The sequence below is a fragment of the Promicromonospora sp. AC04 genome (assembly GCF_003058225.1).
Taxonomy (GTDB): Bacteria; Actinomycetota; Actinomycetes; order Actinomycetales; family Cellulomonadaceae; genus Promicromonospora.
Genome location: NZ_QBUG01000001.1, coordinates 861,287 through 973,234, shown reverse-complemented (window position 1 = coordinate 973,234; position 111,948 = coordinate 861,287). Strand labels below are relative to the sequence as shown.

General features: G+C 70.8%; 104 protein-coding genes, 3 tRNA genes, 1 other RNA gene and 1 pseudogene (2 of these 109 only partly in view). 73 read left to right on the top strand and 36 right to left on the bottom strand.

From position 1 onward, the window contains the following. The 3 genes from C8K30_RS04215 to C8K30_RS04205 all read left to right on the top strand — a co-directional run. Positions 1 to 2,116, top strand: partial view of an esterase-like activity of phytase family protein gene (locus C8K30_RS04215; RefSeq protein WP_108491579.1) — the 3' portion only. It extends 125 nt beyond the left edge of the window; the window shows 2,116 of its 2,241 coding nt (coding positions 126-2,241); the start codon falls outside the window, past its left edge; its stop codon occupies positions 2,114 to 2,116. A gap of 50 nt (positions 2,117 to 2,166) precedes the next feature. Beyond that, the gene (locus tag C8K30_RS04210) at positions 2,167 to 3,405 is read left to right on the top strand and encodes an LCP family protein (RefSeq protein ID WP_108491578.1); all 1,239 of its coding nucleotides are present in this window, start codon (positions 2,167 to 2,169) and stop codon (positions 3,403 to 3,405) included. Between the two features lie 190 nt (positions 3,406 to 3,595). Continuing rightward, the gene (locus C8K30_RS04205) at positions 3,596 to 4,891 is read left to right on the top strand and encodes an LCP family protein (protein WP_233256957.1); all 1,296 of its coding nucleotides are present in this window, start codon (positions 3,596 to 3,598) and stop codon (positions 4,889 to 4,891) included. Positions 4,892 to 4,898: 7 nt separating this feature from the next. On the opposite strand, the gene C8K30_RS04200 is transcribed toward C8K30_RS04205, so the two are convergent. Further along, a complete protein-coding gene (locus C8K30_RS04200; protein ID WP_199230329.1) occupies positions 4,899 to 5,504 on the bottom strand; it encodes a LysE/ArgO family amino acid transporter in 606 nt (201 codons plus the stop codon). A 97-nt stretch (positions 5,505 to 5,601) separates the two neighbouring features. Beyond that, positions 5,602 to 6,534: a LysR family transcriptional regulator ArgP gene (locus tag C8K30_RS04195; protein WP_108491576.1), complete on the bottom strand. Its 933-nt coding sequence runs from the start codon at positions 6,532 to 6,534 to the stop codon at positions 5,602 to 5,604. 90 nt (positions 6,535 to 6,624) lie between these two features. Here C8K30_RS04195 and C8K30_RS04190 point away from each other — a divergent pair, with 90 nt between their 5' ends. Continuing rightward, complete coding sequence (locus tag C8K30_RS04190) at positions 6,625 to 7,242, top strand: LysE/ArgO family amino acid transporter (RefSeq protein ID WP_199230328.1); 618 nt, start codon at positions 6,625 to 6,627, stop codon at positions 7,240 to 7,242. Positions 7,243 to 7,323: 81 nt separating this feature from the next. Here C8K30_RS04190 and C8K30_RS04185 read toward each other — a convergent pair whose 3' ends face one another. From C8K30_RS04185 to C8K30_RS04175, 3 genes are all read right to left on the bottom strand, one after another. Next, entirely contained in the window at positions 7,324 to 8,583 is a 1,260-nt protein-coding gene (locus C8K30_RS04185; RefSeq protein WP_108491574.1) for a pyridoxal phosphate-dependent aminotransferase, read from the bottom strand. 433 nt (positions 8,584 to 9,016) lie between these two features. Beyond that, complete coding sequence (locus C8K30_RS04180) at positions 9,017 to 9,850, bottom strand: alpha/beta hydrolase (RefSeq protein ID WP_199230327.1); 834 nt, start codon at positions 9,848 to 9,850, stop codon at positions 9,017 to 9,019. Positions 9,851 to 9,984: 134 nt separating this feature from the next. Beyond that, on the bottom strand, positions 9,985 to 11,037 hold the full coding sequence (locus C8K30_RS04175; protein WP_108491573.1) for an SDR family NAD(P)-dependent oxidoreductase: 1,053 nt from the start codon (positions 11,035 to 11,037) through the stop codon (positions 9,985 to 9,987). A gap of 134 nt (positions 11,038 to 11,171) precedes the next feature. Here C8K30_RS04175 and C8K30_RS04170 point away from each other — a divergent pair, with 134 nt between their 5' ends. Next, positions 11,172 to 11,750, top strand: coding sequence for a TetR family transcriptional regulator (locus tag C8K30_RS04170; protein WP_108491572.1), 579 nt, complete (start codon positions 11,172 to 11,174; stop codon positions 11,748 to 11,750). Here the strand turns inward: C8K30_RS04170 and C8K30_RS04165 are convergent. Then, complete coding sequence (locus C8K30_RS04165) at positions 11,743 to 12,573, bottom strand: helix-turn-helix domain-containing protein (RefSeq protein WP_255415704.1); 831 nt, start codon at positions 12,571 to 12,573, stop codon at positions 11,743 to 11,745. The two genes, C8K30_RS04170 and C8K30_RS04165, sit on opposite strands and share 8 nt — an antisense overlap. Before the next feature lie 137 nt (positions 12,574 to 12,710). On the opposite strand from C8K30_RS04165, the gene C8K30_RS04160 reads away from it, so the two are divergent. From C8K30_RS04160 to C8K30_RS04140, 5 genes are all read left to right on the top strand, one after another. Continuing rightward, complete coding sequence (locus C8K30_RS04160; RefSeq protein WP_108491570.1) at positions 12,711 to 15,110, top strand: beta-galactosidase; 2,400 nt, start codon at positions 12,711 to 12,713, stop codon at positions 15,108 to 15,110. Continuing rightward, entirely contained in the window at positions 15,101 to 16,429 is a 1,329-nt protein-coding gene (locus tag C8K30_RS04155; protein ID WP_199230326.1) for an ABC transporter substrate-binding protein, read from the top strand. Before C8K30_RS04160 ends, C8K30_RS04155 begins: the two co-directional genes overlap by 10 nt. Then, a complete protein-coding gene (locus C8K30_RS04150) occupies positions 16,426 to 17,328 on the top strand; it encodes a carbohydrate ABC transporter permease (RefSeq protein WP_199230325.1) in 903 nt (300 codons plus the stop codon). The genes C8K30_RS04155 and C8K30_RS04150 overlap by 4 nt, the downstream gene beginning before the upstream one ends. Further along, positions 17,325 to 18,215, top strand: coding sequence for a carbohydrate ABC transporter permease (locus tag C8K30_RS04145; RefSeq protein WP_108491569.1), 891 nt, complete (start codon positions 17,325 to 17,327; stop codon positions 18,213 to 18,215). The genes C8K30_RS04150 and C8K30_RS04145 overlap by 4 nt, the downstream gene beginning before the upstream one ends. Positions 18,216 to 18,404: 189 nt before the next feature. Then, entirely contained in the window at positions 18,405 to 19,793 is a 1,389-nt protein-coding gene (locus C8K30_RS04140) for a glycine cleavage protein T (protein WP_108491568.1), read from the top strand. A gap of 18 nt (positions 19,794 to 19,811) precedes the next feature. Here the strand turns inward: C8K30_RS04140 and C8K30_RS04135 are convergent, their stop codons facing one another. From C8K30_RS04135 to hpaD, 4 genes and pseudogenes are all read right to left on the bottom strand, one after another. After that, positions 19,812 to 20,612: an HpcH/HpaI aldolase/citrate lyase family protein gene (locus C8K30_RS04135; protein ID WP_108491567.1), complete on the bottom strand. Its 801-nt coding sequence runs from the start codon at positions 20,610 to 20,612 to the stop codon at positions 19,812 to 19,814. Then, positions 20,597 to 21,385 (bottom strand): 2-oxo-hept-4-ene-1,7-dioate hydratase, encoded by a 789-nt coding sequence (gene hpaH / locus C8K30_RS04130; protein WP_108491566.1) that lies wholly within the window; start codon positions 21,383 to 21,385, stop codon positions 20,597 to 20,599. Before hpaH ends, C8K30_RS04135 begins: the two co-directional genes overlap by 16 nt. Then, a pseudogene (locus C8K30_RS04125) lies at positions 21,382 to 22,140 on the bottom strand (hypothetical protein); the annotation flags it as partial. The pseudogene C8K30_RS04125 and the gene hpaH, both read right to left, overlap by 4 nt. Next, a complete protein-coding gene (gene hpaD / locus C8K30_RS31180) occupies positions 22,127 to 23,122 on the bottom strand; it encodes a 3,4-dihydroxyphenylacetate 2,3-dioxygenase (protein WP_158280927.1) in 996 nt (331 codons plus the stop codon). The pseudogene C8K30_RS04125 and the gene hpaD, both read right to left, overlap by 14 nt. Before the next feature lie 146 nt (positions 23,123 to 23,268). On the opposite strand from hpaD, the gene C8K30_RS04115 reads away from it, so the two are divergent. Next, positions 23,269 to 24,180: a LysR family transcriptional regulator gene (locus C8K30_RS04115; protein ID WP_108491563.1), complete on the top strand. Its 912-nt coding sequence runs from the start codon at positions 23,269 to 23,271 to the stop codon at positions 24,178 to 24,180. Between the two features lie 32 nt (positions 24,181 to 24,212). Here C8K30_RS04115 and C8K30_RS04110 read toward each other — a convergent pair whose 3' ends face one another. Both C8K30_RS04110 and C8K30_RS04105 read right to left on the bottom strand, forming a co-directional pair. Further along, a complete protein-coding gene (locus C8K30_RS04110) occupies positions 24,213 to 25,820 on the bottom strand; it encodes a carboxylesterase/lipase family protein (RefSeq protein ID WP_108491562.1) in 1,608 nt (535 codons plus the stop codon). A 128-nt stretch (positions 25,821 to 25,948) separates the two neighbouring features. Beyond that, positions 25,949 to 27,613, bottom strand: coding sequence for a carboxylesterase/lipase family protein (locus C8K30_RS04105; RefSeq protein WP_158280926.1), 1,665 nt, complete (start codon positions 27,611 to 27,613; stop codon positions 25,949 to 25,951). A 256-nt stretch (positions 27,614 to 27,869) separates the two neighbouring features. Between C8K30_RS04105 and C8K30_RS04100 the strand changes: the two genes are divergently transcribed. Together C8K30_RS04100 and C8K30_RS04095 are read left to right on the top strand one after the other, a co-directional pair. Further along, entirely contained in the window at positions 27,870 to 29,066 is a 1,197-nt protein-coding gene (locus tag C8K30_RS04100) for an ROK family transcriptional regulator (protein ID WP_146197320.1), read from the top strand. A gap of 110 nt (positions 29,067 to 29,176) precedes the next feature. Further along, positions 29,177 to 29,860, top strand: a complete 684-nt coding sequence (locus C8K30_RS04095; protein WP_233256956.1) for a GntR family transcriptional regulator — start codon at positions 29,177 to 29,179, stop codon at positions 29,858 to 29,860. Between the two features lie 73 nt (positions 29,861 to 29,933). Here the strand turns inward: C8K30_RS04095 and C8K30_RS04090 are convergent, their stop codons facing one another. From C8K30_RS04090 to C8K30_RS04070, 5 genes are all read right to left on the bottom strand, one after another. Further along, a complete protein-coding gene (locus C8K30_RS04090; protein WP_108491560.1) occupies positions 29,934 to 31,241 on the bottom strand; it encodes a DUF3500 domain-containing protein in 1,308 nt (435 codons plus the stop codon). Between the two features lie 3 nt (positions 31,242 to 31,244). Next, entirely contained in the window at positions 31,245 to 32,864 is a 1,620-nt protein-coding gene (locus C8K30_RS04085) for a sugar ABC transporter ATP-binding protein (protein ID WP_108491905.1), read from the bottom strand. Next, a complete protein-coding gene (locus tag C8K30_RS04080; protein ID WP_108491559.1) occupies positions 32,864 to 34,015 on the bottom strand; it encodes a substrate-binding domain-containing protein in 1,152 nt (383 codons plus the stop codon). Before C8K30_RS04080 ends, C8K30_RS04085 begins: the two co-directional genes overlap by 1 nt. 63 nt (positions 34,016 to 34,078) lie before the next feature. Further along, on the bottom strand, positions 34,079 to 35,110 hold the full coding sequence (locus tag C8K30_RS04075; protein ID WP_108491558.1) for an ABC transporter permease: 1,032 nt from the start codon (positions 35,108 to 35,110) through the stop codon (positions 34,079 to 34,081). Between the two features lie 51 nt (positions 35,111 to 35,161). Beyond that, positions 35,162 to 36,211: an amidohydrolase family protein gene (locus C8K30_RS04070; RefSeq protein WP_108491557.1), complete on the bottom strand. Its 1,050-nt coding sequence runs from the start codon at positions 36,209 to 36,211 to the stop codon at positions 35,162 to 35,164. Between the two features lie 317 nt (positions 36,212 to 36,528). On the opposite strand from C8K30_RS04070, the gene C8K30_RS04065 reads away from it, so the two are divergent. From C8K30_RS04065 to C8K30_RS04025, 9 genes are all read left to right on the top strand, one after another. Continuing rightward, a complete protein-coding gene (locus C8K30_RS04065; protein WP_108491556.1) occupies positions 36,529 to 37,818 on the top strand; it encodes an FAD-dependent monooxygenase in 1,290 nt (429 codons plus the stop codon). After that, complete coding sequence (locus tag C8K30_RS04060; protein WP_108491555.1) at positions 37,815 to 38,273, top strand: DUF4440 domain-containing protein; 459 nt, start codon at positions 37,815 to 37,817, stop codon at positions 38,271 to 38,273. The genes C8K30_RS04065 and C8K30_RS04060 overlap by 4 nt, the downstream gene beginning before the upstream one ends. A 3-nt stretch (positions 38,274 to 38,276) precedes the next feature. Further along, entirely contained in the window at positions 38,277 to 39,143 is an 867-nt protein-coding gene (locus C8K30_RS04055; RefSeq protein WP_108491554.1) for a fumarylacetoacetate hydrolase family protein, read from the top strand. Next, positions 39,143 to 39,538 carry a RidA family protein gene (locus tag C8K30_RS04050; RefSeq protein WP_108491553.1) on the top strand — a complete coding sequence of 132 codons (396 nt, stop codon included), beginning with the start codon at positions 39,143 to 39,145 and terminating at the stop codon, positions 39,536 to 39,538. Before C8K30_RS04055 ends, C8K30_RS04050 begins: the two co-directional genes overlap by 1 nt. Beyond that, positions 39,535 to 40,824 (top strand): Bcr/CflA family efflux MFS transporter, encoded by a 1,290-nt coding sequence (locus C8K30_RS04045; RefSeq protein WP_108491552.1) that lies wholly within the window; start codon positions 39,535 to 39,537, stop codon positions 40,822 to 40,824. Before C8K30_RS04050 ends, C8K30_RS04045 begins: the two co-directional genes overlap by 4 nt. After that, positions 40,821 to 42,302 (top strand): NAD-dependent succinate-semialdehyde dehydrogenase, encoded by a 1,482-nt coding sequence (locus tag C8K30_RS04040; RefSeq protein ID WP_108491551.1) that lies wholly within the window; start codon positions 40,821 to 40,823, stop codon positions 42,300 to 42,302. Before C8K30_RS04045 ends, C8K30_RS04040 begins: the two co-directional genes overlap by 4 nt. A 10-nt stretch (positions 42,303 to 42,312) precedes the next feature. Further along, entirely contained in the window at positions 42,313 to 42,873 is a 561-nt protein-coding gene (locus C8K30_RS04035) for an aminodeoxychorismate/anthranilate synthase component II (protein WP_108491550.1), read from the top strand. Between the two features lie 2 nt (positions 42,874 to 42,875). After that, positions 42,876 to 44,201, top strand: a complete 1,326-nt coding sequence (locus C8K30_RS04030) for an anthranilate synthase component I family protein (protein WP_199230323.1) — start codon at positions 42,876 to 42,878, stop codon at positions 44,199 to 44,201. 89 nt (positions 44,202 to 44,290) lie between these two features. Next, complete coding sequence (locus tag C8K30_RS04025) at positions 44,291 to 45,376, top strand: MBL fold metallo-hydrolase (protein WP_108491549.1); 1,086 nt, start codon at positions 44,291 to 44,293, stop codon at positions 45,374 to 45,376. A gap of 23 nt (positions 45,377 to 45,399) precedes the next feature. On the opposite strand, the gene C8K30_RS04020 is transcribed toward C8K30_RS04025, so the two are convergent. Further along, on the bottom strand, positions 45,400 to 45,879 hold the full coding sequence (locus tag C8K30_RS04020) for a MarR family winged helix-turn-helix transcriptional regulator (RefSeq protein ID WP_108491548.1): 480 nt from the start codon (positions 45,877 to 45,879) through the stop codon (positions 45,400 to 45,402). Positions 45,880 to 45,997: 118 nt separating this feature from the next. On the opposite strand from C8K30_RS04020, the gene C8K30_RS04015 reads away from it, so the two are divergent. From C8K30_RS04015 to folP, 6 genes are all read left to right on the top strand, one after another. Then, entirely contained in the window at positions 45,998 to 47,326 is a 1,329-nt protein-coding gene (locus C8K30_RS04015; RefSeq protein WP_108491547.1) for an aminomethyltransferase family protein, read from the top strand. Positions 47,327 to 47,474: 148 nt separating this feature from the next. After that, positions 47,475 to 48,812: an aminomethyltransferase family protein gene (locus C8K30_RS04010; protein ID WP_108491546.1), complete on the top strand. Its 1,338-nt coding sequence runs from the start codon at positions 47,475 to 47,477 to the stop codon at positions 48,810 to 48,812. Positions 48,813 to 48,904: 92 nt separating this feature from the next. Next, entirely contained in the window at positions 48,905 to 49,774 is an 870-nt protein-coding gene (locus tag C8K30_RS04005; protein WP_108491545.1) for a methylenetetrahydrofolate reductase, read from the top strand. Next, positions 49,771 to 50,676: a formyltetrahydrofolate deformylase gene (purU, locus tag C8K30_RS04000; RefSeq protein WP_108491544.1), complete on the top strand. Its 906-nt coding sequence runs from the start codon at positions 49,771 to 49,773 to the stop codon at positions 50,674 to 50,676. Before C8K30_RS04005 ends, purU begins: the two co-directional genes overlap by 4 nt. An 18-nt stretch (positions 50,677 to 50,694) precedes the next feature. Next, a complete protein-coding gene (folD, locus tag C8K30_RS03995) occupies positions 50,695 to 51,543 on the top strand; it encodes a bifunctional methylenetetrahydrofolate dehydrogenase/methenyltetrahydrofolate cyclohydrolase FolD (protein WP_108491543.1) in 849 nt (282 codons plus the stop codon). A 59-nt stretch (positions 51,544 to 51,602) separates the two neighbouring features. Continuing rightward, positions 51,603 to 52,400, top strand: a complete 798-nt coding sequence (folP, locus tag C8K30_RS03990; protein WP_108491542.1) for a dihydropteroate synthase — start codon at positions 51,603 to 51,605, stop codon at positions 52,398 to 52,400. A gap of 28 nt (positions 52,401 to 52,428) precedes the next feature. Here the strand turns inward: folP and C8K30_RS31660 are convergent, their stop codons facing one another. After that, a complete protein-coding gene (locus C8K30_RS31660) occupies positions 52,429 to 53,352 on the bottom strand; it encodes a LacI family DNA-binding transcriptional regulator (protein ID WP_108491541.1) in 924 nt (307 codons plus the stop codon). Between the two features lie 167 nt (positions 53,353 to 53,519). On the opposite strand from C8K30_RS31660, the gene C8K30_RS03980 reads away from it, so the two are divergent. Beyond that, positions 53,520 to 54,470, top strand: a complete 951-nt coding sequence (locus tag C8K30_RS03980; protein WP_108491540.1) for a LysR family transcriptional regulator — start codon at positions 53,520 to 53,522, stop codon at positions 54,468 to 54,470. Here C8K30_RS03980 and C8K30_RS03975 read toward each other — a convergent pair. Both C8K30_RS03975 and C8K30_RS30910 read right to left on the bottom strand, forming a co-directional pair. Next, positions 54,467 to 54,727, bottom strand: coding sequence for a metal-sensitive transcriptional regulator (locus tag C8K30_RS03975; protein ID WP_108491539.1), 261 nt, complete (start codon positions 54,725 to 54,727; stop codon positions 54,467 to 54,469). The two genes, C8K30_RS03980 and C8K30_RS03975, sit on opposite strands and share 4 nt — an antisense overlap. Before the next feature lie 14 nt (positions 54,728 to 54,741). Next, positions 54,742 to 54,894, bottom strand: coding sequence for a hypothetical protein (locus C8K30_RS30910; RefSeq protein WP_199230367.1), 153 nt, complete (start codon positions 54,892 to 54,894; stop codon positions 54,742 to 54,744). 88 nt (positions 54,895 to 54,982) lie between these two features. Here C8K30_RS30910 and C8K30_RS03965 point away from each other — a divergent pair, with 88 nt between their 5' ends. Together C8K30_RS03965 and C8K30_RS31595 are read left to right on the top strand one after the other, a co-directional pair. Next, a complete protein-coding gene (locus C8K30_RS03965) occupies positions 54,983 to 56,764 on the top strand; it encodes an FAD-dependent oxidoreductase (RefSeq protein ID WP_108491537.1) in 1,782 nt (593 codons plus the stop codon). Between the two features lie 79 nt (positions 56,765 to 56,843). Beyond that, positions 56,844 to 56,972, top strand: coding sequence for a hypothetical protein (locus C8K30_RS31595; protein WP_255415698.1), 129 nt, complete (start codon positions 56,844 to 56,846; stop codon positions 56,970 to 56,972). A gap of 54 nt (positions 56,973 to 57,026) precedes the next feature. On the opposite strand, the gene C8K30_RS03960 is transcribed toward C8K30_RS31595, so the two are convergent. Further along, on the bottom strand, positions 57,027 to 58,301 hold the full coding sequence (locus C8K30_RS03960) for an ATP-binding protein (RefSeq protein WP_108491536.1): 1,275 nt from the start codon (positions 58,299 to 58,301) through the stop codon (positions 57,027 to 57,029). Between the two features lie 318 nt (positions 58,302 to 58,619). On the opposite strand from C8K30_RS03960, the gene C8K30_RS03955 reads away from it, so the two are divergent. The 6 genes from C8K30_RS03955 (at position 58,620) to C8K30_RS03930 (ending at position 62,957) form a co-directional block, all read left to right on the top strand. Continuing rightward, positions 58,620 to 60,005 (top strand): CpaF family protein, encoded by a 1,386-nt coding sequence (locus C8K30_RS03955; RefSeq protein WP_199230363.1) that lies wholly within the window; start codon positions 58,620 to 58,622, stop codon positions 60,003 to 60,005. Further along, entirely contained in the window at positions 60,005 to 60,862 is an 858-nt protein-coding gene (locus tag C8K30_RS03950) for a type II secretion system F family protein (protein WP_108491534.1), read from the top strand. The genes C8K30_RS03955 and C8K30_RS03950 overlap by 1 nt, the downstream gene beginning before the upstream one ends. Beyond that, a complete protein-coding gene (locus C8K30_RS03945; protein ID WP_108491533.1) occupies positions 60,859 to 61,776 on the top strand; it encodes a type II secretion system F family protein in 918 nt (305 codons plus the stop codon). The genes C8K30_RS03950 and C8K30_RS03945 overlap by 4 nt, the downstream gene beginning before the upstream one ends. Positions 61,777 to 61,816: 40 nt before the next feature. Further along, a complete protein-coding gene (locus C8K30_RS03940; protein ID WP_108491532.1) occupies positions 61,817 to 62,005 on the top strand; it encodes a hypothetical protein in 189 nt (62 codons plus the stop codon). Next, the gene (locus C8K30_RS03935) at positions 62,002 to 62,382 is read left to right on the top strand and encodes a TadE/TadG family type IV pilus assembly protein (protein WP_108491531.1); all 381 of its coding nucleotides are present in this window, start codon (positions 62,002 to 62,004) and stop codon (positions 62,380 to 62,382) included. Before C8K30_RS03940 ends, C8K30_RS03935 begins: the two co-directional genes overlap by 4 nt. 167 nt (positions 62,383 to 62,549) lie before the next feature. After that, complete coding sequence (locus C8K30_RS03930; protein WP_233256955.1) at positions 62,550 to 62,957, top strand: pilus assembly protein; 408 nt, start codon at positions 62,550 to 62,552, stop codon at positions 62,955 to 62,957. Between the two features lie 126 nt (positions 62,958 to 63,083). On the opposite strand, the gene C8K30_RS03925 is transcribed toward C8K30_RS03930, so the two are convergent. Next, positions 63,084 to 64,397 carry an endo-1,4-beta-xylanase gene (locus C8K30_RS03925; RefSeq protein ID WP_108491529.1) on the bottom strand — a complete coding sequence of 438 codons (1,314 nt, stop codon included), beginning with the start codon at positions 64,395 to 64,397 and terminating at the stop codon, positions 63,084 to 63,086. Between the two features lie 241 nt (positions 64,398 to 64,638). Here C8K30_RS03925 and C8K30_RS03920 point away from each other — a divergent pair, with 241 nt between their 5' ends. The 8 genes from C8K30_RS03920 (at position 64,639) to ssrA (ending at position 70,975) form a co-directional block, all read left to right on the top strand. Then, positions 64,639 to 65,130 (top strand): hypothetical protein, encoded by a 492-nt coding sequence (locus tag C8K30_RS03920; protein ID WP_233256954.1) that lies wholly within the window; start codon positions 64,639 to 64,641, stop codon positions 65,128 to 65,130. 19 nt (positions 65,131 to 65,149) lie between these two features. Then, a complete protein-coding gene (locus C8K30_RS03915) occupies positions 65,150 to 65,563 on the top strand; it encodes an ankyrin repeat domain-containing protein (RefSeq protein WP_233256953.1) in 414 nt (137 codons plus the stop codon). Between the two features lie 57 nt (positions 65,564 to 65,620). After that, complete coding sequence (prfB, locus tag C8K30_RS03910; protein ID WP_108491901.1) at positions 65,621 to 66,730, top strand: peptide chain release factor 2; 1,110 nt, start codon at positions 65,621 to 65,623, stop codon at positions 66,728 to 66,730. Positions 66,731 to 66,868: 138 nt separating this feature from the next. Continuing rightward, positions 66,869 to 67,645: a cell division ATP-binding protein FtsE gene (ftsE, locus tag C8K30_RS03905; RefSeq protein ID WP_108491528.1), complete on the top strand. Its 777-nt coding sequence runs from the start codon at positions 66,869 to 66,871 to the stop codon at positions 67,643 to 67,645. Positions 67,646 to 67,647: 2 nt separating this feature from the next. Then, positions 67,648 to 68,559, top strand: a complete 912-nt coding sequence (gene ftsX / locus C8K30_RS03900) for a permease-like cell division protein FtsX (RefSeq protein ID WP_108491527.1) — start codon at positions 67,648 to 67,650, stop codon at positions 68,557 to 68,559. Continuing rightward, positions 68,559 to 69,929 (top strand): M23 family metallopeptidase, encoded by a 1,371-nt coding sequence (locus C8K30_RS03895; protein WP_108491526.1) that lies wholly within the window; start codon positions 68,559 to 68,561, stop codon positions 69,927 to 69,929. The genes ftsX and C8K30_RS03895 overlap by 1 nt, the downstream gene beginning before the upstream one ends. Before the next feature lie 90 nt (positions 69,930 to 70,019). Next, positions 70,020 to 70,496, top strand: coding sequence for an SsrA-binding protein SmpB (gene smpB, locus C8K30_RS03890; RefSeq protein ID WP_108491525.1), 477 nt, complete (start codon positions 70,020 to 70,022; stop codon positions 70,494 to 70,496). A 110-nt stretch (positions 70,497 to 70,606) separates the two neighbouring features. Further along, positions 70,607 to 70,975: a transfer-messenger RNA gene (gene ssrA / locus C8K30_RS03885) on the top strand. Between the two features lie 171 nt (positions 70,976 to 71,146). Here the strand turns inward: ssrA and C8K30_RS03880 are convergent. After that, positions 71,147 to 71,785: a hypothetical protein gene (locus C8K30_RS03880; RefSeq protein WP_146197319.1), complete on the bottom strand. Its 639-nt coding sequence runs from the start codon at positions 71,783 to 71,785 to the stop codon at positions 71,147 to 71,149. A gap of 229 nt (positions 71,786 to 72,014) precedes the next feature. Here C8K30_RS03880 and C8K30_RS03875 point away from each other — a divergent pair, with 229 nt between their 5' ends. Next, positions 72,015 to 73,895, top strand: a complete 1,881-nt coding sequence (locus tag C8K30_RS03875; protein ID WP_108491523.1) for a propionyl-CoA synthetase — start codon at positions 72,015 to 72,017, stop codon at positions 73,893 to 73,895. A 21-nt stretch (positions 73,896 to 73,916) separates the two neighbouring features. Here C8K30_RS03875 and C8K30_RS03870 read toward each other — a convergent pair whose 3' ends face one another. After that, a complete protein-coding gene (locus tag C8K30_RS03870) occupies positions 73,917 to 74,441 on the bottom strand; it encodes a hypothetical protein (RefSeq protein ID WP_146197318.1) in 525 nt (174 codons plus the stop codon). A 289-nt stretch (positions 74,442 to 74,730) separates the two neighbouring features. On the opposite strand from C8K30_RS03870, the gene C8K30_RS03865 reads away from it, so the two are divergent. Genes C8K30_RS03865 through C8K30_RS03850 form a run of 4 tightly spaced genes read left to right on the top strand, consistent with a single transcriptional unit; the run spans position 74,731 to position 79,884 of the window. After that, the gene (locus C8K30_RS03865) at positions 74,731 to 76,653 is read left to right on the top strand and encodes a beta-N-acetylhexosaminidase (protein WP_233256952.1); all 1,923 of its coding nucleotides are present in this window, start codon (positions 74,731 to 74,733) and stop codon (positions 76,651 to 76,653) included. Further along, complete coding sequence (locus C8K30_RS03860; protein WP_108491520.1) at positions 76,650 to 78,212, top strand: amidohydrolase family protein; 1,563 nt, start codon at positions 76,650 to 76,652, stop codon at positions 78,210 to 78,212. Before C8K30_RS03865 ends, C8K30_RS03860 begins: the two co-directional genes overlap by 4 nt. 18 nt (positions 78,213 to 78,230) lie before the next feature. Beyond that, positions 78,231 to 79,436 (top strand): alanine racemase, encoded by a 1,206-nt coding sequence (locus C8K30_RS03855; RefSeq protein ID WP_108491519.1) that lies wholly within the window; start codon positions 78,231 to 78,233, stop codon positions 79,434 to 79,436. Positions 79,437 to 79,479: 43 nt separating this feature from the next. Further along, positions 79,480 to 79,884 carry a RidA family protein gene (locus tag C8K30_RS03850; RefSeq protein ID WP_108491518.1) on the top strand — a complete coding sequence of 135 codons (405 nt, stop codon included), beginning with the start codon at positions 79,480 to 79,482 and terminating at the stop codon, positions 79,882 to 79,884. Positions 79,885 to 79,894: 10 nt separating this feature from the next. Here the strand turns inward: C8K30_RS03850 and C8K30_RS03845 are convergent, their stop codons facing one another. After that, positions 79,895 to 80,866, bottom strand: coding sequence for a DUF4349 domain-containing protein (locus C8K30_RS03845; RefSeq protein WP_108491517.1), 972 nt, complete (start codon positions 80,864 to 80,866; stop codon positions 79,895 to 79,897). Between the two features lie 307 nt (positions 80,867 to 81,173). Here C8K30_RS03845 and C8K30_RS03840 point away from each other — a divergent pair, with 307 nt between their 5' ends. The 6 genes from C8K30_RS03840 (at position 81,174) to nagB (ending at position 87,532) form a co-directional block, all read left to right on the top strand. Further along, positions 81,174 to 82,328 carry an ROK family transcriptional regulator gene (locus C8K30_RS03840; protein WP_108491516.1) on the top strand — a complete coding sequence of 385 codons (1,155 nt, stop codon included), beginning with the start codon at positions 81,174 to 81,176 and terminating at the stop codon, positions 82,326 to 82,328. Between the two features lie 117 nt (positions 82,329 to 82,445). After that, on the top strand, positions 82,446 to 83,738 hold the full coding sequence (locus C8K30_RS03835; protein ID WP_108491515.1) for an extracellular solute-binding protein: 1,293 nt from the start codon (positions 82,446 to 82,448) through the stop codon (positions 83,736 to 83,738). Between the two features lie 140 nt (positions 83,739 to 83,878). Next, positions 83,879 to 84,826 carry a carbohydrate ABC transporter permease gene (locus C8K30_RS03830; RefSeq protein ID WP_108491514.1) on the top strand — a complete coding sequence of 316 codons (948 nt, stop codon included), beginning with the start codon at positions 83,879 to 83,881 and terminating at the stop codon, positions 84,824 to 84,826. Next, a complete protein-coding gene (locus tag C8K30_RS03825) occupies positions 84,823 to 85,677 on the top strand; it encodes a carbohydrate ABC transporter permease (RefSeq protein WP_199230322.1) in 855 nt (284 codons plus the stop codon). The genes C8K30_RS03830 and C8K30_RS03825 overlap by 4 nt, the downstream gene beginning before the upstream one ends. A 74-nt stretch (positions 85,678 to 85,751) precedes the next feature. Then, positions 85,752 to 86,753: an ROK family protein gene (locus C8K30_RS03820; protein ID WP_108491513.1), complete on the top strand. Its 1,002-nt coding sequence runs from the start codon at positions 85,752 to 85,754 to the stop codon at positions 86,751 to 86,753. Next, on the top strand, positions 86,753 to 87,532 hold the full coding sequence (gene nagB, locus C8K30_RS03815; protein WP_108491512.1) for a glucosamine-6-phosphate deaminase: 780 nt from the start codon (positions 86,753 to 86,755) through the stop codon (positions 87,530 to 87,532). The genes C8K30_RS03820 and nagB overlap by 1 nt, the downstream gene beginning before the upstream one ends. Positions 87,533 to 87,539: 7 nt before the next feature. On the opposite strand, the gene C8K30_RS03810 is transcribed toward nagB, so the two are convergent. Beyond that, positions 87,540 to 89,024 carry an ATP-binding protein gene (locus C8K30_RS03810; protein WP_108491511.1) on the bottom strand — a complete coding sequence of 495 codons (1,485 nt, stop codon included), beginning with the start codon at positions 89,022 to 89,024 and terminating at the stop codon, positions 87,540 to 87,542. A gap of 136 nt (positions 89,025 to 89,160) precedes the next feature. Between C8K30_RS03810 and C8K30_RS03805 the strand changes: the two genes are divergently transcribed. The 8 genes from C8K30_RS03805 to rph all read left to right on the top strand — a co-directional run bounded on the left by C8K30_RS03805 (position 89,161) and on the right by rph (position 96,618). After that, entirely contained in the window at positions 89,161 to 89,463 is a 303-nt protein-coding gene (locus tag C8K30_RS03805; protein WP_108491510.1) for a DUF3039 domain-containing protein, read from the top strand. Continuing rightward, positions 89,460 to 91,265, top strand: coding sequence for a DEAD/DEAH box helicase (locus C8K30_RS03800; RefSeq protein ID WP_108491509.1), 1,806 nt, complete (start codon positions 89,460 to 89,462; stop codon positions 91,263 to 91,265). Before C8K30_RS03805 ends, C8K30_RS03800 begins: the two co-directional genes overlap by 4 nt. Before the next feature lie 92 nt (positions 91,266 to 91,357). Then, the gene (locus C8K30_RS03795) at positions 91,358 to 92,806 is read left to right on the top strand and encodes a nicotinate phosphoribosyltransferase (RefSeq protein WP_108491508.1); all 1,449 of its coding nucleotides are present in this window, start codon (positions 91,358 to 91,360) and stop codon (positions 92,804 to 92,806) included. A gap of 172 nt (positions 92,807 to 92,978) precedes the next feature. Beyond that, complete coding sequence (clpS, locus tag C8K30_RS03790) at positions 92,979 to 93,287, top strand: ATP-dependent Clp protease adapter ClpS (protein ID WP_108491507.1); 309 nt, start codon at positions 92,979 to 92,981, stop codon at positions 93,285 to 93,287. Next, positions 93,284 to 94,054, top strand: a complete 771-nt coding sequence (locus C8K30_RS03785; protein ID WP_108491506.1) for a DUF2017 family protein — start codon at positions 93,284 to 93,286, stop codon at positions 94,052 to 94,054. Before clpS ends, C8K30_RS03785 begins: the two co-directional genes overlap by 4 nt. Before the next feature lie 101 nt (positions 94,055 to 94,155). After that, a complete protein-coding gene (gene murI / locus C8K30_RS03780; RefSeq protein ID WP_108491505.1) occupies positions 94,156 to 94,959 on the top strand; it encodes a glutamate racemase in 804 nt (267 codons plus the stop codon). After that, the gene (locus C8K30_RS03775; protein WP_108491504.1) at positions 94,959 to 95,786 is read left to right on the top strand and encodes an MBL fold metallo-hydrolase; all 828 of its coding nucleotides are present in this window, start codon (positions 94,959 to 94,961) and stop codon (positions 95,784 to 95,786) included. Before murI ends, C8K30_RS03775 begins: the two co-directional genes overlap by 1 nt. A gap of 79 nt (positions 95,787 to 95,865) precedes the next feature. Beyond that, positions 95,866 to 96,618: a ribonuclease PH gene (gene rph, locus C8K30_RS03770; protein ID WP_108491503.1), complete on the top strand. Its 753-nt coding sequence runs from the start codon at positions 95,866 to 95,868 to the stop codon at positions 96,616 to 96,618. 26 nt (positions 96,619 to 96,644) lie between these two features. On the opposite strand, the gene C8K30_RS03765 is transcribed toward rph, so the two are convergent. Then, the gene (locus tag C8K30_RS03765) at positions 96,645 to 97,112 is read right to left on the bottom strand and encodes a helix-turn-helix domain-containing protein (protein ID WP_108491502.1); all 468 of its coding nucleotides are present in this window, start codon (positions 97,110 to 97,112) and stop codon (positions 96,645 to 96,647) included. A 200-nt stretch (positions 97,113 to 97,312) separates the two neighbouring features. Between C8K30_RS03765 and C8K30_RS03760 the strand changes: the two genes are divergently transcribed. Together C8K30_RS03760 and C8K30_RS03755 are read left to right on the top strand one after the other, a co-directional pair. Beyond that, the gene (locus C8K30_RS03760) at positions 97,313 to 98,776 is read left to right on the top strand and encodes an MFS transporter (RefSeq protein WP_108491501.1); all 1,464 of its coding nucleotides are present in this window, start codon (positions 97,313 to 97,315) and stop codon (positions 98,774 to 98,776) included. A gap of 68 nt (positions 98,777 to 98,844) precedes the next feature. After that, positions 98,845 to 99,546: a non-canonical purine NTP pyrophosphatase gene (locus C8K30_RS03755; RefSeq protein WP_108491500.1), complete on the top strand. Its 702-nt coding sequence runs from the start codon at positions 98,845 to 98,847 to the stop codon at positions 99,544 to 99,546. Between the two features lie 122 nt (positions 99,547 to 99,668). Here the strand turns inward: C8K30_RS03755 and C8K30_RS03750 are convergent, their stop codons facing one another. Beyond that, positions 99,669 to 100,067, bottom strand: coding sequence for a DUF3054 domain-containing protein (locus C8K30_RS03750; protein WP_233256951.1), 399 nt, complete (start codon positions 100,065 to 100,067; stop codon positions 99,669 to 99,671). A 174-nt stretch (positions 100,068 to 100,241) separates the two neighbouring features. On the opposite strand from C8K30_RS03750, the gene C8K30_RS03745 reads away from it, so the two are divergent. After that, entirely contained in the window at positions 100,242 to 101,243 is a 1,002-nt protein-coding gene (locus tag C8K30_RS03745; protein ID WP_108491498.1) for a serine protease, read from the top strand. A gap of 79 nt (positions 101,244 to 101,322) precedes the next feature. On the opposite strand, the gene C8K30_RS03740 is transcribed toward C8K30_RS03745, so the two are convergent. After that, complete coding sequence (locus C8K30_RS03740) at positions 101,323 to 102,540, bottom strand: sulfotransferase (RefSeq protein ID WP_108491497.1); 1,218 nt, start codon at positions 102,538 to 102,540, stop codon at positions 101,323 to 101,325. A gap of 156 nt (positions 102,541 to 102,696) precedes the next feature. Here C8K30_RS03740 and C8K30_RS03735 point away from each other — a divergent pair, with 156 nt between their 5' ends. Then, positions 102,697 to 104,328: an ATP-binding cassette domain-containing protein gene (locus tag C8K30_RS03735; protein WP_108491496.1), complete on the top strand. Its 1,632-nt coding sequence runs from the start codon at positions 102,697 to 102,699 to the stop codon at positions 104,326 to 104,328. Positions 104,329 to 104,459: 131 nt separating this feature from the next. On the opposite strand, the gene C8K30_RS03730 is transcribed toward C8K30_RS03735, so the two are convergent. Beyond that, entirely contained in the window at positions 104,460 to 104,999 is a 540-nt protein-coding gene (locus C8K30_RS03730) for a hypothetical protein (RefSeq protein WP_146197317.1), read from the bottom strand. A gap of 160 nt (positions 105,000 to 105,159) precedes the next feature. Next, the gene (locus C8K30_RS03725; protein ID WP_108491494.1) at positions 105,160 to 105,729 is read right to left on the bottom strand and encodes an NUDIX hydrolase family protein; all 570 of its coding nucleotides are present in this window, start codon (positions 105,727 to 105,729) and stop codon (positions 105,160 to 105,162) included. 156 nt (positions 105,730 to 105,885) lie between these two features. Between C8K30_RS03725 and trxA the strand changes: the two genes are divergently transcribed. After that, the gene (trxA, locus tag C8K30_RS03720; RefSeq protein WP_108491493.1) at positions 105,886 to 106,248 is read left to right on the top strand and encodes a thioredoxin; all 363 of its coding nucleotides are present in this window, start codon (positions 105,886 to 105,888) and stop codon (positions 106,246 to 106,248) included. 32 nt (positions 106,249 to 106,280) lie between these two features. On the opposite strand, the gene C8K30_RS03715 is transcribed toward trxA, so the two are convergent. From C8K30_RS03715 to bcp, 3 genes are all read right to left on the bottom strand, one after another. Further along, a tRNA-Leu gene (locus tag C8K30_RS03715) sits at positions 106,281 to 106,362 on the bottom strand. Positions 106,363 to 106,385: 23 nt separating this feature from the next. Beyond that, entirely contained in the window at positions 106,386 to 107,597 is a 1,212-nt protein-coding gene (locus C8K30_RS03710; RefSeq protein ID WP_108491492.1) for an acyl-CoA dehydrogenase family protein, read from the bottom strand. Beyond that, positions 107,597 to 108,076 (bottom strand): thioredoxin-dependent thiol peroxidase, encoded by a 480-nt coding sequence (gene bcp, locus C8K30_RS03705; protein ID WP_108491491.1) that lies wholly within the window; start codon positions 108,074 to 108,076, stop codon positions 107,597 to 107,599. The genes C8K30_RS03710 and bcp overlap by 1 nt, the downstream gene beginning before the upstream one ends. A gap of 149 nt (positions 108,077 to 108,225) precedes the next feature. Between bcp and C8K30_RS03700 the strand changes: the two genes are divergently transcribed. The 3 genes from C8K30_RS03700 (at position 108,226) to C8K30_RS03690 (ending at position 108,890) form a co-directional block, all read left to right on the top strand. Then, the gene (locus C8K30_RS03700) at positions 108,226 to 108,522 is read left to right on the top strand and encodes a co-chaperone GroES (protein WP_108491490.1); all 297 of its coding nucleotides are present in this window, start codon (positions 108,226 to 108,228) and stop codon (positions 108,520 to 108,522) included. Positions 108,523 to 108,635: 113 nt separating this feature from the next. Next, positions 108,636 to 108,711: transfer RNA gene (locus C8K30_RS03695), tRNA-Lys, on the top strand. A gap of 106 nt (positions 108,712 to 108,817) precedes the next feature. Next, positions 108,818 to 108,890: transfer RNA gene (locus C8K30_RS03690), tRNA-Lys, on the top strand. A gap of 58 nt (positions 108,891 to 108,948) precedes the next feature. Here C8K30_RS03690 and C8K30_RS03685 read toward each other — a convergent pair. Beyond that, complete coding sequence (locus C8K30_RS03685) at positions 108,949 to 109,251, bottom strand: hypothetical protein (protein WP_108491489.1); 303 nt, start codon at positions 109,249 to 109,251, stop codon at positions 108,949 to 108,951. A 203-nt stretch (positions 109,252 to 109,454) separates the two neighbouring features. Here C8K30_RS03685 and C8K30_RS03675 point away from each other — a divergent pair, with 203 nt between their 5' ends. Then, on the top strand, positions 109,455 to 111,948 hold the 5' portion of the coding sequence (locus tag C8K30_RS03675; protein WP_146197316.1) for a metallophosphoesterase. Its footprint extends 1,037 nt past the window's final position; 2,494 of the gene's 3,531 nt are visible here — the first part of the coding sequence; the start codon lies at positions 109,455 to 109,457; its stop codon lies beyond the right edge, outside the window.

Here is a 111,948-nt window from a genome sequence, read left to right as displayed (position 1 = left end):
CGCCACCCACCTCGCCGCCACGCTGGCCGGCCGCGCCACGCTGTCAGCCGACTACCTGGCCGAAGGCCCGCCGTCGGGCGCCGCCGCCAGCCCCGCCAACGGGCGGCAGGGACCCTGGGACGGCCAGGTGATCCCCGGCTTCTCCGCGATGGTCGACAACCACGACGGGACCTTCTGGGCCCAGCCGGACAACGGCTTCGGGGCGAAGGGCAACTCCGCCGACTTCCTCCTGCGCAACTACCTGGTGCGCCCCCAGTGGGACACCGGCAAGAGGGGCTCGGGCGAGATCAAGGTCCTCGACTTCATCGAGTACAACGACCGCAACGACGTGCTCGACTTCGACATCGTCAACGAGGACACCGACGAGCGGCTCCTCACGGGCGCCGACTTCGACATCGAGTCCCTCGTCCGTGCAGCCGACGGCACGCTGTGGGTGGGCGAGGAGTTCGGCCCGTTCCTGCTGCACTTCGACGCCGACGGCACGCTGCTGGAGGCCCCGTACGAGTTCCCGGACGGCAAGTCGCCCGGCAACCCGTACCTGGAGCCCGGCGAGACGCCCAACGTCGGCAGCAGCCGCGGCTTCGAGGCCTTGGCGGGCAGCGGGCGCTACCTCTACCCGGTCGTCGAGGGCAAGCTGGCGGACGACGCCGACGCCCGCCGCCGCTGGATCTACCAGTTCGACACACGTCGCGGCGAGTACACCGGCAAGCGCTGGGCGTACCAGACGGACCAGGAGGCCGACGTCATCGGCGACGCGTTCTCCACCGGCCGCGACTCGATGCTGCTCATCGAGCGCGACGACTTCGAGGGCGACCAGTCGGTCACCAAGCGCGTGTACGAGATCGACCTCGACCGCACGGACCGCGACGGCTACGTCCGCAAGGAGCTCGTCGTGGACGCCCTGCGGATCGAGAACCCGCGCGGCATCGACGCGGGGGAGGGCTACGGGCTCGGCGACACGTTCGCGCTCCCCGTGCAGTCCTTCGAGACCGTTCTGTTCGTCGACAGGAACACGCTGCTGATCGGCAACGACAACAACTACCCTGGCAACGACGCGCGGACCACTGGCACCCCGGACGACACCGAGATGGCCCTGGTGGACCTCAAGAAGGAGCGCGTGGTCGACGACGGCGTCACCGTCGTCGGGCACCGCGGGGCGTCCGGCTACCGGCCGGAGCACACGCTCGCCTCGTACGAGACCGCCATCAACCAGTGCGCGGACTACATCGAGCCAGACGTGGTGTCCACGAAGGACGGCGTGCTGGTCGCCCGGCACGAGAACGAGATCAGCGGCACGACCGACGTCGCCGCCCACCCCGAGTTCGCCGGCCGCCGCACCACCAAGACGATCGACGGCGTCCAGATCACCGGCTGGTTCACCGAGGACTTCACGCTCGCCGAGCTGCGCACCCTGCGCGCCAAGGAGCGTCTGCCGCAGGTCCGGCCCCAGAACACCCCGTTCGACGGGCTCTATCTGATCCCGACGCTCGACGAGGTCCTCGACCTGGCCCGGAACAGCCGCACCTGCGACGGCGCGCCCGTCGGCGTCTACCCGGAGACCAAGCACCCGACCTACTTCGACTCCGTGGGCCTGTCCCTGGAGGAGCCGCTCGTGCGCGAGCTGCGCCGCAACGGCTTCGACCACGCGGACGCCCCCGTGATCGTGCAGTCCTTCGAGGTGGGCAACCTGCAGGACCTCGACGAGCTCACCGACGTACCGCTCGGCCAGCTCGTGAGCAGCAGCGGTGCGCCCTACGACTTCGTGGCCGACGGCGACCCGCGCACCTACGCGGACCTGGTCACCCGGCAGGGGCTGCGTGAGGTCGCCACCTACGCGGACGGCATCGGCGCGGAGAAGAACGTGCTGATCCCGCGCAACGCCGACGGCACGCTCGCCGCGCCGAGCAGCGTGATCCGCGATGCGCACCGCGCGGGCCTCGAGGTGCACACCTGGACGTTCCGCCGGGAGAACCAGTTCATGCCGACCGAGTTCCGCTCGTCCGCCGACCCGAACGGGATCGGTGACCTCGTGGGCGAGATCAGCGTCTTCCTGGCGGCCGGCCTGGACGGCTTCTTTACGGACAACCCGGACCTGGGTGCCGCCGCAGTGGGCTGACCTGCCCACTTAACAGGCCTTGTGCCGGGCTACCTGCCTATGCTCCGAAGGTGGCCCGGCACAGCCGTACTCAGCGCAGTCATCGCGTCGCGCGTGCCGCGACGCTTCTTGTCGTCGGCGCACTCGCCTTCGTGGCCGCCGGTGGAGCCGCCGCGTACCTCGACCTGAAGCAGCAGATCGGCGTGAGCGACGTGTCCGGCTTGGTCAAGGGGTCGGTGGCGACGCCGGACCCCGACGACCCGTTCACCGGCCGCAGCCTCAACATCCTCATCATGGGAACCGACCTGCGCGGCGGTGAGAACACCGAGATCGCGGGCGCGGGCGACGGCGGCATGCGGTCGGACACCACGATGCTGGTGCACATCTCAGGCGACCGGTCCCGCATCGAGGTGGTCTCCGTCCCGCGCGACTCGCTGGTCGACATCCCGTCGTGCGAGCTGCCCGACGGCGGCGAGTCCGGCGCCACCTACGGCATGTTCAACAGCGCGTTCACGATCGGCGGCGGCGCGGAGGAGGACCTCACGTACGCCGCCGCCTGCACGATCTCGACGGTGCAGATCCTCACCGACGTCCCAGTCACCAACCACATGGTCGTGAAGATGGACGGCGTGGTCGAGGTCGTCGAAGCGCTCGGCGGGGTGCGCATGTGCCTGCCCGAGCCGCTCGTGCAGAACCCGGCGTACGGCAAGTTCGAGCTGCCCGCCGGCGAGCAGACCCTCGACGGGCGCCAGGCGATCGGCTTTCTCAGGGCCCGGCACGGCACGGGCCTGGGCCTCGAACAGGGCAGCGACCTCACGCGGATCGAGCGCCAGCAGGCGTTCGTCGACGCACTGGTGCGCCAGGTCCTGGACCAGAACGTCGTGACGAACTCACCGCGGCTGTACCGCACCATCCAGGCGGTGCTGCGCGCCATCTCCGCGGACCCCGGCCTGGCCGACCCGGCGGCGCTCGCGGGCCTCGCCTTCAGCATCCGGGACATCGACCCGGCCCAGATCGTGTTCACCGAGCTGCCCGTGGTGGCCGCGCCGAGCGACCCCAACCGCGTGGTCTGGACCGAGGACGCCACGGCGATCTGGGAGCGCATCGCTGCCGACGAGCCGCCGCCCGGGCACGAGACGCCGGCGCCGTCCGCCACGGGGAGTGCCGGCGGGGAATCGGGGGAGCCCTCAGGCGGTGCCTCGGGCCAGGGCACGGGCGCGGGAGCCGGCGAGGAGGGCGGGGAGACGCCGTCGGACGGCGCCAGCCCGTCGCCGTCGCCCTCGCTGCTGCCGGGCGTCTGCGCGAACTGAACCCCGGGCCGACCCGAGGCGTGGGCTGGACACGGCCTGGGAGATGCGGGCTTTATTTACACGAATGTTGCACCGAGGCCCTACTCTCCAAGGCGTGGCGAGTGATTTCTGGACGGCGGTCCGACCTGTCGGCGAGGTAATTCAAGGGGTTCCCCGACACGCGCGATCGGGCGAACGCCAGCCCCGCCACGTGCGTAGCTGGCGGAAGATGCTGGCGTTCCGCGGGGTGACCATGGGTGTGGTCGGGGCGATGGCGTTCGGCTCCGCGGCGGCCGCGACGGCGTACCACAACGCCATCTCGCAGATCGAGGTCCAGGATCTGGACGGCCTGGTGACCGAGCAGGTCGAGCCGAAGGACCCGACCGACCCGTTCAAGGACGCGCCGGTCAACCTGCTCCTGATGGGCACGGACATCCGCGACGGCAGCAACGCCGACATCGGCGGCACCGTCAGCGGCATGCGGTCGGACACCACGATGCTGGTACACATCTCGGCGGACCGGGAATGGATCGAGATCGTCTCGCTGCCGCGCGACGCCTTCGTGGACATCCCGTCCTGCCAGCTCCCGGACGGTAGCCAGTCCCAGCCCTACCGGGACAAGTTCAACGCATCCTTCAGCACCGGGAGCGGCGGCACGGATCTCAAGTACGCCGCCGCGTGCACCATCAACACGGTCAACGCCCTGACCGGCGTCACCATCTCCAACCACGCGGTCGTCAAGATGAACGGCGTGATCGACGTCGTCGACGCGATCGGCGGCGTGAAGATGTGCCTGCCCGAGGCGCTGCACGGCGACCCGAGGTCAGCCCGCATCGATCTGGAAGCGGGCGAGAACAGGCTCGACGGCAAGACCGCCATCCAGTTCCTCCGCGTACGCAAGGGCACCGGCATGGGGCTCGAGATGGGCAGCGACCTGACGCGTATCGCGCGGCAGCAGGCGTTCATCAACGCCACGTTGCGGCAGATCCTGTCCGCCGAGACGCTCGCCGATCCGACCAAGACCTTCCGCCTGATCAACGCGGCGCTCGGTTCCCTGAGTGCCGACCCGGCAATCGCCAACCCGGGCAGCGTAGCGGGCCTCGCGTGGTCGCTGCGGGAGATCGAGAAGCGCAACATCATCATGACCGAGGTCCCGGTGTACGACACCACCGAGGGCGGCGTGGGTGGCCTGGGCTACCTTCCGGAGGCCAGTGAGATCTTCGCCCGCCTCGCCGCGGACACCCCGCCGGACAGCGTGGTGCTGCCCGAGGCGGAGCCGTCGAGCTCGCCGAGCGCGAGCGGTGCGGCCGAGGGCGGCTCCGCCGACACCGGCGAAGAGACCGGCGGCGACACCGGCACGGATACGGGAGACACCGGCGACACGGCGGACACCGGGGACACCACGACGGGCGAGACCGGCGGGGCCGACGGCGGTACCGCCGAGGAGCCGGCCACGCCGAAGCCGAGCCCGAGCCCGGAGGTGCTGCTCGACGGCGTCTGCGCCTGACGGGGGATCAGGCGCCGACGAGCAGCGATACCGCCACGACCAGCATCGTCGCGGCGACGACGCCGTCCAGGACGCGCCACGCGCCGGGCTTCTCCAGCACCGGCGCGAGGTAGCGCGCCCCGTAGCCGAGCGCGACGAACCACGCGGTGCTGGCGAGGCAGGCGCCGAGCCCGAACCACCACCGGTCGTCGCCGTGCGTGGCGGCCAGGCCGCCCACGAGCACCACGGTGTCGAGGTAGACGTGGGGGTTCAGCCAGGTAAGGGCGAGGGTGGTGACGGCGGCGGCGCCCACGGTCCGGGTGGTCATGCTGTGGCGGCCCATGACCATCTGCTGGCCATGCCACGCGCGGCGCGCGGCCATGCCGCCGTAGACCAGCACGACGACGGCACCCGCCCAGCGCGCCAGCTCGACCACGAACGGCGCGCTCTGGATCAGGGTGCCCAGCCCGCCGACCCCGGCCGAGATGAGCACGAAGTCGCTGGCCGCGCAGATGCCCGCCACGAGACCCACGTGCTCCCGCCGCAGCCCCTGGCGGAGGACGAAGATGTTCTGTGCTCCGACGGCGACGATGAGCGACAGGCCGAAGGCCATGCCGGCGAGGGCTGAGAGCATGTCTGAACCGTAGGAAGTCGGACGCGGGATGTCCGGTTCATGATTCGGAAGTGCGGTAGGCCTGGAACAGGGTTAATGATGGGGGAAAGTCCAGATTTCACGCCGGGAGCAGCTCGCGCGTTGCTTCTTTTCGCAGGGCTGCCGTTACCCGGTCCAGCACCGCTGACCGCAGCTTCCACTGCTGCAGGTGGAGCGGGATGTCGAGGACGGCGTCGGGCTCCAGCAGCGTGATGCCACCCCCGGTGCCCTCGTGGAGCCCGCCGATGGCGGGGCGCTCGAGCAGCATGCCCCAGCCCAGGCCGAGGCGGATGGTCTCCTCGTACTCGACGGTGCTCGGCACGTGGTGCCGCGGCGGCCTGGCCCGCGGTGCGCGCTCGCGCAGGTACATGTCCTGCAGGTCGTCGGTCCGGTCGAAGACGACGACGGGCGCGGCGGCGAGCGCGTCCGGCGTCGGGCCGTGGGGGAACCAGCGCTCCGCGAACGCGCGTGTGCACGCCGGGCGGTAGCGCATGATCCCGAGCGGGGTGCTGCGGCAGCCCTGCACCTGGGCGGTCTGCGAGGTGACCGCCGCCATGACCACGCCCTCGCGGAGCAGGTCGGCGGTGCGGCTGTCGTCGGCGCGATGCAGGTCGAAGCAGACGCCGTCGACCTGGGCGAGGGCCTGCAGCACCCAGGTGCCGAGCGAGTCCGCGCTGACCGCCAGGGGCACGGTGACGAAGGTGTCCGGCGCGCCGCCGTCCGCTCCCAGCCCGCCCGCGCGGTCGCCGGCGTCGTGCGCGCCCAGCTCCGCGGCGACCTCCGCGCCGAGCAGCTCGGTCTGCCGGGCGAGGCGCAGTAGCGCCTGGCCCGACGCCGTGGCGACCACCGGCCGGGCGCGCCGCACGAGCACGCTGCCCGCCGCGTTCTCCAGTGCGCGGATGCGCTGGCTCACGGCCGACGGCGTCACGTGCAGCACCCGGGCCGCCGCGTCGAACGAGCCCTCGGTGACCACGGCTGACAGTGCCTCGAGCTGGCGGGAGTCCCATCGCATGCCCCTAGTCTGGCTCATCTTCAGTTCTGCTTACGCAGCCTGAGAAACATGAACTGGTCTTCAGGCGAACCGCTGCCTAGCGTGGGCGTCATGCTCGCCCTCCTCGCCGGACTCGGATTCGGCCTCTCGCTCATCGTCGCCATCGGAGCCCAGAACGCGTTCGTGCTGCGCCAAGGCCTGCGCCGCGAGCACGTGGGCGTGGTCGCGGCGATCTGCGCGGCTTCCGACGTCGTGCTCTACGCGGCGGGCGCCGCCGGGTTCGGGCCGCTCGTCGAGCGGTGGCCCGACGCCGTGGTCGTGGTGCGCTGGCTGGGCGCCGCCGTCGTGCTCGGGTACGGGGCCATGGCCGCCTGGCGGGCGGTGAAGGGCGACACGACGCTCGCCGCCGCCGACGACGGCGCCCTGGGGGACGCCCCCGGCCGGCGCCTCAAGCCCGCGGTCCTCACCGCGCTGGCGCTCACCTGGCTGAACCCGCACGTGTACCTCGACACGGTGATGCTGCAGGGCTCGGTCGCCGCCACCTACGGCGACACGCGGTGGTGGTTCACCGCGGGGGCCATGGTGTCCAGCGTCGCGTGGTTCGCCGCCCTCGGGTACGGCGCGCGGCTGCTCGCGCCCGTGCTGCAGCGGCCGGGCGCGTGGCGGGTCCTGGACGGCCTGATCGCCTTGATCATGCTGGCCGTGGCGATCTCCCTGCTCCTTGGCTGATGTCCTTGGTTGTGGGCGCGATCGTTGCGCCTAGATCGGGCGCGCGGTTGCAACGGTCACGCCCACAACCAAGGGGGACCGTTAGCTCGGCGGGATCGTCAGAGCTGCCATGCGGGTCGCCGCCTCGCGCAGGACTTCCTCGCGCTTGACGAAGGTGAACCGTACGTGTGCCGCCAGCGCCCGCGCCGTCGGGGAACCGGGGCGGCAGAACGCCGACGCCGGGATCGCCACCACGCCGGCCAGCTCGGGCAGCCGCCGGCACAGCTCTACGCCGTCCCGCAGGCCGAGCGGGCCCAGCAGGGCCGAGGCGTCGGCCATCACGAAGTACGTGCCGGCCGGGCGCGTGACCGCGAAGCCCGCGGCCTCCAGGCCGGCGCACAGCAGGTCCCTGCGGTCGGCGAGGGAGGCGGCCAGGGCGCGCGGGGTGTCGTCGTCGGCCAGGGCCTGCGCGATGGCGGGCTGGAACGGCGCGCCCGACGTGTACGTGAGGAACTGCTTGACCGTCCGCACCGCCGTGACCAGGTCGGCCGGCCCGTGCACCCAGCCCACCTTCCAGCCCGTGAACGAGAACGTCTTGCCCGACGACGAGACGGTCAGGGTCCGCTCGGCCATCCCCGGCAGCGTGGCGATCGGGATGTGCTCCGCGCCGAACGTGAGGTGCTCGTAGACCTCGTCGGTCACGACTATCGCGTCGCGCTCCCGGGCGACGGCGGCGACGGCCGCCAGCTCGTCCCGCGTGAGCACCGTACCGGTCGGGTTGTGCGGGGAGTTCAGCAGGATCATCCGCAGGCGCGGCGAGGCCGCGGCCCGGAGCGCCTCGACGTCCAGCCGGAAGCCGTCCGGCCCCGGGACCAGGGGAGCGGTGACGTGCGTGGCGCCGGACATGCCGATCGCGGCGGCGTGCGAGTCGTAGAACGGCTCGAGCGTGAGCACCTCGTCGCCCGCTCGGGTCAGCGCCAGGACGGAGGCCGTCAGCGCCTCGGTGGCGCCGGTGGTCACCAGCACCTCGGTGTCGGGATCGACGTCCAGCCCGTAGTGCCGCTTCTGGTGCTCGGCGATCGCGTGGCGCAGCTCCGGCACGCCGTCACCGGGCGCGTACTGGTTGCGGCCCTCCTCGATCGCCCGGATCGCCGCCTGTTTGACGTACTCGGGCCCGTCGACGTCGGGGAAGCCCTGGCCGAGGTTGATCGCACCGGTGCGAACGGCCAGGGCCGACATCTCGGCGAAGATCGTGACGGCGACGGTGCCGTCGTCGGCCAGCAGGCCGGCGGCGCTCGCGGTGTCCTGCCAGCGGTCCCGGCCGCGGCCGGGACCGCTGGCAGGTGAATGGTGGGCGTTCATGGGCTAGACGATATCCACCGCTCGTCCACCGCGGGTTCATGTCCCGGCATCTCGGACAACCCTCTTTACCTGCACCTTTGTGGACAAGCCTGTGGATTAGGTGGATAACCCCTGCCCCAGGGGAAAGTTATCCACAGGGTGGTCTGCGGAGATGAACGTTTGGAAGGTTGCCGGGTTACAGCGGCACGACCAGGGGGGCGTTTGGAGATCGGGCGCTGGAGCACCTGGACCGGCTGACCGTAGACGTCGAGGATGCGCGCTTCCGTGAGAACTTCCCCGGGAGTGCCCGACGCGACCAGGCGTCCGTCGGAGAACATAGCGATGCTGTGGGCGTAGCGTGCGGTGAGGTTCAGGTCCGCCACGGGGAGGCGAGCTTGGGTTAGCCTCACCTACTCAACGAGCTCGGTGCGGTGCAGTCGCGACGAGCACGGGCTCACCCAGCCATGCGCCGCCCGGGCGACTTCCGCCGAACGTTCAGCCCTGCCGCGAGTGCGTGGACCTGGGATCCCAGGAATCGTTCGGACACCGCCGTCCGGGAGTAGATGGTGTCGAACCCGTGGAACGCCCCAGGCACGATCTCCAGGGTGCATTCGACACCGCTCGCCTGGAGCCGTCGCGCATAGTCGACGTCCTCGTCCAGGAACAGGTCGAGATCTCCCACCCCGATCCAGGCAGGGGGCAGGCCATGCAGATCGACGCGGCGCGCTGGAGCGACATACGGCGAGACATCGGACAGGCCTGGGGCTTTACGCAGGTACCGGGACCATCCGTAGCGGTTGCTCTTCGCGGACCACACCCAGGCCGCCTGAGCGGGCCGCGCACCTGCCGCGGCGGTTCTGTCGTCGAGCATGGGATAGACCAGCAGCTGGAACGCCGGTCGGGTCTCGCCGCGATCGGCAGCCATCAGCACGGTGGCGGCTGCGATCCCGCCGCCGGCGCTGGCGCCGCCGACCGCGATGCGCTCAGGATCGATCTGCCAGTCGCGCCCCTGGGCCACCAGCGCACGAAGCGCTGCGTAAGCGTCCTCCACTGCGGCCGGCCCTGGGACGTCCGCCCCGAGGCGATACCGTACCGCCGCGACCGTGATCCCCAGCTCCCGCACGAACGTCATGTTGATCGGGTCGTCCTGCTCGGCCGAACCGAAGATGTGCCCTCCCCCGTGCACCCACAGCAGAGCGGGACCGGGCGCATCGATGTTCGCGGGAGCGATCAGCCTGAGCCGGACCTCAGGGTGTTGGTCGATGCCGGGAACGGTGACCTCGCGCACTGTGACGTCGTCCCCGGCCGGCGCGGCGCGGCGCGGTAGCTTCCGCAGGAGCCAGGAGCTCACCGGGCCGTACGAGGTGCGAGGTAGCCACCGCACACTCCTCAGCTCCGGGTGAACAGCCTGCATCCGCGCGCTCACAGCGCGGACCATCCGCCGTCGGAGGGCAGGACGGCACCGGTCAGGTTCGTCCCGTCGTCGCTGAGGAGGAACGTGATCGAGGCGGCGAGCTGAGCGGCATCGGCGGCCAGCGGGATGTTGGCCATCGCGGCGCCGATCCGATCCTCCCCGAGTGCGGAGGCGAACGACACCTCGATGTTGGTCGCGACCGGACCGGGCGCCACCGCGTTCACCCGGATCCCCGCTTCGCCGTACATGTACGCGGAGCTCTTTGTCATCCCGACCACCGCATGCTTGGACGCCGTGTACGCGACACCGGCAGCCGATCCCCGCAGCGCCGCCTCGGACGCGACATTCACGATCGACCCGCGGCCCGCGGCCAGCATCTTGGGAACGACAGCGCGGGTGAGCCTGAACGTGCCGTCGACATTCACGGCGAAGACGCGCTCCCAGACCTGGTCGGAGGTCTCGTGGATCGGGGTCATGTCGTCGCCGATTCCGGCGACGTTCGCGAGACCGTCGATACGGTCCCCTGCGGCGTCGACGATGCGCCGAACACCCGCTTCATCGGTGATGTCGGCCTCGACGGTCACGAGCTGCGCGTTCGGGTGGGCAGCGACGAGCGCTGCCAGCCGCGGGGCGGAGACGTCGACCGCGATCACGCGGCCGCCCTCCCGTAGGATCCGCGACGCGGTGGCGAACCCGATCCCGGATCCCGCACCGGTCACGATCGTTGTGCACCCGCCAAAGCGGTCCGAGACGATCCTCTCCGTCCAGGCCCGCGCCGGGACGGCGGGCAAGGTCGTCTTCGGCGCACCGCCCTGCTCAGCGTCCTGATCGGGACTTCGGCCGACATTGACGCGGCGTACGAGGTCGTCCGCCGTTTCCTGGGGCAGCATCCCGCGGCTCATGGCGACCATCCGCTGCAGCGAGAACATCCGAGCTGCCTTCAGGACGCTGACGTCGCGGCCGTGCTGAGCCAGGAGCTCGGCCAGCAGCTGGTGTCCCACCGGGTCTGCCAACCAGTCGCCCACCGAGCTCTTGATCGTCAGCGGCTTGTTCGTGCTCATCACGATTCCTTTCGCGGTACCCGCCGACCCGGCCGACGGGATGACCCGACAGCCAGGTGAAGACTCGATTGTGCGCCGACCCTCACCGTTCGTCAACTTAGTTGACACCTGCGACGGTGCGGATAATCTGAGGCATGCCTCTCCGAGCCGGCGCCAGCAAGCAGTCCATCTACGAGGCCGCGACAACCCTGTTCACGCAGCATGGCTATGCCCACACCACGGTCCGCGACATCGCGACGGCGGCGGGCGTGGACCCTGCCCTGGTCATTCGCCACTTCGGGTCAAAGGTCAACCTGTTCATCGAGACGATGAGGACCACAAGCGCCTACATCCTCACGGTCGATGCCCCGCTGCCAACCATGGGTGAGCATCTGGTGAGGTTCGTCCTGAACGCGGATGAGCGCGTCCGGTCCACGTATCTTGCGCTCGTCAGGGCCAGCGACACCGAAGACGTCGCGACGTTGTTGCGCACCGTTCACGAGGACACCATCGTCAAGCCGCTGCGCGACCGCCTCGACGGACCGGATGCCGGGCTGCGCGCGGCAATGATCGCCTCGATGGTCGCCGGCCTCATGCACGCGCTGTGGATCGCCCGCGACCGAGATCTGCTCTCCGCACCTCCCGAGCAGATCGTCGCCCATTATGCGCCCATCGTGCAGGCGCTGGTCCAGCCACACGGGGCTGTCGGCGAGCATGGGCGTGAGGTCACTTGACCCGGGCGCGGTACGCCGTAGGCGCCAGACCGTGGGTCCGGGTGAACTGGCGCGAGAAGTAGAGCGGGTCGTCATACCCGCAGCTGTGCGCGATTGCCGCGACCGCGAGCTCGGTGCTGTCGAGGAGCTCGCGGGCCCGCGCCATGCGCAGATCACTCTGGTAGCGCAACGGCGGCACGCCGACCTGCTGACGGAAGACGGTGTTGAGCTGGGAAGGGCTGAGGCCCACCATCGCTGCCAGCGCGTCGACCGACGTGCGCTGTGGGGTCGTGGCACGCAGATGTTCGACAGCCTGCTCGACAGGGCTCAGGGCGGGGCCCGGTGTTCGGCGGCCGGTTGCGATCAGCTGCGCCAGCGCGTTCCATGCGGCGCCGCTGGCTCGGACGAGACCTCCGGCGGTGCCTGAGTCGAGGGCATCGATGACCTGCGAGACGAGGCTTGCGACGGGTGCCGGGTCGCGCAGGTGGGAGAGGGGACCGCCGGCGGCATGATGTGCCGACCGCACCAGCTCTGCCGAGTCCAGGCCGACGAAGTGCAACCACCACAGCGTCCAGGGATCGTCGTCCGACGCCGCGTACTCGTGGGCGACGTTGGCGGGCAGGAGGACCGCGTCGCCTCGTTGCACGGCGAACCGTCCATCGGGTGTCCGGCACCAGCCCGTGCCACTGGTGCACACCATGAGGATGTGCTGGCTCGCGCCGCCATGGCGCAGCCGTCCGTGGTGCGCCGCATGAGGGAAGAGACCGGCATCAGTGACTAGGAGGCGGCCGGTCACTGGGCGGGCTAGGGCAGCCCGCACCGTAGGCCGCGGCACGACGAACATGCGCTGGCCGGCGAAACCATCCCGAAGCGTCTGATCCTCGAGCGCCGTTGTTTCGTCCATGGATGGCATCGAAACCCCCATCGTCAGGTGCGGTCAAGCCGACCTAGGTTCGCCACACCACTCCTCGAAGGAGAGACATGAACATCGACGTTCACCCGGTACCTACCGCTCGACGCCTGCGTCCCGAGCCTCCGCCCCCGCTCCGGCGCGGGCACCTGCCCCTCGGCGACCCTGCCGGCGCCTCCGACCGGATAGAGGTCACCAGCGGGTGGATGGAACGGGCCGGCAAGCCCTGGTTCCCGATCACCGGCGAGATCCACTACTCACGGCTCCCGCGCGACCGGTGGTCCGAGGTTCTGGGGCACGCCCGTGCCGGCGGCCTGGACACAGTGGCCACCTACGTCTTCTGGCAGGCGCACGAGCCGCAGCCAGGCCAGTTCCGCTGGGACGGCAACCTCGACCTCCGGGCGTTCATCGAGCTAGCCGCACGGCACGGCCTCGACGTGGTCGTCCGCATGGGGCCCTGGGCCCACGGCGAGGCCCGGTACGGCGGCTTCCCGGACTGGCTCGTCGAGCGCGTTCTTCCCACCCGCACCAACGACCCCGCCTACCTCGAGCTGGTGCGCCGGCTCTACGGACAGATCATCGACCAGCTGGTCGGGCTTACCCACGCCGAGGGAGGTCCGGTCGTCGGCGTACAGATGGACAACGAGCTGTACGACCAGCCAGAGCACCTTGCGACCCTGCGCATGATCGCCGAGGACCTCGGCCTGCGCATGCCGATCTGGACGGCAACCGGCTGGGGTGGCGCCCAGGTGCCCGAGTCCCTGCTGCCGCTGTACAGCGCGTACTCGGACGGGTTCTGGGAGGACTCGGCCACGGAGTGGCCGGAGTTCGCGGCCTTCCACTTCCGCTACAGCGAGGTCCGCGACGACCTGACCGTCGGCGCCGACCTGCGCGAGTCCCTGGACGGCATCGTGCTCGACCCGTCCGCGGCGCAGCTCGAGGACGACGCCGCGCTGCCCTTCGCCACCTGCGAGCTCGGCGGCGGAATGCACGTGGCCTACCACCGTCGGCCACTCGTCACCTCCGAGGACGTCGGCGCACTCGCGCTGGCGAAGATCGGCAGCGGCTCCGTCTGGCAGGGCTACTACATGTACGCCGGCGGGACGCAACGACGCGGCGGCCACGGCACCGAGCAGGAGTCGCACGCCACCGGGTACCCGAACGACGTACCCGCCGTCAGCTACGACTTCTACGCGCCGGTCGGCGAGCACGGGCAGGTCCGCCTGCATCACCACCTGCTGCGCCGCCAGCACCTGTGGCTCGCGACCGACGGCTCACAGCTGGCCACGATGCGCACCATGGTCGGCGGGGGTAGTGAGGACCGGTCGGAGCTGCGGTGGTCGGTGCGGTCTGACGGGCATCGCGGTTACCTCTTCCTCACGACCTACCAGCCGGCCCGTCGTCCCCTCGACCCGCAGCCCGGGCTCCAGGTCGCCGTCGAGCTGGACGACACCATCGTGACCGTCCCGTCCCGCCCGATGGACCTACCGGCTGGCCTGTCGTTGGCCTGGCCGCTGCGCTACCCGCTGACCGACGACCTGGTGCTTCGGAGCGCTACGGCACGGCTCGTCACCAGGATCGCCGACGCCGCCGGCGAGATCGTGGTCCTGAGCGCGACCGACGGCGTTCCGGTCGAGCTGGTCCTTGACGGTGACGTTGACGTGCGCGGTGCGGGGACGGCGCGACGCGACGGCGGGCACACCGTCGTCGACCTCACGGATACGCCTGGACCGGACACCGTCGTAGAACTGCCGGGCGTGCGTGTCCTGGTCGTCGACGAGGAGACGGTCAACCGCCTCTACCGCCTGGAGATCGCCGGACGGGACCGGCTCGTTCTGTCCGGTGCGCCCGTGTACGGCATCGACGGCGGCCTGGTCGCCCACCCCGACACCGAGTCGGTCACCATGTCGCTCCTTCCCGCACCGGCATCGCTCACGTCCGACGACGCCGACGTTGTCGCGGGCACCGCGGCTGGAGCACTGTGGAAGACCTGGACGGTCTCGACCACCGCCGGACGACGCACGGTGACGAGCGGCCTCCAACCGCACGCTCCCGCACCACCGGATCCAGCGCGGGGCGGCCCGATGGGCCGCCTCAGCGCGCCCCGGGACTTCACCGGCGCGGCACGAGTCCAGCTCGACGTGCCGGGCGAGCTCCTGGCGGACGTCGACCGCGCCCTGCTCCGGATCGGCTGGACGGGCGACGTCGGCCGCGCCCTGATCGGCGAGGAGGTCGTCAGCGACCACTTCTGGCACGGGCGCGTGTGGGACGTGGACCTGACGCCGTGGCGTGAGCTGGTGGCCCGCGACGGGGTGACGCTCGAGCTGCTGCCCTGGCGCCGCGACACCGGAGTCTGGGTGGACCCCTCGGTGCGGGAAGTGGCCGAGGGCATCACGGTGTCCGCGATCGAGGTCGTGCGGGTGGCCAAGGTCTTGCTCACCGCCGAGGAGACGAGCGCATCGTGGAGCTGAACAGGCGAGACTTGCTCAAGGTTCTTGGCCTGGCGGGCCTCGGCGTCGCCGGCGGGGGAGTCCTCGCGGGGTGCACGACGTCGGGCGGCGGCGCGCCGGTGCTGTCAGGCAACGCAGACCTGGACCTGTGGACGCACGACCCCGGATATGCGACGTTCTTCACAGACGCCGCTACCGATGCCGCACTGGTCGGTGGCAGCGCGTGGACGTTCGGTGTCGACGTGACGTCCATCGCCCCGGCGGACATCGTGTCGCGGCTCATCACCCAGGCTGTTGCGCAGCGTCCGCTCCCGCAGCTCGCAGGCCTGGTCATCGACCAGTTCCCGCGGGTCATGCGAGCCGACATCGCCGAGAATCTGTTCGTCGACCTCACGTCCCTGACCGAGCCGCTGGGTGACCGGCTGCTCAAGACCCAGCCGTACTCCGTCGACGGCAAGGTCTACGCCCTCGAGTCGGACAACTCGGTCTCGGTGATGTTCTACCGGGCGGACCTGTTCGAACAGCTCGGCATCCCGGACGACGTCGGCACCTGGGAAGAGCTGCTCGAGATCGGCGCAGGCGTCGCCGCGGACACCGGACGGGCGATCGGGATGGTCGCCAACGGCGACAACGGCTCCATCGTCAACGGATTCACGCAGCTGCTCCTGCAGCGTGGCGGCAGCCTGTACGACGCCGACGGCAACCTCACGGTCGTGTCCGACGAGTCCGTCGAGGTCCTGGAGCTCATGGCTGCTGGGGTGCGCTCCGGCGCGTTCCTCCCGCTGTCGGACCCGTACGGCGGTGCCGTGGCAGCAGCGCTGAAGGAGAACCAGCTGATCGCGACCGTGATGCCGAACTGGTACGAGGTCTACGGGCTCCAGGCGAACGTTCCCGACCAGTCAGGTCGCTGGCGGGCGCGCACCATCCCCAGGTTTACCGGCGGCGGTCATATCGGGTCGACCCTCGGTGGGACGGCGTTCGCGGTTCTCAAGGACCAGCCGCTGACCGACGCCGCGACAGACCTGCTCCGGCGGACCTACCTGAGCGAGGACGGTCAGCTCGCCCGCTATCACGCCGGCGCGTACATGCCGACCCTCGTCGACCTGTACCAGGCGACCAGGTTCCAGCAGATCACCGACGACTACCTCGGGGGCCAGCGTGTCTTCGAGGTCTACGCGGCAGCGGCCATGGACATGCCGGCCTTCTACCAGGCCGCCGGGGCATCGGTCCTGCGCGACAGCCTCGGCGGACCGATCCTGCGCGCGATCAACGGCCAGGCCAGCGCCGAAGAGGCCCTCACGGCAGGCGTGCACGCATACGAGAGGCAGGTGCAGCAGTGACCGCCACGACAGCAGCGACGAAGCTGCGTTCGGACCAGCGCCGCTGGGCGCCCTACGCATTCATCTCGCCCTTCTTCGTGCTCTTCACCGTCTTCCTGCTCGTCCCCGTCGGGGCAGGCATCTACCTGAGCCTGACCGACTGGGCGGGGCTAGGTGAGCCCGACTTCATCGGTCTCGCCAACTACTCCAGACTCCTCGGCGACGCGAGCTTCGGCGCGGCACTGGGCAACACCGCCTTCTACACCCTCTTCGCCATCGTCGTCGTGCTGCCCGTATCGCTGTTGATCGCTCTCGGGCTGGACACGCGGGGGCTGCGTCTGCGCGACTTCTTCCGCCTGACGTACTTCATGCCCGTCGTACTGTCGCCGATCATCATCGCCCTGATCTTCGGCCTGATCTTCGACGGGCAGTACGGGCTCCTGAACGCAGTCCTCGAAGCTCTTTTCGGGTTCGGCGGAGTCTCCTGGCTCACCGATCCGATGTGGGCGCGCGTCGTGGTCGTCGTGCTTGTCCTGTGGCGGTGGACCGGATACCTCACGATCTTCTTTCTCGCCGGCCTGCAGGCCATCCCCCGAGAGCTGCACGAAGCGGCCGAGCTGGACGGAGCGGGTCTCGTGCGCCGCTTCTTCTCCGTCACGCTGCCGCAGCTACGTCCGGTCACGGCCTTCATCGCCGTGACCATGCTGGTCAACACCGCGCAGATCTTCGAAGAGCCGTTCCTCCTCACACAGGGCGGCCCGGGTGAAGCCACCCTGTCGGTCTCGATGTTCGTCTACCGGGCGGGTTTCCAGCGCCAGGAGCTCGGCTACGCTGCGGCAGCCGGCGTCGTCATGTTCGTCATCGTCTTCGTGCTGGGCCGCATCGGCACCAGGGCCTTCGGCGTCGGGAGGACCCGATGAGCACCACACTGATCACCACCGAAGAGGCGACGGCCAGGCCCGTTGCACCGGCACGGCGTCGGCGGGCTACCCGCCCCGCACGGGTCGCGCTCTACACGGCCCTCATCGCCCTTGCCATCGTCTACGTGGTCCCCCTGCTGTGGGCGCTGTCGTCGTCCTTCAAGGACCGCAGCGACATCTTCGCCTTCCCGCCGACGCTGTGGCCGGCCCCGGCTTCCCTTGACAACTACTCGAACCTGCTCGCCGCCCAGCCGTTCTGGTCGTGGATGCTGATGAGCACCGTGGTCGCGGTCGTGAGCACTGCTGCCACCGTCTTTCTCTGCTCCCTGGCCGGGTTCGGGTTCGCCAAGTACGACTTCCGCGGCAAGAACCTGCTGTTCGACGTGATGTTCTCGTCGATGGCCATCCCGTTCGCGGTGATAGTGGTCCCGCTGTTCATCCTCATCGCCAAGCTGGGGCTCGCCAACCCGTTCTTCGCGCTCGTGGTTCCGTGGGTGGCGCCGGCGTTCGGGATCTTCATGATGCGCCAGTACACCGAGCAGTCCGTGCCGGACGAGATCCTCGACGCGGCACGCATCGACGGGTGCTCGGAGTTCCGGGCGTTCCTCACCGTGGTGTTCCCACTGCTGCGTCCTGCTGTCGGAGCCCTGGCCGTGTGGAGCTTCCTGAGCTCGTACAACAACCTCCTGTGGCCCCTGGTCATCGTGGCCGAGCCCGAGTTCTACACGGTGCCCCTCGGCCTGCAGGCGCTGTTCGGGGCAGAGGGTCGTCAGTACGACCTCGTCATGGCCGGGTCGGTGCTCGCTGCGGTGCCCGCGCTGATCGTGTTCTTCGTCCTGCGCAAGCAGCTCGTCAACGGCCTCACGGCAGGGGCGGTGAAGGGATGAGGGTGACCATCGTCAGCGGCGGAGGACCCGGCCGGCGACAGCATGCACCCGTGAGACGAGCCCACGCCGCGTGCATGCTGAGCATGCAGACGGTGCGGTCTCGGCGGCCAGGTGAAGGTCGAGAGCGTTGCTACGATCCAACTAAATGGTTCTAGTTATCCAGGCGCGCTCAATGAAGAGGAGGTCGCGATGACGACCACTGGAGGAACCCGTCCGGCCGGTGACGTGGAGGCAGGTCCGCAGCGATCTGCGTACGAACGGCTCGTGGCGAATCGAGAGGGCGCGTTTCCGGAGGAGCGGCCCGCCTACTTCAGCCCGGGTGTCGCGACGCAGGACCGGACCGGCAACGGGGTGTACGGACACTTCGCTCAGATGCTCCTGCCGTGGGAGTTCACCACGTGGACCGAAGAGAGCTCGGTCCACACCAAAGCCTGCTACATCGGTGACTGGTCGCCCCTCAACAAGGTCCGGGTGTCGGGCCCGCAGGCACTGGCGTTCCTGAGCTGGCTGGGGATGAACAACCTGAGCAAGTTCGAGCTCGGCCAGGTCAAGCACAGCGTCCAGCTCGACGCGAACGGTCTGGTCGCCTCCGAGGGCATCCTGTGTCGGCTCGGGGTGGAGGAGTTTCTCTATACCGCGGGGAGTGCTGACTGGCTTCGCTGGCAGCTCGGAACGGGCGGGTGGGATGCGGTTGCCGTCGACGTCAGCCCCGACACCTTCATCTTCGGGGTCCAGGGCCCGACGTCGCTCGCGGTGCTGGAGCTTGCGATCGGGGAGTCGCTCCGGGATCTCCGGTTCAACAGGAGCGTGGTGGTCGATCTGTGCGGGATGTCGGTGCGGGTCCTGCGCACGGGGATCTCCGGGGAGCTCGGATATGAGCTCCACGGGCCGTCAGCTGTCGGGAGCGCCGTGTGGTCGCTCCTGCTCGAGGCGGGCGCGGGTCACGGCATTCGACAGCTCGGCTACCGCAGCCAGTCCGTGCAGCACATCGAGTCCGGCATCGCGACGAACGGTCTCGACTACCTCCCGTCGTCGATCGTCACTCCCGGGGCGCCGACCCAGTTCCGGCAGCGGCCGATGATGGGCAGCTACGTGCCGTCGGGAGTGGCTGACTTCTTCCGGAAGCCTGGGGAGCTCGGCTGGGGTGGCCGCGCCGTGGGCGCGCACGACTTCCTTGGTCGCGAGGCACTGGCCGCTGATGCCGCCGCTGGTGGACCGGGCCGCTCGCTGGTCGGACTCGTCTGGGACCACGCCGATGTCGCTCAGGTTCTGGGCGAAGGGCCCTTTGCGACGGAAGGCCCCGTGGACTCGATGGAGCTGCCGAGGTACCAGGGAATGAGTTTCGACCAGGTGTTGATGGGTGATGTCGGGGTGGGCGTCTCGTCGGGACGCTCGCTGAGCATCTCGGTCGGAGAGACCATTTCGCTGTCCGTGCTCGACCGCGAGCACACGGCTCCCGGCACCGAGGTCACCGTGGTGTGGGGGCGGCCCGGCACGCCCCAGCGAGAGATCCGGGCCACCGTCAGCACGCTGCCGTTCAAGCCCGACAACCGGCGCGTTGACGTCACCACCCTCTAGCCAGGTCGCCGAGAAGGGTTAGTAGCCGGCGCGTTCAGGGGCCGCCGAGCCGCCGAACCGCGCGGCGAGCTCCTCGGCACCACGTGCGAGCAGCGCGACGTCCGCGCCCACGAGCACGAAGGATGCGCCGGCCGCTAGATAGGCGTCGGCGACAGCGGGGTCGAAGGCGTTGACCCCGACAGGGGTGCCGGTGACCCGGACGGCTGCGAAGGCACGGAGCACGGCGGCAATGACGTCCGGGTGGGTCTGCCGTCCCAGGAACCCCATCGACGCGGCGAGGTCCGAAGGGCCGACGAAGACGCCGTCCACGCCGTCGACGGCGGCGATCTCGGCCGCCGCGTCGACGCCATCGACGTTCTCGACCTGCACGTAGAGCGAGACGTGCTCGTCCGCGTCGGCGAGGTAGCCGTCCACCCTGTTCCAGCGCGCGGAGCGCGCGAGCGCCGAGCCGACGCCGCGGCGGCCGCGCGGGGGATAGCGCACGGCTTCGACGGCCGCGCGAGCATCGTCGGCGGACGACACCATGGGCACGAGGATGTTCTGGGCGCCGAGGTCGAGCACCTGCTTGATGGTCACGGCGTCGTTGGCCGGGACGCGGACCACGGGGACGGGCGGGTAGGCGGCCACCGCCTGGAGCTGGGCGAGCACCGATCCGAGACCGTTGGGTCCGTGCTCCATGTCGATCAGCAGCCAGTCCAGGCCGCCGCCCGCGCAGATCTCGGCCACGAGCGGGCTGCCGGTGCAGACCCACATCCCGGCGAGCGGGCGGGTCGCGCCGCCCAGCACGGAGCGGAAGGTGGGGCTCAGAGGAAGCGGCATGTGATGGTTCCCATCGGTCCGTAGTCGCACAGCACGGAGTCGCCGGCACAGACCCATACGGGCCGGGTGAACGACCCTGCCAGGATGATCTCGCCGGCCTCCAGGCGTGTGTCGTGCTGGTGGAGCTTGTTCGCGAGCCAGGCCACGCCCGTGGCCGGATGGTTGAGGACGCCGGCGGCGACTCCGGTCTCCTCGATGGCCTCGTTCCGGTACAGCAGGGCCGAGATCCAGCGCAGGTCGACGTCGTCGGGCCGGACCGGGCGCCCGCCCAGCACAATGCCGCCGTAGGCGGCGTTGTCCGCGATCGTGTCGACGATGGTGCGCCCCTGCAGCTCGATGTGCGAGTTGAGGATCTCCAGGGCAGGAGTCACGTACTCGGTGGCCCGCAGCACGTCGAACACGCTGCAGTGCGGGCCTTCGAGGGGAGCGGCCAGGACGAAGGCGAGCTCGACTTCGATGCGCACGTTGGAGTAGGCGTCGGCGGGGATCACGGCGCCGTTCTCCCAAAGAGTGTCCTCGAACATGACGCCGTAGTCGGGTTCGGTGATGCCCGTCGCGGCCTGCATGGCGCGCGAGGTCAGGCCGATCTTCCGGCCCACGAGGCGGCTGCCGGCAGCGAGCCGGGCGTCGCGCCACACACCCTGGATCGCGTAGGAGTCCTCGACCGTCGCCTCGGGGTACCGGGACGTGATCCGGGGGATCACTCTGCGTGTACGGTGCGCCTCGGCCAGCTCCGCGGCGAGCGCGGTGATCGTCTCGTCGGCGAGCGTCACGACGCGTCCTCCGTCCTGGCTTCCTGGGACGCCTCGTACCTGGCGCGCCACTCGGCATTCATCGGGAACAGACCGTGCACGGGGTGGCCCTCGGCGACGCGTTCGGCGACCCAAGCATCCTCGGCCTCCTTGGTGAGCGCAGCGGCGACCACGTCCTCGACGAGGTCGGTCGGGACGACGACGACGCCGTCCGCGTCGCCCACCAGCACGTCGCCCGGCAGGACGGTGGTCCCGCCGCATACGACAACGCCGCCGGTCTCCCATGGGACGTGCCTTCGGCCGAGCACGGCCGGGTGGGCACCCAGGCAGTAGACCGGCAGCCCGACCGCGGTGACGGCGGCGACGTCGCGCACCCCACCGTCGGTCACGATGCCTGCCGCACCACGGACGTGCGCGCGCAGGGCGAGGATGTCGCCGAGCGTGGCCGAGCCGGTCTCGCCCCGCGCCTCGATCACCAGGACCTCACCGGGTCCGACGGCGTCGAACGCACGCTTCTGTGCGTTCTGGCCGCCGCCGTGCTGCGCGAACAGGTCCACGCGATGCGGAACGAGTCGAAGGGTGCGGGCGACGCCGACCATCTTCGCTTCCGGGTGCAGGGGGCGAGGGCCGTCGATCGTCACGTCGTCCAGCCCGCGGCGCCGCAGCTCGGCGGAGAGCGCGGCTACGGGAGTGCGCAGCAGCCGGTCGCGGAGTCCTGCGGACAGGGTGCCTGGCGCCGTCGTGGGGTGGTCGGTCGTCATGTCAGTGGATCCCCAGGTAGTCCTCGAGCGTGGCCGGCGTGGCGTGCAAGGTGGGCTCCTGGACCTCCTCGCCGGGGAACTCGCTGGCCTCGAAGAACCAGCGGCGCGAGGCGGGCATACCCCAGAGCTGGGCCCTGCGCGGGTCGGTGACGTCCCAGCGGATCGGCGGGGTCTCCAGGTCCATGAACTGGTAGTGCGTGTTGAAGAGCTCCACGCGGTGCTGGTCGGGGTCGCGAAGGTACAGGAACAGCGCATTGCTGATGCCGTGCCGCCCGGGACCGCGGTCGATCTCGTCGCCGAAGCCGAGCGCACCGGCCACGTCGGCGGCGTGGATGAGGGAGGTGGCGTCCGGGACGGCGAACGCGAAGTGGTGCAGGCGGGGGCCCTTGCCGTTGGTGAACACCAGGTCGTGGGTGTTGCCCTTGCACTCCAACCACGTGCCCCACAGCTCGTCGGTGTCGTCCTTGGCGGTGTACTCCGACATCCGCATCCCCAGACCCGCCCAGAAGTCCGTCGCGGTCTGCACGTCGTACGTGACCACCTGGTAGTGGTCGATGCGCTGCGGCGCACCCGATCGGTACTCGTGGTAGTCCTGCATCTTGCGGGGGACGACGTCCATCTCGGAGGTCAGCTCGACGAGTGTGCCGACGGGGTCGCGGAACTGCAGGGTGGGCCCCTGATGGGGCCGCTCCAGTCGCTCGAACTGAAGGTTGGCGGCCTTGCAGAACCGCTCGGCAGCAACGACGTCGTCAGCCGTGCGTACGCGCAGGCCGATGCGCCGGGCGTGGGCCCGGTCGGCGCGCTCCAGGACCAGCGAGTGGTGCGCCGCCTCCTCGAGGCCGCGCAGGTAGACCGCATGGTCGCTTTCCTCGGTGACCACCAGGCCGACGACGTCGCGGTAGAAGTCGCGGCTGCGCTCCAGGTTCGTGACGGACATCGTGACGTGGCTGGCGCGGGTGAGCGCGAATGTCGGATCGGGGTTGGTGACGGGAAGCATCGTCGGCTCCTTCCTACAGCTGCAGGTACGGGGAGGGCCCTGCGATCGCCAGGGTCGCACCGAGGCGGCACCGCAGGGAAGAACGAATCTCCAAGGGCAGTCATACATCAGGCGTATCGCACCGGGTGCCGTTCTATCCTTGGCATATGGAACTGCGCCAGCTTCGGTACTTCACCACGGTGGTGGGGGCCGGGTCGCTCACTGCCGCAGCAGCGGAGCTGCACCTCTCCCAGCCGCCCCTGAGCGTCGCCATCGCGAAGCTGGAGAAGGAGGTGGGCGTGCCCCTCCTGGTGCGTTCGCCACGAGGAGTCGAGCCGACGAGCGCGGGGCACTACCTGCTCGACGCCGCCTCGCGCCTGCTCGGTGACGTCGACGACATCGTCGCGGAGCTGCGGAGGTTCGGTGCGGGGCTGGCGGGGACGGTCACGCTGGCGGCGGTGCCCCAGCTCATGTGGCACCGCGTGCCGGCCCTGCTGCGCGCCCACGCCCGCCAGTCGCCCGACCTGGAGGTGCGGCTCGTGGACCCGCCGCCCTGGACCGCCGTCGAGATGGTGCAGCAGCGTGCGGCCGACCTGGCCGCCGTCGTGGTCGCAGACCCCCAGCGGTTCGCTGCGCGGCACCGGGGGACGCTCGCCGTCCACGACTGGGGGCCCGTCCCGCTCGTGGCGGCGCTGCCGCCGGAGGAGCACGGCGCGCTCGACCCGTTCCCGCTGCGCGCGTTCGACGGCGCGCACATGCTGCTGCCCCGGCGCTCGCCGGCGGTCCCGAGCCTCCCCGAGGCGGTCGACGCGACCTTCCGCCGCCATGGCATCACGCCGGGCTCGGTGCGCACGGTCGAGACCATCCAGGCGGGGCTGCCGCTCGTCGAGGCCGGCATCGCGCGCGCGATCCTGCCAGACCCGGACCGGGCGAGCCTGGCGCGGTTCGACGTCGTCGTGCGCCGCCTCGATCCCGAGCCGCGGCCCCTGCGTGCTCTTGTGCTCTCCCGGCCGGGTGCATCCACGAATCCCGGTGTGGCGGGGCTGCTCCGCCGGGTCATGGGCGAGCCGGCGGAGTAGCCCCGTGCGACCGCCGGAGATGGCGGTCCGGATCAGGCAATCGACTCCCACACGTCGCAGCGGTGCCTGGCGCGGAAGTCGCTGCCGGTCATGACCTCGGTCCGCCCGCCCGACTGGAGCGCCAGTCGCTCGCCGTCGTCGGCGGTGGGCCACGTCGGCACGCCCCGGTCGTTCGGATCACCGGAGCGTGCGAACTGCGTCCAGTAGTCGATCATGAGCGCCGACAGTCGCAGCTGGACCGGGTCGAGCGGCTCGCCGGTCGCGGAGCCCCAGAGGTACGCAAGTTCCGAGGAATGGCCGGTGCCGATCGGGAAGGACGACGGCACGGTCATGTAGGGACGGCCGGGCGCGGTCTCGTCCTGAAACTCGTAGGCGTAGGTCGGTACGTGCGTCGCCAGGGCGTCGAGGACCGGCTGCCCCGTGCAGACCCGCTCGTCTGTGCCGAGCTGGGCGAGGGCGAGCCCGGGCGTGTCGAAGTCGCCCAGCGGGTACGCGGTGAGCAGCGCCTCGGCGGCGTCGCCGTGCTCGGCGCGCACCGTGGCCTCGTACCTGCTCGCGGGCAGGGGCTGTGCGACGAGATCGTTCTGCTCGTACACGAACGCTCGGTCCTCGTTGCGGGTGGTGCCGTAGATGACGGGCACCTCGTTGAAGTCACCGGCGGCGAAGGCATCGGCGGGCGCAAGAGGAAGGTCGGCGCCACCGGGCACGGTCGAGCTTCCGACGCCGAGGTCGACCTGCGCGGCCAGTACGTCCTCGGCGGGCTTGGCGCGCAGGCACGCGAGCCGCTCCGACTCGTCCGTGCAGCCGAGGTGCTCGGCCACCCGGGCGCCCCGCGCTGCGGCTGCCTCCGCAGAGACCGTGGAGCCGCAGCTTCCCGAGCTCTCGATGACCGCCCGGTCGAACAGGCCCTCCGCACTCGGCGACGCCAGCAGGAAGCAGACGGCGCCCGCGCCTGCGGACTGGCCGGCGATCGTCACGTTGTCGGCATCGCCCCCGAACGCCGCAGCGTTGTCCTGGACCCAGCGCAAGGCTTGGATCTTGTCGAGGTTGCCGTAGTTGCCGCCCGACTCACCGTCGGGGGACTCGTTGTCGAGCTCCGGCAGGTACAGCCCGCCCATGAGGCCGAGACGGTAGCTCGCGGAGACCACGACGGCGTCGCCCCGCGCCGCCATGCGCGCGGGGACCGCGTCCTGGGACGACCCGTTGATGCTGCCCCCGCCGTGGAAGAAGACCACGACGGGAGCGTCTTTCGTGATGTCGCGGGGCGTGTACACGTCAAGGAACAGGCAGTCCTCCGTGGTGCTTGCCGCATGCCCCGGGCGCCAGAACACCGCCTGCTGGACGCACTCGGCGCCCGGCACGGTGGCGTCGCGGACGCCCCGCCACGGTTCGACCTCCGTGGGTCGCTCCCAGCGGCCCGGGGGTGCGGCGTACGGCACACCCAGGAACTCGCGACGGTCGCGCTCGACGCTGCCACGCAGCGCCCCGTCGCTGGTGCTGACGATCGTGAACCCGGGACGATCCTGATCGCCCCGTTCGATCTGCCGGTCCTGGACGTATGTGGTGCTCAGAAGGGTTGCAGCGGTCGTGGCGACCGCCATGACCGCAATGACGATCCTTCGTCGGGTGCTGAAGCTCATCGTTCACCTCTCGGTGCGAGACATCGGGACGGCGTGGACTGCTGGTGGTTCCCCTGCGGACGTCATTCGGGGAGCGAACGGAAGGACGCGCAAATCGTCGGCACCTCCGGTCGTCCGTGGCGCAGGAGTCAGGAGGTCGTGCCGACCTCGTCCCACAGGTCGCAGCCATGCGCCGCGTCGATCGCGGCGCTGTCGACGACGTGCCCCGACGGCGCCGTGAGCTGCATGACCTGTCCGCCGGGGCGGTAGCGCGGCCAGGCGGGTGCGGTCCGCACGTCGGGCTCGCCCGTGGTGATGAACGACGACCAGTAGCTGATCATCTGGTCCGACAACCGCACCTGGTCGGCGCTGAACGGCAGGGCGGTGCCGAGGTAGTCCCAGAGGTAGCCGAGGTCGTTCACGTGCGTGGCGCCGAACGGGTAGTCCGTGCCGAGCCGCCAGATCGAGGTGAACGGCGGCCCGTCCTGCTCCGCGAACTCGTAGGTGTAGGTACGGTTGCCGGCAGCCATCGCGTCGCGGATGTTCTGGTCCCGGCAGGCACGCTGGTCGCTGAGGACGTCGCCCCACGCGACGGTGGGCGAGGCATAGTCGTCGGCAGGATAGGCCTCGCGGACCGCATCCGCATGCTCGTCGAACCTCTCGGTGATCAGGTCATAAAGGCCGTCCACGGTCAGCGGGTCGTCGACGTAGTCGTACGTGGCGAAGACGCTCTGCTGCGACTCGTCGGAGGTGGCGCCGAGGAGGACCGGCACGTCGGCCAGACGACCTGTGGCGAGCAGCTCGGCGGGGTCCGTCGGCAGCACGGCGTTGCCCGCGACGGCCCCGGACTGGCGCACCTCCTGCTGGGCAGCGAGCACTTCGGCCGCGGAGGCGCCGCGCAGGCAGGCGACCTGGGCGTCGGTGTCGGGGCAGCCGAGCACGGCCGCGAGCGCCTCTCCCGAGCTCTGGGCGGCATCGGGCGTCCGGGCGGAGCAGCTGCCGCTCTGCATGATGGCGCGGTCGAACAGGCCCTGGGAGCCGGGGGCCGAGAGGTGCACGCACGTGTTGCTCGCGCCCGCGGACTGGCCGCCGATCGTCACGGCGCGCGGGTCGCCCCCGAACGCTGCGATGTTGTCCTGGACCCAGCGGAGCGCCGCCTGCTGGTCGAGGATCCCGAAGTTCCCGGTCGAGCCGTCGTCGTCGTTCGACGCTTCCAGGGCGGGGGTGTCGAGGTACCCCATGGCGCCGAGGCGGTAGTTGACAGTGACGTAGACGACGTCGCTGCGGGAGACGAACTTGGCGGGGTCGGTGTCGCTGCCGGCGCCGCCGGTGTTGCCGCCGCCGTGGATCCAGACGAACACCGGCAGCCTGCGGTCGGCTGTGCTCGGCCGGTGGACGTTGAGGTAGAGGCAGTCCTCGGTCAGCGTGGGCTCCTCGTAGCCGGGGTCCCAGCCGGACCCCTGCACGCACGACGGTCCCGGTGCCGTGGCGTCGCGCACCCCACGCCACGCCTCGACCGGTTGCGGGGAGCGCCAGCGCAGGTCGTCGACGGGAGGCGCGGCGTACGGGATGCCCTCGTACGACGTGACCATCGCGCCGGCCTCACCCCGGACCTTGCCCGACTCGGTCGACACGACGGTGCTGACGGGGCGACCGTCACGTTCGGTGTGCTGGCCGCTGCCTGCCTGCACGGTCGCTGCCTGCTCGGTGGCACTACCGGCGTTCGGACCCGCGGGTGCTTGCGCGAGCGTGACGGTCATGATCGCGGCGAGGACGGCGCCTCCCGCGACGTTGCGAATTCTCGATGGACGCATGGCTCCCTCTCCCCGGGCACAGCTCTGTGTTCCGGTCCCTCTCGGGTGATGCGTACGGGGACGCGCCGTTGGCGGGCGTCCGGGGCCGATCATCCGGAGAGGCCCCGGCCACGGCAACCGATGGCGTCGTCTGAGAACTGGTTCCGTCGTGTGCCTTGTCATAAACCGGCGCGGTGGCCGTCGTCGCGGCGGGCACCGCGCGCCGATCTGATCAGGAGCGCGACAGATCCCGCCCCGGCTCGTACGATCCTCAGCCATGGCCACGGCGCGCCGCACATCCCTGCGTGACATCAACCGCGAACGTGTCCTGGCGCTCGTCCGGAAGAGTGGCGGGACGAGCCGCGCCGAGATCGCCCGGGCTACGGGGCTGTCGCGGCCAACCGTCTCCGGCATCGTCTCGGAGCTGCTCGGCGCCGGGCTCCTGGCGCGCTCGGGTCGGCGGAACCATCCCGAACGCGGCCGCCCCGCCGAGCTTGTCGAGGCGGCACCTGCCACCGGCGTCGCGCTCGCCGTCGACGTCGGTCGCTCGCACGTGCGTGTGCTCGTCGCTGACTCCGTGGGCCGTTTGCTCGTCGAGCGGACTCGGTCGGCGGGCAGGCGACGGCCGACGGCCAAGCAGCTCACGCTCGCCGGCGTGCTCGTCGCCGAGTCGATGGAGGTGGTGCGCGCCCATGGGCTGGAGCTCGTGGGCGCGGTCGTGGGCGTGCCGTCGCCCGTCGACCCGGCGGGCCGGCCCGTGTCGGGGGACCTGCGCGACATCGATCTGGCCGGCACGATCGGGCTCCGCACCGTCACCGACGTCGTCCATGTGCGCAACGACGCCGACCTCGGTGCGGTCGGCGAGGTCGTCTTCGGCGCCGGGCGAGGTCTGAGCAATGTCGTGCGGGTTGTGGTGTCTCACGGCGTCGGGGCCGGTGTCGTGCTCGGGGGCGCCCTGTACCGGGGTGGCGGGTTCGCCGGCGACATCGGGCACGTCCGCGTGGCTAACGCCGGGCGGGCCTGCGTCTGCGGGAATGTCGGCTGCCTGGAGACGGTCGCGTCCGTCGACGCCCTGACCGGTGCGCTCCAGCCCGTCCACCCGGACCGGGTGGTCGATGTCGTCGCCCTGGCTGAGCTCGCTACGGCCGGCGATCGCGCGGCCACGACCGTGCTCTACGAAGCCGGCATGGTGGTCGGCCGGACACTGGCACAGCTCGTCGCCTTCCTCAGTCCCGAGGCCGTCCTCGTCGACGGCCTCCCGGGCGCGGCGGGGGAGCACCTGTTCCGGGGCGTGAACGACGCTGTCGCCCGGTTCGGCAGCAGCGGTACGACGAGGTCGCTCCTCGTCGCGCCGGGCGAGCTGGGCCAGCGCTCACAGGCACTCGGCGGCGTCGCGCTCGCGTTCGGTCGTGTGTCCGAGGTGGTGGTATCTGGCCGGACGGACCTGCCGGCCGGGTCCGGGGGGATCCGATGATCCTGTGCGATTTCCGATATGATCTTGGTCATGAGTGACGGGTCTGTCGTCGCATCAGCGACGGCGCGGATGCGACGGCAAGACACCGTCTCAAGGAGGAGGTTGTGGGCGTGGCCCTGAGCAAGGCTGACCAGAGTTACGAGATCCTGCGCAAAGGCATCATGGAGGGCGCATACGCGCCCGGTCACCGGCTGGTGATCGACCAGCTCGTGCGTGAGCACGGCATCAGCTCCGTGCCCTGGCGGGAATCGTTGCGCCGTCTGGAGGCCGAGGGCTGGGTGGAGATCGTTCGCAACGCCGGCGCGGTCGTGAGGACCTTCGACACGGGCTCGTGGGAGCGGACGATGCAGCTGCTCGCCCGGCTGGAAGGCTACGCCACCGCACTGTCCGCCACGCGCCTGTCGGAGGAGGACCTCGACCGGGCACGGACCCTGAACAGGCAGATGGCCGAGGCGCTCTCGACCTTCGACCCGGCGCTCTTCGGGCGCCTCAACCGTCAGTTTCATCTGCTCCTGTGCTCGCAGTGCGGCGACGACCGGCTGAGCGGCCTGGTGGAGGCGGAATGGACCCGGCTGGAGCTGATCCGCCGGTCCGCGTTCTGGTACGCCCCGGGCCGGGCAATGGCGGCGGTCGCCGAGCACGACGGGCTCATCGACCTCATCGCGGGCGGCGCCGACCCCGACGTCATCGAGACGGCAGCCCGCCGGCACGAGCTCAACTCCGTCACGGCGGTCGCCCAGCACGAGGCGCGGCTGGCGGCAGAGGCCGCGGACGAGGCCCGTAGCGCCGGCTGACTTGGAGCGGCGACGTGGGCCCGATACGTGCCGGGCCCACGTCCGTGCTTCCGAGCTTCACGGGTGTCCCCGGTCAGGTCGCGGGTGACCTGTCCGCGAGCTGGGCGAGGTAGGCCCGCCCGTAGTCGTTGCCGTTCGGCAGCCGGAGCGTCGTGTGCACATGGAACCGGGCGGGGAGCTTGTTGCTGAGCCACACGCCGGCGTGGTGGTCGAGCTCGGCCAGCACGACCGGGCTCTGGATCCGCAGGTAGAACGGCTGGGAACCGTCGGTGCCCCCGTACCAGGCGAACCAGGTCTCGTCCCGGAACGCGTCGACGTCCCGCAGCGTAGCCTCTCGTTGCGGCTCGACGAGCAGGAGGAGGAAGTCCTCGACGATCCCGCGCAGCCGCCCCCACTGGGCGTCGGTGAGCGCCGAGGCACGCAGTCCCTCGTACGGGACGACCCGGTTGTCGCGGAACGCCCCGGCCACGTGGCGCTCGTCTGCGGGGTGCAGTCGGCCCTCGGGCATCGCGGGGTCGAGCACCGACGCATAGACGATCGCCTCGGCACGCTGCTCGGGTGTCAGGGACGACGCCAGCTCGATCGCCAGCGTCTCGCGCGCGTCGAAGAGAGCGACCCGGGCGCCGTCGGCCAATGCCGGTTCTGCGCCGAGGAATACCGGGGCGATCACGTGGCGGCCTCCCACCGACATGAAATTCACCGCGACATGGTGCCCGAAAAGCTGCCAGCCCCAGGGACCGTCGGTCGACGGGGTTCCGAAGAGCGACACCCAGTAGCTGCGCTCGTTCATCAGGGCGGGCAGGCCGACGAGGTCGCCCAGGAAGCGGTTGAGCTCCATGGCCTCCCGAACTCGTTCGTAGCCCTCGGGGCTGAGGGAGGCGCGGACGAGCCCGAGGACGGCATCGGCCTGCTCGTCGGTCAGCTCCTCCAGACGCAGCCCGACCTCGTGGATGACGAACTCGGGGTTGCTCCACGCACGCCACTGCGGAGCGTCGACCGGGTGGCAGTACCGGTCACGCTGGTCGGTCGTCAACAGGTCGAGGACGCGCTGGGCCGCGTGGACCGGCGCCGGGTCCGCCGGCGTCGCGGCCTGATGCAGGCGGTGCACGTCGTCGCGGACGACACCGTCCGAGGTCACGCCGACGAACGGCTCGTCGTACAGCGCCTGCCACGACGAGAGCAGCTCCTGGACGAAGTCGGGGGATCGCTTCTGTGCCGAGAACTCCTCGTACCCAAGGCCTCGCCACCGGGCCAGGACGGGATCCTGTTGCTCGTAGAGGTGCTCCCGGTAGCTCTCCTGCCCGAGAGTGACGTCCTCGGCACGGGCCGTCACCCGCGCAGACGAGAAGAAGTCGTCGATTTTCTCATCAGGCTCGGTCATCCGTTACTCCTCATGTCGTGATCCGTCCTTCCGCAGCCCGCGCAGCCGGGCGCGCGAACCGTCGGTGTAGATCGCCGCAACGATCGCGTCAGGCGTGAGGTCGGGCGTCGACGTCAGCTCGCGGCGGATCCGCCCGTCGTCGAAGACCAGGACCCGGTCGCACAGGAGCGCCAGCTCGTTCTCGTCGGACCCGGCGACGATGACGAATGCCCCGGCGCGTGCCTTCTCGTGGATCGCAGCGACGATCGTGTGGCGCGCGCCGACGTCGACCGCCTGGGTCGGTTCGTGCAGGAGCAGCAGGTCGGGATCGGTGGCGAGCCACTTCGCGACGAACACCTTCTGCTGGTTTCCGCCGCTCAGGGTGCCGACGGGCGCCCGAGGGCGACGCGGCTGCACGTCGAGCCGCTCGCTCCAGTCCTGGACCAGCGTGCGCTCGGCCCGGCGATCGAGCGGCCGCAGCCGCTTGCGCGCACGAGCGGTCTTCGGGAACCCGAGATTCTCGGTGACGGTCAGCTCCAGGGCGAGCCCGGAGCGCTCGCGCCCTTCGGGGACGAGCGCGATCCCGTGCTCGATGGCCGCCGCCGGGGTGAGTCCGGGAAGGCCCAGTGTCAGGCCCGACGTCGTCATGCGGCCCGTCGCCGCCGGGGTGGCGCCGGCAAGGAGGTAGGGAACCTCGTCGTACCCGGACCCGGCCAGACCGGTGAGGCCGACGATCTCTCCGGGCCGGACCTCGAACGAGACGTCGGTGACGCTCTGTCCGGTCAGACTGTCGACGCGCAGCGGTGCGGTGCCCTCGACGCCGGCAGAGGTCGGCCGGTGCTCGAGATCGACCAGGTTGCTGCCGAGGATCAGGCCCGCGAGCTCCGGCTCGGTCATGCCCTCGACCTCCGCGCCGGACACCACGGCACGGCCGTCCCGGAGGACAGTCACCCGGTCCGCCCCGCTGATGACCTCCTCGAGGCGGTGCGTGATCATCAGGACCGACGTGCCGGTGCTGACGATCTCGTCCAGGAGCGTGAAGAAGTGCTCCAGGGAGCGCCGGGTAAGTGCCCGGGTCGACTCGTCGAAGACGATCAGGCCCGTGCCGGTAGCCGCGTCCTGCAGGGCTCGTGCGATCGCGACCGTAGCGCGCTCCTCCTCGTGCAGCGTGCCGACCCGTGCGTCCAGGGCGACGTCGCGGCCGATGCGCTCGAAGACGGCGCTCGCCTCCGCGCGCTCGTCCGCCCAGCGGACGCGCCGCAGGAAGCGGCTGGGCGTGAGCCGGCCCACTCGCATGTTCTCCAGCACGCTGAGGTCGTCGACCAGGCCCAGGTTCTGGTGCACCACCGCCATGCCGTGGGTCCGCAGGTCCCGTGGCCGTACCGGCAGGGCGAGAGGGACGCCGCCGATCGTGACCGAAGCCCCTGGGTCCGGCGTGTGCAAACCGTTCAGGATCTTGGCCAGCGTGGACTTGCCCGATCCGTTCTGGCCGACCAAGGCGTGGATCTCGCCGGGCCGTACGTCCAGCGCGACGTCGGTCAGCACTCGGCTCCGGCCGAACGTCTTGGACAGGCCGGTGATCGACAGCCGCTGCGCCGGAGGCGCGGCCGTCATCGACCGCGCCTCCGTGGTCGGGTCGGTCATCACTGCGCGCCCCACAATGCCGTGAAGTCGTCGCGGAACGTGGCCGGGCCGAACCACTCGCCCGACGCCTCGGCCTCCTCGGTGAGTGTCACGTCACCGATGTTGTCCGCCGTGAACAGGCGCACCGGGACCGTGTACTCGGGAAGCTCCGTGCCGAGCGCGAGGCGTAGCACTGCGTCGCCGTATGCCCAGCCGCGATAGGCGGACGCCTGCCCGGACGCCGCGGCGAGGAAGTTCTCCGACTCCAGGGCCTGGAGCGCGCCGACCTGCGCGGACCCGGTCAAGCCCTTGATGGAGCCGGTCCGCCCGGACTGCTGGACGCCGGTCTGGGTGGGCTGCAGGTACTGCGCGAACTGGGACTCCACGTAGGTGACGTCCGGGTTCTGCAGCAGCGCCGAGCTGGTCGAGGAGGGGATCATGGAGAAGTTGGCCGAGGTGACCTCGTTGATCGTGACCTTGCAGTCGGGGCAGATCTCCGCGTACTCGGCCTCGCCCGCATCGACGAAGACACCGGGAGACTTCCCGTCCACCGACTGGTTGATGAGCACGTTCGCCGTGCCGCCCGAGTCCTGCGCCACCCAGCGGGCGAGCGCGACCTGCATCGCCGCGCCGGCGTCACCCTCGAGGTAGGCGAGCGTCTCGTCGGCCGGGTGCTCCGGGTCGGGCACCTGGTTGCCGATGATCACGGGGACCTCGGCCGCGCGGGCCGCGTCGAACGCGTTGGCGGCCATGGCATACGAGATCGCGTCGGCGACGATAGCGACGGCGCCCTGGTTGACGGCCTGGTTCAGGCAGGCCGAGATGTCGGTGGGCGTGCCGTTGCCGTTGCAGGTCTGCACGTCGATGCCCACCGTGCCGAGCGCTTCCGCGAGAGCCGGGCCCGTCACGCCGAACTGGGGTGACTGCTGCGTGATCGGGATGTAGTAGACGGTCTTGCCCTCCAGCGACGCGACGTCCTCGACGGGCTCGGTGGGCACGGGGTACGCGTCGAGCGGCTCGAGGAACTCCGAGAGGTCGACCGTCAGCTCCCCGCCCGCCCCCGCACCGGTGGGCTCGGCGGCGGAACAGGCGGGCAGGGTCAGGAGCGTGAGGGCCGCGGCGCTCGCTGCGAGGACCCGCAGCAGGGGGGTGCGGGAGGTCGTCGAATGCATGGTGAGCTCACTTTCTGGCTTCGTTGCCATGGGATGAACGAGGTGGTGCCGAGAGGCGCGCCGTCAGCGAGACCGGTTGTTCAGAACCGTCGAGATCGTCACCGCGACGACGAGCACACCGCCGTAGAAGACGCTCGACACCCACGAGCTGCCGCCGAGCAGCTGGAGCCCGAGGACACCGGTCGCCAGGAAGTACACCGCGACGAGGGTTCCCAGCGGGTTGAACCGGCCCGGCTGCAGGATGGCGGTGCCGAGGAAGGTCGCCGCGAACATGGGCAGCAGGTAGCTGTGCGACACCGACGGGTCGAACCCGCCGGTCGCGGCGGCCGCGAGCACTCCGCCGACGCCCGCGATCAGTCCACCGGCGGCGAAGGCGGTCTGCCGGATCAGCGGCACCCGCAGGCCGGCGAGGCGGCTGACCTCTCGGTTCGCGCCGACGAACCGCATGTTGCGGCCCAGGGGTGTGAACTCCAGGACGTAGGCGAACCCGAGCATGAGGACCAGGCCCAGGAAGAAGTTCACGGGCAGGCCCAGGACCGGAGTGAGCGCGATGGCCGAGAAGCCTGCCGGCAGGCCGCTCACGGGCATCAGGTTGCTCGACCACAGTGCGATGCCGAGCAGGAAGGTACCCATGCCGAGAGTGACGACGATGGTGTTGACTCCGACCCGGACGACGAGCAACCCGTTGACCACGCCCACGACCGTGGACACCACGACCGCCAGGAGCGCCGCCAGCCATACGTTCCAGCCGTGGTTGACGGTCAGCACAGGTACGAGGATGGCCGCGAGCCCGAAGTTCGAGGCGAGGGACATGTCGACGAACTCGCCGACCAGGATGGTGCACAGCAGGGCGGCAGAGAGGAACACCAGGGCCTGCTGGCTGCCGAGGATCGAGCTGAACGTCCCCTCGGTCAGGAAGGTCTCCGGCCGCAGGACTGCGAACAGGACGATCATCAGGATCCAGACCCCGATGACCGCATACCGCGCGGCCACGGGGCCGCGGTGCTTGCGCGTGATGGGGTTGCCGGCCGCTGAGGCCTCGGCGCTGCTGCCCGGGACACCGCTCGCGGCGGCGTCTGCCTCGGTGTGGGTCATGAGGTCACTGCTCCCGTCTTCGCGACGCTGCGAATCACGTGTGGTTCGAGGTCAGATCGGCAGGTCGAAGAGACGCTGAGCGTTGCCGGAGAACACCAGAGCGCGGTCCTCGTCGCTGATCTCGAGGTCGTTCTTCACGAAGTCGACGCCCTGGCTCATCCAGCCACGGAAGACCGGGAAGGAGGACCCGAACAGGTAGTGGTCGGCGCCGTTGATCTTGAGCGCGGCCTCGACCTGGTGCTTGCCCCACGAGTGCGGGTGGGTCAGGTCGAAGAAGATGTTGTTCTCCAGGTAGCCCTTGATCTTCTCCCCGCCGGTCGGGTCGAGCCGGGTGAGCGACTCCTTCTTGGTGGAGGCGTGCGGTGTCAGCAGCTCGGTGCTGGCGAACCAGTTGCCGCCGAGCATCGTGTGGATGAAGCGCAGGTTCGGGAACTCGTCGAACATGCCGCTGAACAGCTCACGCCCCACCGCGATGCCCTGGTCCATGATGCGGCCGTACTCCCGGCGCAGGTTCTGGTAGTCGACGACCGACCGCCACTCCACCGGCAGCGGCGTGTGGTGCACGATCACCGGCAGGTTCAGGTCGTTCAGCACCTTCAAGTACGGCTTGAACACCTCGTCGTCGAGGTAGATCTGGCCGTAGTGGCAGGCGAGCTGCACGCCGACGACGCCGAGCTCCTCGACGCAGCGCCTGAGCTCGTCGACGTTCTCCTTGCCGCCCCACGGTGGCACGCACGCGGTCGAGAACAGCCGTCCGTCCGAACCCTTGACGATCTGATGCGCGTTGTCGTTGACGGCCTTGCAGGTCTCCAGGTCGAGCCACTCCTGCCAGACCGGCACCCGCATGATGCCGTAGTCGACGCCGGCGTCGTCCATCGCGGCGAGCTTCGCCTCGGCGGAGTAGTCACCGTCGACGTAGTTGAGGTTCTGGAAGCCCTTCGGCTTCTCCAGGACGAGCTGCGCTCTGCCGTCGTCGGCTGTGCCGATCCGTGCGATCTCGCCGAAGCCGCGCGGGGCGCTGTTGAGGAACCCGTTGAGCATCTTCTCGTTCGTGAAGAGGTCCTCGGGCAGGTGGTGGATGTTGATGTCGACGACGGTCATGTCGGTCGCTGCTCCCGTCTGGCGGTCGTTCCCTGAGCACCTCGCCGTGCTCCCGCACCGATGCGGGGGGACAAATCGTGTTGGAAATCATATGCAGATCCGCAGGTGGCGATCAAGTCCCCGCATGCTTATCGCCCGTGAGCATTCGCCTCCGCCGGGTCAATATGTGGTCTGATCTGCAATTATGCAGTCCGGCCGCCTCATCCTCCTCCAAGTTCGCACTTGAAATCGTGTAGGAAATGCTCCTACGATCCACCCACGCTTCAGCGTCGAAGGCGACCGACGACGGTCGCGCACCGAGGAGGACGAGGGACAACATGCTCGACATCGCCATCATCGGCGCGGGGCCGGCCGGCCTTGCCGCAGCCCTGAGGCTGCACCAGAAGGGCCTCCGCCCGCGGATCTACGAGACCGTCCCGGAGCTCAAGCCGCTCGGAGTGGGGATCGACGTCAAGGTCTACGGTTCGAAGGAGCTCGACGAGCTCGGCCTGCTCGAGGAGTTTCGCGCGATCTCGGTCGACGCTGAGGAGTCGATCTTCTACAACAAGTACGGCCAGGAGATCTACGCCGAGCTGTGCGGCAAGCACATGGGGTACCTGTACGAGCAGCGGTTCGTACACCGCGGGTACCTGCAGATGCTGCTCTACCGCACGGTCCTTGACCGGCTCGGCGCGGACGCCGTGGTCCAGGGTGTCCGCTGCACCGGCTACATCAACGAGGACGAGTCGGTCCTCCTCGATCTGGAGCACGAGGACGGCGGTCGCGAGCAGGTCCGCGCCGACGTCGTGATCGCCGCCGACGGCATCAAGTCGGTGGTGCGCCAGCAGATGCACCCTGAGCACTCCGAGCCCGTCTACTCCGGCATCACGATGTGGCGGGGCACGACGCTCATGGAGCCGTTCCGCGGCGGCCACACGATCCTGCACATCGGCGCACCGCAGATCTCCAGCATGATCGTCTACCCGATCGCCGACGACTTCGAGGGCACCGGCAAGGTGCTCGTCAACTGGGTCGTGGAGGCCGAGCGCGACGAGACCGTCGAGGACTGGAACCAGCTCGGCGGTGTCGAGGAGATCCTGTCCTACTACGACCAGTTCGAGCTGGACTTCCTGGACGTGCAGCAGATGCTCCGCGACGCCCGAGAGGTCTACCTGTTCCCGCTCATCCGGCACGAGCCGCTCGACACCTGGACCGACGGGCGCGTGGTCCTGATCGGCGACGCGGCGCACGCAATGTACCCGCGCGGCGGCAACGGCGCCTGCCAGGCCATCGTCGACGGCGGCGTGCTGGCCGAGAAGCTCGCCACGATCGACGACGTGCCCGAGGCGCTCAAGGCTTTCGAGGAGCAGCGGCTCCAGGCGGTCAACGGGATCGTCATGGCGCACCGCGGCGAGGGCTACGAGGTGGTCCGCCGCATGGTGGAGGACCGCACCGGCGGACAGCGCTTCGACGACATCGAGAACGTGCTCCCGCTGACCGAGGCCGACGAGATCTTCAGCAAGTACCACAAGCTCGTGGGCCAGGAACGCCCGGGATGGGAGCAGGGTCAGGCCACCGGGTTCCGCACGTGGCAGCTCGACGGTGGCTCTTACCGGGGGCTGGTGTGAGCGTCGTCCTCGTCGCGGACGACGCGACCCGGGCCGAGATCCTGGCCGTCGAGGAGCGCCGGCGCCAGGCGCTCATCGCGGGCGACCTGCCCGCGCTCGACGACCTGTACGACGAGTCGCTCGTGCACATCCACGCGCCCGGGCTGGTCCACACCAAGGCCCAGCTCCTGGAGCACGTCACGACGCACCAGGCCTATCTCGACATGACCCGGGGCGAGCTGACCATCCGGCTCGTGGGGGACGTGGCCGTCATCACGGGGCGGCTGGTCAACCGGCTGCGCACCCATGACGGAGGCGAGCGGGTGCTCGGCGGGGTGGCCACGCAGGTGCTGCGGCGCTGCGAGGACGGCGCCTGGCGGTTCATCAGCTTCCAGATGACGCCCGACGGGGAACGCGAATGGCCCGCGCTGCCCTCCGAGCAGGACCACGCGGGCCCGGACGAAGGAGAGGCGTAGACGATGAAGATCGCACGATTCCACATCGGTGACGGCCCCGCGCGGCTCGGCCGTGTGGATGGCAACGAGGACCAGCTCAGGATCACCGACGTCTCGGACGTACCCGGCGTCGGGACGTCGTTGCGCGCGATCCTGCCGCGGCTCGACGACCTACGTGCGGCCATCCTCGCCGCGGACGGGCCGCGGTACGCCGTGGCCGACGTCGTTCTCGAGTCACCGGTCGACGACCCGCAGAAGTACCTCGGCATCGGCATGAACTACAGGGAGCATGCCGAGGAAGCCCGGCAGGCGGGCATCCCGATCCCCACGAGCCAGCTCTGGTTCAACAAGCAGGTCTCCTGCATCGTCGGTCCGTACGACGACGTCGTGAAGCCTGACGTCTCCGACGAGCTCGACTATGAGGTCGAGCTGGCCGTCGTGATCGGGACGCGGTGCCGCCACGTCGCGGCCGAGGATGCCCGGTCCGTGATCGCCGGGTACCTGGTCGCCGACGACGTGTCGGTGCGCGACTGGCTGATGAAGCGCTCGCCCACCTTCACGCTCGGCAAGTCGTTCGACACCCACGGCCCGCTCGGCCCCTGGCTGACCACCTCCGACGAGGTCGCGGACCCCCACGCCCTGCGTATGCGGCTCACCGTCAACGGCGAGGTCCGCCAGGACTGGACCACGGACGACATGATCTACGACGTCTACGAGCAGATCGCCTACCTGACCCAGGTGATGACCCTGATGCCGGGTGACGTGATCGCCACGGGAACGCCGTCCGGGATCGGTGCCCCCACCGGCCGGTTCCTCAAGCCCGGTGACGTGGTACGGGCCGAGATCGAGGGGCTCGGCGCCATCGAGAACCGCGTCGTCGCGGAGCCTTGATGGACCGGGAGAGCATCGAGCTGCCCGGGTTCGGCCACGCGAACCCGATCCCGGTCGCGCGCCGCATCGGCCCGTTCCTGGCGACGGGTGTCCTCACCGGCCGCGACCCGGCCACCGGTGCGATGGGCGAAGGCATCGACGAGCAGTGCGCGCACGTGTTCGACCATGTCCGCGCTCTGCTCGCGGCCGCGGGCGGCACCTCGGACGACGTCCTGAAGATGACGTTCCGGCTCGCCGACCCGAGCGACCGGGACGCGCTCAACCGGGAGTGGACGGCGATGTTCCCCGAGCGGTCCGCCCGCCCGGCCCGCCAGGTCGTCGCGGCGCAGCTCGACGGCGGAGCGCTGGTCCACTGCGACCTGCTCGCCGTCCTGGGCAGCGCGGGGGACACATGACGGACAGCCCGGTTCCGGTGATGTCCCGACGCCTGCTGGCCCTGCTCGCCGTCCTCACAGCACTGGCCCCGCTGTCCATCGACATCTACACCCCGTCCCTGCCCGCAATTCAGGCAGAGCTCGCCAGCGCCGACTGGCTCACTCAGGCGATCGTCACGTCGTGCCTGCTCGGCATCGGGATCGGCCAGCTCGTGCTCGGCCCGCTCAGCGACAGGGTCGGCCGCCGGCCTGTGATCCTCGCCGGCGTCGCCGGATGGACGCTTGCCTCCGTGGCGAGCGCGCTGGCGACCACGTCGGTCCTGCTCGTCGTGGCCCGGGGGCTGGCGGGGCTGTGCGGCGCCGCCGGGATAGTCGTGGCCCGCAGCATGGTGCGCGATCTCTCGCACGACGACGTCGCCGTCGCCACCCGGGTCGGCACGCTCTCGACAGTGACCGCGCTGGCCCCGGTGCTCGCTCCTGTCGCGGGGGCCGCGATCGCTGCCGCGTGGGGCTGGCGTGCCGACTTCGTCGTACTCGCCCTCCTCGGGGCGCTGATCGCCGTCGTCTTCGCGACGACGGTGCGCGAGTCCCTCGCACCCGAGAAGCGCGTCAGCGGCGGAGGCGTCCTGTCGACGCTCAGAGCCGCGCTGCGCCACAGGGAACTGCTGGGCGTCGCGCTCGCGCTCGCGCTGCTGTCCGTCGGCTTCTATGCCTACATCGCCACCGCCTCGTTCGTGATCGAGCGCGAGCTCGGATATCCGCCAGCAGTGTTCGCGCTCGTGTTCGGCACCAACGCCGCGGCGATGTTCTGCGGGAATCTCATGTTTCGCCGCTTCGCACGGCATCATCACCCGTCGGCCCCGCTCGGCCTCGGCCTGGCCCTGGCCACCGTCAGCGGGGTCGTCCTGCTCTTCGCCGCCCTCGCGGGGGCGGCGGCCGCGGTGCTCTGGGCCGCGTCCACGGGCTTCGCCGCCGGCGCCGGCCTCGTCCTGCCCGCCGCGCACAGCTGGGGGCAGCGCCTCTCCGGCTCCCGACCAGCGGCACGCCTGGACCCTGGGCAGGGCGCGCGGCGGGCCACCCTCGTCGCCTCGGGCGCGGCCTCAGCCCTCACGGGCTCGGCACAGTTCCTGGGCGGCGTCGTGGGCTCGCCCCTGACCGGTGTCATCGGCCCGACGTCGACCCACCTCGGGGTGCTGATCGTCGCGAGCTCCGCGGCGGCCCTGCTCGTCTGGGCCGTGATCCGGAGAACCATCCACACCAGTCTGCTGCCGCGGGCCGCCGACGAAGGCCCAGGAGGGCTCAGATGAACGACAACCCCGAGGCGAGACTCCTCGCACAGGTACCGGACGGCCTGCTCATCGGCGGCCGATGGCGGGCCGCCGAGGACAAGACCTGGTTCGCCGTGCACGACCCCGCGACAGGCGAGGTCGTCAAGGAGGTCGCCGACGCCGCCGTCGCAGACGGGGTCGCTGCCATGGACGCCGCGAGCGACGCCTCTCCCGTCTGGGCGTCGACGCCCGCCCGCGAACGCGCCGAGATCCTGCGCAGGGCCTTCGACCTGCTCCAGGAGCGCAAGGAGGAGGTCGCCCTCCTCATGACCATCGAGATGGGCAAGCCGCTGGCCGAGGCTCGCGGCGAGGTCGCCTACGGCGGCGAGTTCCTCCGCTGGTTCAGCGAGGAGGCTGCTCATGTCCAGGGTCGCTACGGCGCCAACCCCGCGGGTACCGGCCGCATGACCGTCACCCACCACCCCGTCGGACCCTGCTACCTCATCACCCCGTGGAACTTCCCCCTTGCCATGACGACCCGCAAGGTCGCCCCGGCGCTTGCGGCCGGATGCACCGTCGTGCTCAAGCCCGCGGCGCTCACCCCGCTGACGACACTCGTGATGGCTCAGATCCTGCAGGAGGCGGGCGTGCCCGACGGCGTGGTCAACGTCATCACCACCACGCGCACCGGTCCGGTCTCCGAGGCGATCCTGCGCGACCCCCGCCTGCGCAAGCTGTCGTTCACCGGCTCCACGCCGGTGGGCCAGAAGCTCCTGGAGCAGTCCGCCGACGGCGTCCTGCGCACCTCCATGGAGCTGGGCGGCAACGCCCCGTTCGTCGTGTTCGAGGACGCCGACCTGGACAAGGCCGTCGACGGGGCGGTCGCCGCGAAGTTCCGCAACATCGGGCAGGCCTGCACGGCCGCGAACCGGTTCATCGTCCACCGCTCCGTCGCCGAGGAGTTCGCCCGCCGCGTCACCGAGCGGGTCCGGGCGTTCCGCACGGGCCGTGGCACCGAGGACGGCGTGACGATCGGCCCGCTCATCGACGACCGCGCCGTGGCCAAGACCGCGGAGCTCGTGGACGATGCCGTCGCCCACGGTGCGACCCTGCTGGTCGGGGGCGCCGCGATCGACCGGCCGGGCTCGTTCTACGCGGCGACCGTGCTGTCCGGTGTGCGCCCCGGCAGCGCGATCCTGCGCGAGGAGATCTTCGGGCCGGTCCTCGCGATCCTTCCCTTCGACGACGAGGACGAGGCCGTCCGCATTGCCAACGACACGGAGTACGGGCTGGTCTCCTACGTCTACACCGAGAACCTGGCTCGCGGCCAGCGCATGATCGAGCGGCTCGAGACCGGGATGATGGGCCTCAACGTTGGCGTCGTCTCCGACGCCGCGGCCCCGTTCGGCGGCTGGAAGCTGTCCGGCCTGGGCCGCGAGGGCGGCCCGGAGGGCATCCACGAGTATCTCCAGACGAAGTACACGCTCACGCCCGACCCGTTTGCGGGTGCACGATGAGTGAGCACCGGTGAACGTCCTCGTGATCGACCACCACGACTCCTACACGTGGAACCTGGCGCACCTCGTCGCCGAGGTGACGGGTGCCCTTCCTGACGTCGTCCAGCACGACGAGGCCACGACCAGCGACCTGCGGGCTCGAACTCACGTCGTGCTCTCGCCCGGCCCGGGCACCCCGGACGACCCGGCCGACTTCAGCATCGGCCGCGACCTGCTCCGCTCCGCGCAGGTGCCGGTGCTGGGCGTCTGCCTCGGCCTGCAAGGCCTGGTGAGGGCGTACGGCGGAACGGTGCGCAGGGTGCGGCCGGCCCATGGGGAGGTCGCCACGATCCGGCACGACGGCACCGGTGTGTTTCGCGGTCTGCCGCCCGAGTTCCGGGCGGTCCGCTACCACTCGCTGGCTGCTGTCGCGGTCCCGTCGTGCCTGTCGGTCACCGCGCGCAGCGAGGACGGGACCGTCATGGGGGTGCGGCACCGTCGCCTGGCGCTGGAGGGCGTGCAGTTTCATCCCGAGTCGGTGCTGTCCGAGCAGGGTGCACGGCTGATGGCCAACTTCCTGGGGCTGAGATAGCCGTGTGCGACGACGAGGCCGCGATCGCGTACTTTCGCGAGGTTGCCGCCACGCACGCTCGTTGCTTCTGGCTCGACGGAGCCGGCGGCCGGGACTGGTCGGGGCGCACCTCCCATATCGGGTGGCTGGCCGACAAGGACGTCTCCCTGTCGTACACGGCATCCGACGGACTGGTGCGCCGGCATGTCGGCGACGCCGTCGAAGCGGTCGGCACCGACATCTTCACGGTGCTGGACCAGGAGCTGGCGTGCGGTCCGGACGATGTGGAGTGGGTCGGCTATCTCGGGTACGCCGCCCGGTCTGACCTGCCTGCGCGGCCGAGCGGCGACCTTCCGGACTCGGTCTGGATGCGGGCGGGTCACGTCAGGCGGTTCGAGCACCCGCCCGCTGAGCCTCCTGGAGCCGGAGCGGTCCTTCCGCATCCGCTCGAGACGGGTCGAGAGGATGCGTACCGAACGGCCTTCGCCAGGGTGCGGGAGCAACTGCACGCGGGGAACTCCTACGAGGTGAACCTCACCTATCGGGTAGGAGTCGAAGCCGACTCCGCCGCAGTCGAGACCTACCTCGCCCTGCGTCGGCGCAACCCAGCGCCGTATGCCGGTTTTCTCCAGCACGACGTGGCCGGGGCGCGAGCCTGGGTGCTGAGCTCGAGCCCGGAGCGGTTCGTGACCATCGATGCTCACGGATGGGCCGAGAGCCGGCCGATCAAGGGCACGACAGCGCGTGGGGCGACCGCCTCGGACGACCTGTGGCTGCGCGACCAGCTGGCTGATGATCCTCGCTTCCGGGCCGAGAACCTGATGATCGTCGACCTGATCCGTAACGACCTCGGGACGGTCAGCCGGGCGGGGACGGTGTCGACGCCGCGCCTCATGGAGGTCGAGAGCTACGCCTCGGTGCACCAGCTGGTCTCGACGGTGCGCGGTCGTCTGCGCGGTGACGTGTCGACGGTCGCCGCGATCCGTGCGTTGTTTCCTCCGGGCTCGATGACGGGGGCGCCCAAGCTCCGCACGATGCAGGTGATCGACGAGGTGGAGGACACCCCGCGCGGGGTCTACTCGGGCGCGTTCGGCCGGGTCGCCGCGTCCGGTGAGGCCGACCTGGGCGTCGTGATCCGGTCCCTCGTGACCGACGGCTCCGGCCGCTGGTCCGTCGGGACGGGCGGCGGCATCACTGTGCACTCCGACGTCGAGTCCGAGCTGACCGAGACCCGGGTGAAGGCGACCCGGCTGCTCGACGTGCTCCACCGGACGGACGGCGATGGCCGGGCCATCGACGACCGGCTGCGTGGCCGGCGACTTCCCACCTGGGATGTCGCGAGTTCCTGACGGGAGATATGAAGATGGAATCAGACGACCAGTGCTGTTCGTCGCCCGCGTCGAACGACGCAGGGACCGGTAACCGGCCGGCCCGTGCCATGACGCGACGAAGCCTGCTGGCCGCGGCCGGCGGCTTGGGCCTCGCGGGAGTCGCGCGGCCGGCCTGGGCCGCGGCCGGCAGCTCACCGCCACGCCGTCCACAGCCCTCCGAACGAGGTCTCTCCGTGGTGCTGCTGGGCACCAAGGGCGGGCCGCCGGTGAGCGCGGACCGCGCGGGCATCTCGTCGGCCGTGGTGGTTGACGGCGCGACCTACCTGGTAGACGCCGGTCGTGCCGCCGTCACCCAGTACACGTCGGCGGGCCTGGCCTGGGCCGACCTGCGGGCCGCGTTCGTGACTCACCTCCACACGGACCACATCGCGGACCTGTTCCAGGTCTTCCTGCTCGGCGGCTTCCAAGCACCTGCTCAGGGTGACTCGCTACCCGGACCCGTCCCGGTGTACGGCCCGGGCCCCGCGGGCGGGCTCCCACCGGTGTTCGGCGGCGGCCAGGCACCGACGACCAACCCTGACGACCCGACCCCGGGGCTCGTGGGCTTCTTCGACCGGTCCAGCGAAGCGTTCGCCTACAGCACCAACGTCTTCATGCGTGACTCGCTGATCCGCGAGACCCGGGCTCTGGCCGACGTCCACGAGATCCAGATGCCGCAGGTCGGGGCCGACCATCAGCACACCGCGCCGACGATGGACCCCTTCGTGGTCATGGAGGACGATCGCGTGCGCGTCAGCGCCGTGCTGGTACCGCACGGGCCGGTCTTCCCCGCCTTCGCCTACCGCTTCGACACCGACCACGGTTCGGTCACCTTCTCCGGGGACACCACGTACAGCTCCAACCTGGTCAGGCTGGCCAGGCGCTCCGACCTGCTGGTGCACGAGGCGATCAACGTAAGGGGCTGGTCCGGGCCGCCCGCCGTCGTCGAACACCTGCTGGAGGGCCATGTGGAGGTTCAGCGCGTGGGATCGATCGCCCAGGGTGCGGAGGTGGAGCGACTGATCCTCAGCCACGTCGGAGACATGGCCGAGCCGCGCCGGCTCGATCCGCGCAAGTGGCACCGATGGGCGCAGCAGGGGTACGACGGACGAGTGAGCGTAGGCAACGACCTGGAGGTGTTCCGCGTGCGCTGACCGGGCTCGTAACGCCCGGCCGGTCAAGCCCTACGGACAGGCCATGCCGGTGTGACGGGGACGTCGGGGCCGTCGATGTCGGAGGTGACCCTGCTGAGCAGCCCGGTGAGGGTCTCGACGTCGGCGCCGGAGAGGCTCGAGGTGACCGCGCCGTTGACGGTCGCCATGATCTGACGACCCCGCGCGGTGCTCCTGAGGCCGGTGTCGGTGAGCTCGTAGAGCAGCACGCGCTTGTGGACGGGGTGGGTGCCTCGCTGCACCCACCCCAGCTTCTCGAGCCTGTTCAGCGCTGTCCCCACGCTCTGCGGGGCGATGTGGAAGCCCCGCGACAGATCGGCCGCGGACAGCGGTCCCAGCTGGTCGAGGTGAACTGCCAGGCCGAGCTGTGTCGCGGTGACGCCGAGCTCGTCCAGGGCCTCCTGCACCCGTCGGTGCACGGCGTTCTGGGCCCGCCAGAGGACGTGGGTGAACTCGTCGTTCCAGTCCGTCGCGGCACTGTTCAAGGTTGTGCTCCAGGAGTCGAGCCAAAGGGTTGTTATCAGATGTCTGTCAAGTTAGCATACGTCTGTCAACTACGGCGATCCGCGCCGGCAGGGGGCGCAACGAGAGGAAGCGAGCGTCATGGCATCACCCAGTCTCCAGGACGGAATCGACCGGGCGGGCTCTGCCGTCGCCCTGCGCTGGACCGACAGCCCCCGGCCGTGGAACCCGCCGGTCGTGGAGCCCGAGTACTCGGGCTGGCGCAAGGAGCAGGCGGCGTGGCAGGACGGCGTCGCGCTCATGGACCTGTCGTACCACATGTGGGACACGTTCATCACCGGCCCCGACGCGACGCGCATGCTCGGCGAGCTGAGCGCGAACAACTACCAGAACTTCGCCATCGACCAGGCCAAGCAGCTCGTCGCGGTCAACGAGCGCGGCCTCCTTGTGGGAGACGGCATCCTGCTGCGTCGCGGCGAGCTGGACTACACCCTCACGGGGCGCCCGACCGCTCAGAACTGGATCACCTACCACGCCCAGCAGCGCGGGTACGACGTCGAGCTGAGCAGCGACCCCGACTGCTCGCGCGACCCCAGCCATGTCCCGCCGTTCTTCCGCTACCAGATCCAGGGGCCGCTCGCGCAGCAGCTGATCGAGAAGGCGTTCGGGGGGCCGCTTCCGGAGACCAAGTTCTTCCATACCTCGCACGTCACGCTCGCGGGCAAGACGTTCCGTGCGCTGCGCCACGGCATGGCAGGCCAGCCCGGCTACGAGTTCATCGGCGACCACGCCGACCACCTGGCCGTCCGGGAAGCGCTGCTGAAGGCCGGCGAGGAGTTCGGGCTCGAGCGTGTCGGTTCGCAGGCGTACCCGACGGCTCAGGCCGAAGGGGGCTGGGTGCCGGCACCGACGCCGGCGATCTACGACGAGGCCGAGCGGGAGTACCGGTCGTGGCTTCCCCTGCACACCCCGGACGGCATGCAGCCGCTCAACGGGAGCTACTACTCCACCGATATCGCCGACTACTACGTCACGCCGTACGAGATCGACTACGGCCGGTCGATCTCCTTCAACCACGAGTTCCTGGGTCGTGAGGCGCTGCTGGAACTGAAGGACGCCGAGCGCCGCCACAAGGTGACGCTGGTGATGGACCAGAACGATGTCGAGAAGGCACTGGGTGCGGACCATGGAATCGTGAACACCCTGGCGAAGCAGCGCGTCGAGGTTGCGGGCGACCTGGTGGGCAGCACGGAGTACACGGCCTTCAGCGACCCGTACGGGACGATGCTCAGCCTCGCTCTGGTGTCGCAGGACGTGGCCGTGCCGGGCGCCGAGGTGACCGTGGTCTGGGGCAACCACCCGGGTGGCGACACCGCGCCGGACGCCGACCTCGGGTTCGCCCGGATCCGGGCGACGGTGCAGCCGTGCCCGTACAACGAGTTCGCGCGCGCCGGCTACCGCAAGGACTGACCTGAGGTGCCGCGCTCGTCGTCGCAACCAATGAGTGCACGACGTGAGGGGATGCGGCGCTTGTCGCCTCCCCTCACCCGCCGCTACGTTACTAGGACGATCTAGTGCGGCCACGCAGAGGTGGCCGCCAGCGAGAGGACGTTTTGCCATGACAGGTCTCAGTGTTGAGGACGGCATCCAGAGGGCAGGGTCGGCGGTCTCCCTCCTGTGGAAGCCGGATGCCCCGGCGTGGACGCCCGAGGTGATAGAGCCGGAGTACGCCGGCTGGAAGACCGAGCAGCATGCCTGGTACGACTCGGTGACCATCGCCGACCTGTCACACCACATGTCGGACACGGTGGTCGAAGGGCCGGACGCCACCAAGGCGCTTGCGGCGACCAGCGCGAACAACTATGAGAAGTTCGTCGTCGGCCAGGCCAAGCAGTTCGTGACCGTCGCCGAGGACGGCAACATCATCACCGACGGGATCCTGCTCAAGGAGAGCGAGGAGCGGTACGTCCTGAGCGGCGTACCGGCGGCCCAGAACTGGGTGATGTACCACGCCAAGAAGCTCGGCTACGACGTCGCCTTCGAGAGCAACCGCGAGACGTCCGCCCGCAAGCCCGATGCCGACCCCATGGTGTTCCGCTACCAGATCCAAGGGCCGCTCGCGGCCGACCTCATCGAGCGTGCGTTCGGCGGGCCGCTTCCGGAGACGAAGTTCTTCCACTCGACGCCGGTGAGCCTGCGGGGACGTCGATTCCGCGCGTTACGTCACGGCATGGCCGGTCAGCCCGGCTTCGAGTTCGTCGGTGACTGGGCCGACGCCGCTCTTGTCAAGGAAGCGCTGATGAACGCGGGCGAGCCCCTCGGCCTCCTCCACCAGGGCGCCTGGGCCTACCCGACCGCCAGCCTCGGCAGCGGCTGGATCCCGTCGCCCACTCCTGCGATCTACGCCGACCCCGACCTGCTGGACTACCGGCGTTCCATCCCCCTGTACTCCTACGAGGGGATGAAGCCGCTCCAGGGCAGCTTCTACTCCAAGAACATCGAGGACTACTACTGCTCGCCGTACGAGCTCGGGTACGGGCGGTCGATCTCCTTCAACCACGACTTCATCGGGAAGCCGGCGCTCGAGGTGGCGAAGCGGGAAGCTCCGCGGACCAAGGTCACCCTCGTCTTCGACCGGGACGACGTGCGCCGTGTGCTCGGCGAGGACCCTGGCTTCGTCCACAACTACTGGCGCAACCGGGTCGAGACCGACGCCGGTCTGGTTGGCATGACCTTCCAGACGGGTTGGCTCGACACCGAGCGCACCGTGCTGGCCCTGACCCTCGTCGATAAAGCCGTGGCGAGCCCGGGGACCCAGGTCGAAGTCGTGTGGGGCCAGCACCCCGGGGCGGGTACAGCGCCCGACGCCGATCTCGGCTTCCCCCGCCTGCGCGCCTCCGTGCAGCCCTGCCCCTTCGACGAGGTCGCCCGGACCAAGTACCGACACGACGCCTGACCTCACCTCGAGCGAGTCCGACCACGGCGGCTCCGAGCCGCCGTGGCGGGCACTCGCGGCCATTTCGCGGCACAAGACACCCGGAGGTACTCATGTCCATCCCGACGGCCAGGTCGATCGACGTGCGCGGTCTGCTCACCGACCATTCCCTGGAGATGACGGGCAAGGACGTGCCCCACCTCCTCGAGGCACGGACTTCGATCCCGCAGGGCACCAGGATCAACGTCACCTTTCTGGAGAACGAGGACCTCCGCGTCCGCATCCGGGCCGCCCGCACTGTGCGTGACCTGGGATTCGTCCCCGTTCCCCATATCTCGGCACGTCGGTTCGACTCCGAGGCGATGCTCGAGGAGTACCTTGGCGCGCTCCAGGCGGACGGCGCCGTCGACCACGTCTTCGCGGTGGGTGGCGATCCGGCCACCCCGCACGGCCCCTACGGTGATGCGCTCTCGGTGATCGCCTCCGGGGTTCTTCAACGTTACGGCGTTCGCAGCGCATCCATCGCCGGCTACCCGGACGGGCACCCGGACATCTCCGAGGCGGAGCTCTGGGCGGCACTGACGGACAAGGCCGCGGCTCTGCACGAGCAGGGACTCGCCGGTGGGATCATCACCCAGTTCGGATTCGACGTCGATCCGGTCATCGCCTGGGTCGAGGAAGTCCGTCGGCGCGGTATCACCCTGCCCATCCGGGTCGGCGTCCCCGGCCCTGCCGGCATTCGGCGGCTGGTGCGGTACGCCTCCCGCTTCGGGATCGGCACCAGTGCTGGGATCGCCAAGAAGTATGGGTTCTCGATCACGAACCTGGTGGGTACTGCGGGCCCTGACAAGTTCATCGGCGAGCTGGCCGAACGACTCGACCCGGGGCTTCACGGCGGGGTCAAGCTGCACTTCTACACGTTCGGCGGCCTCGGCGCGACCTCGAGCTGGATCACGGACCGCCAGAAGGAGGCGCAGCGATGACGCTCGTGCAGGAGGCACCCCGACAGGCTCGTAGCAACCCTGCGGCTCAGAACCTGGCGTCGCTGATCATCAAGGGTCAGGACCGGACCGGCATCGTCGCTGCCGTCACATCAGTGCTGGGAAAGCACGGCGCGAACATCGTCTCCCTGGACCAGTACTCCGACGACCCGCAGGGTGGCGCGTTCTTCCAGCGCACCGTCTTCCAGCTCGACGACCTGCCGATCGCCCTGCCCAGGGTCGACGCGGACCTCACCAAGGTGCTCGGCAAGGGCTTCGACCTCGACTTCACGCTGCGCGACATGGCAGTGCCCAAGCGGGTCGCCATCTTCGCCTCGAAGTCCGACCACTGCCTGCTCGACCTGTTGTGGCGGCATCGACGGGGTGAGCTTCCTGTGACGGTGGCGATGGTGGTCTCCAACCACACCGACACCGCGGAGGAAGTGCGCTCGTTCGGGATTCCCTTCTTCCACGTGCCGTCGTCCGGCGCGGACAAGTCGGCGGCGGAAGCGGAGCACCTGCGGCTCCTGGAGGGCAATGTCGACTTCGTGGTGCTCGCCCGTTACATGCAGATCCTCACGGGCGACTTCATCTCGAAGGTCGGTGTGCCGATCATCAACATCCATCACTCCTTCCTCCCCGCATTCATCGGCGCAGGACCGTATACCAAGGCCAAGCAGCGCGGGGTGAAGCTGATCGGGGCGACGGCGCACTACGTGACCGAGGACCTCGACCAGGGGCCGATCATCGAGCAGGACGTGGTCCGGGTCACCCACGCTGACACCGCCGCCGACCTGCAGCGCCGAGGGGCGGACGTCGAGCGCGCGGTGCTCTCCCGCGCCGTCGCCTGGCACAGCGAGGACCGGGTGATCCGCCACGAGAACCACACCATAGTGTTCGGCTGACCGGAGGCGAGCGAAGGCATGACGCACAAGATCGACGGGCGAGCGATTGCCGCTCGGGTCCGGGCAGAGGTGGCCGTCGAGGCGGCCCGTTGCTGGCCGGACCCGGAGCGAGCCCCCGGACTGGCGACCATCCTCGTCGGAGACGATCCCGCCAGCGCCGTCTATGTCGCGTCGAAGAGGCGCGCCGTGGTCCAGGCCGGGATGCGGGACCTGCACGTCGAGCTCCCGGCCACCGTCAGCCAACGCGAGCTGGAGACGGTGATCGACCGGCTGGCTGCAGATCCCCAGGTAGCCGGGATCCTGCTGCAGCTGCCGCTCCCGCCAGGGCTCGAGGCCGGGCCCCTCATCAACCGGATCCCGCCCGAGAAGGACGTCGACGGCCTCACGACCGAGAGCGCCGGCCTGCTCGCACGGGACCGGCCGGGATTGCGTCCGTGCACGCCGTCAGGTGTGATCGAGATCCTCGACTCCGAGGGCATCACCATCGAGGGTGCCAAGGCCTGCGTCGTGGGACGGTCCGACCTCGTGGGGCGTCCGATGGGACAGATGCTCCTGAACCGTGACGCGACGGTGACCGTGGCGCACAAGGAGACCCGGGACCTGATCTCCGCCACCCGAGAGGCCGACATCCTTGTCGTCGCGACCGGCGCCAGGGGACTCATAGGCCTTGAGCACGTCAAGCCCGGCGCGGTGGTCGTCGACGTCGGGATCCACCGGACATCGACCGGTCTGACCGGTGACGTACGGGCTCACGAGGTTGAAGGCCTGGCCAAAGCGATCACCCCGGTCCCGGGCGGCGTCGGCCCGATGACTATCGCGATGCTGATGTCGAACACGTTGAGGGCAGCACTGTGGTCCCGGGCGTAGGTCGGACAGCCGTTCGCCCGTTCCCGGTGCCGGGCACCGCGACCGGACGATGCCTGGTGATGGGGATCCTCAACGTCACGCCGGACTCCTTCTCCGACGGCGCGCGCTACCTGGCACGGGACGCCGCCGTCGGGCACGGGCTCGCCATGGTGCGCAACGGTGCCGATCTCGTTGACGTGGGCGGCGAGTCGACCCGCCCGGGTGCGTCCCGTGTCTCCGAGCCGGAGGAGCTACGGCGGGTCGTCCCGGTGGTGCAGGCCCTGGTGGCGTCAGGTGTGCGGGTCAGTGTCGACACGATGCGTGCCAGGGTCGCCGCGGCGGCGATCGGCGCGGGCGCGACGGTCGTCAATGATGTCAGCGGGGGATTGGCGGACATCGAGATGGGCCGAGTCGTGGCCGAGTCGGACGTGACCTACGTCGCCATGCACTGGCGCGGTCACAGCGACCAGATGATGGAGCGCGCGTCCTACCTCAACGTGGTTGAGGACGTGCGGTCAGAGCTGCTCAGGCGCGTGGACGCCCTCGTCGCAGCGGGAATCGACGCAGGCAGGATCGTCCTCGACCCGGGGCTCGGATTCGCGAAGAACGCCGATCACTGCTGGGCACTGCTCCGTGGGCTGGAGCGGATCCTCGACCTCGGCCATCCCCTGCTCGTCGGCGCCTCGCGCAAGGCTTTCCTGGGACGCGCGGCCGAGCAGTCGTCGGGCGCGGTGCCGACAGCCGCGGATCGGGACCACCTCACCGCGGCCGTCACGACACTCGCTGCGGCTGCCGGAGCGGCCTGTGTTCGCGTCCACGACGTTCGAAGCAGCCGTGACGCGGTGACGGTGGCAGGCGTATGGCAGAGCCCGTCGTGAGTGCCATGGCCGTTCCTGCCGATGTATCTCAGACGGACTCACGATCGATCACGCGGGCCGGCTCGGTGACCAGGTCGCTGGTGTCCGTTCCCAGGATCTGCCGGGCCGCGCGCCGGCCATGAGCTTCGGCGTCGATGTGGACCGTCGTGAGACCCGGGGTCGAGAGCGCGGCGTAGTCGGTTGCGTCATAGCCGATCACGGCGAGATCGTCAGGGAGGCGACGACCGAGCGCGGCGGCGTACTTGAGCACCCGGAGCGCAACCTCGTCGTTGAAGCCCGCGATCGCCGTCACCGGGTTGTCGCTCAGGAACGCCCCGACCTTCTGGGCACCGCCTGCCTCGGGGCCCGGGACGGTGATCGGGACGAGCGGCCTCAGGCCGAGCTGCTCGGCGGCCTGGCGTGCGAACTCCTCGCGTACCAGCGCGAACATCGTGGGACTTTCCGGGAGCGCCATCGCCAGCCGGTCATGACCTCGCTCGGCGAGGTGGCGGATCTGGACGGCTGTGTGGGCGGCCAGCCCGTCGGTCCAACCGCCGTCCGCCAGCTCGCGCCCGGTCGAGTAGTTCGCGGCGAAGTCGATCACGCTCCGCGGAGAGATCATGTGGCGGAGCTGGTCCGTCGACGCGTCGGTGGGATGACCGTGCTTCACGAGCAGGATGTGTTCGTGGCGCGCCAGCTCGTCGTCGAGACCGTCGATGTAGGACCTGGAGTAGTTGCCCTCGAGACTGGCGTCGACGTTGAGCACGACGACGCGCGAAGTACCTTCACGAAGCGCGCGCGCGATGCCGTCCGGGACGTAGCCGAGCTCTCGGGCTGCACGCTGCACGCGTTCACGGGTGGCGGGCGAGATGGTCTGGGTGGGGGTGTCGGAGAGGACGAACCCGACCGTTGCCTTGGAGACACCACTCGCGCTGGCGACGTCCTTCATGGTGACGCGAGTGCTCCGGGTCATCTGTCCTCCGCCGTGTGTGGTCCTCTCCCCAGATCGTATCGACCAGGTCTCTCGTCGCCGGCCTGGTCAAGGCGGTTCCGGGAGCCGATACTTCCCGGCTTACTTGCACGATCTAGTAGTATCATGACCTGGCGTCGACGAGGACGCAGAAGGGCCAGGAGACTTGTATGACGGAGGACCGACTCGTAGCCATGCGGAGCCTGGTTGCCGTCGCCGGCTCCGAGAGCTTCGCCAGTGCAGCTGAACTGATGAGGACGTCGTCGTCCTCGGTGTCCCGACACGTCGCGAGTCTTGAGAAGCAGCTCGGCGCACGGCTGGTCATTCGGACAGCGCGTTCGGTGACCCTGACGGAATATGGCGTCCGTTACAGCGCCTTCGCCCGCCGTATCCTCGACGAGATCGAGGAAGAGGACCGCAACCTCACCTGGATGAACAGCAGCGTCGCCGGACCGCTCTCGGTGATCTGCCCCAAGTGGCTGGGCAGCCTCGACCTGGGCGAGGCCATTGCCGCGTTCGCGGTGGAGTACCCCGACGTCGAGCTTCATCTTGAGCTCGGGGGAGTGCAGGACCGTGCCTATTCGTTCGTGGACAGCGGCTTCGATGTCTCCTTCCACACGCGTCCGTTGCGTGACTCCCGGATGCAGCTGCGCCGGATCGCGTCGCTCGCGTTCGTGCCGTGCGCCGCGCCGGACTACCTGGACAGCCGAGGCCGGCCCGAGAGCATGGGCGACCTTGCCGGGCACGACTGCCTGACGCACGACCAGGAGTCCTCGTGGCGGCTGACGATCGACGGCCAGGAGCACGTGCACAAGATCGTGCGCAACTCATTCTCGGCGAACTCCTACATCGCTCTGCAGAAGGCGGCGGTGCATGGTCGCGGCGTCGCGCTGCTGCCGATGCTCGCAGCGCATGACGCGATTGCCGCGGGGGAGCTGGAGGTGTTGTTCTGCGGCGCCTGCGTCCAGGAGCGGTCGTTGTGTGCCGTCTACAGTCCGGGGGCGCCAGAGAAGGTGAGTGTCTTGCTCGACTTCGTGAGCAGCTGGTTCAGACAGCGCTCGATGTCGAACGGAGCGACCGTCGCATCGCAGTCGCCTCGGGGCCGAGGAGGCGTGTCCTAGGCGAGCGACAGGAAGAGCTTCTCGAGCTTCTGCATGTCGGCCGGGCCGTTCTCCTCGTCGTCCAGGCACTGCTTCAGGCCCGAGGCGATGACGGCGAAGCCCGCCCGGTCGAGCGCCTTGGAGACGGCGGAGAGCTGCGTGACGACGTCGGCGCAGTCCGCCCCCTCGTCCACCATCCGCACGACGGCGGCAAGCTGGCCCTGGGCGCGCTTGAGCCGGTTGGCGACCTGCCTCATCTCGTTCGGATCGAGGTCCATGATCGATCCCCCGTTCAGCGCCCGAAGAGGCGGGACAGGAACGAGCCCTTGGCGGGCTCCTGGGCATGTCCCTCGCACCGGTCACGGCGCGGCACGCCCGCCATCACGTCATCGACGTGCTGGCCGCAGCCGGCCCACGTCGTCTTGCCGCACGTCCTGCATGTCACAGCTCTGCACACGGTGAACTCCTCTGCTCGGTTTTCCTGGATCATACCCCCCGGGGTATTGTGGCGGTCAAACCGAGGGAGAACCCACATGAAGATCGTCATCGTCGGAGGAGTGGCCGCGGGAATGTCGGCGGCCACCCGGCTGCGCCGCCTGGCGGAGGACGCCGAGATCGTCGTCCTGGAGGCCGGCGACCATGTCTCGTACGCGAACTGCGGGCTGCCGTACTACGCGGGCGGAGTCATCGAGGACCGCGACGCGCTGCTGCTGCAGACGCCGGAGTCCCTCGCGTCGCGGTTCCGCCTCGACGTGCGTGTGCGGCACCGGGTGACCGGTGTCGATGCCGTGGCGCACAAGCTGACGGTGCAGGATCTCGTGACGGGCGGCGAGTATGCCGAGCCCTACGACAGCCTCGTGCTCAGCCCCGGCGCCCGTCCGGTCGTCCCTCCGGTGCCCGGGATCGAGCGCGCGCTCGTGCTGCGCGACGTGGCCGATGCCGACCGGCTCGTCGCCGCGATCGACGGCACGGTCGACGGCGTCGGCGGCGGCGGGCCCGCCCGCACGGCCGTCGTGATCGGTGGTGGCTTCGTCGGCCTGGAGGTCGTGGAGAACCTCGTCCGCCGCGGGCTGGCCGTCACGCTCGTCGAGCTGGCCGACCAGGTCCTCGCACCACTGGATCCCGAGCTGGCCGTCCGCGTCCGCGACGAGCTCGAGGCCAATGGCGTCGACGTCCGGACGTCCACGCAGGTCGCTGCCATCACGCCGACGACGGCTCTGCTGGCCGACGTCGCGGGCGGCCGGCACGAGGTGTCCGCGGACCTCGTCGTTGCCGCGATCGGCGTCCGCCCCGACGTGGACCTCGCCGTCCTGGCCGGCGCGGACCTGGGCCCCCGCGGCGGCATCCTCGTCGACGAGGACCTGCGCACCTCGGTCCCGGATGTCTTCGCCGTCGGCGACGCCGCGACCAAGCGCGACGCCCTCGCCGCGCCCGGCGAGCCGGAACCGCCCACGCTCATCCCGCTCGCGAACCTCGCCAACCGGCACGGGCGGCACGTCGCGGACGTCATCCTCGGCCGGGCCGGCATGCGCCCAGCCGTCGGCACCGCGGTCGTCGGCGTGTTCGGCGTGACGGCCGCGTCCGTGGGGCGCAGCGAGAAGCGGCTGCGGGCCGAAGGCCGCCGCTACCGGGCGATCCACACGCACCCCAGCCAGCACGCCGGCTACTACCCGGGCGCGAGCCCGCTGGCGCTCAAGCTCCTGGTCGACCCGGACACCGACCTGATCCTCGGCGCTCAGGCGGTGGGGCATGACGGCGTCGACAAGCGGATCGACGTGCTCGCCACGGCGATGGCCGGTGGGCTGACCGCCTCCGACCTGGCGGACCTCGAGCTCGCCTACGCGCCCGCGTACGGGTCGGCCAAGGACCCGGTCAACATGCTCGGCTACGTCGCCGACAACCTGCGCACCGGCCACACCCGCAGCGTCCAGTGGCACGAGCTCGACGACCTCGTCCGCGAGGGCGCGACCCTCGTCGACGTCCGCACCCCCGCGGAGCACGCGCGCGGCACCGTCGAGATCACAGCCGGCAGCTCACCGTCCAGGGCGCTGAACGTCCCGCTCGACGAGCTCCGCGCCCGAGCGCACGAGGAGATCCCGCCCGGGACCCCCGTCGTCGTGCACTGCCAGGTCGGTCAGCGCGGCCATACCGCGGCCCGGCTGCTGGCCCAGCTCGGCTACGACGTCCGCAACCTCGACGGTGGCTACCGCACCTGGCGTGACGGCATGCACGCCGTTACGGCGCACGCGCGCGGGACGGGCGAAGCACGGCAGCACGTGTGGCCTCGCCACGTCGCCAGGCGTCAGTCTTCATGAGCGCGGGCGCGTGTGTTCCTGACGTCAGCGTGCGAGTGGTGGCGCGAGGGCCTGGCGCTGGGCCTGTTGGAGGACGGACGTGCCCGACCACCTGCTGATCGACGATTCCGACGCGATCCGCACCATGACGAACCCGATCCGGTTGCTCGAACGCGAGGTGCGGGAGCACGCTCCGGACGGTGATCCGGCCCAGGTGCTCAACCCATGAATGTGGGCCGAGCACTCGGGCCCTCGGGCGCGACGGAGGCACGCCTGGCTGGCTTCAGGGGCCGAGCAGTTCTGCGGGTACGACGGCGATCCCGTCGTCGCGCCGGTACGCGGCAGGCCCGGTGGTGATGAGAACGGCATCGAGCAGGTCGTCCCCCAACTTGTCCTGGAGCCATCTCAAGTGTTTGACGTCGTCCCCGCCGGGGATTGCCGTGAGCTTCACCTCGATAGCCACGACCTTGCCGTCGCCACGTTCGACGATGAGGTCGACCTCATGTTCGCCGCGCTTGGTGCGCAGGTGGCTGACACGTGCTCCGTGGGCTTCCGCGTATACCTGGACGGAAAGCGTGACCAATCCTTCGAAGAGCGCGCCGATCAGCGAGTCGTTGCGTGGGAGTGGAACGGTGCCCGGATTCGCGCGTTCCAGGAGTGCGTCGCTGCTGACGTTCAGGAGTCGTGCCGCCAGTGCGGGATCGCACATCTGGTGCTTCGGCGAGGCGCCCAGAGCCGTCATGATGCTGCCGATGCCTGTCCATGCCGGGACCTCTTCGACAAGCCACATGCGTTCCAGGATCTCGCGGTAGGCGACCGTAGTGGTACGCGCCGGCTTGTCGGCGTCTCCGGGTGTCGCGGCCTCGAGTATCGAGTTGTACGAGGCGGTCGTCGACGTCGCTGCCGCGTATGCCCGCAGCCAGGCACGGAGCGTTCCCGGACGGCGTACGACGTGACCGAGCTCCGGGAAGTCGCGATCCACGACAGCCGCCAGGTAGCCGTCGAGAGCGTCCTTGCGGAAACGCTCCGGGAGTCGTCGTATCCCCGGAAAGCCTGAGGAGGTGATTTCCTGAGCGTAGTCTTCGAGGCCTGCCGAGGAGTCGCCCGACACCGGCGGGTGCTCTCCTGCGAGTAGTGCACCCAGCGACACCGAGGGCTCGCCGATCGCTCGCTCCGCGAGAGACATCGGACGCATGCGCAGCTGGACGATGCGGCCCGCGCCGGAGTGCATGGGCTTCTTTGTCGGGGCTGCCGAGCCGGTCAACAGGAAGTCGCCGGCATCCGCGCCGCGGTCGACAGCTCGTCGAACCGCATCCCAGACAGGCGGATGTACCTGCCATTCGTCGACGAGGACCGGACGCTCCGCCTTCGTCAATCGGCTCGGATCGTTCTGAATCAGGCTCAGCTCGAACTCGTCGCCCAGGTCCAGGATCGACCGTGCCCGCCGCGAGGCTGTCTCGGTCTTCCCTACTGCCTTGGGGCCGACGATCGCCACGGCGGGAAGCCCTTCGAGAAGGTCATTCAACTGACGGTCGAGGATCCGCGGGATGTAGTCCACGGTCCTAGGCTACAGATTTGCGGCATCCTACGCTACCGATGTTCGCGGACCTACGAGACTGATCTTCGCTTTCCTGGACTACCGATGTGCGTATTGGGCACCTCGCACCGGCGGTTCGAGCGGGCAAGAGTTATCCACAACCTTCCCTGCCGTGGCGCGCGGATCCGGAAAGATCCTCCTACAGTCGGGGTCGGTGGCGATCTGCAGGGGAGCGTCGGCAGGAACCACCTGCAAGAGCTCAGGGGGAGGGCTATGTCTGCTGCGGTGGAACGGGTGGGAATGGGCCAGGCGGCTCCGGGTGATGCCGGCTACGGGGGTATGGCCGTCCAGGAGCGGGATGCGGCACGAGCGGGCGGGACCGTCTTGCTCGAGCGCGAGGTGCGGGAGCTCGTCCGGCGGCGCGGTATCGATCCGGTGGCTGAGGCCGACCGCTTCGCCGAGCTGGTCCGCGAGGCCGCGTCGGACTACGAGGAGCGGGCTGCCCGGGGCGCCGTCCCACCGCTGCCCGATGCGGCGGCGGCCGTCCGCGAGGTGCACGACGCCGTCGGCGGGCTCGGACCCCTCCAGTCTTATCTGGACGATCCGGAGATCGAGGAGATCTGGATCAATTCACCGACGCACGTGTACGTCGCGCGGCGCGGCGTGCCCGAGCTGACCAGCACGGTCCTGACCACCGAGCAGGTGCGCGACCTCGTGGAGCGGATGCTCAAGACCTCCGGGCGCCGGCTGGATCTGTCCAGCCCGTTCGTCGATGCCCGCCTGCCCGGCGGCGAGCGGCTGCACGTGGTTCTCCCCGAGATGACCGGGGGTGGGATGGCCGTGAACATCCGCAAGCACGTGGTGCGGGCCCGCTCGCTGGCGGACATGGTGCGGCTCGGCTCGCTCACGGCTCAGGCCGCGACCTTCCTCGACGCCGCCGTCCGGTCCGGGCTGAACGTGCTGGTGTCCGGCCAGACGCAGGCCGGAAAAACTACGATGCTCAATGCGTTGGCGGGTTCGATCCCAGGGACCGAGCGGGTCATCTCGGCCGAGGAGGTCTGGGAGCTGCGCCTCCCGGTACGCGACCACGTGGCGCTGCAGACGCGCTCGGCGAACCTCGAGGGCACGGGCGAGGTGCCGCTGCGGCGCCTGGTCAAGGAGGCCCTGCGGATGCGCCCCGACCGGCTGGTGATCGGCGAGGTCCGCGAGGCCGAGGCGTTCGACCTGCTCATCGCCCTGAACAGCGGCGTTCCTGGGATGTGCACGCTGCACGCCAACACGGCGCGCGAGGCGGTAGCGAAGATGACCACGCTCCCGCTGCTCGCGGGGGAGAACGTGTCCGACCGGTTCGTGGTGCCCACCGTCGCCTCCGCCGTGGACCTCGTGGTGCACCTCGGCCTGAGCCGGACGGCGGACGGCGTCGTGCGCAGGCAGGTGCGCGAGATCGTCGGGGTGACCGGCCGGGTCGAGGAGGGGCGCATCGAGACGGCGGGCATCTTCGACCGGGACGCCGACGGCGACCTGCGCCGCGGCGACGGGATGCCGTCCGGCGAGGACCGGTTCGAGCGGGCCGGGTTCGACGTGCTCGCGCTGCTCGCCGATTCCCGCGCCGTGCCGGTCGGTGCGTATCCCGGGCCGGGTGCCACCGCGGGCCCCTGGGCGGACGCGGGACCGCGGGCCGGTGCGTCGGGCCTGCCCGGCGCGGGCCCCTGGGCGGTGCGCTGATGGGGGTGGTGGTCGGCCTGCTCCTGGGCGCGGGCCTGTTCTGCGTGTGGTGGTCGTTCTGGACTCCGACGCCGCGCCCCGCCGGCCGGGTGACCTGGCAGCTGCGGACCAGGGACCTGCTGACGCAGGCCGGGGCGCCCTCCGTCACGCCCGCGATGCTCGTGGGCGCCTGCGTGGCCCTCGGCGTCGTGACCCTGCTCGTCGCGCTGGCCCTGACCCGCTCGCCCGTCATCGCCGCATGCTTCGCGGTGCTGGCCGCGCCCGGACCGGTGGTGCTGGTCCGCGCGCGGGCGCGCCGCCGCCGTCGTGCGCTGCGGGAGGTGTGGCCCGAGGTGGTGGACCACCTCGCCTCCGGGGTGCGGGCCGGGCTGTCGCTGCCCGAGGCGGTGGCGCAGCTGGCGCACCGCGGCCCGGTCGAGCTGCGCGAGCCGTTCGGTCGCTTCGCCCACGACTACCGGGCCGGCGGCCGGTTCGGGGACTCGCTCGACGCGCTCAAGGAGCGCCTCGCCGACCCGGTGGCCGACCGCATCATCGAGGCCCTGCGCCTCACCCAGGAGGTCGGCGGCCAGGACCTGGGCCGGCTCCTGCGGACCCTCAGCGGGTTCCTGCGGGAGGACGCCGCGACCCGTGGCGAGCTCGAGGCGCGGCAGAGCTGGACCGTCAACGGCGCCCGCGTGGCGGTCGCCGGACCCTGGGTGGTGCTCGCGCTGCTCTCCACCCGGCCCGAGACTGCCAGCGCCTACGACTCGCCCGCCGGGATCACTGTGCTCGTCACCGGCGGGCTCTGCGCCCTGGTCGCCTATCGCGCGATGCTGCGGATCGGGCGGCTGCCCGCGGAGCGCAGGGTGCTGCGGTGACGGGCTGGGCGGCGGGAGCGCTTGCGGGCCTCGGCTTCGCGCTGGGGGTCCTGATCGTGCTGTCCCGCCTGCGGGCGCGCGCCGTCACCCTCGACGAGCGGCTCGCGCCCTACCTGCGCCCCCGCGACGCGACCTCGACGCTCCTGCGCGAGGTCAGCCGCACCTCGGCGGTGGTCCGCCTCCTCGGCCTGCACGACGTCGGCGCGCGCCTCGAGCGGTTCGGCTCGCCCCGCGAGGAGGTGCGCCGAAGGCTCGACCGCGCCGGCTCCACCGAGTCGGTGGACCACTTCCGGGCCCGGCAGGTCGTGTGGACGGTGGCCGGCCTGGCAGTGGGCCTCGGCCTCGCGCTGCTGCTCGCGGCGACCCGCGGGGCGGCGGTCGTCCCGCTGGTGGCGCTCGTCGTCGTAGCGGGCGGGTGCGGCTACGTGGCGTGCGACCAGGCCCTCACGGTGCGCGTCCGGCGGCGCGAGGAGCGGCTGCTCGCCGAGCTGCCCACCATCGCGGAGCTGCTCGCCCTGGCCGTGGCGGCAGGGGAGAGCCCGGCGGCGGCCCTCGAACGCGTGGCCTCGACGGCGCGCGGCGAGCTCGCCGCCGAGATCCGGCGCATGGTCGCCGAGGTACGCGCCGGCGCGACCGTGGCCGCCGCCCTCACCGCGCTCGCGGACCGGTCCGGCCTGCCGCCGCTGGCGCGGTTCGCCGAGGGCGTGGTCGTCGCGCTGGAACGCGGCACACCCCTGGCGGACGTGCTGCGTGCCCAGGCCCACGACGTGCGCGAGGCCGGCCGCCGGTCGCTCCTGGAGGCGGGCGGCCGCAAGGAGATCCTGATGATGGTCCCGGTGGTGTTCCTGGTGCTCCCGGTGACCGTCGTCTTCGCTGTTTTCCCCAGCCTGGCCACCCTGCGGATCGGGCTCTGACGTGACTTCTCGAACGGGTCCGCCAACGAAAGGAAGCGCCATGCGCGACGACTGTGAGCCCGGCCGCGAGTACGGCTCCGAACCGGACGACGACCGGGGCGACGTGCCCGGCTGGGTGCTGGTGACGCTGATGACCGCCGGACTGGTGGTCGCGCTCTGGGCGGTGGCCGGCCCGCTGCTCGAGGACGCGTTCCGCCAGGCGATCGCCAGCGTCACGGGCCACGGGTGAGTCCTGGCCGGCCGGAGCACGGCTCCGCCGCGGTCGAGTTCCTCCTGGTGTCCGTGCTGGTCCTGGCGCTCCTGCTCGGTGTGGTCCAGGTGGCGCTCGCGGTGCACGTGCGGTCCCTCGCGATCGACGCGGCGGCCGAGGGCGCCCGGGTGGCGGCCCGCGCCGACCGGACCCCGGCCGACGGTGTAGCCCGCACCCGGGCGCTGCTCGCCCAGGCCCTTACCGGCGACTACGCCCGCTTCGTCACTGCAGGCCACGCAACGCGCGACGGCGCCGCGGTCACCGAGGTGACGGTCCGCACGCCGCTGCCCGTCGTCGGGTTGCTCGGGCCGGGCGGCACGCTGACGGTGCGGGGCCACGCCCTGGAGGAACAGTGAGCACGGCGGGCCGTGACTCGGGAGTCGGTGGTTCCCCTTCCGGGAGGGTTACGCAGAGCGAACAGTGCTCCCCCCGGGTAACTCCCTCCGGTCCGTTGGCCTTGCCTCACGGAGCGGCGAGGTGCGCTCGGCGCACCCCGGTCCCGGCCGGCGAGCAGGGTTCCGCGATGGTCGAGTTCCTCGGCGTCGCGCTGATCCTGCTCATCCCGCTCGTCTACCTCGTGGTGACGCTCGGGCGCGTGCAGGCCGGCGCGTTCGCCGCCGAGGGCGCGGCGCGGGAGGCCGTCCGTGCGATGGTCACCGCCGAGTCGGCGGCGGCGGGCACTGCCCGCGCTGAGGCCGCGTTGGGGATCGCCCTGACGGACCAGGGCTTCGCGCGCGACGCCGGCGCGCTCACCCTGGAGTGCTCGGCCTCCCCGTGTCTGACGCCGGGCGGCGCCGTGGGCGCCGTCGTGCGGGTCGAGGTGCCCCTGCCGCTGGTGCCCGATGCCGTGCGGGGCTGGGTGCCGCTGTCCGTTCCCGTCGAGGCGGCTCGCGGCGGAACGGTGGACGAGTACACGGAGGCCCGGCCGTGAGCGATACCGGGTAGCGGTCGGGGTCGACCAGGGCATCCTGCTGACGCCCTGGCCAGAGGTACGACGGCGGCGGTCCGCACGTTCCGGAAGGTGCGGACCGCCGCCTTCGTCTGGCAGGTCAGCCCGTCACGAGACCGAGCAGGTCGCCGTGGGGGTGTTGGTGTTCCCGTTCTTGTAGACCGTGATGCCGAAGCTGTTCCCGGCCCCGTTCGGTGTCGCCGTCAACGTGCCGGTGGTGCCGGAGACCGTGGCGTTCCAGGAGTTCTGCAGGCTCTGCGCGCCCTGCAGCTGGATCGAGACCCGCCACGTCGAGCTGCCGGAGACCGCGAGCGAGACGTTGAACCGGTCGGACCACTCGGTCGACCTCGTGACGGTCACCGTGCAGCCGCCGGGCTGCGGGTTGGTGGAGCCGCCGTTCAGCGCGTCGAGCGTGGAGGTGTAGGCGGCCTTCTTGTTGCCGTTGCCGTCGAAGAGGAGCGGGGTACCGCTGGCCCGCCACGAGTCGGTGTCGCGGACGCCCCATACGGTCAGGCCGGTGCAACGAGAGACGGCGAGGCAGGCCTGGACGACCCTGCGATAGTTGTCGGCCTGCGCGGTGCCCGAGCCCTCGATGTCGAGCTCGGTGATCTGGACGTCGACGCCCAGCGCCGCGAAGCTCGACAGCGTGGTCTGGTAGTTGCTCGGCACGGGGCTCTGCGCGTTGAAGTGGGACTGGAAGCCCACGCAGTCGATCGGCACGCCACGGGCCTTGAAGTCGCGGACCAGGTTGTACACGGCCTGGGTCTTGGCGTGCGACCAGTCGTCCGTGTTGTAGTCGTTATAGCAGAGCTTGGCGCCCGGGTCGGCGGCCCGGGCGGCGCGGAAGGCCGCCTCGATCCAGTCGTTGCCGGTGCGCTGCAGGTTCGAGTCACGGCGGGCGCCGGAGGAACCGTCCTGGAACGCCTCGTTCACCACGTCCCAGGAGTGGATCTGGCCGCGGTAGTGGGTGGCGACCTGGGTGACGTGGTTGAGCATCGCGGACCGCAGTGCGGAGCCGCTCATGTTCTGCATCCAGCCCGGCTGCTGCGAGTGCCAGGCCAGCGTGTGGCCGCGGACCTGCTTGCCGTTGCTGCGCGCCCAGCTCACGACGCGGTCGCCGTTGGTGTAGTTGAACTGGTTCTGGTTCGGCTCGGTCGCGTCTATCTTCATCTCGTTCTCGGCGGTGATCATGTTGAACTCGCGGTTCGCGATGGTCGTGTAGGCCGTCTCGGAGAGCTTGTTCGCCGCGATCGCGGTGCCGAAGTACCGGCCCGACTCCGCGGCTGCGGCCTGCAGCGTGCTGCCGGCGGCCTGTGCGGAGGTGGCCGCCACACCGGCGGTCAGGACTACGGCGGTCAGCGTGGCGAGCGAGACGGCTCGCAACGTGCGCCTGGGGCGCAATGGGGTGAGCGTTCGGGTCATCGTTGATCCCTTCGTGCTGGACGTGCCGTCGTTGGCTCGTCGGGCGTGGAAAAGGATTTCGTTCCCGCGAGCCGGGTGTCAAGAGATTCTGCTAAACGTTTTCTACGAGGTCATCGGCCTTAACCGTTTAGGCTCCCAGGCCGCCGCGTCGGGGCGCCGGACCGGGACGGCGGGCGGGGTTTCGTCCACAGGCCGCCACCGCCTCGTGCGCGAGGCGGTGGCCCACCGCAGAATGAGGGGCATGGAGGGCACCCGCATTACCCGCGACGATCGGACGTGGCGCGGGCGGAAGCCCGCCGGAGACCGGGAGGGCGGCCGGATCATGCTGCTGACCTCGGCCTTCGTCGCGTTCACTCTGATGCTCGTCGCGGTGGTCGCCTCCGCGAGCGCGGTCCACCTGGACCGCAAGGCGCTCTACGACGTCGCGGATCTCGCCGCGGCCGACGCCGCGGACGCGATGTCCCCGGACGCCTTCTACACGGGTGTCGGCGCGCCCGCCGACGGCGCCGCGCTAACCCTGTCCGACGCCGGGGTGCGCGCCGCCGTCGAGCAGTACCTCGCTGAGCACCCGCCGGGGCTGCCCGTGGGGGTGACCGAGGCGTCGTCGCCGGACGGGCGGTCGGCGCGGGTGACGCTGTCGGGCGTGTCCCGGCCGCCGCTGCTGCGCTGGTTCACCGACGCGTTCGGCGGCGGGATCGCGGTGTCGGCGTCGTCCACGGCGCGGGCATGGTGAGCCGGGTTAGGTTGTGGACATGAGCGAGCCGGACATGAACCAGCAGCACCTGAACGACCAGGAGCGGGAAGGCGTGCGCCTCGAGCCCCAGCAGATCTTCGACCTCGCCCGGCAGGGTGCGGACGTGCTGCTGGACCTGGTGGACGCGAACCTGCCGGTCGACCTGGCCGACGAGTCGGACAACACGCTGCTGATGCTCGCCGCCTACCACGGGCACGCCGAGCTGGTGGCGGGTCTCGCCGAGCGCGGCGCGGACGTGAACCGGCTGAACAGCAAGAACCAGGCGCCGCTCGCGGGGGCCGTCTTCAAGGACGAGGCCGACGTGATCCGGGTGCTGATCGAGCACGGGGCCGACGTCGACGCAGGCACCCCGAGCGCTCGCGCGACGGCGCAGATGTTCGGCCGCGAGCTGCCGGAGCCCGAGGCCAACTGAGCCGGCGTCGGAATTTCCGGCGTCAGGCACCGACAGGCGCGGGTAACCTTGAACATCGTGGCAACCAACGACTTCCCCGCAGAGATCAAGGCGCTCCGCGCCACCCTCGAGTCCATCGAGGCCGTGAGCGACCCCACCGCCCTGCAGGCGAAGATCGCGGAGCTCTCCGAGCAGGCGTCGGCCCCCAACCTGTGGGACGACCCCGAGGAAGGCCAGCGGGTGTCCTCCGCGCTGTCGGCGGCGCAGTCGGAGCTCGACCGGGTGGAGAAGCTGGCCGCCCGCATCGACGACACCGAGACGCTCGTCGAGCTCGGCGTCGAGATGGACGACGCCGACTCGCTCACCGAGGCCGAAGAAGAGATCGCCAAGATCCGCAAGGACCTCGCGGCGCTCGAGGTGCGTACCCTGCTGAACGGTCAGTACGACGCCCGCGAGGCCGTCGTGACGATCCGTGCGGGCGCGGGCGGCGTGGACGCCGCCGACTTCGCCGAGATGCTGATGCGCATGTACCTGCGCTGGGCCGAGCGCCACGGTTACCCCACCAAGGTGGGCGACACCTCCTACGCGGAGGAGGCGGGCCTCAAGTCGGCGACGTTCGAGGTCAACGTCCCGTACGCGTTCGGGAACCTGTCCGTCGAGGCGGGCACGCACCGGCTGGTGCGCATCTCGCCGTTCGACAACCAGGGCCGCCGGCAGACGTCGTTCGCGGCGGTCGAGGTGATCCCGCTGATCGAGCAGACGGACCACATCGACATCCCGGAGTCGGAGCTCAAGATCGACGTCTACCGCTCCTCGGGCCCGGGTGGCCAGTCCGTCAACACCACGGACTCCGCGGTGCGCATGACGCACATCCCCACCGGCGTCGTCGTCGCGATGCAGAACGAGAAGTCCCAGATCCAGAACCGCGCCGCCGCCTACCGCGTGCTCCAGTCGCGCCTGCTCCTGCTGCGCAAGGCGGAGGAGGCCGCGAAGAAGAAGGAGATGGCCGGCGACATCAAGGCCAGCTGGGGCGACCAGATGCGCTCCTACGTGCTGCAGCCGTACCAGATGGTCAAGGACCTGCGCACGGAGCACGAGTCGGGCAACCCGCAGGCTGTGTTCGACGGCGCCATCGACGACTTCATCGAGGCCGGCATCCGCTGGCGTCGCGGCGGCTCGTCGAGCTGACGCCGCCCACGGCACCGAGCGAATTGCGGTTTGCGGGATGATATGACCGGTATGGCGCGCGGTTAGCCCGCGACAGGGTGACCGCCGTCGGCGTGTCTCCCCGACACGCCACCCGATCTCCCACCTAGGGTCGGGCTCGTGATCAGGTTCGAGAACGTGTCGAAGGTCTATGCGCGCGGCGCACGGCCTGCCCTCGACCAGGTCTCCGTGGACGTCGAGCGTGGCGAGTTCGTCTTCCTCGTGGGGGCCTCGGGCTCGGGCAAGTCGACCTTCCTTTCGCTGGTGCTGCGCGAGCAGCGGCCCACGCGCGGCCGCGTCTACGTCGCGGGCCGGGACGTCGCGAACCTCTCCGGCTGGCGCGTGCCCACGCTGCGCCGCCAGCTCGGCGTCGTGTTCCAGGACTTCCGGCTGCTGCAGAACAAGACCGTCCACGAGAACGTGGCGTTCGCCCTGCAGGTGATCGGCAAGCCGCGGCACGTCATCCGGGACACCGTGCCCGAGGTCCTCGACATGGTCGGCCTGGCGGGCAAGGGCAAGCGCATGCCCACCGAGCTCTCCGGCGGTGAGCAGCAGCGCGCCGCTATCGCGCGCGCCATCGTCAACCGGCCGCAGATCCTCCTGGCCGACGAGCCCACGGGCAACCTCGACCCCACCACCTCGCTGGGCATCATGCGCCTGCTGGACCGCATCAACCGCACCGGCACCACGGTCGTCATGGCCACGCACGACGACGAGATAGTCAACGAGATGCGCCGCCGCGTCGTCGAGCTGTCCGACGGCGTCGTCGTCCGTGACGAGGCCCGCGGCGGCTACGGCGAGCGCGAGGCGATCCTGCCCGAGGTCGGCGCGTCGCCCGTGCTCGACGCCCCGGGCAGCGGTACCCGCGCGCCGGTCCAGACGGTGCGGGGGGCCTGACCGTGCGCCTCCAGTTCGTGCTGGGCGAGGTCCTCTCCGGCCTGCGCCGGAACACCACCATGGTCGTGGCGGTGGTGCTCGTGACGTTCGTGTCGCTGACGTTCGTCGGCGCGGCCGCCCTGCTGCAGGCGCAGATCGGCAAGCTCAAGGACGACTGGTACGACCTCGTGGAGGTGTCCGTCTTCCTCTGCCCGCAGGGCTCGATGGAGCCGACGTGCGCCGCGGGCGAAGCTACCGAAAAGCAGATCGACACGGTGCGGCAGGTCATCGACACCGAGCTGTCCAGCGAGGTCAGCAAGGTCTACTTCGAGTCGAAGCAGCAGGCGTTCGACGCCTTCAGCGAGCGCTACCCGGACGGCTACCAGGGCACGCAGCTCACCGAGGAGGACATGCAGGCTTCGCTGCGCCTCAAGCTGACCGACGCCGAGCAGTTCGCCGTCGTGAGCGACGTCCTGTCCGGGCGCGACGGCGTGGAGATCGTCGAGGACCAGCGGGCCGTCTTCGAGCCGCTGTTCCGCACGCTCAACGTCGCCACCCTGCTCGCGGCCGGGCTGGCCGGCGTCATGCTCCTGGCCGCGGTGCTGCTGATCACCACCACCATCCGGCTGAGCGCCGTCTCCCGGCGCAAGGAGACGGAGATCATGCGCCTGGTCGGCGCGTCCAACCTGTTCATCCAGCTGCCCTTCCTGCTGGAGGGCGCGCTGGCGGCAGTGCTGGGCTCGCTGCTCGCCGGGGGCGGGCTGTGGCTCGCGGTGCGGTTCATGGTCAGCGACTGGCTCGAACGGTCGGTCGACTGGGTCGCCTACGTGTCGGAGGTCGACGTGCTCCGCGTCGCGCCGCTGCTCGTGATCATGGCCGTCGCCCTGGCCGCCCTCTCGTCCTTCTTCACCCTGAACCGGTACACGAGGATCTGATGTCCACTCCCCGAAGCGTCCCCAGGGTTCGCGGCCCGCTCGCCGCCGCGCTCGCGATCGTGCTCCTGCTGGGCGGCTCGACCGCCGGCTTCGCGGACGACCTCGACGACCGTCGTGCCGCCGCGGAACGCCAGCAGGAGGCCAAGGAGGACGAGCGCGAGAGCCTCGAGGCCGAGCTGGAGCACACGGACACCCAGCTCGCCGACGCGGTGCTCGAGCTGAACCAGGTCGAGGGCCGCCTGCCCGTGGCGGAGGCCGAGCTGGCCGTCGCCGAGGCCGAGCTGGAGCGGGCCGAGCGAGAAGCGGCGATCCTCGCCCAGCGGCTGGCCGACGCGCAGCTGGAAGAGGCGCAGGTCACCCAGCTGCTCCAGGCCGGCTCCGGCAAGGTCGATGCCGCCCGCCGCGACATCGCGCGGATGGCCCGCGAGGAGCTCCGTGGTACCGGCAACGCCACGACCATCGGCCTCGTGACCGGCGCCCAGAGCACCGAGGAGTTCATCGACGGGTACTCGGTGTCGTCGTCGGCCGCGCGGATCCAGGCGCGCACGCTCGCCGAGCTGCAGGACGCCGAGGCGACCGCCCGCAACCTGCAGGCGCGGCTGACCGCGATCCGTGAGGTCGTCACGGAGCTCAAGCGCCTCGCGGACGAGAACGTGCGGTCCAAGGAGCAGGCCAAGCAGGCGGCGGTGGAGCGCAAGGCGGAGATCGAGCGCCTGATCGCCGAGCAGGAGCGGCTCAAGGCGCGCATCGAGCGCCGCAAGGACGCCGCGCTGCAGAGCATGCGGGACAACGAGCAGGAGCTGAGCTCCATCGAGGCCGACCTGAAGGAGATCATCCGCAAGCAGGAGGCGCGGGACGAGCGCCTGGCCCAGCTGCAGGCCGAGCGGGAGGCGGAGGAGAGCTCCTCGGGCGGCGGGTCCTCGGACGGCGGCTCCTCCGGCGGTGGTGGGGGCAGCAGTGCCGGGAGCCTGTCGTTCCTCAGCTATCCGACGGCGAGCCCCGTCATCACCTCCTCGTACGGCATGCGGTTCCACCCGGTGCTGCAGTACTACCGCCTGCACGCGGGCACCGACTTCCGGGCGTACTGCGGCACGCCGATCCTGGCCGCCGCGGACGGCACCGTGCTGTACGCGCGCTATCTCGAGGGCCTGGGCAACCAGGTGCTGATCAACCACGGCTACTCGTCGGGCGGGAGCAGCGTGATGACCAGCTCGAACCACCTCACCTCGTTCGCCGTCTCGGCGGGGCAGCGGGTCTCGCGGGGGCAGGTGATCGGCTACTCGGGCACCACCGGTACGTCCACGGCCTGCCACCTGCACTTCGAGGTGTATGTCAACGGTTCGACCGTCGACCCGATGACCTGGCTGTAAAAGCCTGGTCCACGCAGGTGGGGCGCGTAAACTAGGGCGTCGCGCTGCCCGCACGGGGTATGCCGCACCAGCAGATCCCGGAGGGAGACCATGGCCAAGAAGGACGATCCGCGCAAGATCGTGGCGAACAACAAGAAGGCCCGTCATGACTACGTGATCGAGGACGTCTTCGAGGCCGGGCTCGTGCTGTCGGGCACCGAGGTCAAGGCGCTGCGGATGGGGCGGGCGTCCCTCACGGACGGCTACGCCAACATCGACCGCGGCGAGGCGTGGCTCGAGAACGTGCACATCCCCGCGTACTTCCAGGGCACGTGGAACAACCACGCGCCGCGGCGCCGGCGCAAGCTGCTGCTGCACCGCGAGGAGATCGCGCGGCTGGAGTCGAAGTCCCGGGAGAAGGGGCACACCCTCATCCCGCTGTCGCTGTACTTCCTGGACGGCCGCGCCAAGGTCGAGATCGCGCTCGCGCGCGGCAAGAAGGAGTACGACAAGCGCCAGACCCTGCGCGAGCAGCAGGACATGCGGGAGGCGCAGCGGGCGATGCGCCAGAAGGAGATGCTCAGCTGACGCCGCTTGGCGGCTGTTAGCGAAATAACGTTCCTGTCTGGGGTGTTGTCCCCTAGACTGGGCGTGTTCCGCACGGGTGCAGCCCGGGCGGGGCAGTTGAAAACAACATAGGGGCTGATCGGTTTCGACGGTGGTCGTGCTTCGAGGAGAAGCGGGCCGAGGATGCAGGCTTATCTCGTAAACGATGCCTGCAAACACATAGTTGCCGATAACTCGCGCAACGACTTCGCCCTCGCCGCCTGAGCGAGCCCGAAGTCCGTCGGCCTGGGAATTGCTTCCGTCCCAGTAGCCGGCGTCATCTAGGAAGCCACTGCTCGTAGCTCTCGTCATCGGGGCTACGGGGACATTTAGATGACTGGGCCTGTCCGCGAACGTGTCTGTGCGAGTGCGGGGGCCGAGAAAATCCATAGCAGACTGCGCCCGGAGAAGTACTGGAAAAGCGCCACCGGACCCGGGTTCGATTCCCGGCAGCTCCACTCCCCTCGAAGCGAGGTGTGCCCTGACGGGCCACCTCGCTTCGTCATGTCTTGTGGGGGCGGAGCCCTCCACACCCCGCCCCGGGGGCACGCCCCCGGACCCCCGTCGTGGCTGGGTCGTGCTATCGATGCCGGGGCCATCGTCGTGTCCACGACTGGTTGCGTCGGGCAGGCCTACTCGACGTCGCGCAGCGCCGACAGGACGGCGACCGTATCGGCGCCGTACTTGTCGTCGGCGTAGCGCTGGATGCTGCCGTCGTCGTAGACGACCGTCACCCAGACGTAGCCGTTCTCGGTCCAGCCGCTGAGACCGTCGAGGTGATCTAACACCTCGTTCTGAAGCTCCAGGGCCTCCGGCGTGTCCGGTCCGGCCGCTCCGGCGTTGTCCGGATCGAGCCGGGGGTCGTCGGGGGAAACGGGCTGCTCGGCCGGGGCAGCGTCGGTGAGCCGGAACGTCTCGCCGTCCCAGGTGCCCTCCACCGTGTACTCACCCCAGGTGGTGTCCTGCGCGGAGTCGGCCTCGACGGCTTCCCAGTCCCACCCCGCGATCTCCGGACCGCCGCACTGGGGCGGGAGCGATTCGGCCACCCCGCCCAGGCAGAGCTCGGGCGGGCCGTCCCCTTCCTGGAGGACGGTCGCGACGGCGGTCACCGGGCCCGACGCCGACGGAGTGGGCGGCGCGGTCGCCGTCGGTGCGTCGTTGGGCTGGTTGCTGTTCGACGCGGGGCCGGCCGGGCCGGCGCATGCGCTGAGGAGCAGGACACCGGCCAGCCCGGTACCGAGGAGTCGGTGAGGTGCTCGGAGCGGGTTCACACCCTGCATATGTCGTCATGGCGACGGCGCTTGCGCGTCGTGCTGGATACCCGGTGGCCGGCGTCTCGCCTGGGCACATACCCGCTGAACCGACCACCGCCACGAGAGAACCCTCGCAGCGGCCATCGGCACGCCGCCCGGCCCGGCCGCTCGACGGCGTCGCACGTCCGAGGCACACTGGCAGCGGCGCGGACACCGGGGTCCGTGTGCCGGAGCGGAAGGGCACCAAATGGCCGACTACGCGGACGTCTACCGCCGCAGCCTCACCGACCCCGAGGGGTTCTGGGGCGAGCAGGCCGCTCTCGTCACCTGGTTCCGCAAGCCCACCCGGGTGCTCGACGCCGACAGCCCGCCGTTCTACCACTGGTTCCCCGACGGCAGGCTGAACACCTGCTACAACGCGCTCGACCGGCACGTGATCGCCGGACGCGGGGACCAGGCGGCGCTGATCTACGAGAGCCCGGTCACGGGCACGTCGGCGACGATCACCTACGCCACGCTCCTGCAGGACGTCGCGGCGTTCGCCGGCGCGCTGCGCGACCTCGGCGTCGGGCAGGGCGACCGGGTGGTGATCTACATGCCGATGGTGCCCGAGGCCGTCGTCGCGATGCTGGCCTGCGCGCGGCTGGGGGCGGTGCACTCGGTGGTGTTCGGCGGGTTCGCCGCGAACGAGCTGGCCGTGCGGATCGACGATGCGCAGCCCAAGGTCGTGGTGTCGGCGTCGTGCGGCATCGAGCCCACGCGGGTGGTCGAGTACAAGCCGCTGCTGGACCGGGCGCTGGAGCTGGCCGACCACGCGCCGGCGTCGTGCGTGGTGCTGCAGCGGCCGCAGGCCGTCGCGACCCTCGTCGAGGGGCGGGACCTGGACTGGGCCACCGCCATGCACGCCGGGCGGACCAACCCCGCGCCGTGCACGGAGGTCGCGGCCACGGATCCGCTCTACATCCTGTACACGTCGGGCACGACGGGTAAGCCCAAGGGGATCCTGCGTGACAACGGCGGCCACGCCGTCGCGCTGGCCTGGTCCATGCGGAACGTCTACGACATCGAGGCCGGTCAGGTGTGGTGGACGGCGTCCGACGTCGGCTGGGTGGTCGGCCACTCCTACATCGTCTACGGGCCGCTGATCGCCGGCGCGACCACCGTGCTCTACGAGGGCAAGCCCGTCGGCACGCCCGACGCGGGGGCGTTCTGGCGGGTCGTCGCGGAGCACGGCGTAGAGGCGCTGTTCACCGCCCCCACCGCGATCCGAGCGATCAAGAAGGAGGACCCGGAGGGCATCCTCGTGGCCAGCCACGACATCTCCTCCCTGCGGCACCTGTTCCTCGCGGGGGAGCGGCTCGACCCCGGCACGTACGAGTGGGCCGGGCGCATCCTCGGCGTACCCGTCGTCGACCACTGGTGGCAGACCGAGACCGGCTGGGCAATCGTCGCGAACCTGCGCGGGCTGGACCCGATGCCCACCCGGCCCGGTTCGCCGTCGGTCCCCGTGCCGGGCTTCGACGTGCAGGTGCTGCTGCCGGACGGCACGGTCGCGGGTCCCGGGCAGGAAGGAAGCCTCGCGATCCGCCTGCCGCTGCCGCCAGGGACCCTGCAGACGCTGTGGCGCGACGACGCGCGGTACGTGTCCTCCTACCTCGCGGCCTTCGACGGGTACTACCTCTCCGGCGACGGCGGCTACATCGACGACGACGGGTACGTCTACGTCATGGGCCGCACCGACGACGTCATCAACGTCGCGGGGCACCGGCTGTCCACCGGCGCGATCGAGGGTGTCCTCGCGAACCATCCCGCCGTGGCGGAGTGCGCGGTGATCGGGGCCGCCGACCCGCTCAAGGGGCAGGTGCCGCGCGGGCTCGTGGTGCTCAAGGCGGGCGCCGACCCCGAGGGGGTGGCGGCGGAGCTCGTCGCCGCAGTGCGCGACCAGATCGGCCCGGTCGCCGCGTTCAAGGACGTCGAGATCGTCGCCGGGCTGCCGAAGACCCGCTCGGGCAAGATCCTGCGGCGCACCATGCGCCAGCTGGCCGACGGCGAGCACCCGGCAGTGCCGTCGACCATCGAGGACCCGGCGGTGCTGGCTGCGCTCGAGCCGGTCCTACGGCGGGCGTGAGGATGCCCGGTGCGGGCGCGGTCAGCTGTTGGTGAAGTCGTACCAGTACTTGCCGGTCTCGTAGTAGGTGACGACGCCGTTCCCGTCGAGGTCCTCGTCCTTCACGAAGCTTTCGCTGCCCTTCTTGGCGTAGGTCTCCTCCGCGGAAACCTTGCCGTTCTGGTCGACGTCGCCGAACACGTCGTTCGGGTAGAGCTCGCCGGGATCGGCATCGAGGTCGTACTCGAGGAATGCAGGCTCGCTCGCCACGTCCGTCACGGCTGAGTCGACCGCGGTGACCGCCGCGAAAAGGGTCGCGTTGGCTACGACGAAGACGACTACCGACAAGACCGAGAGGACGACGGCGGTCACGGCGAGGCCCATACCGACCCCTCGCGAGCGGGCCTTGACGATGCCGATCACGCCGAAGACAAGACCTAGGGCGCCAAGCGGGATGGCGACGACGTTCACGATCGGGATGAACGCGAAGAGGATGCCCACGAGGGCGAGAACGAAGCCGGCAACGGCCAGACCGTTCCTGGCGGGAACTACGGCGGCTGTAGACATGTGCGGGTGCTTCTCTCTGTTGTGCGCAACGCTGTACGCAACGGGGGGATGCTGCGCTGGTGAGGCCGGTGTCGTAGATCCGGCTGGTGCGCCGACCGCGGCTGTCCGGCCCTTGACGACAGCACGACCTCGGTTCCGGCCCCAGTGCCGAACGTCCCAAGTCCCGGGTCGAACGTCCTGCACCGCACACTTGCCGCAGGTCGCACTATGAGCACTGATAGGGCGACCGGGCCTACGTTCTATGGCTGCCTGCCGCATGCGAACAGGGCGCCGCGCTAGGGTGGCGCCCGTGCACGACCCCGGAGATCCTGGCCTTGTTCCCGAGCCTGCGTCGACGCAGGTGCCGGGTGGTTCGGTGCTGCTCCCGAACGGCGCGCGGGTCGCGACCGATCCGGCCCTGCGCCCCGCGGCGCGCTGGTGGCGCCGGGTCACGGAAGAAGCCTTCGGCATCGACCTGGTGCCCACGGCACTGCCCGTCGATGCGGCCGGCCCGGCCCCGCACGGCCTGACCGACCCGGCCGGCCCGGCCCCCGAAGGGACCGCCGACGTCACCTTCGTGCTCGCGACCGGCCTGCTCACCGGGGGCTACCGGATCGAAGCGCGCGCGGCGGCGTCGGGCAGCGGGACCGGGGTCGGAGGAGCGCCGGGCACCGTGCGCGTCGAGGCCGCGGACCTCGCCGGCGCCCACGCCGCCGCCCAGACCCTGCGGCAGCTCGCCGGCCCGGCGGCCTTCCGCCGCGCGTCCGCTGCCTACCGCGGCGCGGGCGACGCCGGGATGGTCGAGCTCCCGGCAGTGCGCATCGAGGACCACCCGCGGTTCGAGTGGCGCGGCGTGCTGCTCGACGTCGCCCGCCACTTCCTGCCCAAGCACGACGTGCTGCGGTTCATCGACCTGGCCGCCGCCCACCGGCTGAACGTGCTCCAGCTCCACCTCACGGACGACCAGGGCTGGCGCGTGCAGGTCCACCGCTACCCCGAGCTGACACGCACCGGCGCATGGCGCCGCGAGTCCACCGTCGGCACGTGGCGCACCGGATCGAGGGACGGCCGGCCGCACGGCGGCTTCTACGCGCAGGACGACCTGCGCGAGATCGTCGCCTACGCCCGCGACCGGGGCATCACGGTGGTCCCCGAGATCGACGTGCCCGGCCACGTCGAGGCCGCCGTCGCCGCCTACCCGGAGCTCGGCACGCGCAAGGATCGCAGCGGGGTCCGCACCACGTGGGGCATCAGCCAGGACGTGCTCGACCCGTCCGAGGGGTCGCTCGCGTTCTTCCGGCACGTGCTGGACGAGGTGCTCGACGTCTTCGACGCGCCCTGGATCGGCCTCGGCGGCGACGAGGTGCCGACCACCCTCTGGCGCGAGTCGCCCCACATCGTCGAGCGCGCCAGGGCCCTTGGCCTGTCCGGGCCCGACGGCGCCCCCGACGTCGCGCAGCTGCACGGCTGGTTCGTCGCCCGTCTGGCGCAGCACGTGTCCGACGCCGGCCGCCGCGCCGTCGTCTGGGACGAGGCGGTGTCGCCGATCCTGCCGCGCGACGTGATCGTGACGTCCTGGCGCGGGTACGCCCAGGGCGCCGCCGCGCTCGCGGCGGGGTACGACGTCGTCATGGCGCCCGAACAGGCCGTCTACCTGGACCACCGCGCGGGGGAGCACCCGGCGGAGCCGATCCCGGTCGGCTTCCTGAGAACGGTCGAGGACGTCTACTCCTTCGAACCCCTCCCCGCCTCGTTGAGTGCTGACTACCTGGGTCAGCACGCCTCGACCCCACAGGTGGCCGGCAATCGACAAGAGCCCGGCCGGCTGCTCGGCGCGCAGGCGCAGGTCTGGACCGAGCACCTCGACAACGCGCGGCGCATCGACTACGCGACCTTCCCACGGCTGGCGGCCTTCGCCGAGGTCGCCTGGTCGCCGCGGGCCGACCGGGAGCCGGGCTCGCCGGCGTCGAAGGAGTTCCTGGACCGGCTGGAGCGGCACCACCTGCCGCGCCTCGACGCGTACGGCGTCGAGTACCGGCCGCTCGGCGGCCCACACCCGTGGCAGACCCGGCCGGGCGTCGAGGGCTACCCCCGCGACCTGGCAGCGGAGACCGCCGTCGGCGGCTGGGCCGGGCTCGGTGGCTGGCGAGAGGACGGCGGCGTGGAGAACCTCCCGACCGACGCACCCGGCCCTGAGCGGGCATCCGAGCAGACCCCGGAGGATGACGCGTGAACGGCACGATCCTGATCCGCGGCGCCCGCGTGCCGCAGCCCGACGGGTCCCTGTCCGAGCCGGTCGACGTGCACGTCGCGCGCGGCCGGATCGCGGCGATCACCCGCGCGGGAGCGCGGGGCGCCGTCGCGCAGGACACCGGGATCCTCGACGCGCAGGGCCGCGTCGTCCTGCCCGGGTTCGTGGACGCGCACACGCACGCCGAGGCCGCCGTCTTCGAGCCGGACGTGCAGCTCGCGATGCTGCGCCAGGGGATCACGACGGTCGTGACGGGGCAGGACGGCGTGTCCTTCGCCCCGACCGACCGCGCGACCTACGACTGGGCGAGCGCGTACTTCGCCGCGATCGACGGGACCCACCCCACGTTCGCGGGCGGCTCCGTTGGCGACCTCCTGACCACATACCACCGCGCGGTCCCCGTGAACGTCGCGTACCTCGCGCCGCACGGCACCCTGCGGTACCGGGTGATGGGGGCGGCGCAGCGCCCGGCGTCGGACGAGGAGCTCGCGGCGATGGTGGGCCTGCTGGAGCAGGCCCTGGACGACGGCGCCTGCGGCCTCTCGACCGGCCTCGAGTACGTGCCGGCCGCCTACGCCGACGAGCGCGAGCTGATCGCGCTCGCGAAGGTCGCTGCCGCGCGCGGGCTGCCCCACGTGAGCCACATGCGCGGGTACGAGGACAAGGGCGTCACGGCCTTCGAGGAGCTCATGCGGATCGCGCGCGCCTCCGACGTCGCGACGCACGTGTCGCACCTGCACGGCCCCGCCCACGACCTGCTGGAGCAGGTAGGGGCCGCACGCGCCGCGGGTCACGACGTCAGCTACGACTCCTACCCCTACCTGCGCGGATGCTCCATCCTGTCGATGGTCGCGCTCCCGACGTGGCTGCCCGTCGCCGACCCCGCCGCGACGATCGACGCCCTGCGCAACCCCGCCATGGCCGGGCGCCTGGGCGACCACTTCGCCGGCCTGACGGACCTGTGGCCGCGCATCACCTTCGCGTCCGTGCCCGGCATGGAGTGGGCCGAGGGCCTGACCCTGCCCGACGTCGCCGCCCGGCTCGGGCGGTCGGCCCCCGACACGGTGGTCGAGATCCTCACGACCACCGCGCTGCGCGCGAGCTGCGTGTTCGCGCAGCCGCCGACCAACTCGCCCGAGTCCGTCCGCACGCTGGCGGAGCACGACGGCCACCTCGCCGGGTCGGACGCCATCTACTGGGGCGGCCGGCCACACCCGCGCGGCTGGGGAGCGTTCGCCCGGTTCCTCGACGAGCACGTGCGGCGCGGCTCGTGGACCTGGTGGGACGCTGCCCAGCACCTGTCGGCGCGCGCCGCGCGGCGCTTCGCCCTGGCCGACCGCGGGCAGCTCGTACCCGGCGCCGTCGCGGACATCGCGCTCGTGGACCCCGAGCTGGTCCGCGACGATGCGACGTACGAGGCGCCGCGCACTCCGGCGTCCGGCATCGAGGACGTGCTGGTCGGCGGGGTGCCGGTGCTCTCGGGCGGCGAGCTCACCGGGGCGACGCCCGGGCACGGGCTTCGTCCTGCGCCTGCCGCGTGACACGGCAGGATGGGGGTTGTGTTGCGCATCGATGACCCCAAGTTCTCCTGGCCGCTGCTGACGCTCGACGAGGCGTCGCTGGACCACAACATCGCGACCGTGGCGGGCGCGTTCGCGAGCGCGGGGGTGGAGCACGCGCCGCACGTGAAGGCGCACATGTCGCGCGCCATCTGGGAGCGGCAGGCAGCCGCCGGGGCATGGGGCGCCACAGTGGCGACGCCCGCGCAGCTCAAGGCGGCGCTCGGCTGGGGCGTCCCGGGAGCCGGCCGCCGCGTGTTCGTCGCGAACGAGCTGGTGGACCCGCGCGAGATCGCGTGGCTCCGCACCGCACTCTCCGACGGCACCGCGGACGAGGTCTGGGTGTACGTCGACTCCGCACGGGGCGTGGACCTGCTCGCCGCCGGCTTCGCGGGCGCCGCGCCGGAGGCCGCCGCGCGGCTCGGCGTGCTCGTCGAGCTCGGCGTCCCCGGCGGCCGCACGGGCGTCCGCACCGTGCCCGACGCCGTGACGCTCGCCGGCCGGGTGCACGACGCCGGGCTGCGGCTGGTCGGCGTCGCGGGCTACGAGGGGCCCGTGGCGAGCGGCACCAGCGCCGAGGAGCTGGCCGCCGTCGGGGTGTGGTGTGACGGGCTGCGTGAGGCGGGGGCCGGGATCGCCGGCCTCGTCGACGGGCCCGTGGTGCTGAGCGCGGGCGGCAGCGCGTTCGCCGACGTCGTCGCCCGGCACCTCGCCGTACCGGTCCAGGACGCGGCGGGCGACGGCGTGCCGACGCGGGTAGTGCTCCGGTCCGGCGCGTACGTGACGCACGACCACGGCCACTACCTGCACGCCGACCCCTGGACACGGATGGGCGTCGAGCCGCTGCGGCCCGCGATCACCGTCTGGGCCTCGGTACTGTCCACGCCTGAGCCCGGGCTGGCCATCTGCGGCATGGGGCGCCGGGACGTGTCGTTCGACATCGACCTGCCGACACCGCTCGTCGTGCGCTCGGCCGACGGGGCCGGCCGGCTGGGCGAGGCCCGCGAGCTGACCGGCGTGCGCGTGACCGCGCTCAACGACCAGCACGCCTACCTGTCTCCCGACCTGGGTGCGGGCTTGGCGCTCGAGCCCGGCGACGTGGTCGGGTTCGGCATCTCGCACCCCTGCACCACGCTCGACAAGTACCGCGCCGCCCTCGTGACCCGCGGCGACGAGGTCGCCGAGCAGATCACCCTGAGCTTCTGACCCCGCTTTCGACCCACCGCACGACCCGCGCAAGGAGAACCCGATGACCGCGAAGACCGCCATCTCCACCCCGGACGCCCCCGCGCCCGCGTTCACGTTCCACCAGGGCGTGCGCAAAGGACCGTTCGTGCAGGTCTCGGGGCAGGGCCCCACGGACCCGGCGACGGGGGAGTACGTACACCTCGGCGACGTAGCCGGCCAGACCACCCGCACGCTCGAGAACGTCCGGGCGATCGTCGAGGCCGCCGGCGCGACGTTCGACGACGTGGTGATGCTGCGGGTCTACCTCACCACGCGCGACGACTTCGCCGCGATGAACGAGGCCTACGGCGAGTTCGTCACGAAGTACTGCCCGAGCGGTGTGCTGCCCAGCCGGACCACGGTGATGGTGGGCCTGCCCCGCGAGGAGATGCTCGTGGAGATCGACGCGCTGGCGATCACCGACTGACCGGCCCTGGTCAGGGCTCGACGGGCTCCGGCTCGGCGGTGGGCGGCGTCGGCCCGGCGGCGCGGTTCTTGGCCAGCTGCCTGCGGATGCCGACCACCACCAGCAGCGCGAGGCCGGCCAGCGCGAGCCACGGGGTGATCGCGCCGAGCACCAGGACCACCACGTTGAACGTGCTGACCAGGGCGCTCCACCCTGCGGACAGGCCGCCGAGGAAGCCGTCGGGCCGCGCCTGGGCCGCCGGGGTGCCCTCCGCGACGATCCTGACGTGCAGGGTGGACATCGCCACCTCGTCCGAGAGCCGGTTCCGCTCGGAGACCCGGGAGTCCAGCTCGGCCTGACGGGTGGAGAGCTCGGCCTCGATCTCGATGAGGTCGGAGGTACGGTCGGCCTCGGCCATGAGCTCGCGCAGGCGATCGGTCGAGGTGCGGAGCGCCTCGATGCGGGCGTCGAGGTCCTGCGCGGTGCCGGTGACGTCCACCGTCTCGACGTGCCGGTCGCGCACCTCGCCGAGCTCGTCCAGGGCGTCCAGCGTGGCCGACACGCGGTCGGCGGGGATGCGGAGCGTCATCGACGCGCTGCCCGGCTGGTCGTCCGTCTCGGCCTGCTCGTCGCGCGCCTCGACGCGGCCGCCGGCCTCCTCCACGAGGTTGGCGATCTGCTCGGCGGCGTTGAACGGGTCCTCCACCGCGAGCGTCGCGCTGCCGGTGGTGATGAGCTCGCGGTCGACCGCCTCCTCGCGAACCTCGGTGAGGCCGACGGCGCCCGCAGCCGCCTCGTCGGTCGCGGCGTCGGGTGCGATGCCCTCGCTGCGCGCCGCCCCGCCGTCGGTCGCGACGTCCGCGCCGGAATCTCCTGCGCCACCACCTGAGCAGGCCGCAAGGGAGACCACGAGCGTCCCCCCGACGACTGCCGCCAGGAGGGCTTGGACGAGTCGGCGCGCGGGCCGGCCCGCGTCCCCCCAGGCTGACCGGTTGCGCTTCATGGGACGAGCGTAGGAGCCAGGCAGGGCAGGAACGCGCCCCACCTGAGAACTGTGATCCCTTTGTGAACTTGTGGGCCTGGTGACCGGTTTTTTCTTCAGTTTTGCGCCGTTTTTGATCACGTTCCGGTCACGCCGTGCTTGTCCGGGCAAGGTACGGCAGGCTCGGATTCGTCAGGCACGTGAAGTAATCCGGATACGTCGAGCAGAGGGCGTCCAATGCCGAGGGCAGCGTGAGCCACGTAACAGTCTTGTTACGGGTCGCACCGGGCAATGGACAGGACTCTGTTAAGGAGGTCTACTAACAAACATGGCGACGGCGACAGAACGCAACGGCACCGGGCGAGGGCTCGGGGCACGGCTGCGCGCGACGTCCAAGGTGCTCCCCGAGCACGCCAGGGCGCACAACCGGTCCCTGGTGCTGCAGCACCTCTTTCACGAGGGGCCCACCTCCCGGGCCGACCTCGCACGAGCCACCTCGCTCACCCGCGTCACGATCTCCGACCTGGTCTCGGTGCTCATCACCGAGGGGCTGGTCGAGGAGCTCGGCACGCGGCCCGGCCAGCGCGTGGGCAAGCCCGCGATCCTGGTGGGCCTGCGCACGGACGCCTACCAGATCGTGGCGGTGGACCTCACGGAGCACGGCCACATGCGCGGCGCCGTGCTCAGCCTCACCGGCGAGATCATGGTCCGCCGGCAGCTCGACATCGACGGGCGCACCGGCGACGAGCTGGTCGACCTGCTCACCCGCTTCGTCCGTCGGCTCGTGGCCGCGGCGATCCACCCGGTGATCGGGGTCGGCGTCGGCTCGCCCGGCATCATCACGCTGGACGGGCGCGTCGTGGAGGCGCCCAACCGCGGGTGGTACGACGTCCCGCTCGCCGAGATCCTGGGCGAGCGCCTGGGTCTGCCCGTGCACGTCGCGAACGACGCCAACACTGCGGCGCTCGGCGAGTTCACGTACGGCGGGGCGACCGGCAGCATGCTGGTGGTCACCGTGGGCGCGGGGGTGGGCGCCGGCGTGGTGGTCGACGGCGTGCGGGTGCACGGCCAGGGCGACGCCGCGGGCGAGATCGGCCACGTCACAGTGGTCGACGACGGTGACCAGTGCGCCTGCGGCAAGGTGGGCTGCCTCGAGACCGTCCTGTCGGTGCCGGCGCTGCGGCGTGCGGTCGCGGACAAGAACGCAGAAGATTCCGACGCCGCCCTGGCGTCGGCAGGCCGGGTGCTCGGTGTCACCCTTGCCCCGGTCGTCAGCGCTCTCAACCTCACGGAGGTGCTGCTGAGCGGTCCGCGCGACCTGCTCGACGGCCCTCTGCGCGAGGCCGCGCTGGACACCATCCGGCAGCGCACCATGCAGGCAATCAACTCCGGCCTGCAGCTGCGGATGGCCGCACTCGACGAGGACGTGGTGCTGGCGGGTGCCGCCGTCCTCGTGCTTTCCGCCCAGCTGGGGGTCTCGTGAGCATCAGTGCGCACGTGTTGGCGGCAGGCATCTCATCGAGCTACCACTCGAGCTCTCACCATGCACCGCTTTTCATCAGGCACTGCGACGCACAGTCGTATCCCGGGAGGAACACACGTGAAGAAGAACCGTCTCGTCGGCGCTGCGGCGTCGGCGATCACCCTGACGCTCGCGCTCAGCGCCTGCGGTAACGCCGGCGGCGCCGCGGCCCCCGAGGAGACCGGCCCCGGCGAGGTCCGGGTCTGGCTCGTCGGCTCCGACACGCCCAAGGAGGCCCGCGACTACCTGAAGCAGACCTTCGAGGAGCAGAACGAGGGCAGCACCCTCGTCATCGAGGAGCAGGCCTGGGACGGCCTGGTCGACAAGTACACGACGGCGCTTTCTGGCTCGGACGCGCCCGACGTGGTCGAGATCGGCAACACCCAGGCCGCTGCGTTCACGTCGGCCGGCTACTTCCGCGAGATCACGGCGGACGAGTTCGAGACCCTGGGCGGCTCCGACCTGCTCCCGGGCTTCGTCGAGGCCGGCGACTGGGAGGGCAAGCACTATGCCCTGCCGTACTACTCGGGCTCGCGCGTCGTCTTCTACTCCAAGCAGGTCCTGGGCGACACCCCGGTGCCGACCACGCTGGACGAGTACGTCCAGACCGCCGTCGACCTGAAGACCGACGACCTGTCCGGCGTCTACTGGCCCGGCCAGGACTGGTACAACGCCCTGCCCTTCATCTGGGAGAACGGCGGCTACGTCGCCGAGCAGGCCGAGGACGGCACCTGGGACGCGGGCTTCTCGTCCGAGGGTGGGCTCGCGGGCCTGGAGCAGATCCAGACCATCATGACCGAGGGCAACAACGCTCCGGCCGACGCCAACGAGACGGACCTCCAGGTGCCGTTCTGCGAGGGCAAGGTCGCGTTCCTCTCCGCGCCGAGCTGGATCCAGTGGTCCATCAACGCTCCCGAGGAGCCCGAGGACCCCGAGGGCGTGCCGGGCTGCGCCTCCACGTACGGGTCCGACCTCGAGGGCATGGCCCTGCCGGGCAAGGACGGCGGCGCCGCCCAGGTGTTCGCCGGCGGCTCGAACATCGCCATCGCGCAGAAGTCGGCGCGTCCGGACCTCGCGATGAGCGCCTACGAGATCATGCTCAGCGACGAGTACCAGTCGATCCTTGCCGGCATCGGCCTCTTCCCGGCCAAGACCTCGCTCTTCGAGAAGGTCGACCAGTCGACCTCGATCGGCGCGGCCTCCGCCGAGGCCGCCGCCAACGCGAAGCTCACCCCCGCCTCCCCGAAGTGGGCCGACGTCGAGTCGCAGATGCTCCTGCCGACCGCCTTCACGAAGATCGCCTCCGGCGACGACGTGAAGACCGTCGCCGAGCAGCTCGACGCCGACATCGAGGAGATCCTCAACAGCTGACCCCGGTCGGCACAAGACATCCCGTCCCGCCCGGTGCGACCCCAGAAAACCCGGGCGGGACGGGACACCACTGCCCGCATGATGCCCGCGGCTGCTCTTCCAGGGGAGGGGCCGCCGGCCGCCCCTGAGGAAGACAGGACATGAGCTCCACACTTCTCGATTCCCCGGCGCCACCGCGCCAAGAGACCCGGCAGCGGCGCCGACCGTCCTACGTGCCGTGGCTCCTGCTCTCGGCCACGATGGTCATACTCGGCGTCCTGACCGGCTACCCCCTGCTCCGCCTGGTGGTCATGTCGTTCCAGGAGTACGAGCGCGCCCAGCTCATGGGCCAGCCTGCCGAGTGGGTCGGGTTCGACAACTACGCGACGATCCTGACCGACGTCGACGGCTTCTGGACCGTCCTGCTGCGCAGCTTCGTGCTCATGGTCGTCCTCGTGGTCGTCACGATGGTGCTCGGCATGCTCGTGGCACTGCTCATGATCCGCGTCGGCAAGGCCATGCGGCTCCTGGTGTCCGTCGGCCTGCTGCTGGCGTGGGCCATGCCGTCGCTGGCCGCGACCACCGTGTGGGGCTGGGTCTTCGACACGCAGTACGGCGTGGTGAACAACCTGCTCACCGCGATCACCGGGGACCGTTGGTTCGGCCACTCCTGGCTGATCAACCCGTGGGGGTTCTTCCTGATCCTGACCTGCATCGTCGTGTGGGGCGCCGTGCCGTTCGTCGCGTTCACGCTGTACGCGGGCCTCACGCAGATCCCGGAGGAGGTCATCGAGGCCGCGCAGCTCGACGGCGCGAGCGCGTTCCAGCGGTTCCGGCTCATCCAGGTGCCCTACGTGCGCGGCATCATCACGGTGCTCGTGGTGCTGTCGATGATCTGGGACCTGAAGCTGTTCACCCAGGTCTTCGTGCTGCAGGACATCGGCGGCGATCGCGAGCTGACCAACACCATCGGCGTCTACATCTACCAGGTGGGCATGGCCCAGGGGCACTACGGCCTGGCGAGCGCGATCGGCGTCATCTTCCTGATCGTCATGCTGGCCATCTCGTTCCCCTATGTGCGGCGCACGCTGCGGGAGGAAGTGCAGTGATCAAGATCCGCAAGCGCCTTGCCGACACCGGGTTCGGCGTACTGGCCCTGATCGTCTTCGTGTTCTCGGCGTTCCCCGTGTACTGGATGATCAACACGTCGTTCCTGCCGAACAACCGGATCCGCGGCGAGAACCTGGCGTTCTTCCCGACGCCGGACGTCTTCACCCTGAACAACTACCGCGCGGCGATGTTCGGCGAGGAGCGGGCGCCGTTCCCGCCGGCCGTGCTGAACTCGATGGGGGTCACGTTCCTGACCGTGGTCATCGCCCTGGTCGTGGGCTTCGCCGCGGCGCTCGCCCTCACCCGGTTCGACTTCAAGGGCCGGCGCACCTTCATCCTGATGATCCTGGTCGTCCAGATGATCCCCGGAGAGGCGATGATCATCTCGCTGTTCCGGATCATCGACGGCTGGCTCCTGCTCAACACGATCATCGGCCTGACGCTTGTGAACATCGTCGGTGTGCTCCCGTTCACCGTCTGGACGCTGCGCGGATTCGTGAACGGTGTACCCAAGGAGCTGGAGGAGGCGGCGATGATCGACGGGTGTTCCCGGGCCACTGCGTTCTGGCGGATCACGTTCCCGCTGCTCGCTCCGGGCCTGGTGGCCACCGGCGTGTTCGCCTTCATCCAGGCGTGGAACGAGTTCGTCATGGCGCTGGTGATCATGCAACGACCCGACGCGATGACGCTGCCGCTCTGGCTGCGTACGTTCGTGCAGGCCACACAGGCTACGAACTGGGGTGCGGTCATGGCGGCGGCGGTGCTCATCGCGATTCCCGTGGTGATCTTCTTCCTGATCGTCCAGGGTCGGATGACCGGTGGTCTGGTCTCCGGCGCGGTGAAGGGCTGATGGGCGGCAGGCAGAAGCCCGGCAAGTCCGGCAGAGGTAGGTCCACAGGCAAGTCCAGCAAGCGAAAGGTCAGGATGGGAAAGGTCGGCAAGCTGCAGGGGGACGCCCGGTCCGAGACCGGGCGTACGCGCGAGTACACGGTCGGCCTCGACATCGGCGGCACCAAGATCCTCGGCGCGCTCCTGGACCCGGCGGGCGACGTGGTCGCCACGGTGCGCCGGTCCACGGTCCACGGTGCGGAGGGCCTGGTCGCGGGTGCGGCGCAGGCGGTGCGGGACGTCGTCGCGTCCGGCGAGGTGGAGCTCGCCGCCCTGGCGGGCGTCGGGCTGGGCATCCCCGGCATCGTCGACCACACGTCCGGCACGGTGAAGCACGCGGTCAACCTCGGGGTGCACGACGACGAGCTGCCGCTCGCCGCCCTGCTGTCCGGCGAGCTGGGCGGCGTGCCCGTGGTGGTCGAGAACGACCTCAACGTGGCCGCCGTCGGAGCGGCGCACGTGCTGGAACGATCGGTCGACCGGGACGGCGAGGCACGCGACCACGAGGACCTCGCGTTCCTCGCGCTCGGCACGGGCCTCGCGTCCGGGCTGGTGCTCGACGGGCAGCTGCGCCGCGGCGTGAGCGGTGCGGCGGGGGAGATCGGGCACATCCCGGTGGACCCGCTCGGGCCGGAGTGCCCGTGCGGGCAGCGTGGCTGCCTGGAGCGGTTCGCCTCGGGCAAGGCGCTGGAGGCGGCGTGGCCGTCGCGGCACGGCAAGCCGGCGCCGGTGGAGCTGTTCGAGGCGGCGCGCGCGGGCGACGAGGAGGCGATAGTGGTCAAGGACAGGTTCGCCTCCGCCACGGCCTCGGCGGTTCGGCTGCTGGTGCTGACCACCGACGTGCGCCACGTGGTGCTCGGCGGCGGCGTCGCGCAGCTCGGCACCGAGCTGCTGGACGCGGTGCAGGACGCGCTGCGCGAGCAGGCCAAGGTGTCGCCGTTCCTCGGGTCGCTCAAGCTGGCGGACCGGGTGCGGCTCGCACCCACGCACGTTCCGGTCGCGGCGGTGGGTGCCGCGGTGCTGGGAAGGAGAAGCTGATGGAGGTCGTGATCGCGCCCGCGGGCGAGCTCGCCCGGCTGGCGGCGGACGCCGTCGAAGGCCTGCTGCGGGGCAATCCCGAGGCGGTGCTGGGGCTGGCCACGGGGTCGTCGCCGCTCGCGGTGTACGACGAGCTGGTCGCCCGGCACAAGGAGGGGCTCTCGTTCGCGGGCGTCCGCGCCTTCATGCTCGACGAGTACGTGGGCCTGCCCGCGGACCACCCGGAGCGGTACCGCAACGTCATCGAGAAGGAGTTCGCCTCCCGCGTCGACCTCGCGCCCGGAGCGGTCAAGGGCCCGGACGGGCTCGCCGACGACCTTCCGGCCGCCTGCGCCGCGTACGAGGCGAGCATCGCCGACGCCGGCGGCGTCGACCTGCAGATCCTCGGCATCGGCACCGACGGGCACATCGCGTTCAACGAGCCCGGCTCGTCGCTCGCGTCCCGCACCCGGATCAAGACCCTGACGAAGCAGACCCGCGAGGACAACGCGCGGTTCTTCGGCGGGTCCGTCGACGACGTGCCACGGCACTGCCTCACCCAGGGCCTGGCCACGATCATGGCCGCGCGGCACCTCGTGCTGCTCGCCTCCGGGCGGGCCAAGGCGGAGGCGGTGCACCAGCTCGTGGAGGGCCCGGTCTCGGCGATGTGGCCCGCCACCGTCATGCAGCTGCACCCGCACGCCACGGTGCTGGTCGACGACGCGGCGGCGTCCCGCCTGCAGCTCGCCGACTACTACCGGCAGACGTACGCCGACAAGCCCGGCTGGCAGGGCCTGTAGGCGCACGTCAGAGGTAGTTCCCCGCCACCGGGGCGGGCTTCCACCGGCCGGACGTCGCCACGTCGGCGACCCGGCTGGTGGTGAGGCCGTCGGGACCGTGCTCCAGGATGGAGCGGCGGGCGACCTCGCGCAGGTCCGCGCCCGTGGCGCCGTCCAGGTAGGAGGCGACCAGGTCCACGTCCACCGGGGAGTCGGGCGGCAGGAAGAGGCGCAGGATCGCCATGCGTCCCGCCTGGTCCGGCGGCGGCACCTCGATGATGGTGTCGAAGCGCCCGGGGCGCTTCACGGCGGGGTCGAGGGCGTCGGGGTCGTTCGTGGTGCCGACGGTGAGCACGTCGTCCGAGCTGCGGGTGCCGTCCAGGGCGTCGAGGAACTCGGCGAACGAGGTGTCCCCGCGCGAGCCCTTGGACGCCACGGAGTCGATCTCCTCCAGCACCACGAGGCACGGGCCCAGGCCGCGGATCTCCTCGTACAGCTCGGTCATCCAGGTGCGCAGCACCTCGGCGGTGACGAGCACCACCGTGAGCGGCCCCGCGAGCTCGGTGGCGATCACCCGCGTGAGCTTCGTCTTGCCGACGCCCGGTTTGCCGGCGAGCAGCAGCCCGCGCGACGTGGTGTGGCCCAGGGCGCGCAGCGCGTCGCGGCGCGTGGTCACGCTGGAGCAGAACAGGTCCACCTCGCGCCACAGGTCGGCGGGCAGCACGACGTCGCCGCGCACCTGCACCGTGTGCTTGACCGGGGTCAGCTCCACGGTGCCGTTCCCGGGCCGCGCCGACAGGACGCCGCCGCGGTACGGGTGGTCCGCCTCGAGCGTGCGGGTCAGGTCCGCGAGGACCTGCTCGGCGAGCGCCAGCCCGCCCGGCGGGGTGAAGGCGGTCACCGTGGGGGTGCCGTACCGGTAGGCCACCTCGACGGCGACCGGCGTGTCGTAGGCGGACCCGGCGGGGAACAGCACGGCGGCGACGGCCGGCACGCTGACCGAGGTGCCGTTGCCGAGGTCGAGCGCGGCGCGCTGCGGTGCCCCGCCCGGGCCGAACACGGAGACGTCGTCCGGGTGCCGGTCCACCCAGCGCTGCAGCGCGTAGGCGTGCAGCCGCTGCAGGGTGCGCGACATGTCGCGCGAGACGTTGACGAGCGTGCTCTCCTCGACGTCCCACTGGCGCGTGAGCCACTCGCTCGTGGAGCGGGGCTCTCTCGGGCGTTCCGGGATGGGGCGGCCCAGCATGGCGGCGACGGCGGCGACGGCGCGGCGGGCGCCCTCGTCGTGGTCGCCGAAGTCGGGCCAGACGGGTTCGGGCAGGCCGTGGGGGAACGGAGCGGTCACCGGCAGCTCGCCGGTCAGGTCGTCCGGGAGCGCGTCGGTCAGGTCGTCGGCCATGCTGTCGGCCAGGTTGTCGGACAGAGCGCTGGACAGGGTCTCGGCGAAGTCGGTCGCGGGGGCGGCGCCGTCGTCGGGCAGAGTGAGGCTCCTCTCGGGGCTGGGATGTGACATGGAGACAGTTATAGCCGTGGTCACCGACACCACCGCAAGGGATTCTGCGCTCGCGTTGTCCGGCGGAGGCTCCGGACCTGCTCGGGAGCGCGTGCCGCCGGTGAGGCTGTCGGTGGTCCCGCGTAGACTTCTCGGCATGACCGAACCACTCTCCAACCCGCAGGACGAGCCCAGTACGCAGGGCGGCACGAGCGTCCTCGAGCGCGAGGAGACCCGGGAGGAGACAGAGCCGGGAGACCACGAGCGTTTTGCGCACTATGTGCGCAAGGAGAAGATCATGCAGTCCGCCATGAGCGGCAAGCCAGTGATCGCGCTCTGCGGCAAGGTCTGGGTCCCGGGCCGGGATCCGGGCAAGTTCCCGGTGTGTCCCAGGTGCAAGGAGATCTACGACGGTCTCCGCGATCCGCAGGACGGCGGCGAGGGCGACTCCACCAAGTGACGAGCCAGCCGCAGCAGCTGCCCCACACACCGTCGTCTGCGGCCGCTTCGTCGCTCAGCCCTGCCTTTCCACGCCGCGCCCCCTGGGGCACGGCGTCGAGTCTGCGCGCCTGGCAGGCGGAGGCCCTGGAGCAGTACCGCGAGCAGAACCCGCGGGACTTTCTGGCCGTCGCCACCCCGGGCGCGGGCAAGACGACGTTCGCGCTGCGCATCGCCACCGAGCTCCTCGAGCAGGGCATCGTCCGGCGCGTCACGGTCGTGGCGCCCACCGAGCACCTGAAGACCCAGTGGGCCGACGCCGCGGCGCGCGTCGGCATCCGCATCGACCCCCACTTCAAGAACTCCCAGGGCAGGCACGGCTCCCACTACGACGGCGTCGCGCTCACCTACGCGCAGGTCGCGGCCAAGCCGGCGCTGCACCGTGCCCGCACGGAGGCGTCGCGCACCCTCGTGATCCTGGACGAGGTGCACCACGGCGGTGACGCCCTGAGCTGGGGTGACGCCGTCCGCGAGGCCTTCGAGCCGGCGGAGCGCCGCCTGGCGCTCACCGGCACCCCGTTCCGGAGCGACACGTCGGCGATCCCGTTCGTCGAGTACGAGGCAGACGCCGAGGGCATCCGCCGGTCGAAGGCGGACTACACCTACGGCTACGGCGAGGCCCTGCGCGACCACGTGGTCCGCCCCGTCCTGTTCATGTCCTACGCGGGCGACATGCGCTGGCGCACCAAGATGGGCGACGAGGTCAGCGCCCGCCTCGGCGAGGCCATGACCAAGGACATGACCGGGCAGGCCTGGCGTACCGCGCTGGATCCGGAGGGGCAGTGGATCCCGTCGGTGCTCGCGGCCGCGGACAAGCGCCTCGCCGAGGTGCGCCGCACGGTGCCCGACGCCGGTGGCCTGGTCATCGCAACGGACCAGGACAACGCGCGCGCCTACGCCAAGCACCTGCACGAGATCACGGGCAAGCGCCCCACCGTCGTCCTGTCCGACGACGAAGGCGCGTCCGGGCGCATCGAGGAGTTCGCGCAGAGCGAGGACCGCTGGATGGTGGCCGTGCGCATGGTGTCGGAGGGCGTGGACGTGCCGCGCCTCGCCGTCGGCGTGTATGCCACGAGCGCCTCGACGCCGCTGTACTTCGCGCAGGCGATCGGCCGGTTCGTCCGTGCGCGCAAGCGCGGCGAGACGGCGTCGATCTTCCTGCCGAGCGTCGCGCCGCTGCTGAACCTGGCGGGCTCGATGGAGCAGGAGCGCGACCACGCGCTCGACCGGCCGCGCACGGCCGAGGAGCAGGGCATCGAGTACGACCCGGAGGCCGCGCTGATCGCGGAGGCCAACAAGGAGGAGAAGGCGTCGAGCGAGCTGCTGGGCTCGTTCCAGGCGCTCGACGCCCAGGCCTCGTTCGACCGGGTCCTGTTCGACGGGGGCGAGTTCGGCACGAGCGCGGACCTGGGCTCGGCGGAGGAGCAGGACTTCCTCGGGCTGCCCGGGCTGCTGGAGCCGGACCAGGTAGCGACGCTGCTGCGGCAGCGCCAGGCGGACCACCTCAAGGCGCGCGGGGGAGCCCCGACCGCCCGCGAGGTGGAGAACGAGCGGTCCGAGCAGGAGCACCGTCGCGCGGCGGAGCTGCGCAAGGAGCTGTCCAAGCTCGTCTCCGCATGGGCCAAGCGCAGCGGGCAGCCGCACGGCATGGTCCACGCCGAGCTGCGCCGCAAGTGCGGCGGCCCCGAGGTGCCGCTCGCGACGGCCGACCAGCTGACCGCGCGCGTGGCCCAGGTCCGGCGCTGGTTCGTCGGACAGAAGTAGTACGGGAGCGAGACGATCCGCATGGTGAGACAAGAGGCCGTCACGGCCGCATTCGCTCGGCCCTGGCCAGTTCTCTGGCCTACCGTGAGTCCATGACCGACGAGCTTCGGGGCATCGGCGCCTCGCTCACAGACTCGTGGCCTGCCTTTGACAACGGTGTCAAAGAGCCGCGGCCGCTTCCCGCAGCACCCCTTCCGGCGGTGCGCCCGTCGGTCGCGCTGCTGACCGACCGGTACGAGCTGACCATGCTCCAGGCGGCGCTCGCCGACGGCACCGCGCACCGGCACTGCGTGTTCGAGGTGTTCACCCGGCGCCTGCCCGCGGGCCGACGCTACGGCGTCCTGGCAGGTACCGGCCGCGTCTTGGAAGCGCTGCCACACTTCGTGTTCGAGGACGCCGAGCTGGCATTTCTCGAGGGCAACGGCGTGGTGGACCGCCGGACCCTCGACTACCTCGCGAACTACCGGTTCACCGGGACCATCCAGGGATACGTCGAGGGCGAGGTGTTCTTCCCCGGCTCGCCCGTGCTGCAGGTCGAGGGGACCTTCGCCGAGGCAGTGCTCCTGGAGACCCTGATCCTGTCGATCCTGAACTACGACTCGGCGGTGGCGTCGGCGGCGTCGCGCATGACGAGCGCGGCCGGAGGCCGCCCCGTGCTGGAGATGGGCTCGCGCCGGGCGAGCGAGCAGGCGGCCGTCGCGGCGGCCCGGGCCGCCGTGATCGGTGGCTTCGCCGGCACGTCGAACCTCGAGGCCGGGATGCGGTACGGGCTGGACACCATCGGCACGGCCGCGCACGCCTTCACGCTGCTGCACGACACCGAGCGGGAGGCCTTCGCCTCGCAGGTCGCCTCGCTGGGGCCGGGTACGACGCTCCTGGTCGACACGTACGACGTGAAGCAGGGCGTGGCGACCGCCGTCGAGGTCGCGGGGACCGGGCTGGGCGCGGTGCGCCTCGACTCGGGCGACCTCGGCGGGCTGGCGCAGGAGGTCCGCAAGCAGCTCGACTCGCTCGGCGCCCGGGACACGAAGATCGTGGTCACCTCCGACCTCGACGAGTTCGCGATCGCGGCCCTGGCCGCCGCGCCCGTGGATGTGTACGGCGTCGGGACGTCGCTCGTTACCGGTTCAGGCGCGCCGACCTGCGGCATGGTCTACAAGCTGGTGGCGCGCGCCGACGCGTCGGGGGTGCTGCAGCCGGTGGCGAAGGCGTCGGCCAACAAGGCGTCGGTGGGCGGCCGCAAGGCGGCAGCGCGGCGCTACGGCCGCGATGGGTACGCGGTCGAGGAGATCATGGTGACCGGCCCGGACACGGCGGTGGCGGAGTGGAGCCCGCAGAGCGACGACCTGCGTCCGCTGCTCGCCCCGCTGGTCGTCGACGGCGCCGTCGACTCGCGCTGGGTGGGCCCGTACGGGGTCGCGAACGCGGCGATCAACCACGGTATGGTGCGCGCCGAGCTGCCGCGCGGAGCGCGTCGTCTGTCCAAGGGCGACCCCGCCATCCCGACCGTGGACCTCCGGCTGGACGGCCTCCTCGACTGAGTTCGGACCGGCACCTGGACCCGCTCGGTGAACCGCCCGTGACCGACCGGTGGTCCGAGGTCACAGCCCGGCGACAACTTCGCGAAAATCTCGGACAAGGGTGTCCAGCGGAGGGACGAAACCGCCTAGAGTGAGACCTGTGACTTCTTCCCCACCGCCGCTGCTCACGCCCATGGGGTCAGCCGGGACGGCCGTCGAGGAGGACACTGAGGCGGACATCGCCTCGGGGGTTGCCGACCCATGGGTGACGATCGTCTGGAACGACCCGGTGAACCTGATGTCGTACGTGACGTACGTGTTCGAGAGCTATTTCGGGTACCCGCGCGTCAAGGCGGAACGGCTCATGACCCAGGTGCACAAGGACGGTCGCGCGGTCGTGTCCAGCGGCGGGCGCGAACGCATGGAGGTGGACGTGCAGGCGATGCATGGGTTCGGGTTGTGGGCCACGCTGCAGGAGTCGGGCGCGCGGGGAGCCGCATGACTCCGTTCCGCGCCATGCGGCGGGGTTACGAGGCAAGGTTCGAACCGGTGGAGCGGGTCGTCCTGGCCAGGGTGGCGCGCGACGTCGCCGAGATGCTCCGCGACGAGGCGGGCCTGGACCTGTTCGCCGACGGTGACGACCCGGGCCCTTCGACGCACCCCGGCCCGGGCAAGGGCCAGGCGTGGGCCAACGGCCTTCTCGCCCCGGACGAGCTGACCGACGCCGACCTGGCGCGCCTCACGGGCGTGACCGGTGTGGGACGCATCCCGACGGACCCCGCGGCGCGGCGGCTCCTGCCGGACGCGAGCAAGGACGACACGGACATCGCCGACGAGTTCCGCCGGCTCACGCAGAACGATGTCGCCCAGGCCAAGGTGGAGCGGCTCGAGGCGTTCGCCGCGCTGCTCGACCTGCCCTCGGGCGAGGACGCTCCCTCGCCGCTGGGCCGGCACGGGGCGCCGCCGCCGGTGCGGGTGCCGCGCGAGGAGGCCGAACAGTTCGCCGGGGCGCTCACCGACGTACGGCTCGTGATCGCCGAGCGGCTCGGCCTGAAGACCGACGACCAGGTCATGCAGCTCACCGACGAGATCATGTGGGACCGGCAGGCCGGTCGCGAGATCCCCGTGGCCACCGACGGCCGCGCGGCGCGGCGCTTCTGGTCGGGGGTGTTCGTCGCGGCGGGCTACGCCCAGGAGACCCTGATGGACGTGATGCTCGCGGAGCTGCGGGGGCGGCGCCCCTCCGGCCCGGCCACGTCATCCCTGTGAGCCAGCCTGATGCCCTGACCTGCCGAAACGTGTCACGCGTCACGCGTGGCGCGGCTCACGGGTAACGGTTCCGGAACAATGTCCTCGTTAGGCTTCACCCCGTGAACGACGCGCCCATCGGCATCTTCGACTCCGGCCTCGGCGGCCTCACGGTTGCGCGCGCCATCCTGGACCAGCTGCCCAACGAGCAGGTCCGGTATCTCGGCGACACCGTGAACAGCCCGTACGGCCCCAAGCCGATCGCCGCCGTGCGCGCCATGGCGCTGGACGCCATGGACCGGCTCGTGGCGGACGGCGTGAAGATGCTGGTCATCGCGTGCAACACGGCGTCGTCGGCGATGATGCGCGACGCGCGCGAGCGGTACGAACAGCGCCACGGCATCCCCGTGGTCGAGGTGATCCTGCCCGCGGCCCGGGCCGCGGTGACCGCCACCCGGTCGGGGCGGATCGGCGTCATCGGCACGCGCACGACGGTGCAGTCGCGGGCGTACGACGACGCTTTCCACGTCACCCCCGGCCTGACCATCACGAGCCAGGCCTGCCCGGAGTTCGTACGCTTCGTCGAAGAGGGCAGGACGTCGGGTCCGGAGGTACAGAAGTTCGCGCACGAGTACCTCGACCCGGTCAGGGCGGCCGGCGTCGACACGCTCGTGCTGGGCTGCACGCACTACCCGCTGCTCGCGGGCGCCATCTCCTACGTCATGGGTGAGGAGGTCACGCTGGTCTCCAGCGCGGACGAGACCGCGAAGGACGTGTACCGCACGCTCGTGGCCCACGACCTCGAGCGCGCGCCAGACGCCGGTGCGCCCGTGCACCGGTTCCTCACCACCGGTGACCCGGCCCCGTTCGGGCAGCTGGCCGGCCGGTTCCTCGGCCCCGAGGTGTCCCTCGTGGAGGCCGTCTGATGCGCCTCGTCCCGCTCGGGGTCTCCGGTTCGTTCCCGGGCCCGGCCACGCCCGCGTCGTCGTACCTGGTGCGGGTCACGGCCGCGGAGGCGGCCGCGGCCGGCTACCAGCCGCGTGACTGGAACCTCCTGCTCGACCTCGGCAACGGCGCGTTCGGCGCCCTGCAGCGGCACATGGATCCCATGGCGCTCGACGCGGTGTCGATCTCGCACCTGCACCCCGACCACTGCGCGGACCTCTCGGGCCTGTACGTGTACCTGCGGTACCACCCCCGGCACGGTTCGCTGCGCACCGGCCGCCGGCCCAAGCGCCTGCCCGTCTACGGACCCGCGGACGCCGCGCGGCACCTCGCGCACTCGTCCGGGCTCAGTGCGGGCGAGACCATGGAGAACGACTTCGACTTCCAGTCCTGGGCCGAGCACAAGCTGGTCGAGGTGGGACCGCTGACCATCGAGCCGCACCGGGTGTTCCACCCGGTCGAGACGTACGGCGTGCGGGTGACCGGCCCGTCGTCGTCGGGCGGGACGGCGACGCTGGCGTACACGGGGGACACCGACGCGTGCTCGTCAGTGGTCGAGCTGGCGCGTGACGCCGACCTGCTGCTCAGCGAGGCCGCGTTCCTCGAGGGGCGCGACGACGTCGTCGAGCGCGGTATCCACCTCACCGGCCGCCGCGCCGGCCAGGTGGCGACCGACGCCGGCGCCCGCCGCCTGCTGCTCACGCACCTGCCGGTGTGGAACGATCCCGCGGACTCCCTGGCCGAGGCGCGCGGGTCCTACGCGGGCCCGGTCGACGTCGCGCAGCCGGGCACGGTCTACGACCTCTGACGACGTGCCGGCCGGACGGGTCACCCGGGTGACCGGTCCGGCTGACGCGGCGGGCCGTGCGGCTCGTTAGGGTGGGCGCATGACCTCCAGCACCAACACAGTCGTCCGCGCCGACGGGCGCGCCACCGACCAGCTCCGCCCCGTGAAGATCACCCGGGGCTGGCTCGACGAGGCCGAGGGATCGGTGCTCGTGGAGTTCGGGCGCACGCGCGTGCTGTGCGTGGCCTCGTTCACGGAGGGCGTGCCGCGCTGGCGCAAGGGATCCGGCGAGGGCTGGGTCACCGCCGAGTACGCGATGCTGCCGCGCGCCACCAACGAGCGCAGCCAGCGCGAGTCCGTGAAGGGCAAGATCGGCGGCCGCACGCACGAGATCTCGCGCCTCATCGGCCGGTCGCTGCGCGCCGTCGTCGACATGAGCGCGCTCGGCGAGAACTCCATCGTGCTCGACTGCGACGTGCTGCAGGCCGACGGCGGGACCCGCACCGCCGCGATCACCGGCGCCTACGTGGCCCTCGTCGACGCGATCGCGTGGGGCCGCAGGCACGGGCACATCAAGGGCGGCAAGCAGGTGCTCTCGGACTCGGTCGCCGCCGTCTCCGTCGGCATCATCGACGGCACCCCGATGCTCGACCTGCCCTACGTGGAGGACGTGCGCGCCGAGACCGACATGAACGTGGTGGTCACGGGCGCCGGCAAGTTCATCGAGGTGCAGGGCACCGCCGAGCACGCGCCGTTCGACCGCGCCGAGCTCGACGCGCTGCTCGACCTCGCGGTGGGCGGCACCGCCGAGCTCGCCAAGATCCAGCAGGACGCGCTCGCGCAGGAGCTCTGAACCAACGCGCGCCGGCTGGGCCCGGGTCAGGCTCCCAGAGCCTGCACCTGGGCCAGCACGCTGTCGTCGCCCACGAAGACGCTCCCGCCCCGACGCACCGTCTCGGCGTAGCGGCGGACCATCTCCGGCTTGTTCTCCCGCACGAGGGCGATCCAGTCCGCAGGCGCGCCCGTGTCCGGGTCGTGCGCGGCGCTCCACTCGGCGATCTCGACCATGATCGGGATCAGGCCGAGGCCGCGCTCGGTGAGGTCGTAGCGCACGCGGCGCCGGTCGACCGGGTCGGGGGACCGGCGCAGGATCCCGGCGTCGGTCAGCGAGTCGAGGCGGGCGGACAGCACGCTCGGCGAGATGGCCTCGTCGCCCGCCAGGAACTCGTTGAACGTGTGCTTGCCGAAGTACACGACGTCGCGCACCACGAGCAGGGACCACGGGTCACCGAACGCCTCCAGCCCGAAGTTCACCGGGCAGGTGGACTTGCCGCTCGCTCGCTTCATGGTGTCCTCCCGTCCGTCTGACCGTGCGCCGGGCCGCCTCGTGGGGCCCGATTCCTGGCTGACCTTCCCGGCCCGGAAAACTCGTCAGCGCCGGACCGATGAGTCCCGGTGACCCGCCTCGTCATACCTGCATGATCACTACGATCATCGTAGTGACTTGACGGAGGGTTCACAAGGACCCGCGAGCTCGAGGAGCCGAGATGAGCACGAACGAGACGCACACCGCGTCGGACGGCGCGGGTCGGCTGCGCCTGCAGGACCCCGAGGTGCGCACCTTCGCGCACCTCCTGGTGAACACCTCGCTGGTGTCGGTCACGAACTTCACCGCCTGGTTCGCCGTCACGTTCTGGGTGTACCTGGAGACGGGTTCGGTCTTCGCGGCCGGCGTGATCTCCGGGATCTTCCTGGTGTCGATGGTCGGCACGGGCGTGTGGTTCGGGTCCCTCGTGGACCACCACCGCAAGAAGACGGTGATGCAGGTGTCGGCGGTCGTGTCGCTGGGGTTCTACCTCGCGGCGCTCGGCCTCTACGTCGCGACGCCCGCAGCGGTCTTCACCGACCCGACGAGCGTCCAGCTTTGGGCGCTGGTCCTCCTGGTGATGGCCGGTGTGATGGCGGGCAACCCGCGGAGTATCGCGATGACCACGGTTGTCACCGCCCTGTTCGACGACGGGCGCCGGGACAAGGCGAACGGGCTGGCCGGCACGACGTCTGGCATCTCGCACCTGGTGACCTCGGTGATCAGCGGCCTGCTCGTGGCGTCGAGCGGGATGCTCGGCGTGCTGGTCCTCGCGGTCGTCGTGCTCGCCGCCGCCGTCGGGCACCTGCACCGGCTGCGCGTGCCGGAGTCCCTCGCCGAGGCCGCGGCAGCGGACGAGCCGAAGAAGGTGGACCTGCGCGGGACCATCCGCCTCGTGGGCAGCATCCCCGGGATGTGGGCCCTGATCGGGTTCACGCTCCTGAACAACTTCCTGGCGGGCGGCCTCATGGCGCTCGCCGACCCGTACGGGCTGTCGCTCATGTCGGTCCAGGCGTGGGGCCTGGCCTGGGGCCTGATCAGCGTCTTCATGATCCTGGGCGGGCTGGTCGTGGCGAAGCGGGGTGTCGGGCGCAACCCCGTCCGGACCCTGCTGGTGGTCAACCTCGTCATGTGGGGCGCGACCTTCCTGCTTCCCGTGCAGCACTCGGTGGTGCTGCTCGTGGCCGGGTTCGCGGTGTACCTGTTCGTCATGCCGTTCGCGGAGGCGTCCGAGCAGACGGTGCTGCAGAAGGTGGTGCCGTACGAGCGGCAGGGGCGCGTGCTCGGGTTCGCGCACAGCGTCGAGATGGTGGCTGCGCCGCTGACGGCGTTCCTCATCAGCCCGCTGACCGAGTTCGTGTTCCAGCCGTTCATGACCGACGGCGCCGGCGCGGACCTGATTGGCGGCTGGTTCGGCACCGGGCCCGCGCGGGGGATCGCTCTGGTGCTCATGCTGCTCGCGGTGCTCGGCCTGGGGCTGACGGCGGCGGCGCTGGCCAGCCGGCAGTACCGGGCGATGAGCCGGCGATACCTGGACGGTGCGGCGGCGCCCGACTCCGGCGCGGCGCCGGTGGTCGACGAGGTGCCGGTCGCCGGCGCCGTCGTCGGGCAGCGGGAGCCCGCCCTTGCCGGTGCACCGGCCTGAGGCGTGCGGGGCTGAGGCGTACCGGCCCGAGGTACATCGAGGCGGGCGGCGGCTGGCATGATCGGGGCATGGCTTCCCTGATCGTGCCGCCCGCCGCCCGGCTCGTCCTCGCGACGCACAACCGCAAGAAGGTGGGGGAGCTCCTGGCTATCCTCGCCGCTTCCGGCCTGGTGCTGCCCGACGGCGGCCTGGTCACCTCGGGCGAGGTCGGCGCGCCCGAGCCCGTCGAGGACGGCGTGACGTTCGCCGAGAACGCGCTCATCAAGGCGCGGGCGGTGTGCGCCGCGACCGGGCTGCCCGCCGTCGCCGACGACTCCGGGCTGGCCGTGGACGTGCTCGGCGGCGCCCCCGGGATCTTCTCGGCCCGCTGGGCCGGCAAGCACGGGGACGACCTCGCGAACCTCGAGCTGCTGCTCGGCCAGCTCGGGGACGTACGTCCCGAGCACCGTCAGGCCGGGTTCGTGTGCGCCGCGGCGCTGGTCACGCCCGACGGGCGCGAGGAGGTGCGCCTCGGCGAGATGCGGGGCGTGCTGGAGACCGCGCCGCGGGGGAGCAACGGGTTCGGCTACGACCCGATCCTGGTCCCGGACGAGGCGGCGCTGGGTTCGGGCGCGGGTGTTGGCGGGGCCGACGACCGGGCGGGAGCTGCCGACGGCGGTCGCCGTCGGACCGCCGCAGAGCTGGACCCGGAGGAGAAGAACGCGATCTCGCATCGGGGCAAGGCGTTCCGCGCCCTGGCCCCGGCGATCCTGGAGACGCTGGGCGGGTAGCGTCCCGCCGCCGTCGCTGTCGCGTCGACCAGACGGCGGCAGCGAGTCAGTCGCGTGGTCCGACCAGGTCACTGACTCGCTGGTCTTGATTCGGCGAGTCAGTCCCCCCGGTCCACTACGGCTCAGTCTTGGGCCGCGCTGGCCTGGGCGCGCCGGAGGGCCGCGACCAGGCCGCGCCAGCCGAGCATCGTTATCGCCAGGAAGATCGTCGTGACCAGCGCGAACGACCACGCCAGGCCCTGGCCGGAGACCCCGCGCAGCACCAGGCCGCCGATCACCGTGGTGAACCAGATCATGACGCCCGTCGGCCAGACGCGGGCCGGGTCGTGCCACGCGCGGGTCCAGGCCCAGCCGATCGCGGCGGCCAGCGCGAACGGCCACACGACGCGGCCGAAGGCGGCGATCAGCGACCCGTCGTGGGACGCGATGCCGATGAGGGTGAAGGCGACGACGGCGACGACGTCGGCCACGAGGGCGGGCCAGACGGGCGCGGTACGGGAGGCGGGGGCGGTGGTGCTCACGCGTCGAGGGTAGCCGGGGTCGCCAGCCCTCGCCGGCAGGTCCGAACCGGCAAAGCCACGCATCGTGGAGAAAATTTACGGTTCGGACATATCCCAATCTTCTTCTTGAATCATCCAGGATCCACGATCCTCCCGGCCCGCTGTTCGGCGGGCCGTTGTGATCAAGGAGGCAGCATGCGAAGCAACCTCTCCCGCGCCCTTCTCGGGGGCTTGGCGGCTCTGGCCCTGAGCGGCACCGCAGCCGTCGCGTTCGGCGCGCCGTCGCAGGCCCGGCCGAGTGACGTCACCGGCGACGTCGCAGTGCACAGCGCGGCGACCACCCGGGCGGCCCAGGACCGGGTGACCGACTACTGGACCCCGCAGCGGATGCGTGACGCCGTGCCCGCGGACGTCCTGGTGGCCGCCAAGAGCAAGGCCTCGGCCGGAGACAAGGTGGCGGCGGGTGCGCCGACCGTCGTCCCGCAGGCCAAGGCCGCGCCGTCCGCCGACTTCGTGGGCGACTACTACACGGGTGGCGGCAAGGTCGTCGACACCACCGGCAAGGTCTTCTTCACGCTCGGCGGCGTCAACTACGTCTGCTCGGGCAGCGCGGTGACGTCCGGGAACAAGGACGTGGTGCTCACGGCGGGCCACTGCGTCAACGAGGGTCCAGGTGCCTACGCCACGAACTGGGCGTTCGTCCCGGCCTACGACGACGGCGCCCGGCCGTACGGCACGTTCACGGCTCGTCAGCTCACCACCACCACGCAGTGGCAGAACAGCGGCGACTTCGACTACGACGTCGCCTTCGCGGTGCTGAACACGGTGAACGGGGCGCACCTGACCGACGTCGTGGGCGGCCAGTCCATCGGCTTCAACCAGGCTCGCGGCCAGTACATGTACTCGTTCGGCTACCCGGCGGCCAACCCGTACGACGGCACGGACATCGCGTGGTGCCACGGCACCGTCGTGCAGGACACCTACGGCGGGAGCACCGACCAGGGGCTGAACTGCAACCTGACCGGCGGCTCGTCCGGCGGCCCCTGGTTCGTGGGCTACTCCGAGTCCACCGGCGTCGGCACGCTCAACTCGGTGAACTCCTTCAAGTACCGGGGCGGCCCCCTGCGGAGCTACATGTTCGGCCCGTACCTGGGTAGCGTTGCCCAGACGCTCTACACCTCGGCCGCGTCGCTCTGACGCGCTGAACCCGCTCGGGCCCGCAGCCGCTCCGCGAGGAGGGCTGCGGGCCCGACGTCTGCCGCACCGGCCCTCGCTGCTACCTCGGGAGGGTCGCCAGCAAGGTCACATAGTCGGCGAACGCCGCGCGCACCTCGGAGCGTTCCAGGCCGAACCGCTCCAGGCTGTACTGGTGCGGCGGCCGGCTCTTCGGGGCCTCGAGGGCCGCGGTCAGGTTCGCGTCGTCGTCGGCGCCCCACTGCGCGCCGAGCTGCTCGAACAGCTCCGGCAGGGCCGCGCCCGGTTCGCCGGTGAGGCGGCCGTACGGCAGGTCGAGCACGGCGTCGGGCCCCAGCTCGGCCCGCTGGACGAGCGCGCGGGACACGCCCTGGGACATGATCGCCAGCCAGTCACGGCCGATCTGGGTGAGGTCCACGGCGCCGGGGCGCCGGTGGATCCGTTGCGAGGACTCGGCCAGGGAGCAGAGCGAGGCCAGCGCCACCTCGGGGCTCCGGTGGGTCCACACGAACCGGGCGTCGGGGAACACGTCGCGGATCTCGGACAGGTGGAAGAGGTTCGCCGGGTGCTTGAGCACCCAGCGCCGAGCGGGACGGCCGTAGGACAGCAGCTGGAGCGTGTCGCGCAGGAACCGGTAGTCCGGCCGATGGTCGAAGGTCCGGAGGCGTTCGAGGTAGTCCGGCATGGGCACGGCGGACGAGTGCAGCTCCGAGTGGGCACGGATGAACGTGTCCTCCTCCTCGGCCGCCGCATACATCGGGTGGATGGTGTCCCACGTGGAGCTCAGCGCGGAGGTCACCGCGAACTTGCGCCGGGTGCGCCGGATCAGCGCGGCTTCGGCGCGGCCGTCCACGGCGAGGCCGGGGTGCATCATCTCCCAGAGCTTCGGTCCGCGGTGACCGGGCGAACGGGACAGGACGTTGTAGGTCAGCGTGGTTCCCGTGCGGGGCATCCCGACCACGAACACCGGGGCCGCCACCGGCTGGTCGGCGATCTCGGGGTGCCGGGCGCGCAGGTCACCGACCACCACGCGGTTCCGGATCCGGCCCGCCAGCATCGCCTGGCCCGCCGTCCAGCCGAGCGGGCTCAGGCCGGGGAAGGCGGCGAACGCGCGCAGCACCAGGCGGAGGTGATCGAGGTCGGCCGCGGCCTCCGCGCTCAGCGGCGCCCGTCCGCGGGCGGCGCGCGCGATCATCCGGTCGAACACCGCGTCGGCGTCCCTGCGGGTGCGCGTCGCGGGAGCCAGGAGCAGGTTGGTCAGGCGTAGAGCCGGCAGAACGGCGGGCGTGGTCTGAGACACGTCACTCCAGGGTCTTGGCGCGGGGCCGGCAAGGGGATCGGGCACATCCTCGCGTGGGGAGCCGCACGCGTAAAGGAAAGCGGGCAGGCCAGGGAGCCTCCGGTCACCGTGCAGGCCGGCTTCGGGCCACCGTCCGGTCCCCCGTAGGCTTGGCAGATGCACCTTGTCGCCCAGGATCTCGGTTTCGCCTACCCCGGGCGGCCCGTCATGGACGGGGTGTCCTTCTCGGTGTCCGACGGCGGACGGCTCGGCGTGGTCGGCGAGAACGGGTCCGGCAAGTCCACCCTGCTGCACCTGCTGGCCGGCGACCTGCTGCCGAAGTCGGGCGAGGTACGCCGGCACGGCACCGTGGCGCTCGTCGAGCAGGAGCTGCACCCCACGCCGGGTCAGACCATCGGCGACCTGGTCGCCGGGACGCTCGACGGCCTGCGGACCGCGGCCGCCGAGCTGGAGGCCGCGGCTGCCGCGTTCGACCACAGCTCGGGCGACCTGGCGGTGCTGGAGCGCACCCTCTCGCTCGCGGAGCACCTCGCCGCCTGGGACGCCGACCGGCGCGTCGAGGTGGCCCTCACGCGGCTGGGCGCCCCGCGCGACCCCAGGCGCCGGCTCGACCGGCTCAGCGTGGGGGAGCGGTTCCGGGTACGCCTTGCCTGCCGCCTGGCCGAACGCTCCGACCTGCTTCTGCTCGACGAGCCCACCAACCACCTTGACGACTCCGCCATCGAGTTCCTCACGGGCGAGCTCGTCGCGTGGCGCGGCGCCGTCGTGCTCGTGACCCACGACCGCGAGCTGCTGGACGACGTCGCCACCGCCATCCTCGACCTCGATCCCTCCTGGGACGGCAAGCCCGTGCTGTACGGGCAGCCGGGCTACCTCGCCTACCGGTTCGCGAAGAACCAGGCGCTGCACCGCTGGCGGCAGCGCTACCGGGCCGAGCGCAAACGGGCCGCGGCGCTCGCCGAGCGCCTGGACGAGTCCTACGAGGGGCTCTCCGACGAGTGGCGGCCGCCCAAGGGCTCGCAGAAGCACCGCCGCGCCACCCGCGCCCGCATCCACGTGAAGGCCGCCGACCGGCTCGTCCAGAAGCTCGAGGCCGAGGCCATCGAGGTGCCCGTCCCGCCGGTGGAGCTGGGGTTCCCGGACCTCCCGGCGATGTCGCCGGGCTGGGACCCCAGCAACCCGGTGGTGGAGGTGCGTTCGCCGCGCGTCGGGGACGACGGCGGCGCTCGCGTGGACCTGCCCGGCACACGGGTCGCGATCCCGCCGTCGGGCCGGCTGCTCATCGTGGGGCCGAACGGGACCGGCAAGTCGACGCTGCTCGCAGCGCTCGCCGGCACCCTGGAGCTGGACCGGGGGAGCCGGTCGGTCGCCCCGGGGGCGCGCATCGGCGTCGTCGGCCAGGAGAGCGAGCCCATCACCGGCAAGGCGCGCCGGCTGACCGGCTTCGAGACCTACGCCGACGAGGCGCTGCGGCTGCTCGCCTCGGGTGAGCTGGACCCGGACCACGTGGTGCCCGTCGCAGGGCTCGGCCTGCTCAGCGAGGAGGACCTGGACCGGCCGCTCGCCGAGCTGTCCGCGGGGCAGCGGCGCCGGTTCGAGATCGCTCGGGCGCTGCTGCACGCGCCGCACCTGCTGCTGCTCGACGAGCCGACGAACCACCTGTCGATCGACCTCGTCGACGAGCTGACGCGTGCCCTGCAGGTCACGCCGTGCGCCGTCGTCGTCGCCACCCACGACCGGCGCATGCGCTCGGACCTGGAGGACTGGCCGGTCCTGGACCTGTCCTGACGGCGGCGGGTTGATTCACATTGCGGCACTGGGAGGCGGCGGCCTATTCTGGGAGCAGCCCGCCGCGCTAAGCAGTGGGAAGTGAGCCCGAGAGCCAGCCGGACGGCTGTGCGCTCGGGCTTCGCGCATTTTCAGGTGTCGATCACCTTCGTCACCAAGTCATCGCAGCGTGGCCGCCACTCGCCGCCGCGTGCCCACGCCCAGGCAACTGCATCAGGCAGCGCGAGCAGGGGTTCGCTTGCGGCGCGGTCGTGGCGATAGCGCAGGGTGTTCTCCGCGTGGTGGGCTTTGGTCGCGGCGACGAGAACGCTCCGGTCCACCTGGATCATGCTGTCGTCGTGTTCGATGCAGATGCTCGTTCGCGCGTCCCGAATCGCACCCGTGACGAGTTCTTCGAGGCACGCCTTGCGACGGTCGGCCTCCTTTCGCCGCGGCCGATCCACTCCGCCAGCCCGAAAGATCGTCGCCTCGACCGGGAGCTTCGAGATCGCCGCGAGGATCTTGCGCCGTCGTGAGTCGCTCTCGCGATGCATGTGCAGTCGTGCTTGGCCCGGCATCGTCAACGATCTGATCGTGGATCGTGCTGCCTTGAGATCCGCGCTATCGATCGCCACAGCGACCAGAAGGTAGTCGCGCGCTTTGGTCTCGTCCACGAACACATGCCCGCTCAATCGAACTTCTCCTTGATCGGTCTGGGTGGCGGGCTGTTGCGTATACGCAACGGGAACCGACATCTTCAGGTATCAAGGATCAGGCTAGGTGCACTCGTGGAGGAGTGCTCGTCCACTCGGACGATCGCGGCGTGATGCACCCGGTGGCGAAAGCGCTACCTCACGGAAGCCGGCCCACGTGGGCCATTGCCTGCTTGAGCAGCATGCCCTGGCCGTTCATCATCTCGGCCTGGACGTCGTCGGCGCACGCCTCCTCCGGCGTCAGCCAGGCGAGGTCCAGGGCGTTCTGCTGCGGGCGGCAGTCGCCCGTCACGGGCACCACGTACGCGAGTGACACCGCGTGCTGGCGCGGGTCGTGAAACGCGGTGATGCCCGGCGTCGGGAAGTACTCGGCGACGGTGAACGGCTGCGGCGACGGCGGGACCTGCGGCAGCGCGACCGGGCCCAGGTCCTTCTCGATGTGCCGCAGCAGCGCGTCCCGGAGCCGCTCGTGGTACATGACGCGCCCCGAGACCACGGCCCGCGTCATCGTGCCCTGGGTGTTCACCCGCAGGAGCAGCCCGACGGCGACCACGTCGCCCGAGTCGTCGACGCGGACCGGAACGGCATCGACGTACACGAGCGGGAGCTGCGCCCGTACGACGGCGAGGTCCTCGTCGGTCAGCCACCCCGACACCTGGGAGGGGTCGTGGTAGAAATCGTCGGCTGGGTAGTCGGCAGTGTCCGTCACGGGTCCGTTCTACCAGGTCGGGCCTCGCGGTGCCTTATTCCGCGCCGCCGGACCGGCACGAGCGGTGTTGAACTGATCACGGAGCTGTTGTTCCTGGAATAGCGGAGAGCAGAACTGTGCTTCACCAGGGAGACGCCCAACGAGAGGAAGCGTGACATGGCAACCGTCGAGATCACCGACGCCACGTTCGAGAAGACCGTCAGCAACAACGGGATAGTCCTGGTGGACTTCTGGGCCACGTGGTGCCCGCCGTGCAAGATGTTCGGCCCGGTCTTCGAGGCATCCTCGGACAAGAACGACGACATCGTGCACGCCAAGATCGACACCGACGCCAACCCGGGCATCTCGGCGGCCGCGCAGGTGACGTCCATCCCGACGCTGATGGCGTTCCGCGACGGCGTGCTGGTCTTCCGCCAGGCGGGCGCGCTGCCCGCCAAGGGCCTCGCCGAGGTGGTCGAGGCCGTGCGCGGCCTCGACATGGAGGCAGTGAAGAAGGACCTCGCCGCACAGCAGAACTGACGCGGCTGGGCCGGCACAGCAGAGCCGAAGGGTGCGCGAGGCGGGACTCGAACCCGCACGTCCGAAGACACCAGGACCTAAACCTGGCGCGGCTGCCAATTACGCCACTCGCGCGCGGCGCTCAGTCTACGGGCAGGTCAGCGGAACGCGGCGATCCCCGTGATGTGTCGGCCCAGCACCAGCGTGTGCACCTCGTCGGTGCCCTCGTAGGTGCGCACCGACTCCAGGTTGCTGGCGTGCCGCATCGGCGAGTGGTCGAGCGTGATGCCGTTGCCGCCCAGCACGGTGCGTGCCTCGCGGCAGATGTCGATGGCGATGCGCGCGTTGTTCAGCTTGCCCGCCGAGATCATGTGCCCCTCCAGGCGCCCGGCGTCCTTGAGCCGGCCGAGGCGCAGCGCCATGAGCTGCGCCTTGGTGATCTCCAGCGCCATGTCGACGAGCTTGGCCTGCGTGAGCTGGAAGCCCGCGATCGGCGTACCGAACTGCTCGCGCCCCTTGGCGTAGGCCAGGGCGGACTCGAACGCGTCCCGCGCGGCGCCGACCGCGCCCCACACGATGCCGTAGCGCGCCTCGTCGAGGCACGCGAACGGCCCCGCCAGGCCGGGGTGCTCCGGCAGGATGGCGTCCGCGGGCACGCGCACGCCGTCCAGCGTGATGTCGCACTGCACGGACGCGCGCATCGACAGCTTCGGCTCGATGGGCACGGCGGAGAAGCCCGGGGCCGACGTCGGCACGATGAACCCGCGCACGCGGTCCCGCTCGCCGCCGTCGTCCTGGGGCTCGCGGACCTTGGCCCAGATGATCGCCACGTCGGCGAACGAGGCCATACCGATCCACCGCTTGGCGCCGTCCAGGACCCACTCGCCACCGGCGTCGCCGCCCTCGCTGCCCGGCTCGAAGCGGGCGCGGGTGGTCATGCCCGCCGGGTCGGAGCCCGCTCCGGGCTCGGTCAGCCCGAAGCAGCCCACCACCTCGCCCGTCGCCATCCGCGGCAGCCACTGCTGCTTCTGGGCCTCGGAGCCGTGCTTGTGGATCGCCGACATCGCCAGCGAGCCCTGCACCGACACGAACGTGCGGATGCCGGAGTCGCCGGCCTCCAGCTCCTGCGCCGCCAGCCCGTACTCGACGGCGGACCGCCCGGCGCAGCCATGGCCGTGCAGGTGCATGCCGAGCAGCCCGAGCTCGCCCAGCTCGGGGACGAGCTCGCGCGGGAAGTAGGCATCGGCGAACCAGCGGGCGATGTTCGGCCGGACTCGCCGGTCCACGAACTCCCGCACGCGGTCCCGCGTGGCCAGCTCGGTGTCGCTGAGCTCGGCGTCGACGTCGAGCAGGTCGGCGGGCGAGCCCATCAGTCGAGCCCGAGGACCTTGCGGATGCGGGCTACGTGGCCCGTCGCCTTGACGTTGTAGAACGACTCGGCGACCGTCAGGTCCGGGTTCACCACGACCGTGGAGCGGATCACGCCCACGTACGTCTTGCCATAGTTCTGCTTCTCGCCCCAGGCGCCGTACGCCTCCAGCGTCGCGTGGTCCTCGTCGGACGCGAGCGGGAAGGTGAGCGTCTCGTCCTGCGCGAACTTGGCCAGCTTGGCGACCTTGTCGGGGGAGATGCCTACGACGGCGTAGCCCGCGCCCAGGAGGGATGCCTCCGAGTCGCGGAAGTCGCACGCCTCCTTGGTGCATCCCGGCGTCGCGGCGGCCGGGTAGAAGTACACGATGACGCCCTTGTCGGTGCTCTGCGCCAGGTCGGCGAGGCGGACGGTGGCGCCGTCGGCGGTCGGGAGGGTGAAGTCGGGAGCCTTGTCCCCGGGCTCGAGGCGAGTCGTCATGCCCGCAACGTTAGTCGCCCTCCGGGCTCCCGGTGTCCCGCACGCCAGGAGCCTGTGGACGACGGCGTCCGGCGGTCGCGTAGCGTTGTCCTGTGAGCACCCCCGCTGTGACGAACGCCGCTACCCAGCCTGGCAACCTTCCGATCCGCATGCTGCACGACCGGCTCCTGGTGGAGCCCGAGACGGACGCGTCGGAGCGGCAGTCGACGGCGGGCCTCGTGATCCCGGCGACCGCCGTCGGGCCCAAGCGGCTCGCGTGGGCGAAGGTCGTGGCCAAGGGTGAGCACGTGCGGCAGGTCGACGTCGGCGACCGCGTCCTGTACGACCCCGAGGAGCGCGCCGAGGTAGATCTGGGCGGCAAGGACTACGTGCTCCTGCGCGAGCGCGACGTGCACGGCGTGGCCGAGAGCGACGAGGCGGACGGCTCGACGGGCCTCTACCTGTAGGCCTGTCCGTCGCGCCTGTCTGTCGCGCCTGTCTGTCGCGCAGTTCACAGGTCCGAGCCGCTCGTTCGGTTACCGGTGACGCCGCTGGTCCTGGTAGTGTTTCTTCCCGTTGCGCGCCATTAGCTCAATTGGCAGAGCAGCTGACTCTTAATCAGCGGGTTCTAGGTTCAAGTCCTAGATGGCGCACCAACGCGACGGTCCAGCAGCCCCTCTCGGGGTAGTGGCGAGGGCCTGTCGCGAGGCGGAGAAAGCGGTGCGCCAGAGGGTCCAAGCCCTGGTAATCTTTCCGTCGCAGGCGCCATTAGCTCAATTGGCAGAGCAGCTGACTCTTAATCAGCGGGTTCTAGGTTCAAGTCCTAGATGGCGCACAACACGGCGAAGGCCCCCACCACGGTGGGGGCCTTCGCCGTTCCCGTTGGACGCCCGCTACAGCAGGTCAACCGGGAACAGCTCGGTGCGCGCCACCACCCGGTCCCGCTCCTCGGCCAGCGCCGTCCGGCGGGGGTCGGCGACGTAGCCGTCCAAGTCCTGCTGCCTGGCGAACCGGTAGAGCTGGACCTCGTGCGGCCGGCCGTCCGCGCCGTCGGACACCGCGCGTTGCAGGACCGCGCCGCCGTGCTCCGGGACGAGCGCCAGAACGCGGTCCTCGTATGCCGTGAGCGCTGCCTCCTGGCCGGGGTGCGCCCAGAGGAAGCAGCACAGCTGGATCTGGTCGTCAGGGTTCGTCATGAAAGGGCAGCCTAGGAGCCGGCCGCTGGAAGCCGGCGAAAGTTCACCCACTCCGATCGCCCCGCCAAGCAGGCGATTCATTCAGGTGTCTCACAGTTTGTCCGGTTGTCGCCTTCTGCTCCCGTTCCGTTCATTCACCCGGGACAGGTTGACCTCCGGGCGTGCTCGGAGCCGTCCACCTTCACGGAACAGGGAGGACGGCCATGCGGCCAGTCACCAGGAATCAGCGAGCGAGACAGCGGACCAGGCAGCAGCTCGGCCTCGTCGCGGCGGTCACGGCGGCCACGCTGGCCATGACGGGGTGGGTAGCGACGTCGTCGTCGGCCGCCCCCGCGAATGTCGCCCCCGCGGACACCGGCTCGGTCGGGGCCACGACGGCGACCGCCCCGCACGCGCCGGAGGCCCCGGCGTCGGGCAGCCCGGTCCTCACGCCGGACGACGGCGAGTTCCTCGAGGGGACCGTCCCCGTCGCTGCCGAGCCCGTCGCCCCCGGCGACGACATCGAGCGCCTCACCGTCGACGGCGCCGACGTGCCGGGTGCCGCCGAGACGCTCGGCACCTCGATCCTCGGTTACGACGTCGCCACGAACTCGACCGAGTCGCGCTATCGGAACTACGTGTCGGTCAACGGGTCGGAGCCGATCTACCTGCCCGACGCCGTGAGCGAGCGCGTCGAGCTGGAGGTCCCCAACGAGTACCTCGTGACCGGCGAGAACACCGTCGAGGTAGTCGTGGGCACCATCGACACCGACTGCGGCGTCAACCACGACGACTTCGTGCTGTCGGACTTCACGCTCGAACCCCTCGGCGAGCTCGCCGATGGCGAGGAGAACGAGTACACCTACTCGTTCGGCGACGGGAGCTGCGGCACCAACACCAGCCTGCTGCTGCGTGCGGAGCTGTCGTTCTTCGTGCAGGGCGACCCGCAGGGCACCACCGGCCTGAGCGCCGACCTCGACACCACGACGCTGGCCAACGGCGCGCACACGATCGAGGCCCGCACGGCATCGGGCGACACGACTGCCCACCGGGTCCGCGTGAACAACGCGCCCGCCGGCGCCCCTCGACTCACCCCGACCGATGGCACCCTCGCCAACGGCACGGTCACCGTCACGGGCGCCCGCCCGGCGGACGGGGACGGCGCCACGACGGAGCTCACGGTCGACGGCGAGGCCGTCGAGGCCATCAACACTCTCGGCTCGGGCGACGCGGCCTTCTCGTTTAACGTCGGCTCGAACGCCGTCGACGGCAACGCGGCGAACCTGCTGGTCGTCAACGGTATCGAGACGCCGATGGGCGGCTCGTACGCGAGCCGGCGCGCCGACATCGCGATCCCGAACGAGTGGCTGCGGCCCGGCGAGAACACCGTCAAGGTCGTCACCGGCACGTTCGCGGGCGACTGCAACCGCGACGACTTCACGATCTCCAACCTCGCGCTGACGCCCGCCGTCGGCACCGCGGCCGGCGTCGGGCTGAAGCCCTCCTACGCGATGGGCGACGGCACCTGCGGCTCCAGCGGCACCGCGCTGCGCGAGGTCACGCTGACCTTCCAGGTGGACGCCCCCGCCCGCGGCCTGCGCGCCGACGTCGACACCGCCACGCTGTCCGACGGCGAGCACGAGCTCGCGGCGACCTCCACCACTGGCGAGACCGCCACCCGCGCGCTCTTCACCGACAACTCCGGCCCGGCGCTCGTCTCGGCCACCCCCGCCGAGGGCGACCGGCTCACCTCGACCGTGCCGCTCGCGGTCTCGGTGGACGACCCCTCCGGCGTGGTGCAGGGCCCGGACGTGACGCTCGACGGCGCGGAGATCGCCCTGGGCGACCCGGTCGGCCCCGGCCTCTCGGCCGGTGACCACATCCTCGCGGTCTCCGCGACGGACGGCCTCGGCAACGAGGTCACCCACGAGATCGCCTTCGTGAGCGCCGGGATCCCGGACGTGCCGGTGGATGTCGCGCCGGCGTCGGGCACCTCTGGCGTGGGGCGCACCGCGACGCTCAGGGCGACGGTCTCCGAGCCCGACGGCGGCCGCGTCACCGCGCGCTTCTCCGCCGCCGAGATCCTCACGCCGACCAAGGCCTGGCAGGGCGAGGCGACCGACGTGCCGTCCACGCTGGACGTACGCGGCCAGAAGAAGCTCAGCACGGGGGCGCTGGAGCCTGGCGACGGCCGGTCCGCGGACTCGCCGACGTCGGGCGACGTCACCTACCAGCGGTTCGACGTGCCCGTGCGCGGCCGGGTCGAGGCGCCGGTGCTGCGCTGGGAGGGCACGGCCGACCCGGCCCGCCTGGTCAGCCTGCGCGCCTGGAACCCGGAGACCGACGTCTGGGACGTCGTCGCCTCCGCGCGGGGCGCCGTCGACGGCACCGTGCTGGAGGGCACCGTGACCAGGGACTACGTGGACCGGGGCATCGTCCACGCCATGGTCACCGGCGAGGACCCCTTCGCCGACGACATCGACGCGGGGGACAAGGACCAGTTCGCGGACCCGGACGACTACGACTTCTCGATGGTGCACTACACGGACACGCAGTACCTGTCCGAGGGCGCCGTCGAGCAGGAGACGGCCGAGGAGCGGGCCGTGTGGGCGCAGGGCTACAACGGCGTCATGGACTGGATCGTCGAGAACGCCGACGAGCGCAAGATCGCGTACGTGGCGCACACCGGTGACATCATCGAGAACAACATCCGGGCGT

What these genes read in the sequence shown, in the direction of transcription:
- C8K30_RS04200 (WP_199230329.1), bottom strand. Translation starts at nt 5,504, where the DNA reads ATGCTCTCAGCCCTCGCCGGCATGGCCTTCGGCCTGTCGCTCATCGTC.
- C8K30_RS04195 (WP_108491576.1), bottom strand. Translation starts at nt 6,534, where the DNA reads ATGCGATGGGACTCCCGCCAGCTCGAGGCACTGTCAGCCGTGGTCACC.
- C8K30_RS04190 (WP_199230328.1), top strand. Translation starts at nt 6,625, where the DNA reads ATGCTCGCCCTCCTCGCCGGACTCGGATTCGGCCTCTCGCTCATCGTC.
- C8K30_RS04185 (WP_108491574.1), bottom strand. Translation starts at nt 8,583, where the DNA reads ATGAACGCCCACCATTCACCTGCCAGCGGTCCCGGCCGCGGCCGGGAC.
- C8K30_RS04175 (WP_108491573.1), bottom strand. Translation starts at nt 11,037, where the DNA reads ATGAGCACGAACAAGCCGCTGACGATCAAGAGCTCGGTGGGCGACTGG.
- C8K30_RS04170 (WP_108491572.1), top strand. Translation starts at nt 11,172, where the DNA reads ATGCCTCTCCGAGCCGGCGCCAGCAAGCAGTCCATCTACGAGGCCGCG.
- C8K30_RS04165 (WP_255415704.1), bottom strand. Translation starts at nt 12,573, where the DNA reads ATGTTCGTCGTGCCGCGGCCTACGGTGCGGGCTGCCCTAGCCCGCCCA.
- C8K30_RS04160 (WP_108491570.1), top strand. Translation starts at nt 12,711, where the DNA reads ATGAACATCGACGTTCACCCGGTACCTACCGCTCGACGCCTGCGTCCC.
- C8K30_RS04145 (WP_108491569.1), top strand. Translation starts at nt 17,325, where the DNA reads ATGAGCACCACACTGATCACCACCGAAGAGGCGACGGCCAGGCCCGTT.
- C8K30_RS04140 (WP_108491568.1), top strand. Translation starts at nt 18,405, where the DNA reads ATGACGACCACTGGAGGAACCCGTCCGGCCGGTGACGTGGAGGCAGGT.
- C8K30_RS04135 (WP_108491567.1), bottom strand. Translation starts at nt 20,612, where the DNA reads ATGCCGCTTCCTCTGAGCCCCACCTTCCGCTCCGTGCTGGGCGGCGCG.
- hpaD (WP_158280927.1), bottom strand. Translation starts at nt 23,122, where the DNA reads ATGCTTCCCGTCACCAACCCCGATCCGACATTCGCGCTCACCCGCGCC.
- C8K30_RS04115 (WP_108491563.1), top strand. Translation starts at nt 23,269, where the DNA reads ATGGAACTGCGCCAGCTTCGGTACTTCACCACGGTGGTGGGGGCCGGG.
- C8K30_RS04110 (WP_108491562.1), bottom strand. Translation starts at nt 25,820, where the DNA reads ATGAGCTTCAGCACCCGACGAAGGATCGTCATTGCGGTCATGGCGGTC.
- C8K30_RS04105 (WP_158280926.1), bottom strand. Translation starts at nt 27,613, where the DNA reads ATGCGTCCATCGAGAATTCGCAACGTCGCGGGAGGCGCCGTCCTCGCC.
- C8K30_RS04100 (WP_146197320.1), top strand. Translation starts at nt 27,870, where the DNA reads ATGGCCACGGCGCGCCGCACATCCCTGCGTGACATCAACCGCGAACGT.
- C8K30_RS04090 (WP_108491560.1), bottom strand. Translation starts at nt 31,241, where the DNA reads ATGACCGAGCCTGATGAGAAAATCGACGACTTCTTCTCGTCTGCGCGG.
- C8K30_RS04085 (WP_108491905.1), bottom strand. Translation starts at nt 32,864, where the DNA reads ATGACCGACCCGACCACGGAGGCGCGGTCGATGACGGCCGCGCCTCCG.
- C8K30_RS04080 (WP_108491559.1), bottom strand. Translation starts at nt 34,015, where the DNA reads ATGCATTCGACGACCTCCCGCACCCCCCTGCTGCGGGTCCTCGCAGCG.
- C8K30_RS04075 (WP_108491558.1), bottom strand. Translation starts at nt 35,110, where the DNA reads ATGACCCACACCGAGGCAGACGCCGCCGCGAGCGGTGTCCCGGGCAGC.
- C8K30_RS04070 (WP_108491557.1), bottom strand. Translation starts at nt 36,211, where the DNA reads ATGACCGTCGTCGACATCAACATCCACCACCTGCCCGAGGACCTCTTC.
- C8K30_RS04065 (WP_108491556.1), top strand. Translation starts at nt 36,529, where the DNA reads ATGCTCGACATCGCCATCATCGGCGCGGGGCCGGCCGGCCTTGCCGCA.
- C8K30_RS04055 (WP_108491554.1), top strand. Translation starts at nt 38,277, where the DNA reads ATGAAGATCGCACGATTCCACATCGGTGACGGCCCCGCGCGGCTCGGC.
- C8K30_RS04050 (WP_108491553.1), top strand. Translation starts at nt 39,143, where the DNA reads ATGGACCGGGAGAGCATCGAGCTGCCCGGGTTCGGCCACGCGAACCCG.
- C8K30_RS04045 (WP_108491552.1), top strand. Translation starts at nt 39,535, where the DNA reads ATGACGGACAGCCCGGTTCCGGTGATGTCCCGACGCCTGCTGGCCCTG.
- C8K30_RS04040 (WP_108491551.1), top strand. Translation starts at nt 40,821, where the DNA reads ATGAACGACAACCCCGAGGCGAGACTCCTCGCACAGGTACCGGACGGC.
- C8K30_RS04025 (WP_108491549.1), top strand. Translation starts at nt 44,291, where the DNA reads ATGACGCGACGAAGCCTGCTGGCCGCGGCCGGCGGCTTGGGCCTCGCG.
- C8K30_RS04015 (WP_108491547.1), top strand. Translation starts at nt 45,998, where the DNA reads ATGGCATCACCCAGTCTCCAGGACGGAATCGACCGGGCGGGCTCTGCC.
- C8K30_RS04010 (WP_108491546.1), top strand. Translation starts at nt 47,475, where the DNA reads ATGACAGGTCTCAGTGTTGAGGACGGCATCCAGAGGGCAGGGTCGGCG.
- C8K30_RS04005 (WP_108491545.1), top strand. Translation starts at nt 48,905, where the DNA reads ATGTCCATCCCGACGGCCAGGTCGATCGACGTGCGCGGTCTGCTCACC.
- purU (WP_108491544.1), top strand. Translation starts at nt 49,771, where the DNA reads ATGACGCTCGTGCAGGAGGCACCCCGACAGGCTCGTAGCAACCCTGCG.
- folD (WP_108491543.1), top strand. Translation starts at nt 50,695, where the DNA reads ATGACGCACAAGATCGACGGGCGAGCGATTGCCGCTCGGGTCCGGGCA.
- folP (WP_108491542.1), top strand. Translation starts at nt 51,603, where the DNA reads ATGGGGATCCTCAACGTCACGCCGGACTCCTTCTCCGACGGCGCGCGC.
- C8K30_RS31660 (WP_108491541.1), bottom strand. Translation starts at nt 53,352, where the DNA reads ATGACCCGGAGCACTCGCGTCACCATGAAGGACGTCGCCAGCGCGAGT.
- C8K30_RS03980 (WP_108491540.1), top strand. Translation starts at nt 53,520, where the DNA reads ATGACGGAGGACCGACTCGTAGCCATGCGGAGCCTGGTTGCCGTCGCC.
- C8K30_RS03975 (WP_108491539.1), bottom strand. Translation starts at nt 54,727, where the DNA reads ATGGACCTCGATCCGAACGAGATGAGGCAGGTCGCCAACCGGCTCAAG.
- C8K30_RS03965 (WP_108491537.1), top strand. Translation starts at nt 54,983, where the DNA reads ATGAAGATCGTCATCGTCGGAGGAGTGGCCGCGGGAATGTCGGCGGCC.
- C8K30_RS03955 (WP_199230363.1), top strand. Translation starts at nt 58,620, where the DNA reads ATGGCCGTCCAGGAGCGGGATGCGGCACGAGCGGGCGGGACCGTCTTG.
- C8K30_RS03950 (WP_108491534.1), top strand. Translation starts at nt 60,005, where the DNA reads ATGGGGGTGGTGGTCGGCCTGCTCCTGGGCGCGGGCCTGTTCTGCGTG.
- C8K30_RS03940 (WP_108491532.1), top strand. Translation starts at nt 61,817, where the DNA reads ATGCGCGACGACTGTGAGCCCGGCCGCGAGTACGGCTCCGAACCGGAC.
- C8K30_RS03930 (WP_233256955.1), top strand. Translation starts at nt 62,550, where the DNA reads ATGGTCGAGTTCCTCGGCGTCGCGCTGATCCTGCTCATCCCGCTCGTC.
- C8K30_RS03925 (WP_108491529.1), bottom strand. Translation starts at nt 64,397, where the DNA reads ATGACCCGAACGCTCACCCCATTGCGCCCCAGGCGCACGTTGCGAGCC.
- C8K30_RS03920 (WP_233256954.1), top strand. Translation starts at nt 64,639, where the DNA reads ATGGAGGGCACCCGCATTACCCGCGACGATCGGACGTGGCGCGGGCGG.
- C8K30_RS03915 (WP_233256953.1), top strand. Translation starts at nt 65,150, where the DNA reads ATGAGCGAGCCGGACATGAACCAGCAGCACCTGAACGACCAGGAGCGG.
- C8K30_RS03895 (WP_108491526.1), top strand. Translation starts at nt 68,559, where the DNA reads ATGTCCACTCCCCGAAGCGTCCCCAGGGTTCGCGGCCCGCTCGCCGCC.
- smpB (WP_108491525.1), top strand. Translation starts at nt 70,020, where the DNA reads ATGGCCAAGAAGGACGATCCGCGCAAGATCGTGGCGAACAACAAGAAG.
- C8K30_RS03875 (WP_108491523.1), top strand. Translation starts at nt 72,015, where the DNA reads ATGGCCGACTACGCGGACGTCTACCGCCGCAGCCTCACCGACCCCGAG.
- C8K30_RS03870 (WP_146197318.1), bottom strand. Translation starts at nt 74,441, where the DNA reads ATGTCTACAGCCGCCGTAGTTCCCGCCAGGAACGGTCTGGCCGTTGCC.
- C8K30_RS03850 (WP_108491518.1), top strand. Translation starts at nt 79,480, where the DNA reads ATGACCGCGAAGACCGCCATCTCCACCCCGGACGCCCCCGCGCCCGCG.
- C8K30_RS03845 (WP_108491517.1), bottom strand. Translation starts at nt 80,866, where the DNA reads ATGAAGCGCAACCGGTCAGCCTGGGGGGACGCGGGCCGGCCCGCGCGC.
- C8K30_RS03840 (WP_108491516.1), top strand. Translation starts at nt 81,174, where the DNA reads ATGGCGACGGCGACAGAACGCAACGGCACCGGGCGAGGGCTCGGGGCA.
- C8K30_RS03830 (WP_108491514.1), top strand. Translation starts at nt 83,879, where the DNA reads ATGAGCTCCACACTTCTCGATTCCCCGGCGCCACCGCGCCAAGAGACC.
- C8K30_RS03820 (WP_108491513.1), top strand. Translation starts at nt 85,752, where the DNA reads ATGGGAAAGGTCGGCAAGCTGCAGGGGGACGCCCGGTCCGAGACCGGG.
- nagB (WP_108491512.1), top strand. Translation starts at nt 86,753, where the DNA reads ATGGAGGTCGTGATCGCGCCCGCGGGCGAGCTCGCCCGGCTGGCGGCG.
- C8K30_RS03810 (WP_108491511.1), bottom strand. Translation starts at nt 89,024, where the DNA reads ATGTCACATCCCAGCCCCGAGAGGAGCCTCACTCTGCCCGACGACGGC.
- C8K30_RS03805 (WP_108491510.1), top strand. Translation starts at nt 89,161, where the DNA reads ATGACCGAACCACTCTCCAACCCGCAGGACGAGCCCAGTACGCAGGGC.
- C8K30_RS03795 (WP_108491508.1), top strand. Translation starts at nt 91,358, where the DNA reads ATGACCGACGAGCTTCGGGGCATCGGCGCCTCGCTCACAGACTCGTGG.
- clpS (WP_108491507.1), top strand. Translation starts at nt 92,979, where the DNA reads ATGGGGTCAGCCGGGACGGCCGTCGAGGAGGACACTGAGGCGGACATC.
- C8K30_RS03785 (WP_108491506.1), top strand. Translation starts at nt 93,284, where the DNA reads ATGACTCCGTTCCGCGCCATGCGGCGGGGTTACGAGGCAAGGTTCGAA.
- C8K30_RS03775 (WP_108491504.1), top strand. Translation starts at nt 94,959, where the DNA reads ATGCGCCTCGTCCCGCTCGGGGTCTCCGGTTCGTTCCCGGGCCCGGCC.
- rph (WP_108491503.1), top strand. Translation starts at nt 95,866, where the DNA reads ATGACCTCCAGCACCAACACAGTCGTCCGCGCCGACGGGCGCGCCACC.
- C8K30_RS03765 (WP_108491502.1), bottom strand. Translation starts at nt 97,112, where the DNA reads ATGAAGCGAGCGAGCGGCAAGTCCACCTGCCCGGTGAACTTCGGGCTG.
- C8K30_RS03760 (WP_108491501.1), top strand. Translation starts at nt 97,313, where the DNA reads ATGAGCACGAACGAGACGCACACCGCGTCGGACGGCGCGGGTCGGCTG.
- C8K30_RS03755 (WP_108491500.1), top strand. Translation starts at nt 98,845, where the DNA reads ATGGCTTCCCTGATCGTGCCGCCCGCCGCCCGGCTCGTCCTCGCGACG.
- C8K30_RS03745 (WP_108491498.1), top strand. Translation starts at nt 100,242, where the DNA reads ATGCGAAGCAACCTCTCCCGCGCCCTTCTCGGGGGCTTGGCGGCTCTG.
- C8K30_RS03735 (WP_108491496.1), top strand. Translation starts at nt 102,697, where the DNA reads ATGCACCTTGTCGCCCAGGATCTCGGTTTCGCCTACCCCGGGCGGCCC.
- trxA (WP_108491493.1), top strand. Translation starts at nt 105,886, where the DNA reads ATGGCAACCGTCGAGATCACCGACGCCACGTTCGAGAAGACCGTCAGC.
- C8K30_RS03710 (WP_108491492.1), bottom strand. Translation starts at nt 107,597, where the DNA reads ATGGGCTCGCCCGCCGACCTGCTCGACGTCGACGCCGAGCTCAGCGAC.
- bcp (WP_108491491.1), bottom strand. Translation starts at nt 108,076, where the DNA reads ATGACGACTCGCCTCGAGCCCGGGGACAAGGCTCCCGACTTCACCCTC.
- C8K30_RS03700 (WP_108491490.1), top strand. Translation starts at nt 108,226, where the DNA reads ATGCTGCACGACCGGCTCCTGGTGGAGCCCGAGACGGACGCGTCGGAG.
- C8K30_RS03685 (WP_108491489.1), bottom strand. Translation starts at nt 109,251, where the DNA reads ATGACGAACCCTGACGACCAGATCCAGCTGTGCTGCTTCCTCTGGGCG.